The organism is Actinopolyspora xinjiangensis (assembly GCF_900104475.1).
Taxonomy (GTDB): domain Bacteria; phylum Actinomycetota; class Actinomycetes; order Mycobacteriales; family Pseudonocardiaceae; genus Actinopolyspora; species Actinopolyspora xinjiangensis.
In genome coordinates, this window is sequence record NZ_FNJR01000011.1 from 112,307 (window position 1) to 220,776 (window position 108,470).

107 protein-coding genes, 4 tRNA genes and 3 pseudogenes (1 of these 114 cut by a window edge) are annotated in these 108,470 nt (G+C 67.7%); 71 read left to right on the forward strand and 43 right to left on the reverse strand.

Translation table 11 applies throughout. From position 1 onward, the window contains the following. Positions 1 to 449, reverse strand: partial view of an isochorismate synthase gene (locus BLQ75_RS16970; protein ID WP_244515653.1) — the 5' end (the start) only. Its footprint begins 757 nt before the window's first position; 449 of the gene's 1,206 nt are visible here — the first part of the coding sequence; the start codon lies at positions 447 to 449; its stop codon lies off the left edge, out of view. 293 nt (positions 450 to 742) lie between these two features. Between BLQ75_RS16970 and BLQ75_RS16975 the strand changes: the two genes are divergently transcribed. The 3 genes from BLQ75_RS16975 to BLQ75_RS16985 all read left to right on the forward strand — a co-directional run bounded on the left by BLQ75_RS16975 (position 743) and on the right by BLQ75_RS16985 (position 3,352). Continuing rightward, positions 743 to 1,270 carry a DUF3592 domain-containing protein gene (locus BLQ75_RS16975; protein WP_244515654.1) on the forward strand — a complete coding sequence of 176 codons (528 nt, stop codon included), beginning with the start codon at positions 743 to 745 and terminating at the stop codon, positions 1,268 to 1,270. 376 nt (positions 1,271 to 1,646) lie between these two features. Beyond that, positions 1,647 to 2,519, forward strand: coding sequence for a 1,2-phenylacetyl-CoA epoxidase subunit PaaC (paaC, locus tag BLQ75_RS16980; RefSeq protein ID WP_244515655.1), 873 nt, complete (start codon positions 1,647 to 1,649; stop codon positions 2,517 to 2,519). Between the two features lie 179 nt (positions 2,520 to 2,698). Continuing rightward, positions 2,699 to 3,352 carry a hypothetical protein gene (locus tag BLQ75_RS16985; RefSeq protein WP_092603503.1) on the forward strand — a complete coding sequence of 218 codons (654 nt, stop codon included), beginning with the start codon at positions 2,699 to 2,701 and terminating at the stop codon, positions 3,350 to 3,352. Between the two features lie 22 nt (positions 3,353 to 3,374). On the opposite strand, the gene BLQ75_RS16990 is transcribed toward BLQ75_RS16985, so the two are convergent. Beyond that, complete coding sequence (locus tag BLQ75_RS16990; protein WP_092603505.1) at positions 3,375 to 4,214, reverse strand: inositol monophosphatase family protein; 840 nt, start codon at positions 4,212 to 4,214, stop codon at positions 3,375 to 3,377. A 397-nt stretch (positions 4,215 to 4,611) separates the two neighbouring features. On the opposite strand from BLQ75_RS16990, the gene BLQ75_RS16995 reads away from it, so the two are divergent. From BLQ75_RS16995 to BLQ75_RS17080, 18 genes are all read left to right on the forward strand, one after another. After that, positions 4,612 to 5,301 carry a demethylmenaquinone methyltransferase gene (locus tag BLQ75_RS16995; protein ID WP_092603507.1) on the forward strand — a complete coding sequence of 230 codons (690 nt, stop codon included), beginning with the start codon at positions 4,612 to 4,614 and terminating at the stop codon, positions 5,299 to 5,301. An 811-nt stretch (positions 5,302 to 6,112) separates the two neighbouring features. Then, complete coding sequence (locus tag BLQ75_RS17000; protein WP_092603509.1) at positions 6,113 to 7,411, forward strand: geranylgeranyl reductase family protein; 1,299 nt, start codon at positions 6,113 to 6,115, stop codon at positions 7,409 to 7,411. Positions 7,412 to 7,570: 159 nt separating this feature from the next. Continuing rightward, positions 7,571 to 7,936 (forward strand): NADH-quinone oxidoreductase subunit A, encoded by a 366-nt coding sequence (locus BLQ75_RS17005; RefSeq protein ID WP_092603511.1) that lies wholly within the window; start codon positions 7,571 to 7,573, stop codon positions 7,934 to 7,936. Positions 7,937 to 8,029: 93 nt separating this feature from the next. Continuing rightward, on the forward strand, positions 8,030 to 8,746 hold the full coding sequence (locus BLQ75_RS24745; RefSeq protein WP_092603513.1) for a NuoB/complex I 20 kDa subunit family protein: 717 nt from the start codon (positions 8,030 to 8,032) through the stop codon (positions 8,744 to 8,746). A gap of 7 nt (positions 8,747 to 8,753) precedes the next feature. Continuing rightward, entirely contained in the window at positions 8,754 to 9,494 is a 741-nt protein-coding gene (locus tag BLQ75_RS17015; RefSeq protein WP_092603515.1) for an NADH-quinone oxidoreductase subunit C, read from the forward strand. Positions 9,495 to 9,564: 70 nt separating this feature from the next. Further along, the gene (locus BLQ75_RS17020; protein WP_092603517.1) at positions 9,565 to 10,917 is read left to right on the forward strand and encodes an NADH-quinone oxidoreductase subunit D; all 1,353 of its coding nucleotides are present in this window, start codon (positions 9,565 to 9,567) and stop codon (positions 10,915 to 10,917) included. After that, complete coding sequence (gene nuoE / locus BLQ75_RS17025) at positions 10,918 to 11,718, forward strand: NADH-quinone oxidoreductase subunit NuoE (protein ID WP_092603519.1); 801 nt, start codon at positions 10,918 to 10,920, stop codon at positions 11,716 to 11,718. 10 nt (positions 11,719 to 11,728) lie between these two features. Next, the gene (nuoF, locus tag BLQ75_RS17030; protein WP_092603521.1) at positions 11,729 to 13,072 is read left to right on the forward strand and encodes an NADH-quinone oxidoreductase subunit NuoF; all 1,344 of its coding nucleotides are present in this window, start codon (positions 11,729 to 11,731) and stop codon (positions 13,070 to 13,072) included. Next, entirely contained in the window at positions 13,069 to 15,702 is a 2,634-nt protein-coding gene (locus tag BLQ75_RS17035) for an NADH-quinone oxidoreductase subunit G (protein WP_092603523.1), read from the forward strand. Before nuoF ends, BLQ75_RS17035 begins: the two co-directional genes overlap by 4 nt. Then, positions 15,699 to 17,033 carry an NADH-quinone oxidoreductase subunit NuoH gene (nuoH, locus tag BLQ75_RS17040; protein WP_092603525.1) on the forward strand — a complete coding sequence of 445 codons (1,335 nt, stop codon included), beginning with the start codon at positions 15,699 to 15,701 and terminating at the stop codon, positions 17,031 to 17,033. Before BLQ75_RS17035 ends, nuoH begins: the two co-directional genes overlap by 4 nt. After that, positions 17,020 to 17,586, forward strand: a complete 567-nt coding sequence (gene nuoI / locus BLQ75_RS17045; RefSeq protein ID WP_043570249.1) for an NADH-quinone oxidoreductase subunit NuoI — start codon at positions 17,020 to 17,022, stop codon at positions 17,584 to 17,586. Before nuoH ends, nuoI begins: the two co-directional genes overlap by 14 nt. A gap of 5 nt (positions 17,587 to 17,591) precedes the next feature. Further along, entirely contained in the window at positions 17,592 to 18,653 is a 1,062-nt protein-coding gene (locus BLQ75_RS17050; protein ID WP_425286469.1) for an NADH-quinone oxidoreductase subunit J, read from the forward strand. Next, complete coding sequence (gene nuoK, locus BLQ75_RS17055) at positions 18,650 to 18,949, forward strand: NADH-quinone oxidoreductase subunit NuoK (protein ID WP_092603527.1); 300 nt, start codon at positions 18,650 to 18,652, stop codon at positions 18,947 to 18,949. Before BLQ75_RS17050 ends, nuoK begins: the two co-directional genes overlap by 4 nt. Before the next feature lie 109 nt (positions 18,950 to 19,058). Next, on the forward strand, positions 19,059 to 20,987 hold the full coding sequence (gene nuoL / locus BLQ75_RS17060; protein WP_092603710.1) for an NADH-quinone oxidoreductase subunit L: 1,929 nt from the start codon (positions 19,059 to 19,061) through the stop codon (positions 20,985 to 20,987). A gap of 52 nt (positions 20,988 to 21,039) precedes the next feature. Then, positions 21,040 to 22,638, forward strand: a complete 1,599-nt coding sequence (locus BLQ75_RS17065) for an NADH-quinone oxidoreductase subunit M (protein WP_092603529.1) — start codon at positions 21,040 to 21,042, stop codon at positions 22,636 to 22,638. 71 nt (positions 22,639 to 22,709) lie between these two features. Beyond that, positions 22,710 to 24,281 carry an NADH-quinone oxidoreductase subunit NuoN gene (gene nuoN, locus BLQ75_RS17070; RefSeq protein WP_092603712.1) on the forward strand — a complete coding sequence of 524 codons (1,572 nt, stop codon included), beginning with the start codon at positions 22,710 to 22,712 and terminating at the stop codon, positions 24,279 to 24,281. Positions 24,282 to 24,328: 47 nt separating this feature from the next. Then, entirely contained in the window at positions 24,329 to 25,366 is a 1,038-nt protein-coding gene (locus BLQ75_RS17075; RefSeq protein ID WP_280137852.1) for a polyprenyl synthetase family protein, read from the forward strand. Positions 25,367 to 25,456: 90 nt separating this feature from the next. Further along, positions 25,457 to 26,782, forward strand: coding sequence for a sunset domain-containing protein (locus BLQ75_RS17080; RefSeq protein WP_092603531.1), 1,326 nt, complete (start codon positions 25,457 to 25,459; stop codon positions 26,780 to 26,782). A 109-nt stretch (positions 26,783 to 26,891) separates the two neighbouring features. Here BLQ75_RS17080 and BLQ75_RS17085 read toward each other — a convergent pair whose 3' ends face one another. Next, entirely contained in the window at positions 26,892 to 27,332 is a 441-nt protein-coding gene (locus BLQ75_RS17085) for an Lrp/AsnC family transcriptional regulator (RefSeq protein WP_170837542.1), read from the reverse strand. 74 nt (positions 27,333 to 27,406) lie between these two features. On the opposite strand from BLQ75_RS17085, the gene ddaH reads away from it, so the two are divergent. Next, positions 27,407 to 28,276, forward strand: a complete 870-nt coding sequence (ddaH, locus tag BLQ75_RS17090; RefSeq protein ID WP_092603535.1) for a dimethylargininase — start codon at positions 27,407 to 27,409, stop codon at positions 28,274 to 28,276. 90 nt (positions 28,277 to 28,366) lie between these two features. On the opposite strand, the gene BLQ75_RS17095 is transcribed toward ddaH, so the two are convergent. Continuing rightward, positions 28,367 to 29,251 (reverse strand): YceI family protein, encoded by an 885-nt coding sequence (locus BLQ75_RS17095; RefSeq protein WP_092603537.1) that lies wholly within the window; start codon positions 29,249 to 29,251, stop codon positions 28,367 to 28,369. A 482-nt stretch (positions 29,252 to 29,733) separates the two neighbouring features. On the opposite strand from BLQ75_RS17095, the gene htpX reads away from it, so the two are divergent. Further along, the gene (gene htpX / locus BLQ75_RS17100; RefSeq protein WP_092603716.1) at positions 29,734 to 30,609 is read left to right on the forward strand and encodes a zinc metalloprotease HtpX; all 876 of its coding nucleotides are present in this window, start codon (positions 29,734 to 29,736) and stop codon (positions 30,607 to 30,609) included. 313 nt (positions 30,610 to 30,922) lie between these two features. Here the strand turns inward: htpX and rfbA are convergent, their stop codons facing one another. Beyond that, positions 30,923 to 31,822 (reverse strand): glucose-1-phosphate thymidylyltransferase RfbA, encoded by a 900-nt coding sequence (gene rfbA / locus BLQ75_RS17105; RefSeq protein WP_092603539.1) that lies wholly within the window; start codon positions 31,820 to 31,822, stop codon positions 30,923 to 30,925. A gap of 78 nt (positions 31,823 to 31,900) precedes the next feature. After that, on the reverse strand, positions 31,901 to 32,392 hold the full coding sequence (locus BLQ75_RS17110) for a YajQ family cyclic di-GMP-binding protein (protein ID WP_092603540.1): 492 nt from the start codon (positions 32,390 to 32,392) through the stop codon (positions 31,901 to 31,903). A 119-nt stretch (positions 32,393 to 32,511) separates the two neighbouring features. On the opposite strand from BLQ75_RS17110, the gene BLQ75_RS17115 reads away from it, so the two are divergent. Continuing rightward, positions 32,512 to 32,593, forward strand: a tRNA-Tyr gene (locus BLQ75_RS17115). Between the two features lie 121 nt (positions 32,594 to 32,714). On the opposite strand, the gene BLQ75_RS17120 is transcribed toward BLQ75_RS17115, so the two are convergent. The 17 genes and pseudogenes from BLQ75_RS17120 to BLQ75_RS17195 all read right to left on the reverse strand — a co-directional run bounded on the left by BLQ75_RS17120 (position 32,715) and on the right by BLQ75_RS17195 (position 43,954). Continuing rightward, complete coding sequence (locus tag BLQ75_RS17120; protein WP_092603542.1) at positions 32,715 to 34,082, reverse strand: tyrosine-type recombinase/integrase; 1,368 nt, start codon at positions 34,080 to 34,082, stop codon at positions 32,715 to 32,717. Further along, a complete protein-coding gene (locus BLQ75_RS17125; RefSeq protein WP_092603544.1) occupies positions 34,079 to 34,273 on the reverse strand; it encodes a helix-turn-helix transcriptional regulator in 195 nt (64 codons plus the stop codon). Before BLQ75_RS17125 ends, BLQ75_RS17120 begins: the two co-directional genes overlap by 4 nt. Positions 34,274 to 34,316: 43 nt before the next feature. Continuing rightward, on the reverse strand, positions 34,317 to 35,624 hold the full coding sequence (locus tag BLQ75_RS17130) for a DUF3631 domain-containing protein (protein WP_092603546.1): 1,308 nt from the start codon (positions 35,622 to 35,624) through the stop codon (positions 34,317 to 34,319). Between the two features lie 35 nt (positions 35,625 to 35,659). Next, complete coding sequence (locus tag BLQ75_RS17135) at positions 35,660 to 36,604, reverse strand: bifunctional DNA primase/polymerase (RefSeq protein ID WP_092603548.1); 945 nt, start codon at positions 36,602 to 36,604, stop codon at positions 35,660 to 35,662. A gap of 38 nt (positions 36,605 to 36,642) precedes the next feature. Continuing rightward, positions 36,643 to 37,077, reverse strand: a complete 435-nt coding sequence (ssb, locus tag BLQ75_RS17140; protein WP_092603550.1) for a single-stranded DNA-binding protein — start codon at positions 37,075 to 37,077, stop codon at positions 36,643 to 36,645. Between the two features lie 442 nt (positions 37,078 to 37,519). Then, entirely contained in the window at positions 37,520 to 39,700 is a 2,181-nt protein-coding gene (locus BLQ75_RS17150; RefSeq protein WP_092603554.1) for an FtsK/SpoIIIE domain-containing protein, read from the reverse strand. Then, positions 39,700 to 40,614, reverse strand: coding sequence for a hypothetical protein (locus BLQ75_RS17155; RefSeq protein WP_092603718.1), 915 nt, complete (start codon positions 40,612 to 40,614; stop codon positions 39,700 to 39,702). Before BLQ75_RS17155 ends, BLQ75_RS17150 begins: the two co-directional genes overlap by 1 nt. Continuing rightward, positions 40,611 to 40,787, reverse strand: coding sequence for a hypothetical protein (locus BLQ75_RS17160; protein ID WP_211481433.1), 177 nt, complete (start codon positions 40,785 to 40,787; stop codon positions 40,611 to 40,613). Before BLQ75_RS17160 ends, BLQ75_RS17155 begins: the two co-directional genes overlap by 4 nt. 47 nt (positions 40,788 to 40,834) lie before the next feature. Continuing rightward, complete coding sequence (locus BLQ75_RS17165; RefSeq protein WP_092603556.1) at positions 40,835 to 41,086, reverse strand: hypothetical protein; 252 nt, start codon at positions 41,084 to 41,086, stop codon at positions 40,835 to 40,837. Beyond that, a complete protein-coding gene (locus tag BLQ75_RS17170) occupies positions 41,083 to 41,466 on the reverse strand; it encodes a hypothetical protein (protein ID WP_092603558.1) in 384 nt (127 codons plus the stop codon). Before BLQ75_RS17170 ends, BLQ75_RS17165 begins: the two co-directional genes overlap by 4 nt. Positions 41,467 to 41,556: 90 nt before the next feature. Then, a complete protein-coding gene (locus BLQ75_RS23580) occupies positions 41,557 to 41,727 on the reverse strand; it encodes a hypothetical protein (protein WP_170837543.1) in 171 nt (56 codons plus the stop codon). Positions 41,728 to 41,775: 48 nt separating this feature from the next. Beyond that, positions 41,776 to 42,003 (reverse strand): hypothetical protein, encoded by a 228-nt coding sequence (locus BLQ75_RS24250; RefSeq protein WP_092603560.1) that lies wholly within the window; start codon positions 42,001 to 42,003, stop codon positions 41,776 to 41,778. 43 nt (positions 42,004 to 42,046) lie between these two features. Then, on the reverse strand, positions 42,047 to 42,235 hold the full coding sequence (locus tag BLQ75_RS24255) for a hypothetical protein (protein ID WP_092603562.1): 189 nt from the start codon (positions 42,233 to 42,235) through the stop codon (positions 42,047 to 42,049). Between the two features lie 33 nt (positions 42,236 to 42,268). Continuing rightward, positions 42,269 to 42,556 (reverse strand): NUDIX hydrolase, encoded by a 288-nt coding sequence (locus BLQ75_RS24260; protein WP_244515658.1) that lies wholly within the window; start codon positions 42,554 to 42,556, stop codon positions 42,269 to 42,271. Then, positions 42,552 to 42,683, reverse strand: a pseudogene (locus BLQ75_RS24750) (NUDIX domain-containing protein); the annotation flags it as partial. The pseudogene BLQ75_RS24750 and the gene BLQ75_RS24260, both read right to left, overlap by 5 nt. Before the next feature lie 32 nt (positions 42,684 to 42,715). Further along, positions 42,716 to 43,525 carry a hypothetical protein gene (locus tag BLQ75_RS17190; RefSeq protein ID WP_139183015.1) on the reverse strand — a complete coding sequence of 270 codons (810 nt, stop codon included), beginning with the start codon at positions 43,523 to 43,525 and terminating at the stop codon, positions 42,716 to 42,718. Between the two features lie 177 nt (positions 43,526 to 43,702). Then, positions 43,703 to 43,954, reverse strand: a complete 252-nt coding sequence (locus tag BLQ75_RS17195; protein ID WP_092603566.1) for a hypothetical protein — start codon at positions 43,952 to 43,954, stop codon at positions 43,703 to 43,705. 165 nt (positions 43,955 to 44,119) lie between these two features. Between BLQ75_RS17195 and BLQ75_RS17200 the strand changes: the two genes are divergently transcribed. Further along, positions 44,120 to 44,452: a helix-turn-helix domain-containing protein gene (locus BLQ75_RS17200; protein ID WP_092603568.1), complete on the forward strand. Its 333-nt coding sequence runs from the start codon at positions 44,120 to 44,122 to the stop codon at positions 44,450 to 44,452. Here the strand turns inward: BLQ75_RS17200 and BLQ75_RS17205 are convergent. After that, the gene (locus BLQ75_RS17205; RefSeq protein WP_092603570.1) at positions 44,446 to 44,661 is read right to left on the reverse strand and encodes a hypothetical protein; all 216 of its coding nucleotides are present in this window, start codon (positions 44,659 to 44,661) and stop codon (positions 44,446 to 44,448) included. The genes BLQ75_RS17200 and BLQ75_RS17205 overlap by 7 nt on opposite strands. A 174-nt stretch (positions 44,662 to 44,835) precedes the next feature. On the opposite strand from BLQ75_RS17205, the gene BLQ75_RS17210 reads away from it, so the two are divergent. Then, positions 44,836 to 45,579, forward strand: a complete 744-nt coding sequence (locus BLQ75_RS17210) for a helix-turn-helix domain-containing protein (RefSeq protein WP_092603572.1) — start codon at positions 44,836 to 44,838, stop codon at positions 45,577 to 45,579. A 12-nt stretch (positions 45,580 to 45,591) separates the two neighbouring features. After that, complete coding sequence (locus BLQ75_RS17215) at positions 45,592 to 46,068, forward strand: NUDIX hydrolase (RefSeq protein WP_092603574.1); 477 nt, start codon at positions 45,592 to 45,594, stop codon at positions 46,066 to 46,068. Here BLQ75_RS17215 and BLQ75_RS17220 read toward each other — a convergent pair. Beyond that, positions 46,056 to 46,607 (reverse strand): HD domain-containing protein, encoded by a 552-nt coding sequence (locus BLQ75_RS17220; RefSeq protein WP_092603576.1) that lies wholly within the window; start codon positions 46,605 to 46,607, stop codon positions 46,056 to 46,058. The two genes, BLQ75_RS17215 and BLQ75_RS17220, sit on opposite strands and share 13 nt — an antisense overlap. Before the next feature lie 471 nt (positions 46,608 to 47,078). Here BLQ75_RS17220 and BLQ75_RS17225 point away from each other — a divergent pair, with 471 nt between their 5' ends. Both BLQ75_RS17225 and BLQ75_RS17230 read left to right on the forward strand, forming a co-directional pair. Beyond that, complete coding sequence (locus BLQ75_RS17225) at positions 47,079 to 47,330, forward strand: type II toxin-antitoxin system Phd/YefM family antitoxin (RefSeq protein ID WP_043570278.1); 252 nt, start codon at positions 47,079 to 47,081, stop codon at positions 47,328 to 47,330. Continuing rightward, entirely contained in the window at positions 47,327 to 47,587 is a 261-nt protein-coding gene (locus BLQ75_RS17230) for a Txe/YoeB family addiction module toxin (RefSeq protein WP_043570280.1), read from the forward strand. The genes BLQ75_RS17225 and BLQ75_RS17230 overlap by 4 nt, the downstream gene beginning before the upstream one ends. A gap of 311 nt (positions 47,588 to 47,898) precedes the next feature. On the opposite strand, the gene BLQ75_RS24505 is transcribed toward BLQ75_RS17230, so the two are convergent. Genes BLQ75_RS24505 through BLQ75_RS17240 form a run of 3 tightly spaced genes read right to left on the reverse strand, consistent with a single transcriptional unit; the run spans position 47,899 to position 50,427 of the window. Next, entirely contained in the window at positions 47,899 to 48,024 is a 126-nt protein-coding gene (locus BLQ75_RS24505) for a hypothetical protein (protein ID WP_280137853.1), read from the reverse strand. Positions 48,025 to 48,076: 52 nt separating this feature from the next. Beyond that, positions 48,077 to 49,042 carry a zinc-binding dehydrogenase gene (locus BLQ75_RS17235; RefSeq protein ID WP_092603578.1) on the reverse strand — a complete coding sequence of 322 codons (966 nt, stop codon included), beginning with the start codon at positions 49,040 to 49,042 and terminating at the stop codon, positions 48,077 to 48,079. Then, positions 49,030 to 50,427, reverse strand: coding sequence for a DHA2 family efflux MFS transporter permease subunit (locus tag BLQ75_RS17240; RefSeq protein WP_170837544.1), 1,398 nt, complete (start codon positions 50,425 to 50,427; stop codon positions 49,030 to 49,032). Before BLQ75_RS17240 ends, BLQ75_RS17235 begins: the two co-directional genes overlap by 13 nt. A 123-nt stretch (positions 50,428 to 50,550) precedes the next feature. On the opposite strand from BLQ75_RS17240, the gene BLQ75_RS17245 reads away from it, so the two are divergent. Both BLQ75_RS17245 and BLQ75_RS17250 read left to right on the forward strand, forming a co-directional pair. Then, entirely contained in the window at positions 50,551 to 51,039 is a 489-nt protein-coding gene (locus tag BLQ75_RS17245; RefSeq protein WP_092603582.1) for a MarR family winged helix-turn-helix transcriptional regulator, read from the forward strand. Between the two features lie 1,177 nt (positions 51,040 to 52,216). Next, the gene (locus tag BLQ75_RS17250) at positions 52,217 to 53,929 is read left to right on the forward strand and encodes a P-loop NTPase fold protein (RefSeq protein WP_170837545.1); all 1,713 of its coding nucleotides are present in this window, start codon (positions 52,217 to 52,219) and stop codon (positions 53,927 to 53,929) included. Positions 53,930 to 53,935: 6 nt separating this feature from the next. On the opposite strand, the gene BLQ75_RS17255 is transcribed toward BLQ75_RS17250, so the two are convergent. Together BLQ75_RS17255 and BLQ75_RS24510 are read right to left on the reverse strand one after the other, a co-directional pair. Further along, on the reverse strand, positions 53,936 to 54,835 hold the full coding sequence (locus tag BLQ75_RS17255; RefSeq protein WP_092603586.1) for a GNAT family N-acetyltransferase: 900 nt from the start codon (positions 54,833 to 54,835) through the stop codon (positions 53,936 to 53,938). An 82-nt stretch (positions 54,836 to 54,917) separates the two neighbouring features. Further along, complete coding sequence (locus BLQ75_RS24510) at positions 54,918 to 56,255, reverse strand: pentapeptide repeat-containing protein (protein WP_139183017.1); 1,338 nt, start codon at positions 56,253 to 56,255, stop codon at positions 54,918 to 54,920. Between the two features lie 378 nt (positions 56,256 to 56,633). On the opposite strand from BLQ75_RS24510, the gene BLQ75_RS17270 reads away from it, so the two are divergent. Further along, complete coding sequence (locus tag BLQ75_RS17270) at positions 56,634 to 57,545, forward strand: haloalkane dehalogenase (RefSeq protein WP_092603592.1); 912 nt, start codon at positions 56,634 to 56,636, stop codon at positions 57,543 to 57,545. A gap of 77 nt (positions 57,546 to 57,622) precedes the next feature. Here the strand turns inward: BLQ75_RS17270 and BLQ75_RS17275 are convergent, their stop codons facing one another. Further along, positions 57,623 to 59,224 (reverse strand): solute symporter family protein, encoded by a 1,602-nt coding sequence (locus BLQ75_RS17275; protein WP_425286470.1) that lies wholly within the window; start codon positions 59,222 to 59,224, stop codon positions 57,623 to 57,625. A gap of 5 nt (positions 59,225 to 59,229) precedes the next feature. After that, positions 59,230 to 59,649, reverse strand: coding sequence for a DUF485 domain-containing protein (locus BLQ75_RS17280; protein WP_092603596.1), 420 nt, complete (start codon positions 59,647 to 59,649; stop codon positions 59,230 to 59,232). A gap of 796 nt (positions 59,650 to 60,445) precedes the next feature. Between BLQ75_RS17280 and BLQ75_RS17285 the strand changes: the two genes are divergently transcribed. Genes BLQ75_RS17285 through BLQ75_RS17300 form a run of 4 tightly spaced genes read left to right on the forward strand, consistent with a single transcriptional unit; the run spans position 60,446 to position 65,634 of the window. Continuing rightward, entirely contained in the window at positions 60,446 to 63,925 is a 3,480-nt protein-coding gene (locus BLQ75_RS17285) for a sensor histidine kinase (protein WP_244515660.1), read from the forward strand. Positions 63,926 to 63,985: 60 nt separating this feature from the next. Next, positions 63,986 to 64,426 (forward strand): roadblock/LC7 domain-containing protein, encoded by a 441-nt coding sequence (locus BLQ75_RS17290; protein WP_092603598.1) that lies wholly within the window; start codon positions 63,986 to 63,988, stop codon positions 64,424 to 64,426. 7 nt (positions 64,427 to 64,433) lie between these two features. Continuing rightward, positions 64,434 to 65,048, forward strand: a complete 615-nt coding sequence (locus tag BLQ75_RS17295) for a DUF742 domain-containing protein (RefSeq protein WP_092603600.1) — start codon at positions 64,434 to 64,436, stop codon at positions 65,046 to 65,048. After that, positions 65,029 to 65,634, forward strand: coding sequence for a GTP-binding protein (locus tag BLQ75_RS17300; RefSeq protein ID WP_092603602.1), 606 nt, complete (start codon positions 65,029 to 65,031; stop codon positions 65,632 to 65,634). The genes BLQ75_RS17295 and BLQ75_RS17300 overlap by 20 nt, the downstream gene beginning before the upstream one ends. Positions 65,635 to 65,739: 105 nt before the next feature. Here the strand turns inward: BLQ75_RS17300 and BLQ75_RS17305 are convergent, their stop codons facing one another. Beyond that, the gene (locus BLQ75_RS17305) at positions 65,740 to 66,060 is read right to left on the reverse strand and encodes a hypothetical protein (RefSeq protein ID WP_092603604.1); all 321 of its coding nucleotides are present in this window, start codon (positions 66,058 to 66,060) and stop codon (positions 65,740 to 65,742) included. 189 nt (positions 66,061 to 66,249) lie between these two features. Here BLQ75_RS17305 and BLQ75_RS17310 point away from each other — a divergent pair, with 189 nt between their 5' ends. The 5 genes from BLQ75_RS17310 to BLQ75_RS17330 all read left to right on the forward strand — a co-directional run bounded on the left by BLQ75_RS17310 (position 66,250) and on the right by BLQ75_RS17330 (position 70,583). Further along, positions 66,250 to 66,519 carry a hypothetical protein gene (locus BLQ75_RS17310; protein WP_092603724.1) on the forward strand — a complete coding sequence of 90 codons (270 nt, stop codon included), beginning with the start codon at positions 66,250 to 66,252 and terminating at the stop codon, positions 66,517 to 66,519. Between the two features lie 687 nt (positions 66,520 to 67,206). Then, complete coding sequence (locus BLQ75_RS17315; protein ID WP_170837546.1) at positions 67,207 to 67,989, forward strand: ESX secretion-associated protein EspG; 783 nt, start codon at positions 67,207 to 67,209, stop codon at positions 67,987 to 67,989. Positions 67,990 to 68,151: 162 nt separating this feature from the next. Next, entirely contained in the window at positions 68,152 to 68,583 is a 432-nt protein-coding gene (locus BLQ75_RS17320) for a hypothetical protein (RefSeq protein WP_092603608.1), read from the forward strand. Positions 68,584 to 68,606: 23 nt separating this feature from the next. Continuing rightward, on the forward strand, positions 68,607 to 69,164 hold the full coding sequence (locus BLQ75_RS17325; protein WP_170837547.1) for a DUF3558 domain-containing protein: 558 nt from the start codon (positions 68,607 to 68,609) through the stop codon (positions 69,162 to 69,164). Positions 69,165 to 69,197: 33 nt separating this feature from the next. Next, positions 69,198 to 70,583, forward strand: coding sequence for a PPE domain-containing protein (locus BLQ75_RS17330; protein WP_092603612.1), 1,386 nt, complete (start codon positions 69,198 to 69,200; stop codon positions 70,581 to 70,583). 67 nt (positions 70,584 to 70,650) lie between these two features. Here the strand turns inward: BLQ75_RS17330 and BLQ75_RS23585 are convergent, their stop codons facing one another. After that, complete coding sequence (locus BLQ75_RS23585) at positions 70,651 to 70,824, reverse strand: hypothetical protein (protein WP_170837548.1); 174 nt, start codon at positions 70,822 to 70,824, stop codon at positions 70,651 to 70,653. Between the two features lie 84 nt (positions 70,825 to 70,908). Beyond that, positions 70,909 to 71,337, reverse strand: coding sequence for a TIGR03668 family PPOX class F420-dependent oxidoreductase (locus BLQ75_RS17340; RefSeq protein ID WP_092603616.1), 429 nt, complete (start codon positions 71,335 to 71,337; stop codon positions 70,909 to 70,911). A gap of 28 nt (positions 71,338 to 71,365) precedes the next feature. Between BLQ75_RS17340 and BLQ75_RS17345 the strand changes: the two genes are divergently transcribed. The 7 genes from BLQ75_RS17345 (at position 71,366) to BLQ75_RS17375 (ending at position 76,962) form a co-directional block, all read left to right on the forward strand. Beyond that, positions 71,366 to 72,352 (forward strand): alpha/beta fold hydrolase, encoded by a 987-nt coding sequence (locus tag BLQ75_RS17345; RefSeq protein ID WP_244515661.1) that lies wholly within the window; start codon positions 71,366 to 71,368, stop codon positions 72,350 to 72,352. A 321-nt stretch (positions 72,353 to 72,673) separates the two neighbouring features. Beyond that, positions 72,674 to 75,331: a putative bifunctional diguanylate cyclase/phosphodiesterase gene (locus BLQ75_RS17350; RefSeq protein WP_092603617.1), complete on the forward strand. Its 2,658-nt coding sequence runs from the start codon at positions 72,674 to 72,676 to the stop codon at positions 75,329 to 75,331. 118 nt (positions 75,332 to 75,449) lie between these two features. Then, positions 75,450 to 75,522 (forward strand) — tRNA-Thr (locus tag BLQ75_RS17355). Between the two features lie 82 nt (positions 75,523 to 75,604). Continuing rightward, a tRNA-Met gene (locus BLQ75_RS17360) sits at positions 75,605 to 75,676 on the forward strand. A 99-nt stretch (positions 75,677 to 75,775) separates the two neighbouring features. After that, positions 75,776 to 75,946 (forward strand): 50S ribosomal protein L33, encoded by a 171-nt coding sequence (rpmG, locus tag BLQ75_RS17365; RefSeq protein ID WP_084133824.1) that lies wholly within the window; start codon positions 75,776 to 75,778, stop codon positions 75,944 to 75,946. A gap of 138 nt (positions 75,947 to 76,084) precedes the next feature. After that, positions 76,085 to 76,549: a MaoC family dehydratase N-terminal domain-containing protein gene (locus BLQ75_RS17370; protein WP_092603619.1), complete on the forward strand. Its 465-nt coding sequence runs from the start codon at positions 76,085 to 76,087 to the stop codon at positions 76,547 to 76,549. Next, positions 76,546 to 76,962: a MaoC family dehydratase gene (locus BLQ75_RS17375; protein WP_092603621.1), complete on the forward strand. Its 417-nt coding sequence runs from the start codon at positions 76,546 to 76,548 to the stop codon at positions 76,960 to 76,962. Before BLQ75_RS17370 ends, BLQ75_RS17375 begins: the two co-directional genes overlap by 4 nt. Before the next feature lie 385 nt (positions 76,963 to 77,347). On the opposite strand, the gene BLQ75_RS17380 is transcribed toward BLQ75_RS17375, so the two are convergent. After that, positions 77,348 to 78,583 carry a pyridoxal phosphate-dependent aminotransferase gene (locus BLQ75_RS17380; RefSeq protein ID WP_092603623.1) on the reverse strand — a complete coding sequence of 412 codons (1,236 nt, stop codon included), beginning with the start codon at positions 78,581 to 78,583 and terminating at the stop codon, positions 77,348 to 77,350. Positions 78,584 to 78,792: 209 nt separating this feature from the next. On the opposite strand from BLQ75_RS17380, the gene BLQ75_RS17385 reads away from it, so the two are divergent. From BLQ75_RS17385 to rplA, 5 genes are all read left to right on the forward strand, one after another. Next, positions 78,793 to 78,865: transfer RNA gene (locus tag BLQ75_RS17385), tRNA-Trp, on the forward strand. A 108-nt stretch (positions 78,866 to 78,973) separates the two neighbouring features. Then, positions 78,974 to 79,360 carry a preprotein translocase subunit SecE gene (gene secE / locus BLQ75_RS17390; protein ID WP_092603625.1) on the forward strand — a complete coding sequence of 129 codons (387 nt, stop codon included), beginning with the start codon at positions 78,974 to 78,976 and terminating at the stop codon, positions 79,358 to 79,360. 97 nt (positions 79,361 to 79,457) lie between these two features. Then, positions 79,458 to 80,276, forward strand: coding sequence for a transcription termination/antitermination protein NusG (gene nusG, locus BLQ75_RS17395; RefSeq protein ID WP_092603627.1), 819 nt, complete (start codon positions 79,458 to 79,460; stop codon positions 80,274 to 80,276). 155 nt (positions 80,277 to 80,431) lie between these two features. Continuing rightward, positions 80,432 to 80,866, forward strand: coding sequence for a 50S ribosomal protein L11 (gene rplK / locus BLQ75_RS17400; RefSeq protein ID WP_092603629.1), 435 nt, complete (start codon positions 80,432 to 80,434; stop codon positions 80,864 to 80,866). 115 nt (positions 80,867 to 80,981) lie between these two features. Further along, entirely contained in the window at positions 80,982 to 81,695 is a 714-nt protein-coding gene (rplA, locus tag BLQ75_RS17405; protein WP_092603631.1) for a 50S ribosomal protein L1, read from the forward strand. A 276-nt stretch (positions 81,696 to 81,971) separates the two neighbouring features. Here rplA and BLQ75_RS17410 read toward each other — a convergent pair whose 3' ends face one another. Then, the gene (locus BLQ75_RS17410) at positions 81,972 to 84,212 is read right to left on the reverse strand and encodes an ArnT family glycosyltransferase (RefSeq protein ID WP_092603633.1); all 2,241 of its coding nucleotides are present in this window, start codon (positions 84,210 to 84,212) and stop codon (positions 81,972 to 81,974) included. Positions 84,213 to 84,521: 309 nt separating this feature from the next. Beyond that, positions 84,522 to 85,391, reverse strand: coding sequence for a hypothetical protein (locus tag BLQ75_RS17415; RefSeq protein ID WP_092603728.1), 870 nt, complete (start codon positions 85,389 to 85,391; stop codon positions 84,522 to 84,524). Positions 85,392 to 85,785: 394 nt separating this feature from the next. Here BLQ75_RS17415 and rplJ point away from each other — a divergent pair, with 394 nt between their 5' ends. The 5 genes from rplJ to BLQ75_RS17445 all read left to right on the forward strand — a co-directional run bounded on the left by rplJ (position 85,786) and on the right by BLQ75_RS17445 (position 89,309). Next, positions 85,786 to 86,301, forward strand: coding sequence for a 50S ribosomal protein L10 (gene rplJ, locus BLQ75_RS17420; protein ID WP_092603635.1), 516 nt, complete (start codon positions 85,786 to 85,788; stop codon positions 86,299 to 86,301). Positions 86,302 to 86,396: 95 nt separating this feature from the next. Next, entirely contained in the window at positions 86,397 to 86,783 is a 387-nt protein-coding gene (gene rplL, locus BLQ75_RS17425; protein WP_043570323.1) for a 50S ribosomal protein L7/L12, read from the forward strand. A 676-nt stretch (positions 86,784 to 87,459) separates the two neighbouring features. After that, a complete protein-coding gene (locus tag BLQ75_RS17435; RefSeq protein WP_092603639.1) occupies positions 87,460 to 87,957 on the forward strand; it encodes an STAS domain-containing protein in 498 nt (165 codons plus the stop codon). A 145-nt stretch (positions 87,958 to 88,102) separates the two neighbouring features. Continuing rightward, on the forward strand, positions 88,103 to 88,828 hold the full coding sequence (locus BLQ75_RS17440; RefSeq protein WP_092603641.1) for a Mut7-C RNAse domain-containing protein: 726 nt from the start codon (positions 88,103 to 88,105) through the stop codon (positions 88,826 to 88,828). Positions 88,829 to 88,943: 115 nt separating this feature from the next. Continuing rightward, on the forward strand, positions 88,944 to 89,309 hold the full coding sequence (locus BLQ75_RS17445) for a hypothetical protein (protein WP_092603643.1): 366 nt from the start codon (positions 88,944 to 88,946) through the stop codon (positions 89,307 to 89,309). Positions 89,310 to 89,779: 470 nt separating this feature from the next. Here the strand turns inward: BLQ75_RS17445 and BLQ75_RS17450 are convergent, their stop codons facing one another. Genes BLQ75_RS17450 through BLQ75_RS17460 form a run of 4 tightly spaced genes read right to left on the reverse strand, consistent with a single transcriptional unit; the run spans position 89,780 to position 92,902 of the window. Then, complete coding sequence (locus tag BLQ75_RS17450) at positions 89,780 to 90,676, reverse strand: hypothetical protein (RefSeq protein WP_092603645.1); 897 nt, start codon at positions 90,674 to 90,676, stop codon at positions 89,780 to 89,782. 2 nt (positions 90,677 to 90,678) lie between these two features. Next, positions 90,679 to 92,031 (reverse strand): ALF repeat-containing protein, encoded by a 1,353-nt coding sequence (locus tag BLQ75_RS23125; RefSeq protein ID WP_139183018.1) that lies wholly within the window; start codon positions 92,029 to 92,031, stop codon positions 90,679 to 90,681. Next, the gene (locus BLQ75_RS24755; protein ID WP_092603647.1) at positions 91,941 to 92,594 is read right to left on the reverse strand and encodes an ALF repeat-containing protein; all 654 of its coding nucleotides are present in this window, start codon (positions 92,592 to 92,594) and stop codon (positions 91,941 to 91,943) included. Before BLQ75_RS24755 ends, BLQ75_RS23125 begins: the two co-directional genes overlap by 91 nt. Beyond that, positions 92,498 to 92,902, reverse strand: coding sequence for an ALF repeat-containing protein (locus BLQ75_RS17460; RefSeq protein WP_170837549.1), 405 nt, complete (start codon positions 92,900 to 92,902; stop codon positions 92,498 to 92,500). Before BLQ75_RS17460 ends, BLQ75_RS24755 begins: the two co-directional genes overlap by 97 nt. Positions 92,903 to 93,286: 384 nt before the next feature. On the opposite strand from BLQ75_RS17460, the gene BLQ75_RS17465 reads away from it, so the two are divergent. From BLQ75_RS17465 to BLQ75_RS17525, 13 genes and pseudogenes are all read left to right on the forward strand, one after another. Next, positions 93,287 to 93,775, forward strand: a complete 489-nt coding sequence (locus BLQ75_RS17465; protein ID WP_139183019.1) for a hypothetical protein — start codon at positions 93,287 to 93,289, stop codon at positions 93,773 to 93,775. 26 nt (positions 93,776 to 93,801) lie between these two features. Beyond that, complete coding sequence (locus BLQ75_RS17470) at positions 93,802 to 95,820, forward strand: FG-GAP-like repeat-containing protein (RefSeq protein WP_170837550.1); 2,019 nt, start codon at positions 93,802 to 93,804, stop codon at positions 95,818 to 95,820. A 258-nt stretch (positions 95,821 to 96,078) separates the two neighbouring features. Further along, a pseudogene (locus tag BLQ75_RS17475) lies at positions 96,079 to 97,215 on the forward strand (ABC transporter ATP-binding protein); the annotation flags it as partial. A gap of 236 nt (positions 97,216 to 97,451) precedes the next feature. Beyond that, the gene (locus BLQ75_RS17480; protein WP_092603655.1) at positions 97,452 to 98,243 is read left to right on the forward strand and encodes an MlaE family ABC transporter permease; all 792 of its coding nucleotides are present in this window, start codon (positions 97,452 to 97,454) and stop codon (positions 98,241 to 98,243) included. Between the two features lie 4 nt (positions 98,244 to 98,247). Continuing rightward, complete coding sequence (locus BLQ75_RS17485; RefSeq protein WP_092603657.1) at positions 98,248 to 99,087, forward strand: MlaE family ABC transporter permease; 840 nt, start codon at positions 98,248 to 98,250, stop codon at positions 99,085 to 99,087. Beyond that, positions 99,084 to 100,469, forward strand: a complete 1,386-nt coding sequence (locus BLQ75_RS17490; RefSeq protein WP_092603659.1) for an MCE family protein — start codon at positions 99,084 to 99,086, stop codon at positions 100,467 to 100,469. The genes BLQ75_RS17485 and BLQ75_RS17490 overlap by 4 nt, the downstream gene beginning before the upstream one ends. Beyond that, entirely contained in the window at positions 100,466 to 101,491 is a 1,026-nt protein-coding gene (locus tag BLQ75_RS17495; protein WP_092603661.1) for an MCE family protein, read from the forward strand. Before BLQ75_RS17490 ends, BLQ75_RS17495 begins: the two co-directional genes overlap by 4 nt. Beyond that, the gene (locus BLQ75_RS17500; protein WP_092603663.1) at positions 101,488 to 102,468 is read left to right on the forward strand and encodes an MCE family protein; all 981 of its coding nucleotides are present in this window, start codon (positions 101,488 to 101,490) and stop codon (positions 102,466 to 102,468) included. Before BLQ75_RS17495 ends, BLQ75_RS17500 begins: the two co-directional genes overlap by 4 nt. Next, positions 102,465 to 103,697 carry an MCE family protein gene (locus BLQ75_RS17505; protein WP_092603665.1) on the forward strand — a complete coding sequence of 411 codons (1,233 nt, stop codon included), beginning with the start codon at positions 102,465 to 102,467 and terminating at the stop codon, positions 103,695 to 103,697. Before BLQ75_RS17500 ends, BLQ75_RS17505 begins: the two co-directional genes overlap by 4 nt. Beyond that, complete coding sequence (locus BLQ75_RS17510; RefSeq protein ID WP_092603667.1) at positions 103,697 to 105,010, forward strand: MCE family protein; 1,314 nt, start codon at positions 103,697 to 103,699, stop codon at positions 105,008 to 105,010. The genes BLQ75_RS17505 and BLQ75_RS17510 overlap by 1 nt, the downstream gene beginning before the upstream one ends. Continuing rightward, a complete protein-coding gene (locus BLQ75_RS17515) occupies positions 105,010 to 106,110 on the forward strand; it encodes an MCE family protein (protein ID WP_092603669.1) in 1,101 nt (366 codons plus the stop codon). The genes BLQ75_RS17510 and BLQ75_RS17515 overlap by 1 nt, the downstream gene beginning before the upstream one ends. 98 nt (positions 106,111 to 106,208) lie before the next feature. Next, positions 106,209 to 106,739 carry a hypothetical protein gene (locus tag BLQ75_RS17520; protein ID WP_244515663.1) on the forward strand — a complete coding sequence of 177 codons (531 nt, stop codon included), beginning with the start codon at positions 106,209 to 106,211 and terminating at the stop codon, positions 106,737 to 106,739. Positions 106,740 to 106,831: 92 nt separating this feature from the next. Beyond that, positions 106,832 to 107,917 carry a prolipoprotein diacylglyceryl transferase gene (locus BLQ75_RS17525; protein WP_139183020.1) on the forward strand — a complete coding sequence of 362 codons (1,086 nt, stop codon included), beginning with the start codon at positions 106,832 to 106,834 and terminating at the stop codon, positions 107,915 to 107,917. A 219-nt stretch (positions 107,918 to 108,136) separates the two neighbouring features. Here the strand turns inward: BLQ75_RS17525 and BLQ75_RS17530 are convergent. After that, a pseudogene (locus BLQ75_RS17530) lies at positions 108,137 to 108,470 on the reverse strand (methyltransferase domain-containing protein); the annotation flags it as partial.

Sequence of the window (108,470 nt, forward strand, 5' to 3'; positions counted from 1 at the left end):
CTGAGCTCCGTGGAACCGCGCATCCGGCGCACCGCCTCGGCAACGGCCTGGCGGTAGCGCGTGGTGGGAAACTCGCCGTCGCCGTACCGGACGGTCCCGGGGGAGCGCGCCGGGACGGCGGGTGACAACCGGCGTTCGTGATCGCCGATCGTGGTGATCCAGCGCACGCCGCCGCGTTGTCCGACCACCACCTCGGGAACGATCAGCACGGAGGAACCGGGATCGTCGCCGAAGGCGATGCTGGCGAACGCCACCGGGCCCGTTCCCGGCAGCTCCACCTCGTCGTCGACCTCCATGCGCGCCGCCAGCCGTTGCCACCGCCTGTCCGCCTCGACGAACCGCTCGGTGTGCCCCGTCTCGATGCGCAGTGCCTCCCCCCAGCCGACCAGCCCCTCACCGTGCCGGGTCCAGCAAAGCGGACCCGAATCGGGTGATATCCCTTCGGGCAACAGGTCCAAAAGATCGTAGCGTCCCTCTTGAGGCGGAACCCTACGTGTGCGGACAGTCAGATTGTGCTGGAAGTGGTCCACGTTTCGAGGGTAGGTCTCCTGCGACTCCGTCGGGTGACACCCACCTCGCGCGTGCCCGCTGCCACACGGGCCGACCCGGGAGAATCCGGGGCTTCCTTCGAGGAGAGCGCTCCGCTCTCCCGCCGCGAGCGGCGGGACGGCTCCCGGCGCACCGTCCTCCCGAACGGGTCGTCTCGTGGTCCGTTCCCCGGGGAGCACTACAATCACGGGTCGTGACTGGCGATACGCACGCGGAACGGACGGTCGATACCGCGGAACCGGGCCCGGGCGACGACCGTTCGGCAGCGCGGCGGTCCCCTCGGGGGTTCCGAGCGCTCGCGCCGTCGCTGGTGCTCGCGGTGGGCGGATTCCTCACCGCGCTGGGGTTGGCACTGCTGCTGGCCTGCCACCTCAACGACCGCAGCATCGAGCGGAACATGGGGACCGCGTCGGCCGAGGTCGTGGAGAAGTCCTACCTGCGGGCGGTGGTGCGCTTCAACACCGACAGCGGCCGGGTCTACGTTCCGCCGGGCGGGGTGCTCTACCCCATGGAACTGCAGGAGGGGCAGCTGGTCAGCGTCGAGTTCGACAAGACCGATCCCGACCTGGTGCGCGTCGCGGGCAGGGACGTGTCGGTGGCGTTGTTGCCGGTCGGCAGCGCGCTGGCCGTGGTGTGGGCACTCGTGCTGCCCGGCTACTGGCTGTCGCGGCGCAACCGGCCGAACCGAGGGACTCCGTCCGCCCGGTCGAACGGAGCGTGATCACTCGTTCACTCACTCGGTTGGGGAACTCGGAGCACGGTGGGAGAATGGCGCTGTGATCCGGCGCTGTCGGCCGAAGCCCGGCTGCCCGGCCCGGTGAGACGGAGGCCGCCGCTGGAGCGAGTTCCCAGCGACGGAAGTTCCCAGCGGCGAAGGCCCGCTGTGGGCGGACCGGTGGCCACGACTTCGGGCGGGGGAGTTCGTCTCTCCCGGCGCCCGGTTCACACACCGGTATCCGACCACCTACGCGTGCTCACGCCACGTGTCCGAGTGGTCCGGTGACGAATTGGGGGCGGCCATGGTTACTTCCGGAGCCGGTGGGACACCGGAGCGGTTTCCCGAACGGCACAGGAATTCCGGCCGCGGCGATACCTCGGTGGCAGCCGAGCCGGCGGTTCCGACGGGGGAGCGGGGCTGGACCGTGCGTCCCGCGCCGGGAAACCCGCTGGCGGTCGCGGATCGAAGCGTTCCGAGCGATGTGCCCGCGGCCGACCTCTCGGTCTACTGCACGATGCTCGGCGACGACGCCCTGGTGCTCGCACGGCGGCAGACCGGGTGGTGCCAGCACTCCCCCGACCTGGAGGAGGACTGCGCCCAGGTCGGCATACTGCTGGAGCTGCTCGGGCAGGCCAGGGAGCTGCTGCGCCGGGCCGCCGCGGTCGAGGGAAGCGGCAGGGACGAGAACCTGCTGGCACACGCGCGTGGCGTCGAGGAGTTCCGCAACGTACGGCTGGTGGAGATCGACTGCGGCCCCGGCGCCGGGGGCGACTTCGCCGTCTCCGTCGCCAGGCTGATGGTCTGCGCCGCTTGGCGGACCGCCCTGTTCGGCAGGCTCGCCGCCAGCCGTGACCCGGTGCTCTCGGAACTGGCACGGGTGGCGCTGCCCGAGGTGCGGGGGCACCGCGACCACGCCGCGCGGTGGGTCATCCGGCTCGGTGACGGTACCCCCACCTCCCGGGAGCGGATGAGCGTCGGACTGGCGCGCGTCTGGCCGATGACCGGCGAGCTGTTCGCTCCGCACCCGGTGGAGCGCCGACTGGCCGCACTCGGCTACGCGGTGGACCCGAGCGGGCTGCGCCCCGAGGTGTCGAGACTGCTCGACGAGGTGTTGTCGGTGGCGCGGCTGGAACCGCCCGACTCCCGCGTGTTCCACGAGACCGCCGAGCCGCTCGGCCGTGGCGGGACGCACACCTCCGCACTGGAGTTCCTGCTCGCCGATATGCGCCAGTACGAACCGGTCGAGGCGTAGCGCCCGGCTGCGTTTGAGTACTTTCCCCCAAGCGGAGCGCCCCGCCCGTGGGGCACAGTCGTGTGATGGCGTAGTGCGCGCCCCGGGAGTCCCCGCGGATCGGGATTCGTTCCGTCCGCCACCTCGAGGGGGACCCGGTACACGGCCAGGGGGAGTTCGAGCGAAGGGCACCGCGGGAGATGAGCGGATTCTGGACGCACCTGATCGTAGCGCTGGCCGCCGGTGTGCTCGGTACGCTCCTGGGGCTGCTGTCCCGGCGTTCGCCGAGCGCGCCCCCCGTGGTGGAAGAACAGGCACCTCCCACACCGGCACCCGAGACGGCTGGTGGCACCGCACTCGATCACGTCCTCGCGGAACACCGCGACAAGTGGTTGTGCGAGCTCAACAGGTGTGAGCAGGCCGTCCACCGGGCGGTGCGCGCCGCTGACGCGGTCTCCTCGTTACCCGTGCGACAGGGTCTGCGGCAGGTGGTGCACCGCATGGACGCCGAACTGCCGACGGTTCGGGCGCTCGTGCAGCTGGCCCGCGAGCTCGACGACGGCGGGGCCACGGCCGCCGGAGAGGATTCGACGCGAAGCGTCGCGCTGGAGCGGGTTCACGGTGGGGTGATGGTGGCGGTCTCGCGGTTCACTGCCCTGGGGGACCAACTCGCGGGAGTGGTCGCCGAGCTCGCGGCGGGAGCGGACCAGCAGCAGGCGCAGCGGCGAATCGCGGCGCTGCGGGAGAGCTTTCCGCTGCTTCCCGCCATGTCGGCGATCCTGGCAGGCAAGGCGGCCCGCGACGAGACCCCCGAGACCGACGATCCTTCCTCGCTGGTCGACGCGCCGGTCTGAGCCTTTCTTCCGGAACCGCCGCTCACCCCTCCCCGGAAGCCTGCCACCACCACCCGAACGCGGTGTCGGTCGTGCCGGGAGCGGCCACCAGCAGTCCGTCGTGCGGCAGCGCCGCCGGTCTGCCGCGGCTGTCGAGCACGTTCGCCCCGGACTCAGCCGCCAGGGCCAGCGCACCCGCCACGTCCCACTCCCCGTAGGAGGGCAGCACCGCGGCGACCGCCTGCCCGAGCGCCACCTGCGTGATGGCCAGTGCGGGGGAACCGAGGACCCGAATCCCCACGTGGTCGGCGGCGGCGTTGGCGATGAACCGGTCCATACCGCGCCAGGGGCCGTACTTGGTGAACTCGGTGCAGACGATGCTCGCCCGGGGAGCTCGGAAGTCGTTCAGCCGCACCGGTGTTCCGTTGGCCCGCATCCCCCGACCGCGCGCGGCTGCGTATATCTGGGCCCGGTAGGGATCGGCGACCACGCCGACCACCGGCCCGCGTTCGTCGAGCATCGCCAGGCTGTAGGCGCACCACGGGACCCCGGCCACGTAGTTGGCCGTTCCGTCCACCGGATCGACCACCCAGCGTAGGTCCGCCTCCCCGGCCCCCACCGTGGCGGCGTCGAACTCCTCGCCGTACACGGGGATTCCCGGGAAGTGCTCGGCGAGCACCCTGCGGGTGTGCCGTTCCAGCGTGCGACCGACGTCGGTCACCCAGTCGAACGGGGAGTCCGGGTGGACCGGTGGTGTGTCGTGGCCCGCCGTGGCCGTGATGACGTCAGCCGCCTCGTTGGCCAGCCGCCCCGCGATCTCCAACGCGCGTGATATCAGGGCCTGCTCGGCACGCCCGGTCTTCGGGGGAGGCGAAACACTCATGCCGCACCATGATTGTCGCTGAGGGTAACCAGCGGACTACGAGCGAGTGGACACGCGGAGATACTCCGGTCAAGAATCGCCCGCCGAGGTGAAGCGTTCCGGTAAGCACCCGGTGCCGGTTCCCGCGGTTCCCTCTCGACGCGACGGCGCCGAACATCCACCTACGCGATCGGCGCCGCAGGGCCTCACGTGGTCCACTCGGCGCGTGGCGCCGACCATCCGTTCTCACAGCCCGGCCGACAGCGGGTTCTCTCGTGGTGCTTTCGCGAGGAAGGCCCGACGCCGTGTAGGCCGCTACCCGATGTCGCTCCTCGCCACGGCGAGAGCCCGCGAGAGGTTTCGCCTAGCGACCACCTACGGAAGCCGGGGCGCCGACTCCTACTAGTAAAGTGCGGGTGTGTCTCGTGCCGGCCTGGACAGGAACCCCCGCGCGGTGGCGGCGATGTTCGACGCCGTCGCCCGTGGCTATGACCGCACCAACACGGTGCTCTCGTTCGGGCTCGACCGCCGCTGGCGGGAGGCCACCCGTCGTGCGCTGGCGCCCGTGGCGGGGGAGCGGATTCTGGACCTCGCCGCCGGGACCGGTGTCTCCACCGCCGAGTTCGCCCGTACCGGCGCCCACTGCGTGGCGGCCGACTTCTCGCTCGGCATGCTCGCCGCCGGCAGGCACCGGGCGCTGCCCATGGTGGCCGCCGACGCGCTGCGGCTCCCGTTCGCCGACGGTGCCTTCGACGGGGTCGCCATGTTGTTCGGGCTGCGCAACCTCGCCGACACCTCGGCCGGACTGCGGGAGATGGCGCGGGTCGTGCGTCCCGGTGGCAGACTCGTGATCTGCGAGTTCTCCACCCCCACGCGGCAGCCGCTGCGAGCCGCCTACCGCAGGTTGGCGTTGCGCGCGGTCCCACCGGTCGCGCGAACCGTGGCGAGCAGCCCGGACGCCTACGTCTACCTGGCCGAATCGATCCTCGCCTGGCCCGACCAGCGGGAACTCGCCACGACGATCGCCGAGTCCGGGTGGTCCGAGGTGACCTGGCGGGATCTCACCGGAGGGATCGTCGCCCTGCACCACGCCCGTAAACCTCACTGATCGAGCTCTTCCGGCCGGGTTGCTTCGACTGCTCGCTTGGCGGAACCTCTCGCGGGCTCTCGCCGCGGCGAGGAGCGACATCGGGTAGCGGCCTACACGGCGTCGGGCCTTCCTCGCGAGAGCACCACGAGAGAACCCGCGGGTGGCCGGGCTGTGTGGGTGGTGGTTCGGCGCTCGCGCGCCGAGAAGATCGCGAAACGGCGTTGGGCCGGCTCTTGAGTAGCGACCTACGCGGCGAGCGGCCCTGCCTCGCAATGCATCCGACTCACGCACCGGGGACGCGCGCCTTGCCTGCTCGCATGATTGAGGATGTGGAGTGCACGGCCCGGTTTGCCGGGCGGTCCGGTTGGCGGAACCTCTCGCGCGTCTCGTGAGCGGGGCCGGAGACTTCGGGTAGGTACTGCACAACATCTCCGGTGTCCTCGCGAGAAATCGACGGCAGCCGGGGTGCGTGGGTAGTGACCGCGATCCGGTGCTGCCGCACCGCGCCCCCGCCGATTTCCCGGCGAACGGTCGCCGACCGAACGGCGTAGACGGTCACACCCGGTGGAACCAGTGCCCGTTGCGGCCGCCGGCGGACGATGTGGTGCTCCTTTTCGGCAAGGCACGCGGACTTCCGGACGAGGTTCGCCGTGAACGCGCGTTCTTTCGTCTCCTGCGTCTCGATCGGGCGGGATGTCCGTCCTAGACTGGCTAGTGAACTTATTCACAAAGTCGACGACGCCGGTCGGGCGGTGCGGCACTCCTTCACGCCGGGATGATCGGGAGGCAAAGACGCCGACCCGAACAGCGCAGCTGGACAAGGAGCACCATGACAACCACCCCCACGCGAAGCCGGACCGCCGACGAAGCCGAGGTCATCGTCGTCGGAGCGGGACCGGCGGGGGCGACCGTGGCCACCTATCTCGCCAGGGCCGGACTGGACGTCCTCGTCCTGGAGAAGAGTTCCTTCCCGCGGGAGAAAGTGTGCGGTGACGGCATCACGCCGCGCGGGGTCAAGGAACTCATCGACCTCGGCGTGGACACCCGTCCGGAGGCGGGCTGGCTGCACAATCGGGGACTCCGGGTCGTCGGCGGCGGAGTGCGGCTGGAGCTCGACTGGCCGCGACTGGCCGAGTACCCGCCGTACGGCGTGGTCCGGCCCAGGCACGACTTCGACGACCTGCTGATCCGCCACGCGCAGCGGGCCGGGGCGAGGCTGGTGCAGCGGACCTCGGTGACCGAGGCGCTCACCGACGAGCGAACCGGCCGGATCACCGGGGTGCGGGCCAAGTCCGGCCCGGAACGGGCCGAGGTCACCTACCGGGCGCCGCTGGTCGTCTCCTGCGAGGGGGTCTCCGGCAGGCTGGCGCTGTCCATGGGGCTGGAGCGCAGGGAGGACCGCCCGATGGGCGTGGCGGTCCGGCGCTACTACGAGAGCCCGCGCGCCGACGACGACTACCTGGAGTCGCACGTCGAGCTCCGGGACGAATCGAAGCCGGAGGGCTCCGATCTGCTGCCCGGCTACGGCTGGATCTTCGGCATGGGCGACGGCACGGTCAACGTGGGCCTCGGCGTGCTGTCCACCTCGAAGGCCTACGGCAGGACCGACTACCGGGCGCTGCTGCGCACCTGGCTGGACGGAACCCCGGAGGAGTGGGGGTTGCGCGAGCCCAACGCCACCGGCCGGATAGGCGGCGCCGCGCTTCCGATGGGATTCAACCGAATGCCGCACTACGGCTCCGGCCTGCTGCTGGTGGGGGACTCCGGCGGAATGGTCAACCCGTTCAACGGGGAGGGGATCGCCTACGCCATGGAGTCGGCGCGGTTGGCCGCCGAGTGCGTGGTGCAGGCCAGATCCCGCCCGGACGGGCAGGCCAGGGAACGCGCCCTGGCCCGCTACCCGGACGCCGTCGCCGACTCGCTGGGCGGCTACTTCCGCATGGGAAACCTGTTCAGCAGGCTCATCGGCCACCCGACCGTGATGCGCACCGCCACCAAGTACGGCCTTCCCCGGGTGACGCTGATGCGCTTCGTGCTCAAGTTGCTGGCCAACCTCTACGACAGCAGGGGAGGTGACGCCATGGACCGTGTGATAAGTGCCACTACTCGGCTCACGCCTAGCGCCTGAAGGGTCCCGTCTGATCAGATTTCGGCGACGTTGTGCGGTAATTCATAAAGTTAGGTTCACCTCAATACTGGGTGCGTACGAACAGGCGCATACAGTGCTGAGTGTGGTCGCCGAGTCGACTCGGGGCGTAGCGGGAACCGGACTAAGGAGGCAGGCACGGTGCTCGATCCCTACATCCCGCTGGTGTTGATGTTCGCGCTGGCGTTCGGTTTCGCCGCGTTCTCCGTCGCGATCGCGCCGCTGGTGGGGCCGCGCCGGTACAACAAGGCCAAGCTCGACGCCTACGAGTGCGGGATCGAACCCTCGCCGCAGCCGGTCGGTGGTGGCGGTCGGATGCCGGTCGCCTACTACCTGACCGCGATGATGTTCATCCTCTTCGACATCGAGATGGTCTTTCTGTTCCCGTACGCCGTCTCCGCGGACGCGCTGGGCCTTTACGGCGTGGTCGCGGTGATCCTGTTCATCCTGACCTTCGGTTTCGCCGATCTCTACGTGTGGCGGCGTGGTGGCTTCGATTGGGACTGACCGACGACGTGAGTACGACAGCCGCCCGGTACGGGCTCGTGGGGAACGGTGGTTCCTCCTCCGTCGGGGCGACTCGTGGGAAGGAGTGCCGAGATGGGGCTTGAGGAAAGCCTGCCCAACGGCATCCTGCTGGCCAATGTGGAGAAACTCGTCAACTGGACCCGCAAGACGTCGATGTGGCCCGCCACGTTCGGGCTCGCCTGCTGCGCCATCGAGATGATGACCGTGGGCGGTTCCCGCTACGACATCGCGCGGTTCGGGATGGAGCGGTTCTCGGCGACACCGCGCCAGGCTGATCTGATGATCGTCGCGGGCCGGGTCACCAACAAGATGGCCCCGGTGCTGCGGCAGATCTACGACCAGATGCCCGAGCCCCGCTGGGTGCTCGCGATGGGCGTGTGCGCCTCCAGCGGCGGCATGTTCAACAACTACGCGGTGGTGCAGGGAGTCGACCACGTGGTTCCGGTGGACATGTACCTGCCCGGCTGCCCACCGCGCCCGGAGATGCTGCTCGACGCGATCCTCAAGCTGCACGCCAAGGTCATGGACGAGCCGATCAACGGCAAGCGCGCCGCCGAGCAGGTGGAGCGGGGGCACCGCACCGAGCTGACCGCCTCCTCCGAGAAGTACGCGCCCCGGCGCGGCTCCCAGCGGCGCATGGCCGAGCGGCAGCAGAACGCGCAGCGCCGCGAGATGGGCGCCGAGGGCGAGTTGGGAGCCGCCGGTATCGAGAGCCTTCCACCCGGCGGGTCCCGCGCGAACGGGAACACGAACGGACAGGACCGCGACGAGATCTCGGCGGGCAGGTGATTCGGCGATGAGCGGTGACGAATCCACTGGCGGACTCCCGGAGACGGCGGCCGAGCACACCGGCCCGACCGAGGAGGCACCCGCCGAGCGGGTGGTGGCCGGCCGTGCCAGGAAGGGCATGTTCGGGGTGACCGGCAGCGGGGACACCTCGGGCTACGGCGGCCTCCGCGTCCCCGCCTACGTGCCACCGGCCGCGGAGCGCCCCTTCGGCGGCTGGTTCGACGAGGTGGCCGACGGGCTGTTCGACGGCATGAGGCGGCGCGGCATCCCCGAGGAGGCGGTACTGCGGATCACCGTGGACCGCGGCGAGATCACCTTCTACGTGGACAGGCGGCACCTGCTCGAGATCTGCCGGACGTTCCGCGACGAGCCCGCGCTGCGGTTCGAGTTCTGCAGCAGTTTGTCCGGGGCGGACTACGGTCCCGACGTGCCGCAGCGGCTGCACTCGGTCTACCACCTCACCTCGATGACCTACCGGCGCCGGATCCGTGTCGAGGTCGCGGTGGACGTGGCCGATCCGCACGTCCCCTCGGTGGTCGAGGTCTACCCCACCGCGGACTTCCAGGAGCGGGAGTCCTGGGACATGTACGGGATCGTCTACGACGACCACCCCGCCCTGACCCGGATTCTCATGCCGGACGACTGGGACGGGCACCCGCAGCGCAAGGACTACCCGCTCGGCGGCATCCCGGTGGAGTACAAGGGCGCCGAGGTACCACCGCCCGACCAGCGCAGGTCCTACACATGAGCGGGCCGGGACCCACCGGGTGCGACCGACGGCACCGGCTCCGGCCGGTCGCGCTGTTCGAGGAGGCAGCATGAGTATCGACGCCGAAGCCCCCACCGGCCCCCAGTCGGGCGGCGACCCCTTCGCCGCCTCGGCGCGGGAGACCACCGAAGGCAGGGTGTACACGGTCACCGGCGGGGACTGGGACGACTTCCTGGACGACGCGCAGGAGGAGGAGCGCGTCGTCATCAACCTCGGGCCGCAGCACCCCTCCACCCACGGCGTGCTGCGGCTGGTCCTGGAGCTCGAAGGGGAGACCGTCACCAAGGCCCGCTCGGTGATCGGCTACCTGCACACCGGTATCGAGAAGAACACCGAATACCGCACCTGGACCCAGGGCGTCACGTTCGTCACTCGGATGGACTACCTGGCGCCGCTGTACAACGAGGCCGCCTACTGCCTGGGCGTGGAGAAGCTGCTGCGGATCTCCGCGCCCGAGCGGGCCCAGACGATCCGGGTGCTGCTCATGGAGCTCAACCGGATCTCCTCGCACCTGGTCTTCCTGGCCACGGGGGCGATGGAGCTCGGTTCGACCACCGGCATGACCTTCGGGTTCCGCGACCGTGAAGAGGTGCTGCACCTGCTGGAGTTCCTGACCGGGCTGCGGATGAACCACGCCTTCATCCGGCCGGGAGGGGTCTCGCAGGACATCCCGGAGAACTCCAGAGAGAAGGTCCTGGAGTTCTGCAAGGTCATGGAGAGCAGGCTGCCCGACTACGACAAGCTGTTCAGCGGGCAGCCCATCTGGAAGCAGCGCCTCAAGGGGGTCGGCTACCTGCCGCTGGACGCCTGCCTGGCGCTGGGCACGAGCGGCCCCATCCTGCGCTCCGCCGGGCTGGCCTGGGACCTGCGCAAGATCGAGCCCTACTGCGGCTACGAGGAGTTCGACTTCGAGGTTCCCACCAGCACCGACGCGGACTGCTACGCGCGCTTCCTGCTGCGGGTGGAGGAGATCCGGCAGTCGCTGCGGATCGTCCGGCAGTGCATGGACAAGCTGGAGCCGGGGCCGGTCATGGTGGACGATCCCAAGATCGCCTGGCCCGCCCAGCTGAGCATCGGCCCGGACGGCATGGGCAACTCGCTGGACCACGTCCGCAAGATCATGGGTCAGTCGATGGAGTCGCTGATCCATCACTTCAAGCTGGTCACGGAGGGATTCGACGTCCCGCCGGGCCAGACGTACACGCCGGTCGAGGCCCCCAGGGGCGAACTGGGATACCACCTCGTCTCCGACGGCGGCACCCGTCCCATGCGGGTGCACGTCAGGGATCCCAGCTTCGTGAATCTGCAGGCGTTCCCCGCGATGGCCGAAGGCGGGCTGGTCGCGGACGTGATCGCCGTCGTGGCCTCGATCGATCCTGTGATGGGTGGGGTGGACCGCTAGATGACCGAGCAGTTCGACTACACGACCACCGAGCACGTGCTCACCCCCGGCGGGCAGTCCCCGACCGAGTCGGAGGAGCGGGCAGCGGCCGGGGAGGCGGTGTTCGGCGAGCGCGTCCGGGCCGAGGCGCGGAGCATCATCGAGCGCTATCCCGAGGCCCGTTCGGCGCTGCTGCCGATGCTGCACCTGGTGCAGTCGGTGCAGGGGCACGTCACGGCCGAGGGCATGAGCTTCTGCGCCGAACAGCTCGCGCTGTCCACGGCGGAGGTCAACGCGGTCGCCACGTTCTACACGATGTACAAGCGGCAGCCGTGCGGCCGGTTCCTGGTCAGCGTGTGCACCAACACGCTGTGCGCGGCGATGGGCGGCGACGGGATCTACCGCGCGCTGTCCGAGGAGCTCGGCGTGGGGCACGAGGAGACCGCCGGTACGCCGGGGGAGGAGGGCTCGGTGACGCTGGAGCACGCCGAGTGCCTCGCCGCGTGCGACTTCGCCCCCGTGCTGCAGGTCAACTACGAGTACTTCGACAACCAGACGACGGAGAGCGCGCTGGAGACGGTTCGTGCGCTGCGGCGCGGTGAACGGCCGCTGCCGACGCGGGGCGCGCCGCTGACCGACTTCCGGGACACCGAGCGCCAGCTCGCGGGATTCTTCGACGGTCCCGGCTCCGAGGAAGCCGCCGAGGCCTCGGCCGCGGCCCCCGAGACGGTGCGCGGTGCCGAACTCGCCCGCGAGCGAGGCTGGAACGCGCCGCCGGTGCCGGACGAGGTCGAGTTTCCGCCCATCCCGGAGAAGAAGTGAGGGGCAGGCGATGACCGAAGCGAACGCACCAGACGGCACCGCCCGGGAGGCGGCGGGGAGCCCGTTGACCCCCGTGCTGACCCGGCGTTGGCTGTCGCCGGAGTCCTGGTCGCTGCGCACCTACGAACAGCTGGAAGGCTACACCGCGCTGCGCACCGCGCTGTCGCTGCACCCCGACCAGCTCACCGAACTGGTCAAGGCCGCCGGGCTGCGCGGCCGTGGCGGAGCGGGGTTCCCCTCCGGGGTGAAGTGGGGCTTCATGCCCAAGGACCGTTCCCGGCCGCACTACTTGGTGATCAACGCCGACGAGGGCGAGCCGGGGACGTGCAAGGACGTCCCGCTGATGATGGCCGATCCGCACTCGCTGCTCGAGGGGTGCGTCATCGCCGCCTACGCGATGCGGGCCAACAACTGCATGATCTATGTGCGTGGCGAGGCGTTGCACTGCATCCGCAGGCTGCACCACGCGGTGCGCGAGGCCTACGAGGCGGGCTACCTCGGCGAGAACATCCTGGACTCCGGATTCGACCTCGACGTGGTCGTGCACGCGGGAGCCGGTGCCTACATCTGCGGCGAGGAGACCGCCCTGCTCGACTCCCTGGAGGGAAAGCGCGGCCAGCCCAGGTTGAAACCGCCCTTCCCCGCGCAGGCGGGGCTGTACTCCTCGCCCACCACGGTGAACAACGTCGAGACGATCGCCTCGGTCCCGCACATCGTCAACGGCGGTTCGGACTGGTTCCGCGGCATGGGGCGGGAGAAGTCCCCGGGGCCGAAGATCTTCTCGCTGTCCGGGCACGTGGAGCGCCCCGGCCAGTACGAGGCCCCGCTCGGCACGACGCTGCGGGAGCTGCTGGAGCTGGCGGGCGGGATGAAGGACGGCATCCCGCTGAAGTTCTGGACCCCGGGCGGGTCCTCGACTCCGCTGTTCACCGCCGACCACCTCGACGTGCCGCTCGACTTCGAGGGGGCCGCCGAGGCGGGGTCCATGCTCGGCACCACCGCGTTGATGATCTTCAACGAGACGGTCTCGGTGCCGTGGGCGGTGATGAAGTGGACCCAGTTCTACGAGCACGAGTCGTGCGGCAAGTGCACCCCCTGCCGCGAGGGGTGCTTCTGGCTGGCGCAGGTGCTGGAGCGGATGGTCCAGGGGCGGGGCACCGAGCAGGACATCGACACCCTGCTCGACGTCTGCGACAACGTGCTCGGCCGCTCGTTCTGCGCTCTCGGTGACGGTGCGGTCAGCCCGATCACCAGCGGCATCAAGTACTTCCGCGAGGAGTTCCTCGCCCTGTGCGAGAGCAACCGCGGGCAGGACACGACAGAGGAACCCGCACTGGCAGGAGTGGCCCGATGACGGTGGCACCCGCTTCCGGAAACGACACCGCGCAGTCCCGCCCGGTACCGGAAGGACACGTCCGGCTGACCATCGACGGGATCGAGGTCGACGCCCCCCAGGGCGAGCTGGTGATCCGCACCGCCGAGCGGCTGGGAATCGTGATCCCCCGGTTCTGCGACCACCCGTTGCTCGATCCGGCGGGCGCGTGCAGGCAGTGCCTGGTCGAGGTGGAGGTCAACGGCAAACCGATGCCCAAGCCCGCCGCCTCCTGCACCACGGCGGTGGCCGACGGCATGGTGGTTCGGACCCAGCAGACCTCGCAGGTGGCCGACAAGGCCCAGCAGGGTGTGATGGAGCTGCTGCTGATCAACCACCCGCTGGACTGCCCGATCTGCGACAAGGGCGGGGAGTGCCCGCTGCAGAACCAGGCGCTCAAGCACGGGCGCGGCGACTCGCGCTTCGTGGACACCAAGCGCACCTTCCCCAAACCGGTCTCGATCTCCTCGCAGATCCTGCTGGACCGGGAGCGCTGCGTGCTCTGCCAGCGCTGCACCAGGTTCTCCAAGCAGATCGCGGGTGACCCGTTCATCGAGCTGCTCGAACGCGGTGCCACGCAGCAGATCGGTACCGGTGAGCAACAGCCCTTCCAGTCCTACTTCTCCGGCAACACCATCCAGATCTGCCCAGTGGGAGCGCTCACCAGCGCGGCGTACCGGTTCCGCTCCCGCCCGTTCGACCTCGTGTCCACCCCGGGGGTGTGCGAGCACTGCTCCTCGGGCTGCTCGCAGCGCACCGACTGGCGGCGCGGCAAGGTCATGCGCAGGCTGGCGGGGGAGGACCCCGAGGTCAACGAGGAGTGGAACTGCGACAAGGGGCGCTTCGCCTTCCGCTACGCGACCGCCAGCGACCGGATCACCCGCCCCATGGTGCGGGACGCGGACTCCGGGGAGCTGCGGGAGACCTCCTGGACCGAGGCGCTCCGCAAGGCCGCCGACGGGCTGCTCAACGCCCGCGACTCGCGCGGCGTCGGGGTGCTGCCCGGCGGAAGACTGACCCGCGAGGACGCCTACGCGTACGGCAAGTTCGCCCGCGTGGCGCTGGGAACCAACGACATCGACCACCGCGCCAGGCCGCACTCCAACGAGGAACTCGACTTCCTGGGCTCCTCGGTGGTCGGCACCGGCCCGGAGGACGGGGTCAGCTACGCCTCGCTGGAGGCCGCCCCCGCGGTGCTGTGCGTGGCCTTCGAACCGGAGGAGGAGTCGCCGATCGTCTTCCTCCGGCTGCGCAAGGCGGCCCGCGACTCGGGGACCAGGGTGTTCCACCTCGGCCAGTGGGACTCGCCGGGAGTGGAGAAGACCACCCACATCGCCGACTCGGGCAGCCCGATCCACAGCGGCGGGCTGCTGCGCTGCCTGCCCGGAGGCGAGGCGGCGGCGCTGTACGAACTTCCGTCCGAAGTGGAACAGGCGCTGGGAGAGCCCGGATCCGTCCTGCTGCTGGGCGAGCGGTGCTCCCAGGTCTCCGGCGTCTACACCGCCGCGATGCGGCTGGCCGAGCGCACCGGGGCACGCATCGCCTGGATTCCGCGCCGCGCCGGGGAGCGCGGTGCGGTCGAGGCGGGAACGCTGCCGACCCTGCTGCCCAACGGACGCCCCGTGTCCGACTCGGTGGTGCGTTCGGGCATCGAACGGGCCTGGGGGATGTCGACGGGAAGCCTGCCCAGCGTTCCCGGCCGCGACATCGACGGCATCCTCGCCGCGGCCGAGTCCGGTGAGCTGTCCGGCCTGCTGGTCGGCGGGCTCGACCCCGCCGACCTACCGGACCCCGAGCAGGCGCGTCGCGCGTTGCGGGCGGCCGGATTCCTCGTAAGTCTCGAACTGCGCCCCACCGGGGTGACCGAGCACGCCGACGTGGTGCTGCCGATCGCACCCACGGTCGAGAAGTCCGGCACCTTCCTCAACTGGGAGGGACGTCCCCGCGAGTTCGAGATCACCATCGAGGGAACCGGGGCCGTGCCGGACTGCCGGGTGCTGGACACCCTCGCGGTCGAGATGGACGTGGACCTGTTCACCCAGACTCCGCAGGCCGTGGCCGCCGAAATACGCCGGTTGGGCCCCAATCCCGGCGCCCGCCCGAAGCCGCCGGACATACCGGCCGAGCCGGTGACCGAACCCTCGGGGGACAGGGCGCTGCTGGCCAGCTGGCGGCACCTGCTCGACAACGGTTCGATGCAGCACGACGAGCCGAACCTCGCCGGTACCGCCCGGCCCCCCGTGGCCCGGGTGTCGCACGGGACCGCGCGACGGCTCGGGCTCGAGCCGCACCAACCGATCCGCGTCAGCACCGAGCGGGGGACGATCGCGCTGGAGTCGGAGGTGGTCGAGATACCGGACGGCGTGGTCTGGCTCCCGGGCAACTCGGGACCGGCCGAGGTCAACGAGGTGCTGGGCGTCGGACACGGTGCCGTCGTCGGCATCGCGGCCGGAACCGCCCCCGCGCCCGGCACCACGCCGGGGCAGCGGGAACCGGGTGGCGAGGAGCTCCCGGCCGTGGCGGGCAACGGCCACACCTCCAACGGCCACGGCCCCCCGGCGCACGGTTCGAACGGCAACGGCCAGGCGGGCATCGACGGGGGTGGCGCATGAACGAGACGGCACGGCTGATCGCCGACGACCCCATCTGGCTGATCCTGATCAAGGTCGTGGGGACGTTCGCCTTCCTCGTGGTCATGACGCTGCTGACCATCTGGGCCGAGCGCCGGGTGATCGGCAGGATGCAGCAGCGCCCCGGCCCGAACCGGGCCGGTCCGTTCGGGATGCTGCAGTCCCTCGCCGACGGGCTCAAGCTCGCGTTCAAAGAGGACATCCGCCCGGTGATGGCCGACAAGTGGATCTACATCCTCGCCCCCGTGGTGTCGGCCACCCCGGCGCTGGTCGCGTTCTCGGTGATCCCGGTCGGCGGCAGGGTGACCATCTTCGGCGAACCCACCGCGCTGCAGCTGGTGGAACTGCCGGTCAGCCTGCTCGTGGTGCTGGCCGCCGCATCGGTCGGGGTGTACGGGATCGTGCTGGCGGGCTGGTCCTCCGGTTCGCCCTACCCGCTGCTCGGCGCGCTGCGTTCCGCCGCGCAGGTGATCTCCTACGAGATCGCGATGGGGCTCTCGTTCATCGCGGTCATCCTCTACGCGGGAACGCTGTCCACTTCGGGGATCGTGGCCGCGCAGCAGAACGGCTGGTTCTTCGCGCTGTTGCCGTTCAGCTTCCTGGTCTACGCGATCGCCATGGTCGGCGAGACGAACCGGGCACCGTTCGACCTGCCAGAAGCGGAGTCCGAACTGGTCGGTGGCTTCCACACCGAGTACTCCTCGCTGAAGTTCGCGCTGTTCTTCCTGGCCGAGTACATCAACATGGTCACCGTCTCCGCCCTGGCCACCACGCTGTTCCTCGGCGGCTGGCACGCGCCCTGGCCGCTCTACCTGATCGGCGATGGCGTGCTCAACACCGGCTGGTGGCCGGTGCTGTGGTTCCTGGGCAAGACGTTGTTCTTCCTGTTCGTGTTCGTCTGGCTGCGCGGCACCCTGCCGAGGCTGCGCTACGACCAGTTCATGAACCTCGGCTGGAAGGTGCTGGTGCCGCTCAGCCTGGTCTGGATCTGCGCGGTCACCGCCATCCGCGGCATCCGCGAGGCGGACCTGCTCGGCTCGCAGCAGTTCCTGTTCATAGGTGGCGGCATCGTCGTGCTGCTGCTGCTCGTCGCCTTCCTCGTGCCCGACCGCCAACCGCCCGAACAGGAGCAGCAGGAGCCGGTCGCACCGCTGTCCGGCGGCGGCTACCCCGTCCCGCCACTCGACCTGAAGGTGCCCGAGAGCCCAAGGGAGACCAGGGTCTCGGCCACCTCGGGCACGCGGTCCCGGCTTCCGGAAGCCGGCCAAGAGCCCACCAGCTCAACTAAGGAGGCACCCGATGGGAATGACTGATCCCCTGAAGGGCTTCGGCGTCACCCTGTCCAAGATGTTCAAGACGGTGCTGACCGAGGAGTATCCCGAGGTCAAGAAGATCCCAGCTCCCCGCTTCCACGGCAAGCACCAGCTGAACCGGCATCCGGACGGGCTGGAGAAGTGCGTCGGGTGCGAGCTGTGCGCGTGGGCCTGCCCGGCCGACGCGATCTTCGTGGAGGGCGGCACGAACACCGACGACGAACGGTACTCGCCCGGTGAGCGCTACGGATTCGACTACCAGATCAACTACCTGCGCTGCATCGGCTGCGGGTTGTGCATCGAGGCGTGCCCGACGCGGGCGCTGACGATGACCAACGAGTACGAGACCGCCGACGACAACCGGCAGAACCTGATCTACACCAAGGAGGATCTGCTCGCCCCGCTGCTGCCCGGCATGGAGCAGCCGCCGCACGACATGCGGCTCGGCGACGACGAGCAGGACTACTACGTCAACGGACCGGAACTCGCCCGAGGCCAGGGAGTCCCGGCGGGAGCCACGGTCGAGACCGGTGACGAGGAGGCCGTTCGGTGATGACCATGGCGGCTACCACCGAGGTGCTCGTGCGGACCCCGCTCGCGCAGGCCGCGCAGCAGGGTGTCGTGGGCACCGGGGAGACCGTGGTGTTCTGGATTCTCGGGCCGCTGGCGCTGCTGGGCGCGCTCGGGATGGTCTTCGCGCGCAGCGCGGTGCACTCGGCGCTGTGGCTGGTGCTGACGATGCTCAGCCTCGGGGTGCTGTACATGGCCCAGAGCGCGCAGTTCCTCGGCTTCACCCAGATCATCGTCTACACCGGCGCGATCATGATGCTGTTCCTGTTCGTGCTGATGATGGTCGGCAGGGACGCGTCCGACTCCGTGGTCGAGGTGCTGCGCGGGCAGCGGCTGGCCGCCGGGGTGCTCGGTGTGGCGCTGGCCGCGCTGTTGACGGCGGGGCTGGCGCGTTCGCTCGACGGTGTGGTGCCCGCCGCACCGCTGGACCCGTGGGCCCCCGGTGGCGGAGCCGCGGGCGGTCTCGGCCAGGTGATCTTCACCGACTACCTGTTCCCGTTCGAACTCACCTCGGCACTGCTGATCACCGCCTCGATCGGGGCCATGGTGCTGGCCTACGGCGGGAAGGGGCGCAAACCGCGCATGAACCAGCGCGAGACCGTCGAGGCCCGGTTCCGGGGCGAGTACTCCAGGCCCTCCCCGCTGCCCGGCCCCGGTGTGTACGCCACCGCGAACTCGGTGGCGACCCCCGCGCTGCTGCCGGACGGTTCCGTGGCCGAGGACTCGCTGTCCGAGATCCTCGACAACACCCCGGTAGAGCGGTTGCGCGCCGACCAGCGGTCGGTCTCCGGCAGCGTCACACCGCCCGACCCGCACGCCCTGACCGGGCCGACGGAGCGGGCGGAGTCCGAGCGTGAGACCGGACGGCGGAACGCCGAGGCCCCGGGGGAGCCGAACGGGCGGCCCCCCGACAACGGCGCCGCGGGGAACGGAACCGGCAAGAACGGTTCCGGTGACCACGCCGAGAGCAACGGTTCGACCGGAGCCACCGGTGACGAGACCGCGGACCCCGATGCCGGTTCGAGTTCCCCCGAGGAGGTCAGGCAGTGACCCCCACCTACTATCTGCTGCTTTCGGCGCTGCTGTTCACCATCGGCACGGTCGGCGTGCTCATGCGCCGCAACGCGATCGTGCTGTTCATGTGCGTGGAGCTGATGCTCAACGCGGTCAACCTTTCGCTGGTGACGTTCGCGCGCATCGAGGGATCGATCGACGGCCAGGTCATGGCCTTCTTCGTGATGGTCGTCGCCGCGGCCGAGGTCGTGGTCGGACTGGCCATCATCATGTCCATCTTCCGGACCCGCCGATCGGCCTCCGTCGACGACGCCAACCTGCTGAAGTACTAGCCCGGACGGAACGGACGCACAGCGAATGGACCAACGGAACGGATTGGGAGACGGCGTGACGACCTCCGTGCTGGCCGCTCCGGAGCCGGTGCAGGCCGCTCAGGGAGCGATTCAGAGCAATGCGTGGCTGATCATCGCGATTCCGTTGCTCGGTGCGGCTGTACTGCTGTTGGCGGGCAGGCGCGCCAACGGCTGGGGGCACCTGCTGGGGTGCGCCACGGTCATCGCCTCCTTCGGATACGCCCTGGCCCTGTTCTCCTCGGTCGGCGGTTCGGAGCAGGCCGCGCGCTCGCTGCACCTGTTCTCCTGGATACCCGTCAACTCCCTGCAGGTCGACTTCGGACTGCGTATCGACCCGCTGTCGCTGGTGTTCGTGCTGCTGATCACCGGTGTCGGCTCGCTGATCCACATCTACTCGATCGGCTACATGGCCCACGACCAGCAGGGGCGAACGGGCCGAGGCAACACCGAACGGCGCCGCTTCTTCGGGTACCTGAACCTGTTCGTGGCGGCGATGCTGATCCTGGTGCTGGGCAACAGCTTCGTGACCCTCTACCTCGGCTGGGAGGGCGTCGGGCTGGCCTCCTACCTGCTCATCGGGTTCTGGCAGCAGCGCCCCAGCGCCGCTGGCGCGGCCACCAAGGCATTCGTGATGAACCGGGTCGGCGACGTCGGGCTCGCACTGGCGATCTTCCTGCTGTTCGCGCGGCTCGGCACCACCCAGTACGCCGAGGTGTTCGCCCGCGCCGACGAACTCTCCTCGGGCACGGTGCTGGCCATCGCGCTGTTGCTGCTGCTCGGGGCCTGCGGCAAGTCCGGCCAGGTGCCGCTGCAGGCCTGGCTGCCCGACGCGATGGAGGGCCCCACCCCCGTCTCGGCGCTGATCCACGCCGCCACCATGGTCACCGCCGGGGTGTACCTGATCGCGCGGGCCAACCCGCTCTACAGCATGACCGAGGTCGGCCAGCTGGTGGTCGCGATCGTCGGCGCGGTTACCCTGCTCGTCGGTTGCGTGATCGGCTGCGCCTACGACGACATCAAGAAGGTCCTGGCCTATTCCACGGTCAGCCAGATCGGCTACATGATGCTCGCCGTCGGGCTGGGACCGGCGGGCTACGCCCTGGGAATCATGCACCTGCTCACGCACGGCTTCTTCAAGGCCGGACTGTTCCTGGGTGCGGGATCGGTGATGCACGGCATGCGCGACGAGGTCGACATGCGCAAGTTCGGCGGGCTCTACCGCTACATGCCGATCACCTTCGCCACGTTCGGGCTCGGCTATCTGGCACTGATCGGTTTCCCCTTCCTGTCCGGCTACTACTCCAAGGAAGCCATCATCGGAGCCGCATTCGCCGAGCCCGGTTGGCGGGGCTGGGTCCTCGGTGGCGCGGCGGTCCTCGGGGCTGGCCTGACCGCCTTCTACATGACCCGCCTGATGCTGATGACCTTCTTCGGTGAGCGGCGCTGGCGGAACCGGACCACCTCCGAGGGCGAGGAGTTCCACCCGCACGAGTCGCCCGCCGTGATGACCGGCCCGATGATCGTGCTCGCGGTCGGCTCGGTGGCGGCGGGCTTCCTGCTGACCAGCGGTGAGCGGCTGGTGCACTTCCTGAGCCCGGCCCTCGGTGAGCTCCAGGAGGGACACACCGTGCTGCCGCACTCGGTGATCCCGGTGCTCACGCTGGGACTGTCCGCCGTAGGGGTGCTGGTGGCCTGGCTGGTGGTCGGACGCCGCCGGGTTCCCGACACCGCCCCGCAGCGGGTCTCGCCGGTGGTGCGCGCGGCGCGCGCCGATCTCTACGGCAACGCGCTCAACCGCGCGGTGGCGGTGCGCCCGACCGTGGGGCTGGCGGACGGGCTGGCCCGGTTCGACCGGGCGGGTGTCGACGGCACGGTCAACGGAGTGGCCTCGACCCTCGGTGCCCTCTCGGGGGTGCTGCGACGGTGGCAGACCGGTTTCGTCCGGTCCTACGCGATGTCCATGTTGGTCGGCGGCGTCCTGCTGGTGGCCGCCCTGCTCTCGGTGGGAACTCCATGACGACGGCTCGTTGCCCGAATTCCCGCGAAATCGCCGGAGAAGAGGAGACGCGATGAACCTGCTCCTCGCGCTGATTCTGCTGCCGCTGCTCGGCGCGATCGTCGTGGCGCTGCTGCGTGGCAACGAACGCGCGGCCAAACCGGTGGCCCTGGGCTTCTCGCTGGCCGAGCTGGTGCTCGCGGCGGTGGCGTGGGCGAGTTACCGGCCCGGTGGCGCCAGGCTACAGCTGAGTGGCTCGATCGAGTGGATACCCACCTACGGCATAAGCCTGTCGTTCGGGCTGGACGGCATCGCGCTCGTGATGGTCGCGGTGATAGCACTGCTGATGCCCCTGGTGCTGGGATTCAGCTGGCGGGAGCGGCTCCCCTCGGAGCGGAGCCGGGGCGGGTTCTTCGCGCTGCTGCTGGTCGAACAGGCGCTGACCGTGGCGGTGTTCGCGGCCACCGACGTGTTCGTGTTCTACGTGCTGTTCGAGATCATGCTGATCCCGATGTACTTCCTGATCGGCGGTTACGGCGGCAGCAGGCGGCAGTACGCGGCGGTGAAGTTCTTCCTGTACTCCTTCCTCGGCGGGCTGATCATGCTGGCCTCGGCCATCGGCGCCTACTCCTACGCGGCCCGCACCACGGGGCAGGGGACCTTCGACTGGGCCACGCTGCGGGGAGTGCTCGCCGACGCGCCCACCTCGGTGCAGGTGTGGATCTTCCTGGGCTTCTTCGCGGCGTTCGCGATCAAGGCCCCGCTGGTTCCGCTGCACACCTGGCTGCCCGACGCCGCGGAACAGGCCCCCATCGGGGTGGCGGTCATCGTGGTCGGTGTACTGGACAAGGTCGGCACCTTCGGATTCCTGCGCTACAGCCTGCCGCTGGCTCCGGAGGCGTCCCAGCTGCTGGCGCCGCTGGTGCTCACGCTGGGCGTGGTCGGTGTGCTGTACGGCTCGCTGCAGGCGTTCGCCCAGACCGACCTCAAGCGGTTCATCGCCTACGTCTCGATCGCCCACTTCGGATTCATCGCGTTGGGCATCTTCGCGTTCACCTCGCAGGCGCAGGTGGGCGCGGCGTCCTACATGGTCAACCACAGCATCGCCACCGGCATGCTCGTGCTGGTGATCGGAATGATCATCGCGCGTGGCGGGTCCAGCAGGATCGCCGACTACGGCGGCATGGCGCGGGTCACCCCGCTGCTGGCCGGGATGCTGCTGGTCGCCGGGCTGAGCACCCTCTCCCTGCCGGGAACCAACTCCTTCATCAGCGAGTTCCTCGTGCTGATCGGCTCGTTCGCCACCCGGCCGGTGTTCGCGATACTGGCCACCGTCGGGATGGTGCTGGCGGCGGTGTACGTGCTCCGGCTCTACCAGCGGATCATGCAGGGACCACTGTCGGGGACCGCGCTGCTCGACTCGGCGGGCGGCCCGGGAGCCGCGACCGACCCGGAGTTCGCCGCGAGCGGTGGAACAGGCTCCGGCGCCAGCAGGCTCGCCCTCCGCGATCTCGACGGCAGGGAGATCGGCGTTCTGGCGCCCCTCGTGGTGCTGATCGTTCTGCTGGGGTTGTACCCCGCCCCGGTGCTGGACGTGATCACCCCCTCGGTGGAAGCAACGATGAGCGAGGTCGGCGTCACCGATCCCGTGACCTCTCAGGGAGGTAACTGACAGTGGGAGTGGTAGCGCGAACCGGTGTCCCGGACCGGCATTCCGAAGTGCTGGCCCAGCAGTCCACCGACATGCCGCCGATCGCCTACGCGGCCGTCGCGCCGGTGTTGATCGTGCTGGTCGCGGCGTGTCTGGGCGTGCTGGTCGAGGCGTTCGTCCCCCGGCGCCAGCGCTGGGCGGTGCAGGTGGCGCTGAGTCTGCTGACCGTGGTCTGCGCGGGTGCGGCCCTGATCCGGCACGCCAGGGAGATCAACACCGGCGGCACCACCTTCGCGGACACCGTGGCGGTGGGGCCGGCGACGCTGTTCCTGTGGGGAACGCTGCTGGCGCTGGCGCTCGGGGCGATCCTGCTGATCGCCGATCGTTCGATCGAGCCGGGCGGCGCGTTCGTCGCCGAGACGAACGCGGCGTCGGGCGGAACCGCATCGCGGCACCCCGCCGACGCCCCCGGTGCGGCCTCGGCCGAGGTCATGGACCGGGCGAGCGCCTCGGTGGTCGGGATGCGCACCGAGGTCTTCCCGCTGGTGCTGTTCTCCCTCGGCGGGATGATGGTGTTCTGCGCGGCCAACGACCTGCTGACGATGTTCGTCGCGCTGGAGGTGCTGAGCCTGCCGCTCTACCTGCTGTGCGGCCTGGCCAGGCGGCGCAGGCTGCTCTCGCAGGAAGCCGCGGTCAAGTACTTCCTGCTGGGTGCCTTCGCCTCCGCGTTCTTCCTCTACGGCCTGGCACTGCTGTACGGCTACGCGGGCTCGGTGAAGTTCTCCGACATCGCCGACGCCACGGCGGGGAGCCTGCGCTCGGACACCCTGCTGTTCGCCGGTCTCGGATTGGTGGTCATGGGGCTGCTGTTCAAGGGTTCGGTCGGGCCGTTCCACCTCTGGACCCCGGACGTGTACCACGGTGCCCCGACGGCGGTGACCGGTTTCATGGCGGCCTGCACCAAGGTCGCCGCCTTCGGTGGGCTGTTGCGGCTGCTGCACGTCGCCTTCCGGGCCTCCAGCTGGGAGTGGCACTGGGTGCTGTGGAGCGTCGCGGTGCTGTCGATGGTCATCGGGGTGGTGTCCGGGCTGACCCAACGGGACCTCAAGCGCATGATCGCCTACTCCTCGATCGCGCATGCGGGATTTCTCATGGTCGGGGCGATCACGCTGACCGAGCGGGGACTGTCGGCGACGCTGTTCTACCTGCTCGCCTACGGCTTCACCACGCTGGCGGTGTTCGGGACCATCGGGCTGGTCCGCACCTCGGAGGGTGAGGCGACTCACCTCTCCGACTGGGCGGGGCTGGCCAAACGCTCGCCCGTGGTGGCCACGGTGTTCACCTTCCTGCTGCTCGCACTGGCCGGTATCCCGGCGACCAGCGGTTTCATGGGCAAGTTCGCGGTCTTCTCAGCGGCCTTCTCGGCGGGTATGGGGCCGCTGGTGGTCATAGCGCTGCTGGCCAGCGCGCTGGCCGCGTTCATCTACCTCCGCGTCATCGTGCTGATGTTCTTCAACGACCCGGCGCCGGACGGGCCCACCGTCAGCGTGCCCGGCGCTTTCACCACCGCGGCCATAACACTCGGGGTGGTGGTGACGTTGCTGCTCGGCCTGGTTCCGATGCTGGCGCTGGACTGGGCGAGTGTCGGTGGCTTCGTGTCGTAGGGTGTCCCTCGCAGGGCATTTCCGGGGGAGACGAAGGCGACGGTGACGTGACCAGCCCAGTTGGTGATCCGACCAGCGGTGTGCCGTGGGAGACGGGCACCGTGGCCGGTGGTTTCGACATTGCCGATCCGCAGCTCGCCGAATCGGTGCGGGCGGGGATGGCGCGGGTGGAACGACTGCTGCACGAAGCCGTGCACAGCGATCTGGACTTCACCACCCGCGCCTCGCTGCACCTTGTCGAAGCGGGAGGTAAGCGCTTCCGGCCGCTGTTCACGTTGTTGGCGGCCGAGTTCGGCGAATCGGATCGGGAAGCGGTGACCAAGTCCGCCGTGATCCTCGAGATGGTCCACCTGGCCACGCTCTACCACGACGACGTGATGGACGAGGCCACCATGCGGCGCGGCGCCAGCAGCGCCAACGCCAGGTGGGACAACTCGGTGGCCATCCTCACGGGGGACTTCTTGTTCGCCCAGGCCTCCCAGCTGGCCGCCGATCTGGGCAGCGACGCCGTCCGGAGGTTGGCCCGCACTTTCGAGGCCCTCGTCACCGGCCAGATGCGCGAGACCGTCGGGGCCGGTGCGGACGAGGACATCGTGGCGCACTACCTGGAGGTGATCGACGAGAAGACCGGCTCGCTGATCGCCACCTGCGGTCGGTTCGGCGCCGAGTTCAGCGGTGCCGACGGGGAGCGGGTGGAGATCCTGGAGAACATCGGCAAGATCGTCGGCACCGCGTTCCAGATCTCGGACGACATCATCGACATCGCCTCGCCCCCGGACGAGTCGGGCAAGACGCCCGGTACCGATCTCCGGGAGGGAGTCCGTACACTGCCGATGCTCTACGAGTTGACCGCTCCCGATCCCGACACGCGGTTACGTGAGCTGCTTTCGGGGTCCCTGACGGCGGATGGCGACGTGCAGGAGGCGCTGCGGCGGCTGCGGGAGTCGTCCGGGTTGGCTCGGGCGCGCCGAACCCTGGACACTTACGCTGAGCAGGCGAGTGCGGAGCTGACCCGCCTGCCGGACTGTCCTGCCCGGCAGGCGCTCTACGCGCTGGTCGACTACGTCGTGGCTCGAACCCGATGAAGCGCGACCGCACGTCGTCGCCCACCCCGTCGGCTCCGGGCGTGGTCGTACTCGTCGCCGGTTGACTTCGCGAGAGAAAGGACCGCAGCGGTGACGTGGCTGTTTACCCAGGTGTGGCTGTGGAGCGTGGCCGCGTTCTCGGCGGGTGCGGCCGTTACCTGGCTGCTGTTCGTCCGGCCCGCCCACCGGCAGCTGCGCGAGTCGCGCGAGCGTCCCGTCCCCGAGGGCGACATCCCGGTGTGGGACTCCGAACCGGTTCCGGAGCGAGAGCTACACCGCGACACCGAGGTCTGGCCAGTGGCCGGGGACGAAACCGTGCGGGAGCCGGGATCGGACCCCACCGTCGAACGGACCGCTCACCTTCCCGAAGCCCCGGCTGAAACCGTTCCCGCCGGTGGGCCGGAGCGACCTACCGAGAGCGTGCCCCGGCCGTTGGGGAGCCAACGCGCCCGTTGGATGGCGGCGGCCTCCGAGGACTTCGGCGGCTCCGTCTTCGCGACCCCGGTGGGCGGTGGGACCGCCGGCCAGGGGGAGGACACCGCGGAGTGGCAGCCGGTGCAGGAAGCCTCCGGGCGAACGGAAACCGTCTCGTTCGAGGACGCCGACCTGCGGTTGGAGCGGGAGCGCGAGCAGCGGTCCCGGCCGTACCTCGGCGCGGAGGCCGCCAGCGGTGCCGCGAAGCCCACGGCCCCCGCCGAAGTGGGCTCCGAAGCCGAGCACTCCGGAGCGGAGCCCGACAACACGTGGTTCGCGGCCACCGAGTTCGACATGTACGACACCGACAACGTCGCCTCGGAGCCCTCCACGCCTCGCGCGGAGGGGAGCGAGCACGGCTCGAGGCGGGACGCTCCCGGGGAAACCCGGATGTCCGGGGACGGCGAGGGTGAGCTGACCGGCAGGTTGCGCTCCCTGTTCGAACCGATGGTGACCCCCGGCATCGATCCGGACCGCAGCGGTGCCGAGCTGCCACCCACCGCCGGGGAACCGGTGACCGACGGAGTCGCCTCCCCTCCCACCGCTGATGAGCTCACCGGGGAGCACACCTCCACCGGGCCCGGCACGGCGGCCGAGGAACTGCCGAAGCGGGTTCCCGGAGCGTACACCCGTCCCCGCGGCTCTTCGGCCAACTCGGTGATCACCGGCAACGTTCTGGGCGGGCGGGGCTCCGAGACCGGGGAGAGCGCGGGGAGCGTGGTCTCCGGGGCCGCTCCCCAGGAGTGGTACCCGGACGAGAGATACCCGGAACAGCCGAGGCCGGACGCCGGCTACACGGTCAAGGGGCAGTTCGACTCGCGGCAGTACCACACCGAGGACTCGCCCTACTTCGACCGGGTGGTCGCGGAGGTGTGGTTCCGCGACGCCGCTGACGCCGAACAGGCGGGGTTCGTGGCCTGGGACGGTCGGTCCCGCGCCTGAGCGGATCGACCCGCGAGTCACTCCTCGGTGTCGGTCCTCACCAAGAGCGAGAGCTCGAGAGAGGTTCCGCCGACCCAGCACGGCGAGAAACCGACTCGACGACGCCCTGCTACGCCTGGGGTGGCCTGTCCAACAGCCTCGACAGCACCACCGTGGATACGGTTCGGTTGATGAACTCCACGGCGCGTAGCCGTTCCAAGGCCGTTTCGAGGTGGTGTATGTCGGCGGCGCGCAGATGCACTATCGCGTCCGCCTCCCCCGAAACGGTGTAGGCGCGTACCACCTCGGGGAGCGGTTCCAGCCCGGCGAGCAGCCGATCGGTGGGGACGTTGCCGTGGCAGTGCACTTCCACGAATGCCTCGGTCCCCCACCCGAGCGCCTCCGGGTCCACCACGGCGGTGAAGCCCTGCAGGATGCCGCTGTCCAGCAGTTTGTCCACCCGCCGCTTCACCGCGGGGGCGGAGAGACCGACGGCCTCGCCGATCTCCGCGTAGCTGGCTCTGGCGTCGGTGACTAACTGCGAAACGATCCGTTGATCCAGGGGGTCCATATGCAACATTCTGCCGCACTCACCGCAATGAAGGAGCATTGAATACCACAGAAGTACGCACTAGATTACGAATTATGTCGGTGTCCACTGTCGCAGCGCCCGATCCTGTTCAACGGCACGACACGAGCGAACGCGTACCGACGCGGCGCCACTACGTGATGTGCCCGCCGGAGTACTTCGCCGTGGAGTACTCCATCAATCCCTGGATGGATCCCGAGCGGCCGGTGGACACCGAGCTGGCGATGGAGCAGTGGCGCGAGCTCGCGGAGATCTACCGGCGGCTCGGCCACACCGTGGAGACGGTGCCTGCCCAGCCCGGCCTGCCCGACATGGTCTTCTCCGCCAACTCCGGAACCGTGATCGGCGGCAGGGTGCTCGGGGCGCGGTTCCGCTCCTCGGAGCGGGCCCCCGAGGCGGAGCACTTCCGCCGGTGGTTCGCCACCAGCGGCTACCGCGAGATCGTGATGCCCTCCCGGATCAACGAGGCCGAGGGCGACTTCGCCTGGACCGGGCAGCTGCTGCTGGCGGGAAGTGGTTTCCGCACCGACCCGCAGGCCCACGCCGAGGCGCAGGAGGTGCTCGGCGTGCCGGTCGTGTCGCTGCGGCTGACCGACCCCCGCTACTACCACCTGGACACCGCGTTGTTCGTCCTGCGGAAGGGGGAGCGACCCCAGGTCGCCTACTACCCCGAGGCGTTCTCCGAGGGATCGCAGCGAGTGCTGCGCAGGCTCTTCCCGGACGCCGTGATCGCTGACGCGGCCGACGCGGAGTGCCTGGGGCTCAACGGTGTCTCAGACGGCAAGCACGTCGTGCTGCCGAGCGAGGCCACCGGGCTCGCCGAACGACTGCGCTCACAGGGCTACGAGCCGCTGCTCACCGACATCTCCGAGCTGCGCAAGTCGGGCGGCGGCCCCAAGTGCTGCACGATGGAGCTGCACGAGTGAGCCGGGGACGAACGGCCTGACGGGCGGGGCGGTCGCTCCCGGTGCGGCGGCACGGTCCGGCGAGCGCGAACCGTGCCCGGGCGGGGCCGCTCACTCCTCCAGAACGGCCTGAACGTCCAGCTCGACCCGGACCGTCGGGCCGACCACACCGATCCCCTTGCTCAACAGCTGCTGCCAGTTCACCGAGTAGTCCTCGCGCCGCAGCTCGGTGGTGCAGTGGCACGCCGTTCTGGTGCCGTTCCACGACCGCGTTCCCAGGTAGGTGGTGTCCAGCTGCACGGGACTGCTCCTGCCGCGCAGCGTCAGCTGGCCGCCCACCGACCAGCGGTCACCGCGCAGCTGGGTCAGCCGGTCGCTGTGGAAGTACAGCCTCGGGTGGTTGGTCACGTCCAGAAAGTCCGCCGAGCGCAGATGGTCGTCCCGCATGCGTACGCCGGTGTCGATGCTGGCGGCGTCGATGGAGACCTCGACCTTCGACCTCTCGAACGGCTCGCGGACGGTGACGCGCCCCTCCAGCTCCCGGAACGCGCCGTGGATCTTCGACATGCCGATGTGCTGGGCGACGAACCGAATCTCGGTGTGGTCCTGGTCGAACGTCCACACCCCGGGATCGGGCAGCGCGCTCTCCGGGTCGCGCTTCAGTCTCACGGAACCGATCGCGGTGTGCCGGTTCGTGCGGACCTCGGCCCTGGTGCCCGTGCGCTGGTAGCCGCCCGCCGTGATCGACACCTTGTGCGTACCGGGCTGCACCGTCGCGAGGAAGAACCCGTACCCGTCGGTGCTCCCGCTGGCGACCTGCTGGTTCAGCCGGTTCACCACCGTCACGGTCGCCTCCGGCAGCGGGCGGTCGGCTTCGTCGTGTACCTGACAGCTCAGCGTCCCGCCGTCGAGCGGAGTGGGAGGCAGCGCGTTGCTCGCCCCCTCCCGGGCGGGTCTGCGCGTGGCACTACGTCCGAGCAGTTTCGACAAGACCAATCCGAATCCTCTCCGCCGCCGGCCGGATGCCGGTGGCAGCAGTACGCCTCGGAGCCCGTGCTTCGACCGCGGGTGCGCTCGGGACTCGCCGCTCGACGTCGAGCGGCGGTGCGGGAGCGGGCGGGAGGTTCCGCCGAGTGACCACCACGGCAACCGGTTCAGCAGAGCGCTGCTGGCAGGGCTCGGCCCCGCGCGTCGGCGACGAGCCGAGTGCACGAGCCGTTTGCAAGTTCTCAACAGTTTAGTTTCCTCGCGAGAGGAAGCTGATCGGTGGTGCTGTGAGCCCGGTCTCCATCGATTTTGTGACGTGTTCGGCGTGCCTTGTCACGGAACTGGCGGTAGACGCGCGACGTTGTCCGGGTGAGTTCTTCACGGGGCGCTCAGCGAGCGTGAAAAGCCGGAAACCGTGCGTGGTTCTCGGTCACGACGAGCTCGTCGCCCCCGGAAATCTGGTCCGGAGTCCGGGCGGAGGCGGAGTCACGTTGCACAGGAATTGGAACGGAGTCAAAACGGCGCTCCTGCTCGGCGCCATGAGTGCACTCATCGTGTTGATCGGAGCGCTGTTCGGGCGGTTCGGCATGGTCGTGGCGCTGCTGGTCGCGCTCGGCATGAACGGCTACGCGTACTTCAACTCGGCCAACCTCGCCCTGCGGTCGATGCGGGCCCGGCCGGTCTCAGAGGCCGAGCAGCCAGCCATGTACCGCATCGTGCGGGAACTGGCCACGGCCGCGAAGCAACCGATGCCCGCGTTGTACATCAGCCCCACTGTCGCGCCCAACGCGTTCGCGACCGGCCGCAACCCGCGCAACGCGGCCGTCTGCGCCACCGCAGGCATACTCGAACTGCTCGACGAGCGTGAACTGCGTGCGGTTCTCGGACACGAGCTCTCGCACGTCTACAACCGGGACATCCTGATATCGAGCGTGGCCGGGGCGCTGGCCAGCGCGGTCACCTTCATCGCCAACTTCGGGCTGCTCTTCGCGCACTTCGGCGGGGACGACGAGGACCGGCCGAACCTGATGGCGATGCTGCTGGTGTCCCTGCTCGGACCGGTGGCGGCGGGAGTGATCCAGATGGCGGTGAGCCGCTCACGCGAGTACCAGGCCGATTCCTCGGGGGCTGAGCTCACCGGGGACCCGCTCGCGCTGGCTTCCGCGTTGCGGAAACTGGAACGGGGCACCAAGCAGGCTCCGCTGGCGGCGGAGCCCAAGTTGGTCAGCGAATCCCACCTGATGATCGCCAACCCCTTCCGGCCCGGGGAGCGGATGACGAAGTTGTTCTCCACCCATCCACCCATCGCCGACCGGGTGCGTCGGCTGGAGGGGATGGCCGGGCGCCAGCTGCCCACCCATTACTGAGAGGGAGCATCAACACTCACGTGCGTGGCCGGGTAGCCGGCACGTGAGTCGGCGCCTTGCCGCGTTGGGCCGGCTGGTGAGTAGCGACCTGCGCGGCGAGCGGCCCGGCCTCGCGATGCATCCGACTCACGCACCGGGGACACCCGCGCCGCGACCCGCACGGCCGCGTCCCGACGGCGGCTCTCCGGTGGCGTCGATCTCGCGGGAGATCGACGGCCTCCGCGCGGGGAACCGCCCCCCATGTTCACCGTCGGCCTCGCCCAGCGGCGCGGCGATTTCGCGAGAGATCGACACCGCTCGTACGGGAGCCGACTCACTCGGCTCCGGCGTCCGGCTTCCTTCCGGCTATCGTCTCGGCGATCTCCATCACGTACCGTCCGTAGCCGGACTTGGACAGCTCCTCGCCGAGCCGGTGGCACGCCTCGGGAGTGATGTATCCCATGCGCAGGGCGATCTCCTCCAGGCACGCGATGCGCACCCCCTGGCGGTGCTCCAGTACCTGCACGAACTGCCCCGCTTCCAGCAGCGACTCGTGCGTTCCGGTGTCCAGCCAGGCGTAACCACGGTTCAACTCGACCAGCCGCGCCCTGCCCTGCCGGAGGTACTCGGAGTTGATGTCGGTGATCTCCAGCTCGCCGCGTGCCGAGGGGCGCAGCGTGCGCGCGATGTCGGTCACCTCGTTGTCGTAGAGGTAGAGCCCAGTGATCGCCTTGTTGGAACGGGGGGAGACGGGCTTCTCCTCCAGCGAGACGAGCCTGCCCGCACCGTCGGTCTCGCCGACCCCGTAGCGCTGCGGGTCGCGCACCGCGTAGCCGAACAGGGTGCAGCCCTCCAGCTCGACGGTGCTGCGCTGCAGCAGCTTCGACAATCCCTGGCCGTAGAAGATGTTGTCACCCAGCACCAGGGCCACGGAGTCCTCGCCGATGAAGTCGGCGCCGATCAGGAACGCCTCGGCCAGCCCGTTGGGCTCCGACTGGGTGGCGTACTCCATCCGCAGCCCGAGGTGAGAGCCGTCACCGAACAGGCGGCGGAACAGCGGGAGGTCGTCGGGTGTGGAGATCAGCAGGATGTCCCGGATGCCCGCCAGCATCAGCACCGACAGCGGGTAGTACACCATCGGTTTGTCGTAGACCGGGAGAAGTTGTTTGGACACCACCTGGGTGGCCGGGTGCAGCCGCGTGCCGTTGCCTCCGGCCAACACGATTCCCTTCACCGAGTTCTCCCGTCGACGGTTACGAGTACTGTGCGGGCGGCGGCGACGCCCCGCCGTCCGCCGCACCGCCCACGATCCTCAACGGTAGTTCTCGAACTGCAGTGCAACGTCGAAGTCGCTGTTTTTCAGTAGCGAGATCACGGCCTGCAGATCGTCTTTCTTCTTGCCCGACACCCGCAACTGGTCGCCCTGGATCTGCGCCTGCACCCCCTTGGGAGCCTCGTCGCGGATCTTCTTGGAGATCTTCTTGGCCGTCTCCTGTGCGATCCCCTGCTTGAGGGTGCCGGAGACCCGGTGCACCTGCCCGGAGCTCACCGGCTCGCCCAGATCGACCGCCTTCAACGAGATGCCGCGCTTGACCAGCTTCTCCTTGAACACCTCGACCGCCGCCCTGCAGCGTTCCTCGGTCTCGGACTCCAGCGTCACCGCCTCATCCCCGGACCAGCTGATCTTCGTGCCGGTGCCCCTGAAGTCGAAGCGGTTCGCGAGCTCCTTGGCCGCCTGGTTGAGCGCGTTGTCCACTTCCTGCCGGTCGACCTTGCTCACGACGTCGAACGACGGGTCCGCCATGTCGAAAACTCCTCACAAGCGCTGGTGTGGTGACCGATTACGCTACCCGGCCCCCCTTGTGGTCGAGCGGATGCCGGTATGTATGATTTTGGTACAAGCCAACAGCGGATGGCTGTCGAGCCGGGTTGCCCGAGCGGCCAAAGGGAGCTGACTGTAAATCAGCCGCGTTACGCTTCAGAGGTTCGAATCCTCTACCCGGCACACCGGGGAAACCGCCCTCTGACCTGCGAAGCCAGGACAGGGGGCGGTTTCTCGTGCGTCCGGTTGTGTCCGGGACTGTCCGGCGGTATCCGATCATTCACGCCAAATACGCGCCGAAATCTCAGCGGCCCTCCAGCGCCCGCTGGACCCGCGCCCGTGCTGCTTCCTCGCCGCCGTCGAGGCACTTGGCGTAGACGCGGAGCAGGACCCCGACGCTGTGCCCGGCCCACTGTGCTACCCGTGTTGGTTCCACTCCGGCGTTGAGCCACGTCGACACTGCGGCGTGTCGAAGATCATAGGGACGCTTGGCGAGCAGGGAATCTGTTACCTCGGGGGTGAACGTCGTGGCGCGAGCCCTGGCCCACGCTCGTCCGTAAACGCTGCTCGGCAAGCGCCCACCGTTCCGTTTCCCTCGGAAGAGACGACCATCCGAAGCAGTGCCGTAGGTGTTGATGTGGTTGTGCAAGATCTCGGTTAGTTCGGGTGAGCATGGCACTGGACGTCCCGCATCATCTGCTCTGTGCTTCAGCCCCCGCTCCTCGCTGCGGGTGCGTGTGTCGGTCCACTCCTCGCCCACTTCGGGGGTGGCTCGATCGAGGTACAACTCGCCCCAACCCTCGCTGGGCAACGAAATATCCTGCTTACGTAGGTTCGTAGCTTCCTCCGGGCGTAGGGCAGCGAAGTACATGAGAGCGAAGAACGCCACGAGCTGAGGATGTGTATCGCCCACTGCGCGTAGTAGCGACCTGGCCTGAACCGGGTTCGGAACGCTGCGGCGGTCCACTTGCCGGGCAGTGTTCTTGCTCTTTTTGGTCTTGACTTCGTTCATGGGGTTGTTGGTGAGCAACTTCTGTTCGACGGCGAAGTCGATCGCGTTCGTCAGCGTCGCCCTTCGCAGGCGCACTGTGTCAGGCGCGGCTCTTGTCCCGTCCAGGTTCACCTCAAGGTCGCTCAAGAGGCGGCGAAGGGTATCAGGATGGGCGAGTTCAGCCACCTTCCTGGTGTTGCTGCTGACCCAGCGAAGTGATTCATCGACTTGCTCGGAGCGAGCTTCGTGTCTCGTGTTCGGATTGAATGCCCGCCGCAGAGCTGTGCGAAGGGCTACTTGTCCTTTCTGGCCCGTCTTGCTCGGTGTCGTCTTGAGCATGGCAAAGGTGATCGGAATCAAGGAGTCGGCAATGCTTTTGCGGTGGCCCGGCGAGATGTCCGGCCACTTCATGTCCACGTATGCACAGGCGAAGTCGAACCACGTGGCGGACTCTGTATTGCGCATCATCGTGTGGGGGAGCCCGCTCTCAACGTCGAAGGCGACGCCATCCCCCATCGCCGCAACGAGCTTCGAGCGAAAGCTCTTGGCCAGCGCGCTCGTGGCGAACGATTCCTTGAATTGCCGCTTGTTCACCGTCCAACGGACGTAATATGTCGTCTTGGTCTTGCCTTTCCAGACTGCGGTCTTCCAGATGCGCACGTCATACGTGGTTTCGGTCATGCGGCGTTGTCCTCCAGGGTGTCGAGCCAGCTCTCGACGTCGGTGCGTCGGATACGAAGCTCGCCGTTCGGAAGCTTGAAGCAACGTGGAGCTATGCCCTTTGCACGCCACTCGTAGAAGGTCGATCGGCCGATGCTGATCTCCTCGCAGAACTGGGCCAGGGTCAGCCAGGTGCCGCTGTTTTTGGGCATGTTGTGTCTCCTTGCGGTTCTGTGTGGAAGCGATGACTCCGAATCAGGCCGCACCTTGGTCGTGCCGGTGGGTCGTCCCGGTCGTCCCAGGCGTCCCGATGCTGGTCAGGCTGGGACGGCTGGGTGGGTTGGGACGGGTTGTGCCGTCCCACTCGGTTGGTTGGCCGGGTGATGGTTCGGTGTCGCTGGGACGGCTTGGGTCGTCCCAGTGGGTTGTGCTGTCCCGCTGTGCGCTGGGGTGGGACGCTTGGGACGGCTGGGACGGTTCTGTGGCGGGGGGTGGGCAGTAGCGGTTCCAGGCGTCGAGGAAGTCGGCCCGCCGGTAGCCTTTGGCTTGGCTTCCGTCGGGGAAGCGGGTGTTGGCGCTTTTGATGCCGAATTCGCCCAGGAGTCGGGCGAGGCGGGAGGCGGTGAGGCCGTGCTGGCCCTGTTCGTGCCAGGGGGCTTCGGCGTCGTTGTTGAGCTGGTCCAGCAGGTATCGGGTGGTCACGGCCGCGTGGTCGCCGATGGCGGTGCGGCAGTCGGTGAGCAGCCGCACGGTCAGCGATTCCTGGTCCTGCTGGTCGGCTTCGGCCAGCAGCACGCGGGCGGCCTCGCGGGCGCGGTCGGGCCAGCTTCCTCCGGCGTGGTCGGCGACGATGATCAGCGGCTCCCACGTGTCGGCCGCGCGGTCTTCGACCGGCAGGGTGGGTTCGGCGTGTTCGAGGTGGCGCATGTCGCCGCGCAGCCACTGGGTGAGCTGGTCGGCGAGCTGGCTGAGGTGGGGCCGGTCGCGGCGGTGCCGGTAGGGCGAGACGGTCTCGCCCGGGGCACGGCGCCGCATGTGCAGCACCACCGCGCGATCCTCGATGGTGTCGGGCATCGCCCCGATCCCGGCCAAAGCCGCCATCGCGAAGGTCGGGATGGACTCCACCTGGTTGCTGGCGGCGTCGTAGCGTTTGGCGGGCCGGTTGCGCTGGTGTCCGGCGTTGAGCAGCCCGCGGAGATCTTCGTTGCCGTCGGCCTTGGCGCCGAAGATGGTGTCTGCCTCATCGACCAACATGGTGGGTGGGTCGTCGGTGATGCTGCGGTACACCGCCGAGGGGGAGGAGTTCACGGTCAGGAACGGGTCGTGGCAGGTGGCTTCGATGATGTCGACCAGCCTCGATTTGCCGCAGCGTTTGGCCGGTCCTCGGATGACCAGCCGGGGTGCGTGGGCCCAGGCGGGTTGGGCGTGGCTGGCGGCGATCCACAGCACCACGGCGTCGGTGGCTTCAGGGCTGGGAAGCACGACGTAGCGGGTCAGGGCCGCGTGCAGCTCGTCGAGCAGCGCCTCGCCGTGGGTGGTGGCCGCGGGTTCGGAGTCGGTCATGGATGGCTCGTTTCCGTGGTCGGGGACTGGGTCAGTCATGCGGCGTCGTGGTCGGCCAGGTGCCGGGGCCGTTGTGCTCCGGTGGTCAGTCCGGAGGTGATGGTGCGATCGCGTTGGGCGGGGGTGTAGGCCCCGGCGGTGATGTGGTGCTGGCTGGCGTGCTGGAGCATGCGGTAGACCTCGGCCTTGGTGAGGGCGCCTCCGGCGACGAGTTGGCCGAGGGCGCAGGCGGCCAGGAACAGGTTGCGGTTGCGGGTGCCTGGCTGGGCCTGTCGCACTCGTTGGGTCTCGGCGTCGAGTGCGGCCTTGAGGTAGCCGGAGCGGTGTGTGGAGGCGATCTCACGCGGCGCTGACTCGGCCACAGACGGGCTGGGTGCGAGCCGCTGGGCCAACCATCCGGGCAGTTCGACCGGCTCGCGGTCGTCGTGGAGCTCGTAAGCCCCGTCGGGAAGGGTCGAGCCGGGGGCGACGACGTAGCCACCGTGCGCGCGGGTGTCGACCAGCCACCCGAGCGTTCCCGCGGTGTTGCGGTACTGGGATCCGGCGGGGGCGCGGTAGTAGAGGTGCCACCCCCCGCTGGGAGTGCGCACGGTGTAGGTGGGCGGAAGTGTCTCGCCTACCCGGTGGGCCAGGTGCTCCAGCACGTCGGCACCGGTGCTGACCCCCACCATGCTCCAGCGGTCCGGGACGGGCTCGCCGGGCTTGGCCACGTCGAGGTCGAGGACCACGAGCCCGGCGGGACCGGTGGCTACGGCGATGTTGTAGGCATCATGTGACCAGCACCGGTCGATCACGTGTGCCTCGGTGGTGGCGCGGTGTTCCCATCCGGCGTGCCCGTCGGTGCAGGGGCCGGTGCCGGGGCAGTCGTCACGCCCGTGCAGCGCCGGGCGTTTCCCGTTCGGAACGAGCGGGAACACGGGCCAACGGTGGTCGTCGGTGATCTCGCGGGCGGAGCGGCGGAGCTGGTCGGCGGTACTCATCACTGGTCACGTCCTTTCGTCAACGCCGAGGAGGGGGCTCAGAACGGGGGCTCGGTGGAGAGGCCGGTGCTCGCTCTGGTGGGGCCGCTGCTGCTGGTGGGGGTGTCGCGGTGGGTTTTGCGGATGGTGGCGGTGGCGAACTTCAGCGACGCGCCGATCTCGGTGACCGCGAGTTCCATGACGGTGCGTTTCTCGCCGTGCTCGGTTTCCCAGGAGCGCTGTTTCAGTGCTCCGGTGACCAGCACGCGGTCGCCTTTCGACAGCGATTCGACGGCGTGTTCGGCTTCCTGGCGCCAGAGTTGGCACCGCAGGAAGGTGGCCGAGGCGTCGACCCACTGGCCTGCGTCCTTGTCGAATCGCCGTTCGTTGGCGGCCACGGTGAAGTTGGCGACGCACACCCCGGAATCGAGGTATTTGATCTCGGGGTCGGCGGTCAGCGTTCCGGCGACGGTGACCTCGGGCAGTCCTGGCATGGCTGTGTCCTTTCTGGGGTGTTGCCGTGTGCTGGTGGTGTTGGGGTTCAGTGGTGGTTGCGGCGGTGGGTTAGGCGGCGGGTGTGGTTGTAGAGGTGGCGTCCGAGGCGGAGGCGTAGTCCGGTGGCGTGGCAGTGGGGGCAGAGTCGGGTGGTGTTGATCAGTGGGGAGCGGAGTGTGCCGGTGCCGTGGCAGGCGCGGCAGGTCTTGAATGGCTGGAGTACACACGTGGCGACATAACTGAGGGTGATTGGCAGGGCGGGGAGGGCGAGGGTGGCTAGAGCGCTGAGGGTGGGGGTCATGCGGGTTTCTTTCGGGGGTGTGGGACGTGTTGGTCTGGGCGCCTCTAGGGGCTAGGGCGCTGGTCATTGCGGAGAGAGGTGTCTAGTGGGGCCTCTAGACCTAGAAGCTGCTGTCTCTAGGTCTAGAGGCGTGGCGAGGTCTAGCTCGCTTCCCCACGTCGGTTACGTTGTGCGACTGTTTTGGCGATGTCGGCGCGGGTGATGCCGATGCGGCTGGCGCCTTTGCCGTCGTCGGTGGTGCCCCAGACTTGGCCGGTGTGGATGTCGTGGCGTTTCAGGGCGGCGGTGAGGTCTTCGGCTTTGCTGTAGGTGCCGTAGGCCTCGGGGCGCAGTTCGACCAGCCTGGGGATGACGCGTTCGTTCCAGACCTTCTTTTCGGTCTCGGGCACGACGGTGAGGATGTCTTCCAGCAGCGTGTCGCGGCGGGTCTCGTCGGGTTCGGGGGCTTGGCCGATGGCGTGGCCGGACAGTGTTCCGGCGTGGTGGCGCAGGGTGCGGGCGTGGGCGGCGATTTTTTCCGAGGTGGGCCCGTCGAGTCCGGCGACGGTGCGCACGATGTCGGCGTCGGCGCCTTCCCCGACGAGGTAGCCGATGCCCTTGTCTTCCCAGGCGAAGGTGGTGGCCCGCACGCCCTGTTTGTATTTCGAGGTGCCCAGCACCATGTCGTTTTCGGTCTGCCCTTGGACTTTGAGGCAGAACCGGGTGGAGACGTTGGCGCTGATGCCGGTGGGCAGGCTTTTGGCGTCAGGGCGTTGGGTGGCCAGGATCAGCACGATGCCCAGGGCGGGGCCGCGTTTGACGAGGTCGGTGCAGATGTCTTCGAGTTCGTCGCCGTGCTGGTCGTGTTCGAACCACACCTGGCATTCGTCCACCCCGATCACGATCGGGTGCAGCCCGAGGCTGGTCTTGTTGGCCAGCTCGGGGGTGACCTTGTTTTCCGGGCACTGGCCTTTCTTGGCCAGATCACGGATCAGGCGTGCCCGGCGGCGCAGCTCGTCGCGCAGTCCGCGCATGTCGGTCAGGGCCGCTTCGATTTCCTCGGGTTCGTCGCCGACCCCGTGCCGGTGGGTGACCTTTTCCAGCGGGTCGAGGTCGCCGGTGCCTTTCAGGTCGTAGGTGTGCAGCTCGGCGCGAGGGTCCAGGGCGGCGATCAGCAGCAGCTCGCGCAGGGCGAAGGTCTTGCCCATGCGGGGGATCGAGCCGATGGCCACCGACACGAACATCAGGGTCAGATCCACCCAGCGGCCGCGCTGGTTGGTGCCGAACGGTTGTGGCTGGAACAAATCCACCGCTGAGCCGTTGCGCAGCGGCCACGTGGGTTGTTTGGCCTTGCGCATGTCTTTGTCACCGACCCAGAGCACGAGCCGCCCGGCGTGTTCGGACGGGTCGGATTCCGGCCAGACACAGCCGACCGGGCGGCGCAGACCGGAGGCGAGCTTGCCTCGGCGTTCCAGCACGTCGCCGGGGGTGGCGCCGGGCGGCAGGTCCACATCGGCGCGCCAGCCTTTGCCGTCGCGGCTGATCGGTTTCGGGAACCCGATGCCCGAGCCGCCTTTGGCCAGGGCCTGGTTGATCTGGGAAATGCCCAGCGAGGCCAGGGCGGTCTCGACGATGTTGCTGGTCAGTTTCGGGGCCTTGGTCGATTCGACCGCCCGCGAGACGACCGGCTGATCGGCCGGAGCGCCCAGCCAGCCCAGCCCGGCCACGGCGGTGGCCACCACCGCCCATTCGGCCAGCGCGGGCAGCAGTGCGTGTCCGGTCAGCACGGCCGCGACACCGGCCACACTCAGCCCGCAGGCCACCACCGAGCGGGCACGCACCCGCCCGTCCCGCTGGGTGGCCAGCTTCAGATATTCGCTGGCGTCTTCACGACGCGCCGCCGCGTGCCGCACCGGGCGCCCTTCGGCGTCGGTGACCCACCGGACCAAGCCCTGGAGCAGCCGCCACGAGCCGTGCGGCACCCGAGCCAGCACACGGGCCACATACACTGGGCAGCGCACCGCGTGATACGCCGCGCTGTGGCCTACGTAGGCCAGTGCCCACCGGGTGGCTTCCCGAAACTCCTCGCGATCCGACAGCCAGGTCGGAAGCACCGGACGCCACGCCACCGACTCCGACGCTGATCGAGCGGGTTCGGTGCCTGGCGTGTCCGGCTGGTCCACCGGGCTCGGCGTGGTGGTGTCGTCGACCAGTTCGGCCTCGAGCACCTCCGAGGGATCCGTGGGTTCTGCCTGCCCGCCGGTCGCGGTGGGGAAGGCATACACCCGCGCGTGCTCAGCATCGGCGGTCTCGGTGTGTACGTGGTGAGTGTGGTCGGTCATCAGTGGGCCTCCCGCTCACGCTCGGGGCTGCTGTGCAGCAGGTGGGTCAAGGCAGCGCCCATGCCCAGCACGGCCACGGGCAGACACGACACGGCGGTGGTGATCGGCCACGGGGCGTGGGTCATCCCGGCGGCGGTCATCAGGTGGTAGGCCACCTGCCCGGCGCCTCCCAACGCCAGCGAACCCAACGCGGACCATTTCGCGAACCGGCGGGCCTGGGCCGGTACCCGGCCGGACAGCCACACCCGCAGGGCGTAGGCGGCGTAGGTCTCCACCCCGATCGGCAACGTGATCGCCGTGTTGATCCGCAGCGAGTCCCAGATGCCCGGCAGGGGGTGGACTACCCCGAACCCGGTCAGCGATCCCAGCCCGACCCAGCCGGACCAGATCGCCACGAACGCGGGCAACGCCAGCAGCAGCACCGGCCACGCCGCCGGGACACGAGCCGTGCTGGCCGGTGCGGACCGCTCGCCCGGTTCTGGGTTCGCGACTGGTGTGTCCTGCTCCGAGGCCGACGCAGCCTCCTCGGCTTCCTCGGAGGTCTCGCTGGGGCTTGAGTCCGGATCTGCTTCCGCGTCCTCCGTAGTCTCGGTTTCGTGGGTGAGGGGCTCCTCAGACGGGAGCGAGTCGCTGTCGGTCTCGTCGATATCAACCCCCGGCGCGGACTCGCCCGGCTCGGGCTGGACAGGTTGCTGGACGGACTGGTCCGCACCGGCGGACCCGGCGGTCTCCGACTCGCTGTCGAGCTGAGCCCGCACCGTCGTGGCCTTGCGGGCACCGATACGGAACTCGCTCATCAACCGATTCCGCGACGGGGTCTGCCCGAGCCGCCCGGCCAACTCACGCGCCTGCGGCATCAACTCCTCAACACTGATCGGATACGCACTACGCGCATTCACCGTGGGAGCACTCACCGCCACTCACCCCCTCGCCCGGCACGAGCAGACGACGAGGCGGCCGGGGTCGGGGGAATGCGATTCCCGACAGCCAACAACCGCTCGGTAGCGCGGTCACAGACCCGCACCGCGATGGCCATCACCACAGCCGGGAACCGCAACGCCACCACCACCAGGAACAACAAACCCACTAAGAAAGCACGAGGCGCCGTGTAAGCACTCAGATAATCCATCGACGTCACGCCGCATCCCCTCCCTTCGCGGGTCCGGTGGACGGGGTGGTGTCGGTGGGCTCGGTGAGGTGTTCGGCCAGGTGCTGGGCGCACTCGCAGGCGGTGGTGGTGGGATAGCCCCACTGCTCCAGCAGGCCCACCAGGTCGAGCACCAGCCCGATCGGCAGGCCCCGGCCGGGCTCGGCCCCTCGGGGCGCGGGGATCGTCTCGGGACGACAGGGTGCGGGCGCGGTGCGCGAGACGTTGCCGGTGCTCATGCCGCTTCACCCCCAGCGGTGCGGGCGATGCGGGCGATCTGCTGGAATTCGTGCTGGTCACAGCGCAGGCACATGCGGTGCTGGTGGCCACACCAGTACCCCGGCGTGGCGGGGTGGCGGTCGCCCGAGCACAGGCACAACCGCCACGCGCCCCAGTCGTGCCCGGAGAGGGCGCAGGACCACGTCAAGCGGCACAGGTGGCAGGTGATCCGCCCGTCGTCGCCGATGCTCCAGCGGTACTCGTCGGGCAGCTCGGTGTTGGTGATGAGCTGCCGCAGCTCACGGGGCGACGGCAGATACAGCACACCTTCGCCGTCCTCGCCGAACTGGCGACCGCACTCGTCGCAGAGGGCGACAACACAAGTGATGGTCTCTAGCATGGGGACTTCCTTCCGTGATTCCTGACGGAGCGGTGGGAACCCGGCCCGGCAGGCGGTTCTTGGTCGGATTGCTGCCGGGCCGGGGCGGGGTCAGCGGCGGTACCAGGGCACGTGCTCGGCGGCCTCGGCCACTCGTTGGTTGGCGGTCAGGTAGTCGTCGGACTCGTACCCGTCACGGCGGCTGATCCGGTCGAGTTCGGCCTTGGCCTGCCTGTACTCGTCGATGGCGGCCTTCTTCTCCTGCTTGTCGTTCCTGCGCATTGCTCGTCCTCCGTTTCGTGCTGACGGTCGGTGAGGGTCGGGGCGGGGTCACTGCTTGCTGCGGCGGCGGGCTTCCTGGATTTCGGCGTTGCTGCTGTTGCGTTTAGCCGCGTTCAATGCGGCTTCGGCCTGCCGGAAGAGCTGTTCGCCGTTGGGGCGGTCGATGCACATCGCCGCGTCGTAGTCCTCCTCCATCGCGGCCACCAGGCGCCGCACCTGCGTGTCCCGGACCGGTTCGGACGTGCCCGGCTGGGATTTCTTGTTGAACAGACCCATGGTTCGCTCCTTGTCTCTTCTCGCTCGTCGGTGCTGGACAGGTTCAGTTCGGTGTCGGCGGGATGGGTGTGGGCTCGCTGAATCCGGCGTAGAACCCGCAGACGGTGCAGGTGGGGTCGGTGTTCTCGCCGTCGTCGGCGATGGCCCACCGCCACACCCCGGTGGCCGGGGAACGGCCCTGCTCGGCGCAGCGGGGGCAGGGGATCCGTGGGGTGTCGATGATGTGCGGCACGGTCGGTGTCCTTCCTGGTCGGTGTGTGGTGGGTCAGGTCAGTCCGGCGTCGTGCAGGATGTGGGCGTGGTCGAACGCGAGGTCTGCCGTGTGCAGCGCGTTCAGGGAGTGCCAGGCGGCGTCGCGGGCGTCGTCTCCGGCCTGGAGCGCGGCCCGGCGGGGCAGGGCGAGGTGGTAGGCCACCGAGATCACTCGGCCTCGGGGGTCGCGGTCGGGGTGGTCGTAGATGCCCAGGCGTGTCAGTGCGCCGGCGGGGGGTGTCCAGCCCGGTTTCCTCGCCGAGTTCGCGAACCGCCGCGTCGCGGAACCGTTCGCCGTCATCGACGTAGCCGCCGGGTAGGGCCAGGTGTCCCTGGTACGGGGGCCAGTCGCGGCGGATGAGCAGCACGCACTCCTCGGCGGTGACCACGAGGTCGGTGGTCAGGTGCGCCCCGGTCGTTTCGGTCATGGCAAGGTCCTTTCGTGCTCGGCGGGTAGTGGTCACAGCTGGCTGGCGTAGGACTCGATGGCCTCGGCCCCGGTGTGCAGCAGTCCCCGCAACTGCTCCAGCTCGTCCCGAGCGCGGGCATAGGTGCCGGTGGCCTCCTGAATGGCGGGCTGGGTACTGCTTCCGGCGGCCTGCTGGAGCAGTTGGGTGATCTGTTCGATCTCGTCGATCGCCTGGGCCAGCGCTCCCTGGGCGTAGCGGCTCTTCTCGGTGCTGCTCAGCAGCGCGTGGCGGATCTCGTCGATACCGGACATGGCGGTAGAACCTCCTGACGACGGTGGTGACGGGGCGGCGTCTGGGTGGCTGGTCGCCCCGCGGGTGGGTGCTGGCTGGTGTGCTGCGGGTGGTGTGCCGGGAGCCGGGAGGGAGGCGGGCAGATAGTGGCCATAGCCATGCCGGGTGAGCAGCAGCCGGGCGAAGTGCTCATACGCCGCCAGCGCGGCCTTGGGCAGCTCCCGGGCCCACCACAGGTCATCGCCCCGATGACGCTGCATTCCGCTGATCACGGCACCGGGCAGGTCCGAACTGGGCATCAGCCGGGGTCGCACCGGAGCGTCGAGCGCCTCGCGGTAGCGCGCCAGCATCGACTCGACGAACGTGTCACCGAAGATCTCCAGCACGGTGTCACCGGGCGTCCGCGCGGCCGAATGAACCGGGTGCCACGTCCCGTCGGAGTACTGAGCCTCGACCACGAGCACCGGCCAACCGGTGTAGGACGCGACCGCCCCGGACAAGCCGAAACAGGCGAACCGGCCGAAGTACTCCTGAGCCCACCAGTCGATCTGACCGCTGGTCAGTACCACCTCGCTGTACCCATTCCCCGTCCGATTCTCACCCGTGGTGATCCGCACCTGACCCGAAAAATCAACCCCCAACGGCACCGAACCCGCACCCATCAGACACACGTCCCCTCACACCAGAAAACGAAAACTCGAAAAGAAGACCGAAAACGGACTCAGAAAGTCAGGGCTGCTGAAGCATCAGGCGACCTCCTCACTCACCCAAGGGAAAGCCCCTGACCGGCGCGAACCCAGCGAAACCACCTCAGCAACAGGCCCCTCCGGAACCGTCTCCGCTTCCTCGACGACCTCGCCCACCTCATCCACCACCACCCGATGCCAGTACGCCAGCACCGCAAGCCGGTCCCAGTCCTCCAGCGGCGACTCCGTGGCAGCGAGCTCCTCACCATCCAGCACCTCGGTCACAAGGCTGGTGCTTCGGTTGAACTTCATTGGCTTTGAACCTCCTCGACGTGTTCGCGCTTAAGTTTGCGCTAAAAATCGCGGTAATGCAAGCGCTAGCTGGAACTTGTGGGCCGACTTGGGAGTTCTCTGGGTGACCAAGCGACACGTAGGCGCTAGGATTTGCGCAGGTATACGCGGTTATGGGGAGAGCTGATGACTAGGGACTGGCAGGCGGTCGCCGAGGCGATTAACACTCGAATGGAGGAGTTGGACCTCAGTCAGCAGGAGCTGGCTACGCGCTCCGGTGTCTCCGTGGCCACGCTGCGCGAGCTGCAGCACAACAAGAACCCGCGACGTCGCAGTGCCCGGTTGCTGGCTGCCATCTCCGAAGGACTGCGCTGGCCGTCGGACTACCTCGCGAAGCTCGCCGAAGGCGAAGACGCTAATGAACCTACGGCCGGTCCTGCCCTCGATGCTCTGCGCGAGGTCAGGGAAGAACTCGCCGAACTGCGTCAACGGGTAGCCGCTCTCGAAAAGGATCACTGAGTCCCTTGAGCGACCCTCATGAAGAACGCGGCGAAGCCATCGACCACAGCCCCTAACGCCGAGAAACCACTGTTCACGATCTGAGCTGCCTGCACTGGCTGCTTGACCACCAGCGTCAATACAGCCAGTGCGGCCAACACACCAATGATCTTTCCGAGCTTGCCCCCGCCACCCGGCATCGGCATGGGCATCGGTGACTGCTTCGCCATGACTCGCACCCTCCGTTCCGAACCGCCCATGTCGGCTCGCTGTCTCGGTCATGGCTTCATTTCACCGGTACGAAAAGGACACTCCCACGGCTTTTTCCGGGCGCTTGCAGACGTCTCAGCAGCCCGATAACGTCCCGAATCGTCCCTGAAACGTCCTCTCTTGCAGGAGCTAACTTGGCGAATGAGCGCTTACGTGCAGCTTTGAGTGCCTCCGGGCTGACGGTTGAGGACGTTTCCGAGAAGCTCGGAGTTGATCGCAAGACAGTCGAGCGGTGGATCACCCACGAGAACCGCAAACCGCACCGCTCCACGAGGAAAGCGGTAGCAAGGCTGCTCAGCGTGGACGAGGTTCACCTGTGGCCGCAGCTAGCCGACGATCCGCACACTCATCCGGCCAGCGAGACCGAGTTGGTCCAGCTGTATCCGACCCGCTCCGCGGTGCCCTTCTCGTTGTGGAACGAGCTGATAGCCGGTATAGAGCAACAGATGGATGTGCTGGTCTTCTCCGGGCAGTTCCTCGTCGAGCAGCACAACATCCTGCCCATCGTGCGACGCAAGGTCGAGCAGGGTGTCCGGTTTCGCTTCCTCGTGGGTGACGAGTCCTCCTCGACGGTGATTCAGCGCGCGATGGAGGAAGGCACCAGTGGCGGACTCGAAGGCCGTATTCAGATGATGCGCCGCTACTTGGCGGAAATCTCCGGGCTCAACGGTGTCGACGTACGCACGCACAGCACGATTCTCTACAACTCGTTCTACCGCTTCGACGACCAACTGCTCGTCAACGGCCATGCGTACGGCTCATTGGCTGGCCAGAACCCGGTGATGCACCTTCGCCGCCTGGACGGCGGGTTGATGTGGCAGCACTACATGAAATCCTTCGAGCGAGTCTGGGAACAGGCAACGCCCGAACCTGCCTAGGAGGACAGCGGCGTGGCACGCGTGGACTACTTCGACGACCCGAACGCACCGAAACCGAATTCGGTGGTGCCCTCGGTGACAGCGGCGATCCGCAACGAGCAAGGCGACATCCTGCTCATCCACAAGGTCGACAACGGTCTGTGGGCCCTGCCTGGAGGCGGGCACGACGCGGGCGAGAGCATCATCGACACGGTTGTACGTGAGGTCCGCGAGGAAACGGGGCTCGCTATCGAGGTGACCGGACTCGTCGGCACCTACACCGATCCGCGGCACGTCATGGCCTACGACGACGGCGAGGTGCGCCAGCAGTTCTCGCTGTGCTTCGCAGCGAAATGGGTCGGTGGCTCACCGCGCCAGGACGGCAGCGAAACGAAAGAGGTCCGCTGGGTTTCCCCAACGGACCTCGACCAGCTGACGATCCACTCGTCGATGCGGCGTCGGATCGACGATGCCCTCGACGAGACGAGGACGCAGCCTCACCTCGGTTGAGCCTCGGCGAGCCTACGCTCGGCTCGCCCGACGGCTTCGGCGATGACCGGACGCGCTCTGGTCCACGTCCGGTGCACCGGATCGCCGGGGGCATAGCGGCTCAGGATCTCGTCCATACGCTCGTTGTAGCTCAAGCGCTCACCCGCTGGCCCCGTAGTCAGGTCGGCGGCGACCAGTGCGTCCAGCAGCGGTGAGTCCTCGAACGGAAACTCACTGAGCTTGTGACCAATGTCACGCTCCTCGGCTTCGAAGCGTGCTCCGGAGTGGTGGGCCACCAGATTGACGATCGTGTCTGGCCACTCCTGGTCGCGGAGATAGCGGGCGCCGTCGAGTGGGTGGAACCCGGTATGCGCTATCTCGGGGGCGTAGCCGATGTCATGGAGCCATGCCGCTGCCACGAGGATGTCTCGCTCCTCGGAGGGCACGGCGTCCCGCAGCTCTTCGGCTCGCGCTGCTACAGCTTGAACGTGGAACCACCGGCGGCCCAGCGGCTTCACGAATGACTCGGCTACTTCGGCGGCTCGTTGAACAAGCTCCATGTGGGCTCACGCTACCTTCCTCGGGTTCCGAACGGGTTACTGCGAGCGGGGGGCTGCGAGAGAGCGTGCGCCAAATACACGCCCAAATGGTCTTTTCGTAGTGGGAAATCGCAGGTGGGGACGGGCCCGGCAGACAGCCTGTAAATCAGCCGCGTTACGCTTCAGAGGTTCGAATCCTCTACCCGGCACACCGGGGAAACCGCCCTCTGACCTGCGAAGCCAGGACAGGGGGCGGTTTTCGTTCGTGCCCGGTTGTCCCCGGAGCCCCCCGGTCTTCAGTGGCCAATCTCTGGCCAAGGTTCACCGGAGCGCGCGATCGGCCCGCGCACGAGCCTCCTGTTCACCACCGTCGAGGCACTTCGAACAGACACCGAGCAGAACGTGGAGGCTGTACCCGTTCTGCTCTGCGACCTCGGGTTGCGTCTCCTCGCGCCGGATACGTACAGTTTTTTGTACGCAAGGAGGTGGGTCATGAGGACCATGTCGTACTCGGAATCGCGAGCGCGCTATGCCGAGACGCTCGACAGCGTCACCGATGACCGGGAGGAGGTGGTTATCACTCGGGCCGGTCACGAACCGGTGGTCATGGTCGCTCTCGACGACTACGAATCGCTGCGTGAGACCGCCTACCTGCTCAAGAGTCCCGAGAACGCCCGTCGGCTGCTGGGTTCCATCGATCGGCTGGAAAGCGGTAACGGCATCGTGAGGGACTTGGACGAGTGAAGCTTGTCTGGGATGAGGTTGCCTGGGACGACTATGTCTGGTGGCAGACTCAGGACCGCAAGGTCCTCAAACGCATCAACACACTGATCAAGGACATCCAGCGCAACGGGAACGAGGGTATCGGCAAGCCCGAACCCCTCAAGTACGGATTCCAGGGGTACTGGTCCCGTCGGATCACCGACGAACATCGGCTCGTGTACAAGATCAGCGATGACGAGCTTCGTATCGCCGCCTGCCGATACCACTACGGTAGCTGAGACTGTCCGCTTACCGAACTCCTCGGGGGGGGGCGAACGGATCACTGTGAGCGGAGAACGAGAGAGCGTGCGCCAAGTACACGTCCGGATGGTCTTCTCGAAGTGAAAGCTCTCTGGTGAAAGCCAGTCCGTCAGGCAGCCCGTAAATCAGCCGCGTTACGCTTCAGAGGTTCGAATCCTCTACCCGGCACACCAGGGAAACCGCCCTCTGACCTGCGAAGCCAGGACAGGGGGCGGTTTTCGTTCGTGCCCGGTTGTCCCCGGGCCTGCCCGGCCGACACCGGGCCTCTACGTACAGTGCACGTACGTTCTCAACGCAGCGCCTGCTCGACTCGCTGGCGCGCGAGCTGCTCCCCGCTGTCGAGACACTTGGCGTAGATCTCCAGGAGCACCCGCACGCTGTGTCCGGCCCACTCGGCGACCCGAGGAGGCTCCACCCCGGCGTTGGGCCGGTTGTTCTCCGTAGTTGGAGACGGGTAAGCCCGTGAGTCACGGGATGAGGAGGGTCTTTCCGATCGTGGTACGGGCGGCGATGTCGGAATGGGCCTGCGCGGTATCAACGAGCGGGTACGTCTGCCCGATGGTGGGCCGTAGGATCTTGGCCGAGCCGAGCGCAAGGGCTTCCTCCACGAGGCCGTAGAGGCCGCTGGGAGTGCTGCCAATGGCGTCCAAACCGATGTTGGTGATTCCGCGCGAGGTAGCAGCTTGCTCATCGGGGCTGGTCCAGGTCCCGCTGGCGGCTCCGTGCGTGATGTACCGTCCTCCGCGTCGTACCAGTGGGTGAAGGACGTCACCGGTGGTTCCGCCGACGCCGTCGAACACGACATCAACTCCGGTGGACGCTGCTCGTTCCAGCGAGTTGTCCCAGCCGGTGCCGCGGTAATTGATCACTGTGTCGGCGCCGAGGTCGCGCGCGTGTTCCAGCTTGGACGTGGATCCGGCCAGTGCGATCACGTGGGCACCGGCTTTGGCGGCGAGCTGGACGAGGAGACTGCCGACGCCTCCGGCGGCGGCCGTGACCACCACGACTTCCCCGTGTTCGATTCTCGCCGCGGAGTGGAGTCCTACGGCGGTGCGGCCGTCGGCGAGCAGGGCTACTGCTTCCCGTGCCTCCAGGGTTTCGGGAACTCGGTGCAGGTCGGATTCCTGAGCGACAGCCCGGTCAGCATAGCCACCGGTGCCACCGGTGGAGGTGACGACCAGAACGTTCTTCCACGCGGGGTCGACGTCTTCGCCGAGCGCATCGACGTGTCCGGCGACGCCGTTGCCCAGCACTGCCGGGAACTCGACTTGGGGGCCGACCGAAGTTCCGGAGCGTATCTGCGTGTCGATGAAGGTGATAGCGGCGACTTCTACGGCGATACGGACCTGTCCGAAGCCGGGGACGGGGTCGGGCAACGTTGTCGGGCGGAGCACATCGGGGCCTCCGGGCTGGTCGGCGACTATGGCGCGCACGTGTCATGTCCTTTCGCGGGATGGGGATGATGGTCGGGGCTGACTGGACGACTGGGCAGAAGGGCAGCGGGGACGAGGGAAGCCGCCGCGAAGGTGGCGGCCCACCAGAACGTGTGGGAGAACGCCGCCGCGGCATCGGTGTCGCCCGTACTCGAACTGGCGAGGTTCAGTTGCAGAATGATCGCCATCACGGTGGTTCCGAGAGCGGCGCCGAGTCGTTGCAAGACGCTGAGCAGGCTGGTGGCGTGCGGAACAGAGGTTGGAGGGACGTCGCGGTAAGCAACGCTTGGGACGGCGACGCCGGTCGTGCCGAAACCGGCTCCGAGCAGCAGTAGGCATAGGGAGAGGGTGGGCGTGGCAGCGGAGGCGCCGTTCGCTGCGATTCCGGTCGTCCCGGAAACGGACATGAGAGTTCCGAGGACGCCGAGGAGTCGCGGGCCGAGCCGGTGAGTCCACCGTCCGGCGAGCCACAGCGCGGCCATGGTGCCCAGTCCCTGCGGTACTAGCAGTAGTCCGACGTCGCCCACCTCGACCTCGTGGATCCGTTGGTAGAACAACGGCAACAGGATCAGGCTGCCGTAGAGCGAGAAACCGAACTGGAACATCATCAGTGTCGCGATGCTGAAGCTCCGAAGCCGGAAGAGGCCGACGTCGAGCAGGGCCTGGTGGCCGAGTCGGCGGGCGTGCAGCCAGAAGGCGCTCACCAGGACGATTCCCACACACAACATGAGGGGTGCCGGTGCGGGGACCACGGTCCTCTCGGTGATCGCGGTGCATCCCCACAGGATGGCTACGGCGGCGGGGAGCAGGAGCACCAGTCCGCCGCGGTCGAGCCGGGTCGGTGTTCGCGGGTCGTCGTCGGTGAGGTGGCGGTGGGCGAGGACGAGAGCGAGCAGGCATATGGGGATGTTGACGAGGAAGATCCACCGCCACCCCACCGTTGCCAGTAGCAGTCCGCCGAGGACCGGTCCGAGCATCGGGGCCAGCTGGCCGGGGATTCCGACATAGCCCATGACGCGGCCCACCCGACGGGGCCCTGCGGCACGGGCGAGGATCGCCTGCACGAGCGGCAGAATCAGGCCTCCACCGAGTCCCTGCACTATCCGGAACGTGATGAGAGTTCCGATCGACCATGCCATCGAGCACAGAACTGAGCCCAGCAGGAACACTCCCACCGCGCCCAGCCAGACCCGTCGGCACCCCCATCGGTCGGTCAACCAGCCCATCGTCGTGATCACCGCGACCATCGCCAGCACGTAGCCGGTGGTGACCCATTGGGTCGTGGCTACCGAGGTGTCGAAGTCCTGGGCGAGATCGTCGATGGCGACGCCGATGATGGTGGTGTCGAGCAGCGTCACACTCGCGCCCACAAGGAGTACGCCCATCAGCCGCCGTAACTGTGGGTCGATTCTCTCCGAGGTCGGGGGGCCGGATGCGAACCTTGATGTTGGCACGCCAACAACCATAGCTAATTATTGGCATGCCAACAAACTTCATAGGCTGTCCCCGTGGTGAACAATTCCCAGCAGCGGTCCGCTTCGGAAGTCGAGCCGCAACGTCACGTCGGTACCAGTATCGACGGTGCCCCCGTTGGTTCATTGCTCCTCCAAGTCACCCGTGCGCACGCCCGGCTCGGCACCGAGCTCCTTCAGGAAGCAGGCGTGGTCTCGCCCCACGAGATCGTCCTGCTGTATCTCGATGAACACGGTCCGGTCGCGCAGACAGAACTCGTCCACTACATGGGGCGGGATCGCTCAACCGTCACGGCCACGCTGCAGGCGATGGAGCGGGCTGACTTGGTGGTCCGTTCCTCTTCCCCGACCGACAAGCGAGCGACGACTGTCGCGCTGACGGATCACGGTCGCGAAACCGTTCCCAGAGCACGCGCCGCCTGGGTCGAACTCGAACGACGCACCACAAGTCCACTGACCGCCGATCAGAAGAATGCGCTGGTGGAGGCGCTGGCTCTCATCCGTGACACCCTCAACCAGGCCTAAGCACAGGTGAACAGGCTGAAACCGCTCGCTGCTCCGCGGCACCCAAAAGGTCCTGTGTGGACAAATTGTGTACGGGGAAGTCTCACTGACTCCGCACCGGAGTCTTTCGCGCGGGCCAGGGATCTACGCAGGAGTGGTCAACCCAGGGGTGCGAATCGGCCGCGTTACGCTTCAGAGGTTCGAATCCTCTACCCGGCACACCAGGGAAACCGCCCTATGACCTGCGAAGACAGGCCAGGGGCGGTTTCTTGTGTGTCCGGTTGTGTCCGGCCCACTCGGCTCCCCGAGGAGGCTCTCCCCCCCCCCCGGCGTTGAGGCACATGGAGATGCAGGCGTGTCGCAAGTCATAGGGGCGTTTCGCCAATGGTGAGGCCGCTATCTTCTTGGTGAAGGTGTCTTCACGAACTCGTTGCCAGGCCCTGACGTAGACCGTAGACGGTGTTCCCAACCCTGCCGCCGCTGCGCTTGCCCCGGAACAGACGGCCGTCCGAGCTCGATCCGTCCGGATGCGTTGGGAACAACCGTGGCTGAAGATCGTCGGAGAACGACCACCGGAGTCGGGTGATCGGTGGTGGCGTGCTCGTCGGCGTGTTGGTTGAGGCGGTGGGGCGTCGATGATGATGGAATGAGGTGCTGGCCCTACCCGCTCCTGAGCTTCTGAAAAGCACGGTCGCGCCAGAGCGGATGACCAGAAGCCGTTGCCGGAGACCACGAACACAACGGTGAGCGGGTCAAGCAATGTTGGTCGGCGAACCGTCGAGAGCGCTGCTGGAATTAGCTGTTTTCGACACGAACTGTCGCGTTGACTGCGAGGATGGTTCCGATGTGGGCGGGAACCGGCTCCGGACGAGCAAGAGATGTAGTACGAGTCCGTACTCCGGCGAGGTGTGTGGCATGATTCTTGTGAAAGTCGGTTTCATGTTGCCCCTCCGGTCGAGGCGAAATCGATTCCTTCGTGGCATGACACTTCGCGGACTCCGGTTTGCGTGTGGTGCGTCCTCTCCTGCTGGGGTGGAGCCGGGTGTTCGACAAAGCAAAAATGTCTTCGTGTGACACTCCATCGAATGATTAGACGAACTTAGTGGCCAGGAACTGGTGCATCAGGGAAAACTGTGACGAGAGGATGGACGTGCAACCGTCTACGGACAATCGTTTCGTTGTCCTCAACGATGAGCCCGTGAGTGAGCGGGGAGAGGACCTGCTCGGTACGAGTGAGACGGCGGACAGGCTCTCGGATCTAATTGTCTCATCCAGGGAGTCCACGCCCTTCACCCTCGCGATCGATGCTGGCTGGGGTATGGGAAAGAGCAGCCTCATGCGGCAGCTACAGCTCGGGTTGGAGGAACTGGAAGGAGTGCAGACGGCTTGGTTCAATGCTTGGACCTCGGGCTCCGATGCTTTGGAGGTTTTGATCAAGTCAGTTCTGCTTCGCTTCGATCGAAATATCATACGCAGGGCCTATCACAGGATATCCGGAGCGCCACGACTGTGGAGGTGGATCAGAATCGGGGTTCGCCTCACTATGACTACCTTCGGCCTACGGCGCTTGGTCGACGAACTCTGGGATCAGCTTTCTGTGGATCCGAAGTCGCGCAACGAGATTCGTGGTGCTGTGCGGGACATGGCGCAGGAGTGGTTGAATTCGACGAATTCGCCCGGTAGGCAGATCGTGATTTTCATCGACGATTTGGACCGTTGTCGGAACGATGTCGTGGTGACTGTTTGCGAGGCGATCAAACTATATTTGGACGTGCCGGGACTGGTGTTCGTCATAGGGTGCGATCAGTCCGCTCTCGCTCGTAGTGTTCAGAATGCGGAAATTGGTGGTGAGTACCCATCCGGTTATTTGGAGAAAATTGTACAAGTAAATTATCATTCCCCTCTTCCCGGGCAACGTCAGGTGCGTGACCTGGTCAACGGGTATGCCTCGAAGTCAGGTACGTCGCAGCTGTTCGATGATCACGTTCTGAACTTCGTCGCCGAACGTACCGGCCGGAACCCCAGGCGCATCAAGAGGTTGATCAACAGTTTTGTGCTCGAGTACCACCTCGACAAGGAGTGGCACAGCTTCGGTGCGGACATCCTTGTGAGAGTGCTGCTGCTGCAGCACTTCTACCCGGTTTTCTACAGGCTTCTCACCAGTTCGTCCTTCGAGGACCCTGTGCGGGAGTTCCTCGATTATCGCGATGCTCGTGAGAATATAAACATGGGTGGGACAAATCCCGGATCGTGGAAGGAGGTTTTCGCGAAGTACAAGATTGAGCCTCCCGGTGAAAATGAGGATCGTGATGTTCTTCTTGGTCATCTCGGGCAGCTGGAGAATCAACTTCCGGATTCGTTTCCGGGGCTTGTTGGCGATGAGGTTTTCACAACTACGCTGCGTCAGCTGAAGGACTCGCCGCACTTTCAACATCTGCGGGAGCACCTGCAACGTCGGCGCTTCCAGTTCGATCCGAACGGAATTATCGGTACCGAGGAGCGTTTTTCGGAAGAGCAACCCGATATGCGGGGTGGTTACGCGCTCGTCGTGGACGATGTTTTCGAGGAGAAAGACGGTAGTTTCTCGGACACGGGAAGAATCGTTACCACTCTGCAGCAGTGGGGAGCTCGAGTGGATACCGCCAGTGATTTCGATTCGATGAAGCGAGTGATAAGCGAGAGGACTCCGGATGTGATTGTCTCCGACATCAACCGTCATGGCGTCGAGAACGCCGGACTGCAGGATCTTCAAGCGTTGCGTGACCGAGGTGTATACGGAGGTCCCGTTGTGTTTTACGTGGCGCGTGTCACGCCTGCGCGACGCAAGTGGGCGAGCGACCTGGAGGCAGTCGGAGTAACGAACAGTTTCAGCGAGGCCATGGAATGGGTAAGGATGTCGCTATTTGGCTGAAAGATTCTATGGATCAGCCGTGTATGCTGCCGTTTTTTCTTCGGTAGACGCGTGTGATCCATCCGGGGTCGGTCGTGTTCCGGAATCTTTTTCGGGTGACGGGTTTCTGGCTCCCTTGCCCTCCGCCGTCCGCTGGTGCTCTCCGAGAGGGATCGCGGCGGGACTTGTGAGCTCCCGGTAGTGGTAGTGCGAGGCCCACCGGAACCCCGCTCGCTCGTAGAGCGCGCGGGCGGCGTGGTTGTCGGTGGTCACCTGCAGCCAGGCGTACTTCGAGCCGCACTCGGCGGCCCGCTCCAGCAGGCCCCGCAGGATCGCGCTCGCGTGGCCGCGACCTCGTGCGTCGGGCCGCGTGGCCATGCAGTACAGCCCGGCCCGGGAACCGACCAGGGCGAGACGCCCCACCGCCGCGACGCCGTGCCGGTCCTCGCGCGAGGCGTACAGCGCCGGGACGGCGGTCAGGATCTCGTGGGCGATCGCTCGTGAGTCGGGGCCGCCCCGCCCGTCCACCTTCCACCACAGCTCCGTCCAGCTCGGGTCCGGTCGGTGTTGTACGTGGATCTCCGGCCGACTGCCGGGGAGGTGGTGCGGTACCTCCCCGAGCGCGGCCACCAGCACGACAGTGGGGGTTCGGAGTTCGTATCCTCGCCGCGCCAGCACAGCGTCCAGATCGGACGGTCGTGCGGCCGGGCCGAGCTGGAACGCGGGCAGCAGCCCGTGGCAACGGTAGAGCTCCTCGACCCGGCAGACAGCCCTCTCCGGCTCGCTCGGGGAGCGGAACGGCAGGACCGAGTTGGCCCGCCGCGTCACTCCGCCGGAGAACCGCGCGAGCCAACCGTCGACCGTCGTCTCCCGAATCGCGGGCCAACCCCGCCGCATGAGCTCGTCGAGCTCGGTCGTCGAGATCACCAGGGCAGTATAGGAACCCGTGCTGACGCCCGGCCACGTTTTTCCGGCGAGTGACGGTCAGGCGTTCACGAGCGTCCCGGCCTCAGCCCTGCATTCGCCGGATCGTCTCCCTGCTGTTCGGGGAGTCCGTGGCCCCGGCGAAGCCGGGGTGTGGGGTCGGGACGCTGCCCGGGACTGGGCCTCCCTGTTGCGGTTCGGTGCCTGGATCAGCCAGGACGTCGGGCGGCATTCGAGGTCTTCCGTAGTGTCCCGGCGTCGGCCCGGGGGGCGGCGGACCTCCCCAGCCCGGTGGCTCCGGCGGGCCCTGGTTCGGTCTTTCCGGCCACGTGCCGTTGAACGAACGGTCCCCGTGGAACACGGCCCCGGCCAGGCTCACCCACTCGTGGAACACGGCCCTGTCGAAGTCGGCCTCGGAGTGGAACTCCGCGCGGTCCAGCCGCACGAATCTCCGGAACTCGGTGTCGGCGAACCACGCCTCATCGCGGAAGACGACCTCCCTGGCACGGACCTCCCCGGTGAACTCGGCCCGGTCGAACGAAGCCGGACCGTGGAACCGCGCGCGGTCCAGCCGCACGTGGCGCACCCGGCAGTCGACCATGCTCCAGTCCTGCAACGTCGCGGTGGTCAGGTCCAGGCTGATGTGGGGCCAGAACTTCGGATTGGTCGGCGCGCCGCTCGCATCGGGATCGGGGCGGATGTGGCTCCCGATGAGTCGTTGCGCGGTACGACGCACCTGTTCTTCCTGCTGCTGTTCCTCCCGCTGGTCGAAGGTCTCGGGGCCGTTGATCGGTATCAGCGAGGAGGTCCGTGCTCCGTTCAGCCCTCGTGTCGGTGGGCGCAGCCCCAGTCGCAGCACCCCACCGCTCCGGGGGAGTTCCTCCGGAGCGGTCGTCTCGGGCTCCGGAGGTGTGAACGGCATCCTGAGGTAGGCGCAGAGCAGATCCACGACGGTTTGGCGGTGGGGCGGGTTGTTCTCGCCCAGGCGGTCCAACGCGTAGAGCGCGGCCAGCCGTACCGGCGCCTTGTCCGAGCCGAGCTGCTCGGCGGCGGAGGCGTAGAGTTCGGTGACCCGCCGCTCGGTGGCGTCGTGCCTGGTGTCGGCGGCCGCCCGTTCCTTCTGGTCCAGGGAGAGCTCGGTAGCCCGCTGCCGCCGTGCGGCCAGCAGCAGCGCCACGCCTCCACCACTGCCCAGCACGATGCTGCCCGCGACCTTGACCGTCTCCAGGCGAGCCTTGTCCCGAGCGCTACCGCTGCCGAACGACTCCAGCAGCAGCCACATCGACAGGCCGGCCACTACCAGCAACAGCAGAGCACCCACCCAGATGGCCCAGCCGGGCATGACCGGAGCGGGCCTTACCGCCGCGTCGGCCTGCGGATTCGGGGCGGGCTCGTAGCGCGTTCTATTCCGGACTCGACTCACTCGGACTCTCCGGAAAGTCCCGTTCTCGCCGAGTGGAACGACGCTCCAGCACCAGGCGTGCGTTCCCGTCCGGGGTGGCGCGAAGAGCACTCCCCCCGGAGTGTTCCACCACGACAGCGGGAGACGTCTCGTCGGTCGTCGGGGGAGGGGTGGCCCCGTCCGGGGCGTCCCCACCGGCACCGTTCGCTCCTCCGCCGTCACCGTCGCCCATGACGGGGACCTCCCTCCGGGCGCTTGGCACCGCTCCACGTCCGAGGCTAGCACCGCTTTTCCACGCTGTGTGACGAAACGAGAACGCCGGGTGCGCCCGCCTGCGGGGTTTTGTGGAACGGAGCGGTTTCATGGACGTCGCGGCGAGCGCGGTTGTAGCTTCCCCGCATGCGTGTACTGACCACACCCGAAGAGCGTTTCGAGGCACTGCCCGGATTCCAGTACCGGCCGCACCGCGTAGAACTGTCCGATCAAGACGGTGGGACGCTGCGGATGGCCTACGTCGCCGACGGCCCGGAGGACGGGCCCGTCGTGCTGCTGCTGCACGGGGAGCCCAGCTGGTCCTTCCTCTACCGCGACGTCATGGCGGTGCTGGCCGAAGCGGGAATCAGGGCCGTCGCCCCCGACCTCGTCGGGTTCGGCCGCTCGGACAAGCCGACACGGCAGAGCGACCACAGCTACGCGCGGCACGTCGAGTGGTTGCGCCAGTTCGCCTTCGACGTGTTCGACCTGCGGGAGGTCACGCTGGTCGGACAGGACTGGGGTGGCCTGCTGGGGCTGCGACTGCTGGCCGAACACCCTGAGCGGTTCTCGGGTGCGGTCGCCGCCAACACCGGAATGCCAACCGGAGACCACAACATGCCGGAGGTGTGGTGGGACTTCCGCAGGGCGGTGGAGAAGGCCGAGATCCTCGACGTGGGACGACTGGTGGCCAGTGGCTGCGCCCGGCCGATGTCCGAGGAGGTCCGAGCCGCCTACGACGCCCCCTTCCCGGACGAGTCCCACAAGGCGGGACCCCGCGTGATGCCGAAGCTGGTCCCGACCGCACCGGACGATCCCGCCACGGAGGCGAACCGGGCGGCGTGGCGGACGCTCGCAGGCAGCACGACACCGCTGCTGACGGCGTTCAGCGACAGCGACCCGATCACCGCGTCCATGGGGCCGGTGCTGCGCAAGACCGTGCCCGGCGCGGCGGGGCAGCGGCACGCCACCATCGCCGGAGCCGGGCACTTCCTGCAGGAGGACGCGGGCACCGAACTCGGCCGGGTGATCTCGGAGTTCGTGCGGCCCTCGCGCTGAGGGGCCGCCGGGATCGCCGGTGCTGGTGGAGCCGCTCCCGCCTCGTCCGCACCGGCACACCCGAGGGTGGTGGGCCGTCAGCCCACCACGTCCCGCGAACCGATACCGGTCAGCGAGCGCACCTCCATCTCGTCGAAGTCCGCCGGGTCGGCGGAGCGCGGCCGCACGAAGGTGCCGATGATGCCGCACAGGAACGACACCGGGATGGAGACGATGCCCGGATTGCTCAGCGGGAAGAAGCTGAAGTCCACCGAGGGGAAGATCGAGTCCGGAGCACCGGAGACCACCGGTGAGAACAGCATCAGCAGCAGGCAGGAACCGAGTCCGCCGTACATGCCCCACAGCGTTCCGGAGGTGTTGAACCGCTTCCAGAACAGGGTGAACAGCAGTGTGGACAGGTTCGCCGAGGCCGCGATGGCGAAGGCCAGCCCGACCAGGAAGGCGATGTTCTGCCCGTTAACCAGGATGCCGCCGATGATGGCAGCCGCACCCATGACCATCGCGGTGATCCGCGCGACCCTGACCTCGGAGTCGGGGTCGGCCCTGCCGCCGCGCACCACGTTGGCGTAGAAGTCGTGCGCGAAGGAGGCGGACGCCGTCAGGGTCAGCCCCGCGACCACGGCGAGAATGGTGGCGAAGGCGACCGCGGAGATCACGCCCAGCAGCGGGGTGCCGCCGATCTCGTAGGCGAGCAGTGGGGCGGCCGAGTTCTCCTCGCCGGGAGCGTTCCGGATCGTCTCGGTGCCCACCAGCGCGGCCGAGCCGAATCCGATGACCAGCGTGCACAGGTAGAACAGCGACATCAACCAGGTCGCCCACACCACCGACCGGCGCGCTTCCCGCGAGTTGGGAACCGTGTAGAACCGCATCAGCACGTGCGGCAGTCCGGCGACGCCGAGCACCAGGGCCATCGACAGCGACACGAAGTCCAGCTTGGTCAGCGCGCTTTCGCCGTACTGTGCCCCCGGAGCGAACACCCGCTCGCCGAGCGGGTTGTTCTGCGCGGCTCGCTGCATCAGGTCGCTGAAGTTGAAGCCGAACTTGCCCAGCAGGAAGAGCGTGATCAGCGAAACGGACAGCAGCAGCATGGCCGCCTTCAGGATCTGCACCCAGGTGGTGCCCTTCATGCCGCCGATGAGCACGTAGAAGACCATCACCACGCCGACCACGGCGATCACCAGAGCTTGGCCGCTGCTGCTGTGTATGTCCAGCAGCAGGGCGACCAGGTCTCCCGCTCCCGCCATCTGGGCGACCATGTAGGCGACGGTGATGAACATGGTCGACACGGCCGCGGCCGCCCGCACCGGACGTCGGCGCATCCGGAAGCTGAGCACGTCACCCATGGTGAAACGGCCGGTGTTGCGCAGCCGCTCGGCGACCAGGAGCAGGTTCACCAACCACGCGACGAGAAAGCCGATCGAGTAGAGGAATCCGTCGTAGCCGTGCACGGCGATCGCGCCGGCGATGCCGAGGAACGAGGCCGCCGACAGGAAGTCACCGGAAAGCGCGATTCCGTTCTGCGCCCCGGAGAAGGTTCCACCGGCCGCGAAGTAGTCACTGGTGTTCCGGTTGCTGCTGGCCCGATAGGTGATCAGCAGTGTGAACAGGATCAGTCCGGCGAAGACCGTGATGTTCACGGCGGGGTTCGTCCCGTCGAGGGGGGACTGTTGCTGTGCCAGTGCGTTCACCGCTGACCACCACCGGTCGTCTCCCGCAGTTCGTCCACCTCGGGGTCCACCCGCCGCGCCGTGAACCGGACGTAGAGCGTGGTGATCAGAAGGGTGGAGGCGAACTGTCCGATTCCGAACAACAAGCCGACGTTGATGTTGCCGAACACCGGCTCACCCATGAAATCCGGTGCGTAGGCCGCCAGCAACACGTATCCGAGATACAGCAGCAGGAACAATGCCGTCATCGGCAGTACGAAGCGCTTCAGGCGGGAACGCAGTTCACCGAATTCCGCGGAGCCCGCAATTCCCGTGAAATCGGGGCCGGTGTTTCCGCCACGTGCCGCGCTTTTCTCGATGCCGCCGAAGGAAGCGTGCGTTTTCTCGCCGCGCTCCCCGTGCCGCGCGCGCAGTGGCGGTGGCGTCGTGTCGCTCATGCGCCCTTCTTCCGAAGCGGGTGAACTGTGTCGGTGGGGTTGGTGCCGATTCGGGCGTTCGGCGTGACCACGAGACACTCGGCGCGGCACGCGACGCCCCTGGGCCGTGGTCCTGGTCCGCCGGAACCTGTCCGGTCAGCGCAACATACTACGTCCCTGTTCCCGCTAACGGGGGAATCGTGCTCCTCCTGTCGTCGCAGCCGGACTGACGTACACCTTGCCGTCCACTCCCCGTCCGAAGGTCCCCGCTCTGTGGTCTCGCAGCTCATGGGCCATTACCGATGGGTACCACAGCGGTCCGGCGGCGCTGCGACTGTCCCGGTTTTCACAGTGGGCCGAACAAGCTAGAGTATCCGGGTTCGGCACCTTCGGCGAGCTTTCTCCTCTCTTCGGGTGTCACCCGCTGGGGCGGACATAAAAGATGATCTTGATCGCAATCGAATTGCCTGTTCAGGTGTGGGGGGTGGAAAACTCGCCCGGCGATCGGTACCTTGGCCGCTATCTTTATAATCCGGGATGACCGCGAGCCACACGTCACCCGTTCGAAAAGGCTGGTGAAGTGAACCCTGGCGGTACGCGACTATTGGTGACGGAGCGTATTGTGGGGATCGCGTCCGGCGAGAATGTCGTGAACCGCTGTCGCCCGGGACGGACTCGGATCGACTGGGCGAACACACGGATAAGCCTTCACTCGGCCGGGTGGCACCAGGCGCCGTTCTCCTACGATTGTTCGTTCGGAAGGGACCCGCACCGTGACAGAGCAGGACGAACGACAGCTTGACCTTCGGGAGCTTTCGTGAGTGCGGCGGCACGACGGGCGAACCGGGAGCAGGTCCAGGACACCCGAGCCGCGCGGAACAGGCCCGGTGGCGCGCGGCGCGCCTCGCTGCGCGACTGGCGCAACTGGCGGATTCCGGTCAAGCTCGGGGCCGTCGTGCTCGTTCCGGTGGTGTTCGTGCTCGCGCTCGGTGCCTTCCAGATTCAGCACGAGGTCTCGCAGGCCAACCGGTACGAGGAGATCAGCCGGCTCACCGAGGCGCGCGACAGCATCCAGCCCCTCCTGACCGGACTCCAGAGCGAGCGCACCAAGGCGGCGGAGCTGCTGGGAGGCGCTCCCGGCGCCCGCCAGGCATACCGGGAGCAGTACCAGAAGGTCACCGGTTCCGTGGAGCAGGCACCGCGGGTGCTGGACAACGTGCAGCGGTTCAGCCCGGTCACCTCCGCGCAGTTCGGGGAACTCCGCGAACAACTCGGCAAGCTGCGCGGGTTGCGCCAGGGAGTGATGACCGACTCGCTGGCGCCGGTCGAGGCGATCGGAACCTACAACGAGATCATCAGCTCGCTGCTGTCGATGGAGCGTGCCGTCATCAACACCATCGACGACTCGCGGCTCTACAGCACGATCAGCGCGCTGCACGAACTCTCGCGCGCCGAGGACGAGATCCGGATCCAGCGTGCCCTGGTGGACGCCGCACTTCCCCGGAGCGACTTCACCCCGGCGCTCACCGACGCGCTCAACGATTCCAGGGCGCGGCTGGACTCGCGCATAACCAGCTTCGAGTCGGTGGCCAACTCCGAACCCAGGCAGGCCAGGCAGGTCGTCAACAGCGAGGCCATGCGGCAGTGGCTGGACGTCGAGGACCAGCTCATGCGGGCGATCCGGGTCGAGGACGTGCACTCCTCGCTGACGCTGGACGAGTGGAACAGACTCTCCGACCAGCTGATCAGCCGCACCACCGAGGTGCGCTCGGGGCTGTCGAAGCAGTTCAACGAGCGCGCTTACTCGCTCTACGACGAGGCCAGCGACCGGGCGGGCATCACCACCGTGATCCTGGTGGCCGGGCTGATCGTGGCCGCGGCCGTCATCATCGTGATGGGGCGCAACCTGCTCAAGTCCCTCGACCAGCTGCGGCGGGGCGCGCTGCACGCGGCCAACGAGCAGCTGCCCCGGGCCGTCCACCGCATCCGGCACGGCTCCTCCGAGTCCGAGGTGGAGGTCGACGCGGTGCCCGTCGACACCACCGAGGAGGTCGGCCAGGTGGCGCGCGCGTTCGACGAGGTCAACCGGCAGGCGCTCTACCTGGCCTCGGAGCAGGCGAGCCTGCGGCGTGGTTACAGTGACTCCTTCGTCAACGTCTCCCGCCGCAGCCAGAGCCTGTTGGAGCGGCAGCTGCGGCTGTTCGAGCAGCTCGAACACGACGAGGACGATCCGGACCAGCTGGCGACACTGTTCCGGCTCGACCACCTCGCCACGAGGATGCGCCGCAACAACGAGAACCTGATGGTGTTGTCCGGCAGTGACATGGCCCGGCGTTTCACCCAGCCGGTGCAGCTGTCCGACGTGCTCCGTGCGGCGATCTCCGAGATCGAGCACTACCCCCGAGTCGTGGTGCAGTCCCCGCCCTCGGCACGGCTGGTCGGTTACGCGGGCAGCGACCTGGTGCGGTTGATGGCCGAGCTGCTGGACAACGCCGCGAACTTCTCCTCGCCCGAGACTTCGGTCACCGTCTCCAGCCACCAGTCCGAGGACTCCTCGTTGACCATCGACGTGCTCGACGAGGGGATCGGCATGGGCGAGCAGGAGCTCGCCGAGGCCAACGAGCGGCTCGCCTCCTTCGACGAGTACGACCTGTCCACCTCACGCCGGATGGGGCTGCTGGTCATCGCCCGCTTGGCGGGCAGGCACGGTATAACCGTGCGGTTGCACGGCGGTGACGACGTCGACGGAATCCGGGCCACGGTCCGGATTCCACCCGACCTGGTCGTTCCCGAGGGGCCCGCGCAGTCCACCGCCCAGCGGACACCGGAGCCGAGCCCCTCCACCATCGAGCAGCGGCTGTCCACCACGAAGCAGGACGACTCCGAGGCATTCGGCCCGGAACAGCCCCGCAACGGTACCGAGCAGCCGCCGAGCTCCCGCGTGAACGGTTCGAACCGGCGCCAGGTGCTGGAAGGCGGCCTGCCTCGCTTCGACCTGGGTGACCCGCCGTCGTTACCCACCCAGCAGCGTGGTGGCTCCCGCCCCGCAGGGACCCAGCCGCCCTCCGAGGGCGATGAGCGTTCCCGCGTGCCGGAGTCGGGGACGACACAACTTCCCCCGCCGGCTCCGACGCCTCCCGCCGCGCCGATCTCCTGGCCGGAGTCCCCGGACCAGGCCGAGCCCCATGATCAGCCGGAGCCTTCCGTCCAGCCGGACTCCCCGGCAGAGCCGGAACCCGCGCGCACCGCGGGCCCGGCGACCGACCCGGAACCGGAGGGGCGCTTCCGCGGTCTCTTCGAGCCGCCGGATGGCCAGGAGTACGTGGAGACCACCGAGGACGACGAGGTGATCGGTGGTTCCATGTACTTCGACGGCTTCGCGTCGGAGGGCGGTCCGCAGCAGCGCTACTCCGACAGCGCACCGACCGTGGTTCACGCGATAGCTCCCGGGCACGAGAGCGCCGCGTCCGCCAGCGCCTCACCGCAGTGGTTCCACCCGTCGCCGGAGGACGCCTACCACCAGTCCGCCTCGCGGCAGAACGGTGTCACCGGTGAGTGGAGCTGGCCCGGCGAGGACGGGACGAACGGGCGAGGGGATTCCCCGGCGGCACCGCCCCGCCCCGACAGCGCCGAGCAGACCGCGCAGCACTCCAGAGTGGAGGAACACGGCCCCGCTTCGCAGGCCGGTCCGAGCGGTTTCACCGCTTCCGGGTTGCCGCGCCGCACGCCTCGTGGCCAGTCGAAGGGGGCGAACCACTCGGATCCACGGCAGGGCAGCGGCAGCACGAACTCCTCGGGGACGCGCGGTGGTCTCAGCTGGATGGAGGAGGCCGAGCTGCGGAAGTCCTCCGACGATCCCGCCGCCGATCCGAACGGCGGCGGGATTCCCGAAGAGGAGCAGCGGTCCGGGCAGTCGGCGACGGCAGCGCGGCGAACCGGTGCTCCCGGAGTCGAACCCAAGTACCAGCTCGACGGGCGAGCTCGACAGCAGCGGGACTCGTCGGGTTGGAGCACCCGATCGGAGTCGCCGGTGAACGAGTCCTCCGCGTGGAACTTCGCAACGGACCAGGCACAGCAGGAGGCCGACTCGGCTGCCGAGCCGCGGCCTTCGGAATACACCTCGGCAGGCTTACCCAGGCGAGTGCCCAAGCAGCACCTCGCACCGGGGAGTGTTCCGCCACCGAGCGGCGGGACGGGTGCCGGGGCGCAGAACACACCGGCGCCGGACGAGACGCGCGGCCGGTTGTCGAGTTTCCAGCAGGGTGTGCGTCGGGGCAGGCACAGCGCTGGGGAATAGATAGGTGGAGGCCAAGTTCCGCCCGCTCGGCCACCGCCGAACCAAGCAAAAGGAGGCGACATGTCATCTCAGCAGGCGAAGATCGACCAGTTCAATTGGTTGGTCACCGATTTCACCGAGCGCGTCAGCGGAGTAGCTCACGCGATCGTGGTTTCGGCGGACGGACTGCTGTTGACGGCTTCGAACAAGCTGCCGCAGGACCGGGCCGAACAGCTCGCGGCGGTGGCTTCGGGCCTGTTAAGCCTCACCCAGGGCGCCGCTCGATGCTTCGAAGCGGGACAGGTCAAGGAGACCATAGTCGAGATGGACCGCGGCATGATGCTGCAGATGTCCATCAGTGACGGTTCCTGCCTGACCGTGCTGGCGGCACCGCAGTGCGACATGGGACTGATCGCCTACGAGATGGCGATGCTGGTCGAACGAGTCGGTCGAATTCTCACGCCCGAACTGCGTTCGCAGTTGCAGGGTGCTGACAACTCCGTTTCAGAGCAATTGGTGTGAGGCCACCATGAGCAGGGATTCCGGCTATAACGAGCGTCGTTCCGGCGAGGTCGGGCGGTGGTACGGGCGGGATGAGGAGCAGGACGTCGACGAGGCCACCTTCGCCGACGTCTACAACGCGCTCAATTTCGGCAGCGGGCGTGGCCGGAGCAAGCGCAAGTCGGAGGAACCCCGGGAACCGCGCTCGCGGAGCACCGAGCGGAGTCGTTCCGAAGGCGCCCACACAGCGGAGTCGGCGAGCCGGGAGAGCGAACCGGCGGACCGAACCGAGCAGGGGGAGGACGCTCCAGCTGCCAGCATTCGTTCCTACGCGTGGACGGGGGGACGTACCAAGTCCAATGTGGAACTGGAGTTGGAGACACTGATTTCCACCAGCGCGCAGTACCGTCCGGGTACGCCGTTGCGGCAGGAGTACCACTCAGTGGTACAGCTGTGCGGTCAGCCCCGGTCGGTTGCCGAGATCGGGGCGCTGCTTGGTGTGCCGTTCGGTGTGGCCAAGGTCCTGCTGGCGGATATGGCCGAACAGGGTCTGGTCGATATCCACCAGACCGTGACCGACAGCGGCAGTGAACCGCACATGATGTTGATGGAAAGGGTGTTGAGTGGACTCCGCCGGCTTTAAGGCGCCCCAGCAGACCGGAAAATCCTCCACCAGCTCGGCCAAGATCGTGGTCGCCGGTGGTTTCGGTGTGGGTAAGACGACCTTCGTCGGTTCGGTCTCCGAAATCGTTCCGCTCACCACGGAAGCGGTCATGACGGAGGCCAGCCAAGGGATCGACGACCTGGCCGCCACACCGGGCAAGAATTCCACGACCGTGGCGATGGACTTCGGCCGGTTGTCGCTGGATGCCGATCTGATCCTGTACCTGTTCGGCACTCCGGGGCAGCAGCGGTTCTGGTTCATGTGGGACGACCTGGTGCGCGGCGCGATCGGCGCCGTCGTGCTGGTGGACACCCGCAGGCTGGCCGACTGCTTCTCCGCGATCGACTTCTTCGAGGACCGCGGCACTCCCTACGTCATCGGGGTGAACTGCTTCGACGGCAAGTTGCAGCACAGCCTCGAAGAGGTGCGGGAGGCACTGGCGGTGGGGTCGGACGTTCCGCTGCTGAGCTGTGATGCCCGCGACCAGTCCTCCACCAAGGAGGCCCTGATCGCGCTGGTCCAGTACGCCATGAGCAAGTGGGCCGCTTCCGGCCGAAGCGCTTAGACCTGTCTCCGTGCTTCCCCGGAGCTCTGATGCCGGCACGTGGGTCGGTGCCTTCGGCGGTGACCCGCGCGCCGGTATCCGAGCAGCCGTCCGGGCTGTTCCGAGCTATTCGTCCTGGCCGGTGCCGCCACCGTGAACGAGTTCGTCGGCCTGTGCCAGGCCGGCATCCAGCGATCGCCGCTGCTCGGGTTCCAGTTCCTCCCGGAAGTCCGGGCCCGCCGCACGCACCAGCACCATCAGCTTCTTGCCCATCCCCCTCGCCTGGGTCAGGCGCACGTCCTCGGCCGCCAGCATCTCCCGTGAGTCGTGGATCAGCTTGCGGTAGCGATGGTTGATCTCGGCGTGCCGGTCCACGACTTCGAGTGCCTCGGCGAGTCGGGAGAGCCGGTCCGTCGGCACCCTGAGTCGGTACGGGTCCTGCTGCACACCGAAACCCTAGTAGGCGCTCCCGGAGCCGCTGCCCGAGGGCTTGCCGTGCGGCGCTCCTCGGGATGGGGAGGATGAGATCCGAGGGTGACTTTTCCCACCGGGTCGATCTTCGTCGGCGGGCGGTGCGAGCTGTGTCACGGATCTCTTCGTCGGTACGGGCTCGACCCCGGTCGTTACCGTGGCGGGGTGGCTATAGATCGGGCACGTCGTGCCAGACGCAGGCAGACCCGCCGCGTCGCCCACGCGCGGCGTACGGACGGCTCGGGGCAGACCGTTACCGGCGTCGACGGGTTGTTCGAGGCGGGCAGCAAGTACCGGCTGGAACGCGCAGAGTGGGTCGCCGTCGCCAAGGAGGACGACCGCGAGACCGGCGCCGGTCCGCTGGACCTCGCCTCGGGAAGGGTGCGGATGCGCCCGAGGAGCGGGGCGGGGAGTCGGAATCGGAAAAGTGAGTGACCGCGGCCTCTCGTGACTCGACAGGAGCTGCGGCCGGTCAGTAGGGTCGAAGTCGCGCCCCGCGCTCCCGGTGACCCCCAGGCCGGTTGAGCGCGGGGTGCCTTTCGATTGGACAGCAGCACTTGATCGGGTGGCTGGTTACCGCACGTGAGTCGGGGCCTTGCCGTGTTGTGTGGCACTTCGAGTAGCGGTTTGCCACGTGCCCCGTTGCTTTGCGACGCATCCGACTCACGTGCCGGGCGCTGGATTCGCCGGTGCTGGACTCTCGCGATCGATGCGGGTTTCCACTGCGGGATCGTGGAGTTTTCCAGCGCCTTGTCGGGCGTGCCGTGGCGGACCCTCCCACTGGCTCTCACCGCGACCGGACCCGACATCGAGCAGGAGCTAGGCCACGTCGGGCCTTCCTCGCGAGAGCGCACGCGGGAGAAACCGTGCCCGGCGCGAACCGCGAGAGCCGGTGTTTCGGCGGTGGAGGCGCCGGAGAGGCCGGTCGTCGTTTCGAGTGTTCGGTTGTCCGGAAAGTGACTGTATGATCACCGACGGCGTGTTCGCGCTCCACCGAGAGTGCGGTTCTCCCACTGACAGTGTTCGTGTGGCGGGGCACGTCGCACTGTCGTGGGCTACACGCGGGAGTGAAGACCGGTGAGTGGCTCGTTCACCGGCTGCTGTTTCGGGGGAGAGCGGAACGTGTTGGATCTGGATTCGCTGGAGTTCGCCGTGCTCGCGGAGGCGGCGGGGATCGACCGTGTTCCCACCGTCGCGGCCTACCGGAACTACGGGACGCCAGTGGACGACGTCGACGCCGAGTTCGAGGCGGCGGAGCGAAGATGCCGCGAGCGTGGGCTGCTCGATCGTTCCGGCCGGCCGGATGATCGGGTCGCGGAGCTGCTGAGCCTGTATCAGCGGACTTCGGTGGAGTACGACCTGCGGTTCTCCGCTCAGCGAGGGACCGAGCTGCGTGCGGCGGTGTGCGGCGCGGGACGTGACGCGCTGCGAACCGTGGTCTCCGGGGACCGGGTTCGGCTGGATCGGATTTCGGCAGACCAGCTGATTCCCGCCGCCATCGCGGTGTTGCCGGAGCACGAGCCGCTGCGCATGCGGCCGTTGAGCGTGGATTTGTCCGCGCTGCGCTCGGTGTATGCCGGAACGGACGAGGAGACCGAGCCGGATCAGCGGGAGGTGGAGTCCCGGCTGCGCGCGCTGGGGGTGGACACGCGCGAGTTCCGGCAGATCACGGAGCTGCTGGCGGAGCCGAGGCTCGGTGTCGGTGAGCTCGGCGTGACCGCTTGGGGGAGGGGAGGCGCCGAGTCGCGCGGCGAGCAGACCGTGAAGTTGATCGACGTGGGTCGGGGCAGGATGGCCGTCTACAACGGTGGTGGGCGCCGGATGCTCTGCGGCGCCGATCCGGCGACGGTCGGCAGGGTGCTCGGTGAGGTGGCCGAGCGGGCCCGGTGGCGGCTGCGCGAGTGATCCTCGTCGCCGGTTTCGTTGCCGTCGCCTGTGCCGTTCCGATGCCGTGACAAGGGCCCATATCCCGGGGTTGGTTCGTGGGTTTTCGTCTATGGCCGCGTTCGGGTGCCGTGTTGTGCCATCGTGTGTCGTGCTGGTGATCGTGTTTTCGAGGAGGACGGGATGACGCTGGGTGCCGGTGGTTGGATCGCCCAGGAGGCGGCCGCTTTCCAGCAGCGGACCGGTCGGGCGTTGGTGGCGACCCACGTGAACTCCGGGGGACAGGCGGAGTCGGCCGCCTACTCGGTGGATCTGGAACGGATTCCGGGGCTGATCGAGAAGTACGAGCAGGCGCGGGACAAGCTGCGTGAGATCGACACTAAGGCTGGAGATCTTGTGCAGCTCGGGGAGGCCGGTGCGCCCGGCAACGACGAGGTGAGCCGACGAACGGCCAGGGACTTCGCGGCCAAGGCCGATGACGATCCGGGGGCGTTGTGGTGGGCGATCCGTGACGGGATCGAGCGGTTGACCGAGCAGATCGAGCAGCTCAAGGCTGCCAAGCGAGGTTACGAGGTCAGCGAGGAGCAGGCCACGCCCCGGGGTGTGGAGCTATGAGGCCCCGGAGGTCGCGCGTAGGTGTGCTGGCTGCCGTGCTGTGCGTCGGTGTGCTGGCCGGGTGCGCCGCGCCGGGTGGTTCGGGAGGTGCTCCGACGAGCGGTGCTTCCTCCACCGAGAGCGCTACTCGTTCGGCGGAGTCCGGTGCCGCTATCGAGAATCCGAAGGATCTGGGGGCGGTCTCCAATGCCTGCACGTTGTTGACCGGGCGGCAGTTGGGTGAGCTCGGAATGAACGCCGAGCCGACCTACAGAGAAGAAGCAATGCTCGGGATCAGGCCCTGCGACTGGAGTGGCGACAGGTTCGCCTTCACGATCATTCCCGACACCAAGAGCGGTGGTATCGACGAGCTCTACGCGACCGACAACCACGGCAGGGGATACGAGCGAACCGAGGTCGCGGACTATCCGGCTGCCTGGGTTCGTCGGACCGATCTGACTTGTCGTGCCAAGGTGGGGGTTTCGGCGGATGCCAGTGTCGATGTTCACTTCACGAGCTATCGGGAACCGGAACGAAGCCAGCCGTGCGAGAGCGCGAGCGAGATCGCCGCGATGGTGCTCAAGAACATTCCCGCCGCGTGAGCGCGTCGGTGGTTGTCACAGGGAGGTATTGCCGTGGTCTTCGTGACGGGCGCGGTCGTCGTGGGTGGTTACCTGCTGACCCGTGAGTCGGACAGCCATGAAGCGGGGGAGACCGCCCGCCGGGTCGGTTTCCACCACCAGCAGAAGTACCAGGAGATCCACGGTGGTTCCGGCACCGGGACGATGAGCGAGTCCGTGGATCTCTGGCGACGGAGCATCGCCGGTGATTTCGAGGAAGTCGAGGGGCTCCTCGACGATGCCGCTCGCCAGGCCGGGGTCGCCTGGGAGGGGAAGGCAGCCGAGGCGCACGGGGATTCGCTGGGGCCGCTGTCCCAGTTCGTTCGGGACGCCAACGAGGTTTCCCAGCGGGTCGGCGGATCGACCGAGGACCAGGTGAACAATTTCGCCAGGGTGCGCGACACGATGCCCGAGCCGAAGAAGGTGACGGCGACGGACAACTGGTTGGAGAAAGGTGGGGCGGCGCTTTTCGGCACCGAGACCGATCTGCAGCGCCAGGAGCAGGAGGCGGCCGAGCGCGCGCGGGAGGCCAAACGCGTCTACGACGATTACCAGGCCGACAGCAGCGCCACCACCGCTTCGCTGCCGAGGTATCCCGACGCGCCGAAGTTGAACGTCAGCTCGGGCAGCGAGAACGGCTCCGGCCAGGGCAGGACCACTGTGGACATGAGCGGTACCGATCCGGATGGTTCCGGCTCGGGTGGTCTCGCCGGTGGTGGTGGCTCGGCCGGTTCGGGGTATCCCGATTACTCGTCTTCCGGTGTCGCCGCCGGGAGCGGCTCCGGTGCCGGGAACTCGGCGGGAGACGGTGGGTCGCCTTCCGGAACGGGTGGATCCGGTGCGGGTGATTCCTACTCGCCCAGTGGCAGCGAATCTGCTTGGTCTCCGAGCTCGGGAGGTTCCGCTCCCGTTCCCGGAGCGGGCGGGAGCGGTGTTTCCGGCGGTGCGGGAGGTTCCGGTACCGGCTCGGGAGGCGGTTTCGGCGCGGTCGGTGGGATCGGCGCCGGATCGGGCTCCGGTGGTTCCCGGTCTGGTGGTTACGGCTCCGGTGGTCGGGGAGCGGGAGGTTATCGCGGCGGTTACGGTTCCGGTGGTTATGGTTCCGGCGGCCCCGGGAGCGGATCCGGATCCGGCCAGACTCCCGGTGGGCGTTCGGGAGTCGGCGCCGGTCCGGGCGCGCGAACCCCGTCGTCCACCGGCGGCGCGGTCGGGGGCTCCGGTACGGCCGGTGGCCGTGGCGCGATGCCGATGGGCGGCGCTCGTGGTGCCGGGAACGGCGAGGAGGACGAGGAGCACGAGAACAAGTACACGGTTCCGACCGACGAGGCCTGGGAGGGGCTGGACCTGCCGCGCACCGCTCCTCCGGTGATCGGTGCGGACCTGGAACCACCGCGTGATTGAACGGACCGGTGGGGCGGTCGGAGGTGAGGGGAACCTCCGGCCGCCCGCCGGTCCTGGCGGCTCGTGGTCACCGCTCGGGGCCGGGGCCAGGTGGTGGTGCTGGACGTAGGTGGCGGTGTTCGTGCTGTTCGGACAGTGGTCTGTGGTAGGGGCTGGGCCCGTGCTGCTGGCGGTCGAGGAGCGTGTACCAGCAGTCGGTGCGGGTGGGTTGCCGGATCCAGTCGTAGTCGTCGGCTGTCACCTGGAGTTCCTCGGTGCTGACCTCGGCGCCGCACACCGAGTGCGCGACTCCGCCCGGCTCGGTCGGTCGATGGAGTGACTCGTCTCAGACGCGGCTCGCCGCCCACCCGGTGATCCGCCGTACCGTGATCACGATCACGCTCGCCTCCGGCGGGTGTTCGCGGTACTGCTCGTACTTCCCGACCAGTGCGCGCACCGCCTCCGGGACGTCCTCCGCCGTGCGGACCGACGCCTCCCCGTCCGCGCGCACCCACCACAACTCCTCCCAGCTCTCGGAGTAGTGATCGACGAGCACCGAAACCAGCGGGTTCCGCTCGATGTTGCGCAGTCTGCGCAGCGAGGTGGTGCTTTTGGGCTTGTGATCCACGGCCGTGGCTATCCGCTCACCGGAGTCGTCCGACAGTGCGAACGTCACGGGGACCAGATGCGGTTGCCCGTCCTGGTCCACGGTGCCCAGCCGTGCGACGCGCGCCCGGTTGAGCAATCCGAGTGCCTGCTCCCGGTCGATGCGCATGGGGCGATTCGCTCCGTATGTTCGTGTCGTGTTCCCGGGTTCGCGAGCCAGCTCCCCCACCGGTCCTGCCGGAGCCGTCCCGGACTACCTGGAGCGCACGCACTGGCTGCGCTACCAGGAATTCTTCCCCGGAGCGCTGCGCAGCACCACCGGGGACTGCCCGTCCGAGCTCCGGTGGTCCTGGCGCGGAACTCCGCTGCACCTGGACGTCGTCCGGCGCGAGGACGCGGCGGCCAAACTCCTGGCGCTGCACGGTATCGGCGGTTACGGCAGGATGTTGGCGCCGTACGCCAGGTTGCCCTCGTTGGTCGGGATGGAGTACCTCGCACCGGATCTTCCGGGGCACGGGCTGAGCCCGGCGGGACGCTCTCGGCTCACCTACCGGCACTGGGTGGACTGCGTGATCGACCTGCTGGCGGCGGAACGTGCGGCCGATCGGCGGCCGGTCGTGCTGTTCGGGCTGGGCTCGGGCGGATGGCTGGCCTACCAGGTGGCCGCTCGTGTCCCGGATCGCGTGGCCGCGCTGGTCCTCACCGGACTGGCCGATCCGCGCACTCCGGAGGTCCGGCGGGGGCTCACCGCGAATCCCGGCGCCGGACTGCTCTCCGAAGCGCTCGCCAGGGCACCGTTGCCGGCCGCTCCGCACCGCGTTCCGCTGCGCTGGCTGTTGGACATCACCGCGATCTCCGACAACGCGCGCTTCGCCGCTGCCTACGCGGCCGACGAGCTCGGAGGCGCGGGGACGGTCCCGCTGGAGCTGTTCCGGAGCCACCTGCGGTCGCCGCCGGCGGTGGCGCCTTCGGAATTCACCGGACCGCCGGTGCTGCTGGCCTCCTCGGAACAGGATCGCTGGGCTCCGCGCGCCTGCTCCGAGCGCTTCCTCGCCGGGTTGAGGGTGCCGCGACGTTCGGTCCACCTGCCCGGGGCCGGTCACCTTCCCCGCGAGGAGTCCGCACTGGCCGAACTGGACCGAGCGGTTCGGTACTTCCTCGACGAGTTCCGGGTGCCGCACTGAGCGGAATCGTCACTCGCGGTGTCGGATTGACACGTACCGTGCCCGTCCGTTCGGGTTGCTGCGGTGATGTTCACAGCGGTTTCCGGTTGCTGTATGTGATCTTTCCTGGTTCTGTTTGCCGGTGTGCCGTTCGCAGCCCGCTGATCTTTTCGTGCACTTCGGAGGTTGCTTCGGCCACATTGAGTGTCGGGTTTTAGTAATCTGCTTGGCGTGCCATCCACGATGGCACCAATTGAAGACTGGTCAAGCAGGGTTGTCGTGCGTCACGATCGACGCTGAGTAATGCGGTCCTGTGTGGGTCGCTTGGCGGGAGGAGCGTGGATGATCGAGCATCACCGCTCTTCGGAGTCGGGGTTGACCGCCGATGTTCCCCGCCCTCCGGTTCGGTCCGAAGTCTCGCCGCGAAGGCGGCGAATCTTCCTGGGATTCTCGCTGTCCGTGCTGTTGAGCGGGATACTCGTCTCGCTGCTGGCCTCGCTGTGGCTGCCGTTCCCCCGGGAGCCGGAACTGCTGTTCATCGGCCCGCTGTTGGCCGTCGGCTTCCTGCTCGTCGAGCAGCTCACCATCGACGTGGACGCCAAGCGGGTTGGCTGGACGATCTCCTTCACCGAGATACCGCTCATCCTCGGTCTGCTGACCGCGCCGTTCGAAGTGGTGCTCGCGGCGAACCTCGTGGCGGGGTTGGCGATACAGGTGCGCAAGCGCGCGGCCAGCCACGTGGCCTACAACGCCGGGGTGCTCTGCTGGGAGATCGCCGTTCCCTTCCTGATAGCGGGTGTGTGCAGCGAGGCGTTCGGTGCCGCGGTGCCGCTCTGGCTCTGCGCGGGCATCGGTGCCGTCAGCTCCTCGCTGATCAGCTGCGGCTGCGCCGTGGCCGCGCTGTACGCGCTGGGCAACGGGATGCGCGTCTCGGCGGGACTGCTGCTCGGCGGGCGCACCCTCGTCGTCGGTCTGCTCAACACCTCCATCGGGCTCGTCGGCTACGAGCTCGCGGTAAACACCCGCTGGGGGTGGGCCCTGGTGGCGGTCCTCATGATCGGTGTGCTCGCGCTCTACCGCGCCTACTCCGGGCTGCTGCGGGAACAGCGCGACCTGGAGGCGCTCAGCGATGTGAGCCTCCGGGTCGCCCGTTCCGGGCAGCACGCGGCACGAGTGCTGTCCGATCCGGACGCTCCCGCGGTGAGCGCCATCGGCGAGCAGGTCTCGGTGGACGAGTGGGAACCGGTGGCCGAGCGGATCCGGGAACAGCTCAACGCCACCCGAGTGGTGCTTCGGCTCTCACTGGACCCAAGAGGAGAGGTCAGCACCCTCGTGGCGGGCGGCCCGCAGCCGGAGGAGATGAACACCGAGGGGGCCGCGTTGCTGCGCGAGTGCCCGTTGCTGCAGCTGCCGGGCACGCACGTTCGCTCCTTCCGCTCGGTGGACGCGCCGGAGGAGATCCGCCGGGCGCTGGGCCGTCGGGGCGCCCACGAGGCGTTGGTCGTCCCGTTGCGCGGCACCAACCAGCTGCTGGGTGCCATCGAGGTGCACGACAGGGTGAGCAGGTGGCGCGGGTTCGGGCACGCCGATATCAGGCTGCTGCACACCCTGGCCAGCCACCTCGCCACGGCGATGGACAACCGCAGGTTGCTGGCGCGGCTGCGGCACGACGCCTACCACGACCCGTTGACGGGACTGCTCAACCGCACCGGATTCCGCGAGATGGCCGCCGAGGCGTTGCAGGACAGCACCGCCGTGGTGCTGCGCGTGGACCTGGAACTGCTCACCACGGTCAGCGAGGCGCTCGGCTATGCCTGGGGCGACCGTATGATCGTCGCGGCGGGCAGGAGGATGCGCGAGTACCTCGGGACGCACGTGCCGGTCGCCCGGCTGGAGGCGAACTCCTTCGCCGTGCTGTTGCGGGAACGCACGGAGGGGCAGGCGGCCGAGATCGCGGCTTCCCTCCGCGAACTCATAGCCGAGCCCTACCCACTGGACCGGCTCGTGGTGGAGGCCACCGCCGTAGCCGGTTACGTCTCCTCGGTTCCGGCCGAGGAGGACGCCGAGGGCGATGTGGACGTGCTGCTGCAGCGCGCCGACGTGGCGGTGCGGGCCGCCCGCAACGGTGAGGACGGCGTGCGCGGCTACGTCCCGAGCATGGGGCAGATCTTCCTGCGGCGTTTCCAACTGGTGACCCAGTTCCGTCAGGCGCTGGAGAGCGGGCAGATCGAGGTGCACTACCAGCCCAAGGTGGCGTTACCCGGCAAGCGGATCGTCGGTGCCGAGGCGCTGGTGCGCTGGTCGCACCCCGAGTACGGGCGGCTCTCGCCGGACGAGTTCGTGCCGGTGGTGGAGGCCACCGGGCTGGTGGACGCGCTCACCGAGTTCGTGCTCGAACGCGCGTTGGTCCGGATTCGCGACTGGTTGGAGCGGGGGTTGCGGCTCTCGGTGGCCGTCAATCTCTCGGTGCGCAACCTCGCCGACGAGACCTTCCCGGAGCGGGTGCGGGAGGCCTTCGACCGTCACGGCGTGCCGCCGGGGCTGTTGACCTTCGAACTGACCGAGTCGAGTGTGATGGCCGACCCGGACCGCTCGCTGCCGGTGCTGCGCCGACTGCGGGCGCTGGGGGTGGTCCTCGCGGTGGACGACTTCGGCACCGGTTACTCCTCGTTGGCCTACCTCCGCCAGCTCCCCGTGGACGAGGTCAAGATCGACAAGAGCTTCGTGCTGGGAATGGGAACCGATCTCAGCGACATGGCCGTGGTTCGTTCCATCGTCGAGCTGGGGCACTCGTTGGAGCTGAGCGTGGTGGCAGAGGGAGTGGAGGACGACTCCGCCCGGGACCAGCTCGTGCGGATGGGGTGTGACACCGCCCAGGGCTACCTGATCTCCCGCCCGTTGTCGGAGGAGCGGTTCGAGTCGTGGCTGTGGGCGCGAACCACGCGGGAATACCCGAAGGGAGCTCCGGAGTTGGGGGAGACGGTGCTGCGGGTCAACTGACGGTCCTCACCGCTTCCCGGCGATCGGAGCGCTCTGACCTGCGGATATACCAAAAGGCACCCCCGTTGAAACCCCGGTGCGGATGTTGTGTAGAGTAGTATTCGCTCCGCGAGGGCACGCCCCAATAGCTCAGTCGGCAGAGCGTCGCCATGGTAAGGCGAAGGTCTACGGTTCGAGTCCGTATTGGGGCTCTGTAGGGCGGCCGCGGTACTCGGTTAAACTGAGTGCTGCGGCTGTCTTGTGAAGGTACTGTGTACCAGCGGATGTCCGCGAGGCGGTGTAGCTCAGGGGCAGAGCAAACGGCTCATAATCGTTGTGTCGCCGGTTCGAATCCGGCCACCGCTACTCCTGCGGCTGACATGCCGCCCGGCCCGGGGCGGTATACACGTGGAGTGAACCGGATGAGACTCTCATCCGGTTCCAGGCACGAGAGAGAGGTCCCCCGTGGCTAAGACGCCCACCGATATTCGCCCCAAAATCACTCTTGCGTGTGAAGAGTGCAAGGAGCGCAACTACATCACGAAGAAGAACCGGCGCAACGACCCGGATCGCATGTCGCTGAAGAAGCACTGCCCGCGTTGCAACGCTCACCGCGAGCACAAGGAGACCCGCTGAGTTCACGTCGAACCGTTCGCGGTTCTGAAGACCACCTTCGGTGATCGGGCGTCTCGACCAGGGTCCCACGGAACTCGGAGAACCCGCCCCGGCTCCTGCCGGGGCGGGTTCTTTTTCGCACTGCGGTAACCTGCCGGTGTGCCGCTCGACGAAGGATTCATCGGACGTGAGTACCCGCCCAGCAGCCCCTACGAGGTCGGGCGGGAGAAGATTCGCGAGTTCGCCGACGCGATCAAGGACGACTCGCCGCTGTACCGGGACACCGAGGCCGCCAAGGCAGCGGGCTACCAGGACGTGATCGCCCCGCCCACGTTCGCGATGCGGCTGTCCGTGCTGGCGCAGGAAGCCGTGGTCGGTGACGAACAGTTGGGACTGGACTACAGCCGGGTCGTGCACGGGCACCAGGCCTTCCGGCACCACCGACCGATCCGAGCCGGCGACGTGCTGGTCGCGGTGGCCCACGTGGACGACATCAAGGCGCGCGCGGGCAACGACTTCCTCACCGTGCGTGCCGAGATCGGCACGGTGGAGGGGGAACCGGTGTGCACGGCCACGTCCACCCTGGTGGCTCGTGGCACGGCCGAGGAGGGAGAGCAGTCGTGACGACGCCGCAGCAGGTCGCCAAGGGCGATCGCCTGCCGGAGTCCAGCGTTTCGATCACCAGGACCGACCTGGTGCGCTACGCGGGGGCCTCCGGTGACTTCAACCCCATCCACCACAGCGAGTCGTTCGCCCACGAGGTGGGGCTACCGGACGTGATCGCGCACGGCATGCTCACCATGGCGCTGGCCACGCGGTTGGTCACCGACTGGGTGGGTGACCCGGGCCGGATCGTCGAACACGGTGTGCGTTTCACCCGCCCCGTCGTGGTGCCCGACGACGGGAAAGGGGCCACCGTGGAGCTGTCCGGCAAGGTCGCCGACGTGGCCGAGGACGGGACCGCCAAGGTCAACATCACCGCGAAGTGCGCCGACCAGGGCGTGCTCGGCGGCGCCTACGCCGTTGTGAGGCTGTGACTCGCTCTGGCGCGGTGGTCGGGTAGCCGGTACGTGAGGCGGCGCCTCGCTGCGTTGGGCCGGCTCTTGAGTAGCGACCTACGCGGCGAGCGGCCCTGCCTTGCGATGCATCCGCCTCACGCACCGGGACACCCGCGCTGCGACACCAACGGTTCCGCGACCGGCCATCCCGACCGGACCGAAGAACCGAGCTAGACCAAGCGGCGTCAGCCGCTCACGACCGAGCACGCACTCGGCACCGCCGCGGGTTCTCCGGGGAGTGCCTCGCGAGGACGGCCCCGACGTTGTGTAGTACCTACCCGAGGTCGGGGCACCCGCAGCGAGGTGTCCCCGGAGGTTCCGCCACGCGACCAGCTACGGGAATCGAGCGGCTTACTCCGGCATCTCACTTGGCTTCCGAGAGCAGGGCGGCCATCCGGCGGACCCCCTCGGCGAGGTCCTCGTCGCCCAGCGCGTAGGACATCCGGAAGTAACCCGGTGTGCCGAAGGCCTCACCCGGGACCACGGCCACCTCGGCTTGCTCCAGCACCAGCTCGGCGAGTTCGGCGCTGCTCCGCGGCCGCCTGCCTCGTATCTCGGTACCCAGCAGTTCCTTCACGGACGGGTAGGCGTAGAAGGCCCCCTTCGGTTCCGGGCAGCTCACACCGGGGATGGCGCCGAGCATCTCGACGATGGTGCGCCTGCGCCGGTCGAAGGCCTCGCGCATCTCGGCCACCGCGTCCAGCGGTCCGCTCACGGCCTCCAGTGCGGCCCGCTGCGAGACGTTGGACACATTGGACGTCAGATGCGACTGCAGGTTCGCCGTCGCCTTGATCACGTCGGTCGGTCCGATCATCCAGCCGACCCGCCAGCCGGTCATAGCGTAGGTCTTGGCCACCCCGTTGAGCACCACGCACCTGTCGGCCAGCTCCGGAACCTCGACGGGCATGGAGACGTGCCTGGCGTCGCCGTAGACGAGGTGCTCGTAGATCTCGTCGGTCACCACCCAGAGATCGTGCTCGGCGGCCCACCGGCCGATCTCGGCGACCCGCTCGGGCGGGTAGACCGCCCCGGTCGGGTTCGAGGGCGAGTTGAACAACAGCATCCTGGTGCGCGGCGTGCGGGAGGCTTCGAGCTGCTCCAGCGTCGCGAGGTAGCCGGTGGACTCGTCGGTGGGCACCTCGACGGGGGTCGCGCCCGCCAGCCTGATGGCCTCCGGGTAGGTGGTCCAGTACGGCGCGGGCAGCAGCACCTCGTCGCCGGGGTCGAGCAGCGCGGCGAACGTCTGGTAAACGGCCTGCTTGCCGCCGTTGGTGACCAGCACCTGGTTCGGCTGGATCACGTAGCCGGAGTCGCGGGCGGTCTTGGTCACGATCGCCTCGCGGAGCTCCGGGAGGCCGGAGGCCGGGCTGTAGCGATGGTTGCGCGGGTCGGCACAGGCCTCCTGCGCGGCGCGCACGATCGGCTCCGGGGTGGCGAAGTCCGGCTCGCCCGCCCCGAAGCCGATCACGGGGCGTCCTTCAGCCTTGAGTGCCTTGGCCTTCGCGTCCACGGCCAGCGTGGCGGATTCGGCGATCGCGCCGACCCGCGCCGAGACGCGTGTTTCGGTGGTCGAGCTTGTCTGTGTTCCGGGTGCGGCCATGTGTGCATCGTCGCAGACACGGGGTGCGGCGTCCTAACCGTGCCCACCGATGATGCCGCATCTCGGGACGGGGTTGGAAATCCACTTCGGTCGTGTCGTACACTCCCGTACTCGGGAAGCCCACACGGCTCGATCGTGCCGGACCCGCCGGCGGGCCCGGAGCGGTCGGGAAGTAGGGTGTACCGGAGTGGTCGGGACACCGGCCATGAAGGGGTGTAGCTCAAGTGGCAGAGCAGCGGTCTCCAAAACCGCAGGTTGCGGGTTCAAGTCCTGTCACCCCTGCGTCGATGTTGACGGTGAGCGGAGGAAGTGGACGGTGTCAGCCGTGCGACGCTCGGTAACGACCACTGCCGAGTTCACGCGTCCGACGAGCGCCAGCTAGGAGGGGGCGTGAGCGAGGACCGCGAGCAGGACAAGGGTGAGAACCGCGACGAGGAGTCTCGCCCCTCCAGTGCCGCAGCACGCCGTGGCCGCCGGGCATCCGGGCGCTCCAGCGCCCGGAAGAGCGCGGGTGGTGAGTCGAAGGACGCGACCGCTCCCAAGGGCAGGCCGACCCCTTCGCGGGACGGCCGAGGAGAACGGGTTTCGCCGTTCCGCAAGATCGGCCGCTTCCTCCGTGAGGTGGTCGCGGAACTCCGTAAGGTCATCTGGCCGACGCGCAAGCAGCTATTGACTTATACTGCGGTGGTGCTGGTGTTCGTCAGCATCATGGTCGCGTTCATAGCCGGTCTGGATCTGCTCTTCGCGCAGGGTGTGCTCCAGTTGTTCGGCAACTGAATGCCGACCGTGGGCAACTAGACGCCCGCACGGACTTCGTGCGGTGGCGGATGCCATCCACCGGGCACGCAACGCACGAGAGGAAGCGAGACCCACTGTGACCTCCCACGACGGCCAGGAGTTGACCGGCCTGTCCGACGAGCAGGACGCCGTGACCGAGACGGGTTCTCCGGACCCGGCCGAGGAGCGTCCCGCCGAGGCGGACTCCGAGGTAGCCGCCGAGGCGGATGACTCCGGTGGCACTGCCGAGTCCGAGGACAGTGCAGCGGCTTCCGAAGCCAGCGACGAGGAGGCCGAGGCGGACCCGGTCGAAGAGCTGCGCGCCATGCTCAAGCGTGCGCCGGGCGAGTGGTACGTCGTGCACTCCTACGCCGGTTACGAGAACAAGGTCAAGAACAACCTGGAGCACCGCGCGCAGACGCTGGACGTCGAGGACTACATCTTCCAGGTCGAGGTGCCCACCGAAGAGGTCACCGAGATCAAGAACAACCAGCGCAAGTTCGTGCAGCGCAAGGTGCTGCCCAGCTACGTTCTCGTGCGGATGGAGCTCAATGACGCCTCCTGGTCGGCGGTTCGCAACACGCCGGGCGTCACAGGTTTCGTGGGTGCCACCTCGCAGCCCTCGCCGCTGAGCACCGAGGAGGTGCTCAAGTTCCTCGCGCCGCAGGCCGAGCGGGAGGCGAAGGAGAGCGCGGCCAAGAAGGCCGCCGCCAAGCAGGAGGCGGGCAAGAGCGCCGCCGTCGAGGTGGACTTCGAGGTCGGCGAGTCGGTGACCGTGATGGACGGGCCGTTCGCGACGCTGCCCGCCACCATCAGCGAGGTCAACGGCGAGGCGCAGAAGCTGAAGGTACTGGTCTCGATCTTCGGCCGCGAGACGCCGGTCGAGTTGTCCTTCGACCAGGTATCCAAGATCTGACCCGCTCCCCGTCGCGGGAGTGCGGTTGCCGCGGTGGCCGGCAGGGGCGCATCGCGGCTCTTCGGCGGGCGGTTCGGGTTCCCGGCCGCCCGTGAACGTGCCGGAGCGCGTCGCGCCCGGCACGGACCACAGGTAACGAGGACAGGAAGAACGAAATGCCGCCCAAGAAGAAGCGACTCGCAGCGATCGTCAAGCTGCAGATCTCGGCCGGTCAGGCCAACCCCGCGCCGCCGGTCGGTCCGGCGCTGGGTCAGCACGGCGTCAACATCATGGAGTTCTGCAAGGCCTACAACGCCGCCACGGAGAACCAGCGCGGCGACGTGGTGCCGGTCGAGATCTCCGTGTACGAGGACCGGTCCTTCGACTTCAAGCTCAAGACGCCGCCCGCCGCGAAGCTGCTGATGAAGGCAGCCAACGTGCAGAAGGGCAGCGGTGAGCCGCACAAGACCAAGGTGGGCTCGGTCTCCCGCGAGCAGGTCCGCGAGATCGCCCAGACCAAGTGGGTCGACCTCAACTCCAACTCGATGGACGAGGCCGAGAAGATCATCGCGGGCACGGCCCGCTCCATGGGCCTGCGCATCGAGGGCTGACAGCGGCTCGTACGGCCAGGACGGCCCCGGTGCCGTGACCCACTCATCCACCGAAGGTGTGGGAGGGCTCGCCGCGCGGCCCCGACCACAACTGATCCGTTGAACAGGAACAGACATGGCAAAGCGCAGCAAGGCATACCAGCAGGCAGCCGAACTGGTTGACCGCAACCGGGTCTACACCCCGCAGGAAGCCATCGAGCTGGCGAAGAAGACCGCCAAGACCCGGATGGACCCCACCGTCGAGGTGGCCCTGCGGCTCGGTGTGGATCCGCGCAAGGCGGACCAGATGGTCCGCGGGACCGTGAACCTGCCGCACGGTACCGGCAAGACGGCCCGCGTCGTGGTCTTCACCTCCGGCGACAAGGCAGCCGAGGCCGAGGCCGCCGGTGCCGACGCCGTCGGCTCCGACGACTTGATCGAGCGTATCCAGGGCGGCTGGCTCGATTTCGACGCGGCCGTGGCCACCCCGGACCAGATGGCCAAGGTCGGCAAGATCGCCCGCGTGCTGGGTCCCCGTGGTCTGATGCCCAACCCGAAGACCGGCACGGTGACGCCGAACATCACCAAGGCGGTGCAGGACATCAAGGGCGGCAAGATCAGCTTCCGCGTGGACAAGCAGGCCAACCTGCACTTCGTCATCGGCAAGGCGTCCTTCTCCACCGAGGCGCTGCTGGAGAACTACGCCACCGCGCTGGACGAGGTACTGCGTTCCAAGCCGGCCACCTCCAAGGGCCGCTACCTCAAGAAGGTCAGCTTCACCACCACGATGGGGCCGGGTATCACGGTGGACCCGAACCGGACCCGCAACATGGTCGAAACGGCGGCATGACCGCCGGTTCCGGCGGCCCCGTGGCGGTCGCCGGAACATCCCGAGCGTGACCGAGAATCGGGCCGCTCCGCGACGTCGCGGAGCGGCCCGATTCGTTTCGTGGTGCTTCGGCCGGGTGGTACTCGGGCAGAGTGTTCCCCTCCGGGGCTTCACTCGAGCGGTGCCGCCGGGACGCTTCGCTCGCGCGGTCGCGGTGAACGTCGGTACGGCGGTGTTCCCGGGTACGCGGGTACCGACGGTCCTCGTGGAGACCTCTGTCGCCACGGGAACCGTGGGTCACTGGCTGAACCAGTATCCGTACGAGGTGTAGTCCGGGTAGGGACCGAGGAACTCGGAGGGCTGTTCGAACTCGATCCGCAGCGTCGAGTCGGTCACCAGCTCACCCGGCACGGTGAGGGTGGCCTCGTTCCAGCCGTTGTCGCCCGGCTGCCTGGTCCAGTCCCGCAGTTTCTCCCCGTCGACGGAGACCGACATCTCCAGGGGGTCCGGTGACCGGCCGGAGACGGTGTAGCGCGAGGTGATCGTGACCGGCTCGCCCGGAGTCAGGTTCCGCGCGGTGACGGTCTCGCCGCCGATCACGTGCCTGCCGCTGTCGACGACCTCGCCACGCGGGTAGTTCACCGTGCGGAGGTTGGTGAGGGGCTGGAACTGCCGGTGGGCGGGGAGCACCTCGTAGTCGTGCCGTTGTTCGCTGTCGAGGTCGGCCACGTTGACGTGGTCGCGGATTCGTCCGGGTGCCTCGCTGCGCACCGGTTCGTCCCCGGTGTTGACCAAGCTCCAGTCGGCCTTGTAGATGGCCACCTCGTCGCAGAGTTTCGAGGCCTGGCACGCGCCGGCCGACCCGACTGTGCGGTGCGAGAAGGTCGGTGACTTCGAGCGGAACGTGGCCAGCGGTTCGTCCCCGAACACTCCACCGTTGGCGAGGTCGTGCACCGGCCAGTTGGTGAACACCGCGAAGTAGTCGGGGCGTTCCTCCGGCGGCATATCGCGCAGCACCTCGTAGATGCTGCCCGCGCCGTGGTTGTTGGCCTCGGTGAAGCGGTTCGTGGTCAGCCCGATGAGGTCGACCACCCGGTGGCTGCCGAGGTAGGCGGGTGCGCCCACGTCGTTGACCGCCAGCACGGCGTCCTCGGGCATCTCGTCCTCCAACCAGTCGGTGAAGGACACCTGCTGCCCGCGTATCCCGGCGGCCTGCTGTCCCAGGCGGATCGCCCAGGAGGGCGTCTCGGCCACGGTGAACAGCAGTGCGGTCACGAGTCCGGCGTTGAGCACGATCCGGCGGTTGCGCCGGGAACGCACCAGCCGGCTCAGGCCGTGGACCCCGACCACCGCCAGCAGCAGGACCACCGGCAGGAAAGGCTGGTGGTAACGCAGGTGGTGGATCGTGGCGGTGCTCAGCGTCGAGATCGCCATCGCCACGAGCAGGTAGCCGATCCCCAGGGCCAGTGCCAGCGGGGCCCACTGGGACTTCTTGACCAGCAGGTAGATCGTCCCGGCGACGGCGAGCAGCAGGGTGCCGGGGAACACGAAGTCGAAGGTGTTGAAGCCGGTCAGCACGCGCAGCACCTGGTGGAAGTGGTTCAGCGTCTCGTCGAGGAAGCCCATCGGGTACAGGATCGGCTCGTACAGCAGCGATTTCGCTCGCATGCCGTTCGCCGAGGTGTGGCCGGTCGTGATCTTGTAGAGCAGCGACTCCCCGAGGTAGGCGACCAGCGGCAGCGGCAGCAACGTGAGCCTGCCGATCACCCGGGCGCGCGAGACGTCGGCGGGGCGTGGCCCGCGCAGCGTCGTCCAGGCCATCGCGACTGCGAGTACGAGGACGAAGATGAACGCCTCGGGGCGGGTCAGGGCGGTGAAGAAGGCGATGATCGGTGTCCGGACGAACCGCCCGCGTGGGGCCTCGGAGGTGTAGGCGAGCACCGTGCCCGAAACCATGAGCGCGACGAAGCCGATCTCCATGCCGCTGGCCGAGCCCCACAGCAGTACGCCGTTCGTCGCCACGAGCAGACCGGCCCAGACTCCGACCCGCCGGTTGATCAGGTTGGCGCCGATGCGGTAGACGCACACCGCCGTCAGGGCCATGCACACCCCGCCGAGGACCATCGCGGCGGTCAGCAGGGCCGTGCCGTGCAGGCCCAGCGTGTACAGCCCGCCGAGGACGATCATGTAGAGCAGGCTGCTGGCGCCCGTGCTGATGGGGTCACCGATGTTGTACCGCAGGAACTGGCCTTCGGCGAACTGCTTCGCGTACTGCAGGTGGATGTAGGAGTCGTCCAGCGGGGGGATGAGGTTCCACGCGTTGTACGACAGGTTGACGAGCACGAAGGCCGCCGAGAGCAGCAGCGACAGGAACCCGATCCCCCAGGCGGGGCCGCGCCGTGCCAGGAACCCCGGCAATCTCCCGGCCTTCGCGCGTGTCCCCGGTTCGCGGTAGGACGCGCCCTCGGCCCGTCCCGCTAATCGTCCGGAGTCGGGATCGTCGCCGTGGTCGCGTTCGTTTATCGTGCTGAGACTCATGGAGTCGCCGCTCTCTGATGGGCTGACACTTCGGCGTCGTCGTTAGGCGCTGCGATACGCGGTTATCCTAAAGAGATTCGCATTTTGCCCAGGGCTGGGGCCGATGTCGTCCGAGCCCGCCGACAACAACGTACTTTCGATCCGAGCGGCGCGCCCGGCGCGACCGAACCGCCGCTGTCCCTGTCGTCCTCCAGCGGCTGAGGAGGATACGGCGGTTCCGGCTCCCTGGCGGCACGATCGTCCGCGACGGACCCCGGCGCCGAACGACGAACGGTCCCCGGCGGCTCTGGAGCCGCCCTCCGCGGCCGCTCAGTCCTCGCAGTCCGCGGCCGCGTAGCCGTTGATCTCCCAGCCCCCGGAGGAGTGCTGCCGCAGTCGGAACACCCCGAGCCGTGGTCCGCCGCTCACCTCCAGCTCGCAGGAGGAGATCCTGGCCAGGGAATGCTCCTCGTCCCGCTGCGCCGCGTCCCGGGCGAAGTCGGGGTTCTTGTAGGTGGTCTCGTCGGTTATCCGCTCGTTGAGGCGCAGGGCCGCCGCTCCACAGCTCTCGGCCCCGTGCACGGCGGCGAAGCTTCGGCGCGCGCCGCTGTCGAACAGCAGGCAGACGCTCTCCGGTCGGTTGGCTAGCTCGTCGTAGACGGTTCTGACGGCCGCGGTGGGTGAGTGCGGCAGCATCGCCGACCTGCTCTCCGTCCCACCCGGGGAGGATCCGTTCGATCCCGATCCGCCACCGCCGCCGAACGTGCTGTCGTACAGGTAGGTCAGCACCAGCAGGAGCACCAGCAGGTACAGCAGCCGCCGCACGGGTTTGAACCGCAGCGGCCGCAGCGCGCGGCGGTACCAGGGGCGCTTGGTGGTCGGGGCGCCGTCCGGGACCGGTGGGGTGTCGCCGTACTGCCGCCGCATCTCCCGGAAACGCTGGAACTCCAGGAACTGCTGGTACTCCCGGTGGGCGTCCGTGTCCTCTCCCGCGTAAGGCTGCCCCGACCCGGTCGAACCCTGTCCGCTCGCGCTCTGTCCGGTCGGACCACCTGGGGCTTCGCCCGGCATTGCCGGAGAGCGCTCGGCGGGACGCTCCTCGACCACCTCGGCGTCGATCGGTTCGGGGGCGTCGGCCGCTCCGGTTCGTTCCGGGGGCCGCTGGTGGGGCTGCTCGGACGGCTCTCGGTGATCGGCCACGGTAATCATCATGCCTCGGGGCGCAAGTTCGGCGGGGCGCGAGGGTGGAGTCCTCGTCCGGCAGGCGGCGCGGATCCTCTCGGAGCCGGAACTTGAGGAGTGCGGGGGTGCGTGCCCGTCGGCGCACGTCGTGGCGTATGCTTGGTGAGGTTCCACCAGAGACCGCTGGTCTTCTCCGCCGACGTGGTTCCGGCGAGCCGGGCGACGTGGGGGAGAACGAAGGTCCCGTAGAGACGGGCGACCCGCGCAGGAGGACGAGGCCGCAGCAGCGCGAGAGAACCGTCGCGCGGTGGATGATCTTCCACGCCCCGTGCCGAATGCGCCGGGGCGTTTTTGTCGTCTCAGGGCACTTTGCGACCGGCTCACAGTCGCGAGGCACTAGAGAGGAGGCGACATGGCGAGGCCCGAAAAGGTTGACGCGGTCAACGAGCTCTCCGAGAGTTTCACCAACTCCACCGCGACCGTCGTTACCGAGTACCGCGGACTGACCACGGCCCAGCTCAAGCAGCTGCGTCGTAACCTCGGCGAGGACGTGACCTACCGCGTCGCGAAGAACACGCTGGTCCGGCGCGCGACCGAGCAGGCGGGCGTCGAGGGCATCGACGATCTCATCCAGGGTCCGACCGCGCTCACCTTCATCAAGGGGGAGCCGGTCGACGCGGCGAAGGCGCTGCGCGACTTCGCCAAGGACCACAAGGCCCTGGAGATCAAGGGCGGCTACATGGACGGCCGCCCGATCTCGGCCGGTGAGGTCGAGCGCATCGCCGATCTGGATTCGCGCGAGGTCACGCTGGGCAAGCTGGCCGGTGCGATGAAGGCGAAGATGAACGAGACGGCGGCCCTGTTCGCCGCTCCGGCTTCGCAGGTCGCGCGGATGACAGAGGCCCTGAAGGACAAGAAGGAGGAGTGAGCCGTCACCGCCGTTGTCGGTGGTCGGCCCGTTCTTCCCGCGAACAACTCCCGTGCGCCGCGCGCAGGCGCTGCTGATCCGAAAGGAACATCATCATGGCCAAGATGAGCAACGAAGAGCTGCTGGACGTCTTCAAGGAAATGACCCTGCTGGAGCTCTCCGAGTTCGTCAAGCAGTTCGAGGAGACCTTCGACGTCACGGCCGCCGCCCCGGCCGCCGTCGCCGCTCCGGCCGCCGGTGCCGCCCCGGCCGAGCAGGAGGAGGAGCAGGACGAGTTCGACGTCATGCTCGACGACGCCGGTGACGAGAAGATCAAGGTCATCAAGGCCGTCCGCGAGATCGTCTCCGGCCTGGGCCTCAAGGAGGCCAAGGAGATGGTCGAGAACGCGCCGAAGCCGGTCGTCGAGAAGGTCGACAAGGAGCGTGCCAACGAGGTCAAGGGCAAGCTCGAGGAGGTCGGCGCCAAGATCACCCTCAAGTGATCTCGCCGCTGTCTCACGGGGCGGTCGCCGTTCGGCGGTCGCCCCGTTTCTCGTCGCCACCACGTCGGCCCGCGCTCGTGGTGGCCGGGTGGGCCGGTTCCCGGCCCCGGTGGGACGGTCTCGACGGGGCCGTGCACCACGTCTCAGCCCTGCCGGGCAGCGGGGTGGCTCGGCGTACGCGCGAGCCGCCGTTCGGCGGGACGGGCACCCGCGTGGAACGCGAATTCTTCTCGTAGCGCTCGAGCGGAGGGTATGCGCAGCGTGGCTGCGCCAGGGTCTTTATTCCCCGAACGAGTGATTTCATTTTAGACGATATGTAATAGGAATCCGATGATTTCGCTGAGTTCTTCCTGAGGAATTTCTGAGAGGAAACGGCGCTCGGACACGTTCGGTGTTCACTTCGCGCGGGAACCGGGCTCGGGTGTGGCCGAACGATGATCAAAGCTCTGACCAGGTATAACGCTATGTGTGCGTGGGCTGTATGTCCTTTTTGGTTGTGAGCTGTTTCTCTTGGCGTCCCTTCCTCGGGGTGGCTACAGTCGGCGGTGACGTCGGGTCATGCGAAAGGGACTCTGACGATCGCATTCGCCGAATGCGACACGTCGTGGCGCTGTTATCTGATCAAGAGCGGGACGTCGGCTCTGCGCCACCTTGGTGAAACCAAAAGGTGGATCATATGACTGAATCATCGGTTCGGGGTATCGACTCCGTCGCGGAATACGTGCGAGCTGTCGAGGAGAGCAACGACAACGTTGCGTTCCGGATGAGTACGGAGCGACCGCGACGCGGTGTGATGGTCGTCAGCGTGTTCGGTGAGTTGGACATGGTGACGGTCCCCCGGTTCGCGGAACTGGTCCAGCAGCGGTTGGAGTCCTCGGCATCGGTGGTGGTGCTGGACCTGACCGGCGTGACCTTCCTCGGTGTCGAGGCGATCAAGGTGCTGGCGCAGTCGGACCTGCGAGCGCACCTGACCGGCAAGCGTCTCTCACTGGTCACCGGAGTCCGGGCGGTGGACAGACCCCTGGAAGCCCTCGGTCTGGCGGCCCGCTTCACCTACGGCAGCAGGCCGGTGTTCGAGTCCGCCGCCGAGAACGAGCCGGTCTCCGTACCGCGGCGCGCGCCGTTGCCTCCCGAACCGAGAACGGGCAGGCACGAGGCCGCGATGAGTCGTTGAGCGCGGCGCGGATCGACTGTGCGATCGACAGGGGCGGGCTCCAGCGTGCGGGCCCGCCCCTGGATCGTGTTCGGAGCGGATCGAGGCGGAACCGGTGGAGGCGACGTCGACGAGGGATGCCACTGGCGGAACCGGCGGGAGGAGCGTGCTCGTTCGGCTCGATGGTGAGTTGCTGCCGTTCGTCGCCCCGCGAAACCGGGTGGAGAGCATCCGGGTGCCGCACGACGGGACCGCCTCGTTGGGGCACCTGGTCCAGTCGCTGGGTGTGCCGCTGACCGAGGTGGGGCAGCTGCGGCTGGACGGCGCGCCCGTGGCCGCGACGGAACGGGCCGCTGCCGGTGGTGTTCTGGACGTGGCGCCGGTGCGCTTCCCCGAGCGGATTCGGCAGCGCTTCGTGCTGGACGTGCACCTCGGGGCCCTGGCGCGCCGGATGCGGCTGCTGGGGATCGACACCGCCTACCACAACGACGCCACCGACGAGGAACTGCTGGACCAGGCGGCCCGGCAGCGCGGGGTGCTGCTGACCAGGGATCGCGCTCTGCTGTGCCGCCGCGCGTTGTCGGAGGGCGCCTACGTCCACGCCTCCGACCCGGCCGAGCAGCAGTCCGAGGTGCTGGCGCGGTTCGAGCCGACGCTGCGGCCCTGGACGCGTTGCGTCCCCTGCGGGGGTGAACTCGAAGAGGTGCCGAAAGCCGAGGTCGCCGCCAGGCTGGAGTTCGGCACGCGCAGGTGCTACCAACGGTTCGCCCGCTGCACGGCCTGCGGCAGGATCTACTGGCCCGGGGCGCACAGCCCAGGGCTGCGCCGGATCGTCGAGTCGGCGCGGCACCGCCCCGCGCGGCCGGATCGGCGGGGTGGGGAGCCGGGCTGAGTTCAGCGGTGATCGGCGGATACCCGTTCGGGTGGCCAGGGCCCTCACCGGAATCGGTCACGTATGGCGTGTCAGTAGTCGACACTCGGTTACCGGCCTCGCTAGTATGCCCGGTATGCCGATCTCGTCGAAGTTGCGGGAGCGCATCCAAGGGTTTCTGGAGACCGGTGAGCGCATCCGCTACGCCTTCCCCGCCGAGATCCTGGGCAGCATCTCGCCCGGTGTCGTCGTGGTGGTCACGCAGCAGTCCATCACGGTGCTGTCTACCGGCATCTTCAACCGGAGCAAGCCGAAGGGTGTGCTCGCCAAGAGTCCGCGCGGTGTCCGGCTGGGGCCGGTGGACACCAACGCGGCCGCGTGGTTCACGTTCAACGGGGTGCACTACGAGGTGGACGACGAGTACGTGCCGGTGGTCAACGCCGCCGACGCCGAACTCGGCTCGCCCGACCAGGTGCCGCAGGACCCGCTGCCGGAGTTGTGAGGCGTTTCTGCAGCTGTTTCCCTGCGGCATCGGACTTTTTGGTGCGACCGACGTCAGAGCCCGCCCTGGAGTCCATTGCCGAAACCGCCGCTGCGCCGAGGAACCAGTGACCTGAGAACGAGGGCGGCAGGTTTCGTTAGGCACGTCGACTGGTCAGCACGGATCCACGATCGCGGTGAACATCGCCCGGTCGTCCGTTCCGAGGCGTCCCAATCCCGCGACCGCCGCGCGAACCCCGGAATCAACGGCCGGATCAACTCCCACAGCTCATCTGGTACCAACAGCTGCGACAACCGATCCACCATCACCCACGGTCCCGCCCTGGCAACAACACCACATGAGACAAGGCCTGAAGTTGCTCACGGAAAAACACGAAAAAGAATCCCGGAAAATGCTTGTGCGGGATTTTCCAGGCCTGGGTTGGATTCTGGTGAAACCGACCCAGGGCACCGGGCGGAAAGGTCAGCTGATCACTCCATCTCCCATTCCATTTCTTCATTGACTTTGTTGAAGTAGTGAGCCGTGTGTGCCCCCAGTCCACTCAGGATCGGCATGGGGTGGAAAACTCCCAGGCGGTAACCCGTGACGAGCGCGGGAACGAACCGCTCCGCGATGGCCGTGACGTCGTCTTCCGGAGCGCCGAGGACAACTTTCTCCAACGCTTCGAAGACCTTCGCCCGGCTCGATCGGTCGATCTCGCGGAAGTCGCGGACGAATTCGGCGGCCATGTTCTCGACCCGGTGCTGCAGGTCGTAGTCGGGTTCGGCACTCCTCGTTTCCGTTGATGTGCCCAGCAGCCTGTCGTCGGCGTTCGCCAGGCGATCGCAGGATTCCCGCAGCAGCGCCACGGCGGCACCCGCGGGTTGTGGCTCGGGAGGCTCCCGTAACGTCATCCAATAGGGGACCGCTACTCCCGTCCGCGTGTTCCAGATCTTGATGTAGTGCCGCGACTCCTCGCCGAGCTCGTGCCAGACGGTCGCCAGGTCGAAGTCACCGCGATCGTAGGCAGTGACAAGGGCTTCGAGGAATCCGGTGGCCACAGCGTTCTGCTCGTCTTCGGTGCCGGAAACGAGCACCTCCTCCAGCAAACCGAGCAACCGCTCCCGCTGCCAGGCGCTCATCCGGTCCACCCGAACGGCGAACGAGGACCCCAACGAGATCAGTCGCAACAGCACCGGATATTCGTCCCCCGCTTCGGCCTCCTCCGAAGCACCGTCCGCTTCATCCGCGTGCCAGTCACCCTCCCCGTCGAGACCCTCCGAATCACCATCCCCTCCACCCGCGTGCCAGTCCGCCACGGCCGCCCTGTCCGCGGCGGCCAGCTCGGGACTGATACCGGGTAGTTCGGCCCACAGACGCGAAATCAATATCACATTCCTTCCAACGCGTTCCTCAAATCGCTGATGACTTGCTTCGCGGCATCCCGATCACTGTTGGCCGCTCGCGGATTATTCTTGAGCCACTTCTGCAATGACCTTATCATGTTTTGAGCTTTTTCGTCATGATGCCTCCCTCCGACGGGGGCGCCTATGTTATGAAGAGCACGCTCTATTCTTGCCGCTGCGGCAGTGCTTTCGTTTCCAAATTTTGACCCATTTCGGTATGATTCATCCATCAAGTCTTGAATTTTAGGGTTGTTAACCCGCGGCTTTTCCATTCCCGCGTACCGAGACTTCACGTAAGCCTCATGTAGCGCCCGATTGGTGGGGAGGTCACCCATTCGGGAGCGCTGTTGAACAGAGCTCCTCCATATTGCCAGGCCTATTCTTATTAAAGGACGAGCCACGCTCATCCTTTTTGTCTCTAGGTAAAAGAGTCCTTCTGGAAGGTAGGCATTGTTTATCTTGCCCACTAGGTCGTTCCCGCGGGCCTGCCTGTTTTTCAGGCAGTACATCCTCAACAGGATAGAAGGAGCATGTCCTGTTTCGACAATGTCGTCCGACTGTATGTTGCGATAGTTGTCGCCAATCCATTGATCAACACTTTTTTCTGGCATTTCGCAAGGCTGGTCCAAATCTTTGGTCGGCTTGGCGCCGTTTATGTAGCGGTGTCCTTCAAAGTAAACCTGCGTAGTCCCGTGTGAGTAGCGGTAAACTTTTTCCGGGAATCGGGGAGGTGATTCAGAATTTTTGTGGCTTTCGTCTACCACTTCGGAATGCTTGTCCAGCATTATTCGAAGCGCTTCTCTTGCCGCTGACGATGCTGCCTTCGCATCTTCACCCGCAGACAGAGCTGATTCTCGTGCGGATGCCGCGGATTCATACGCCGCAGCGGCTGATGTACGTGCACTGGCGGCTGAAGCTTCAGCAATGGATGCGGACGCTTTCGCGCTACGTGCATCCTCTCTCGCCCTGCTCGCTGCTTCCCGAGCTGTCCGAGCAGCGTTTTGGGCTCGTTCGGCCGAGTCTTGTGCCTGTTGTGCGGCTCGCTTGGTCCACGGACCACCGGTGCTCAACAGGTTCACCGCTGCTTGACGCCCTTTGCTGACCACGGTGGCCGGATCGGCATCGGGTGCTTCCGCCGCGTTGAGCAGCTTACGGGTCTCCTCGGAGACGCGGTTCCGCTCGACTTCCTCCCACTCAGCTCGGGACCGCTCTTCCTGGTGCGAATCAGCGTCCTCTTTAGCTTCGGCTATCGCCTGTTGCTTGTCCGCACGGATGCGTTCCGCTTCGGCGTCGCGGGCGATTTGAACGACGTTCTGGGCCTGCTTGGCCGCGTCCATGGCCGTGTTGGCCGCTTCGATGGCCGCGTTGGCGTGTTGCGTGGCCTGCTGTGCGGCGTTCTCCGCCTCGCCCGCATGGGCGGCCGCGTCCTCCGCCGCCGTCGCCGCGGCACGAGCGTGCTCCGCAGCTGAATTGGCGGCCGCTGCCGCTTCGTCCGCGGCTGTTGAGGCTCGGTCGGCCTGCTGCTGAGCCCGTGCTCCTGCCTCTCTGGCTCGTTGCGCCTGATACTCGGAGACGTTGGCATAACGACCGACGGCATCGGCGGCCGCACCGGGGCTTCGCTGGACGCGTTGAGCGCGCGTTCGGTCGCCTGTTTGGCCGCGGCTGTCTGCTCTTCTGCTCGCTTTCGAGCGGCTTCGGCCCGTTCCACGAGCTCGGTGACGGTGGCTTTCTCCTGGTCGCGAGCCTCGGCGACCTCGAGGTCGTGCTCCAGGAACCGTTTCAGTGCCGCTGTCGAGCCATCGTTCAGCGCGGCGTTGGCCGCTTCTTGTACGCGCGTCCCGCCTGTGGCCAACTTCTGCACCACACGCACCCGCAGGTCGTCCTCGTAGGGCTTTTCCACCCCTCTTGGACGAACTGTTCGAGTGCCGCGACGCTGCCGTCCTCGAGTGCGTCATTCCCGGCCAGCTTCATGCCGCGCCCGCCGGACGACATCATTCGCAGGACGTTGATACACAGGTCGTTCTCGGCCGCGATGTCCTTGCCGGTGTTGAGAAACTCACGGATGTCCGCATCGGTCCCCGTCAGTGTGGCTGCCGCGTCGTCCTTGGTGTCCGGGCCGCCGTTCCGCCAGAGTTCCAGCACCTGCTGGTGATCGGCCGGGGTTACCTCGGCCGTTTCGGCGGTGGCGATGCTTGCCGAGCCAACCATACCGCTTACTACCGATGTGGCCAGGAATATCGCGGTGAGGGCTCGTCTTCGACCGCGTGATGTGCGTGGTGGAGCGGATCCGTCCACTTCGCGATACTTATGCGTTCCCATGCTCGTATTGATCCAAATGCAGTATCGAAATCGTGCTCCGTCCGGGGGATGGCCGAGCGGGGCCCGCAAGATCCTCGCTTAAATCGTGGAGATCCACAAGCTTTTTCGGATCGAGGTCCACAAAAGGTGTTTGACGCCGCTTGTCAATGGCTGGTTTTCGTTTGTGGCGATCACAACATTTTTCCGGAAATGCTGTTTACCTGTGTTTCTGTTTGGTAAATTCGTTAAGGTTTTTCCTTTGGGAGGTTATTTCTTGTTTGGAGAATGATAGCTTTGCGTAATTATTTTCGGTTCGCCATTTTGGGTGTGTCTGGATTAGTGGCGCTGTCGACGGGGGTGGCGGTAGCTGTAACCGAAAAAAACTCTGGTACGGAATCTGCGGCAGCGGTATCTCCGCCGCCGATCGTGGAGGATTACTCCTATCCGGGTGCGGACAGCATCGAACAACAGCGTGGAATCAGGCTCATCGAGGGTGACGGGAACATCGTGCTGGCCGACTGCGGTGCCTCGGACGAGCTGATCGAAGTCTACAGCAGCAAGACCGAAACGTCATGTTACAGGGTCATCGGTAATACCGGATATCTCAAAATGGAGATCCCTGAAGTTTACACGCTTAAGGGGGATGATCACGCGGTCGAGGCCACTGTGACGGTGAAGGGGCAGGCCGAGGTGGTCGACGTGCCCAAGAACTCCTTCGTTCCGGTTGGTGAAGGCGAGAATTCCGAAAACGGTCCGGCAACATTGCTGGAACTTCGTGCGTAATGACGAGTAGCGAAAAAGGAATGGTTTTGTCGAGTTCTAGATCGAGACGCACTCTGGGGGTCGGCGTGGCCACGGTGGCCGCGACGGTGCTGGCGGGAATGCCCGCCCACGCCCTCAGCGGTGGACAGCAGGTGCCGCAGGGCAGCTACGAGTTTCTGGCCAAGGTGGATGTGGGCAGCAGCGAGCGTTCCTGCTCCGGTGTGCTGGTGTCGCCGCGGTGGGTGGCCACGGCGGCCTCCTGCTTCGCGCAGGACCCGGCCCAGCCGGACACGGTGCCCGCCGGCCCGCCCAACACCGCCACCACGGCCACGGTGGGTCGCGCCGACCTGACGACGGACGGCGGCCAGGTCGCCGACGTGACCGAGCTGGTGCCGCGCACCGACCGCAATCTGGTGCTGGCCAAGCTGGGCAGCGCGGTCTCCGGGATCAGCCCGGCACCGTTGAGCACCGAGGCCCCGAGCAACGGGGAGACGCTGCGGTCTGCCGGTTACGGTCGCACCGCGACCGACTGGACGCCGAACACCGCGCACACCGGCACGTTCGACGTGCAGTCGGTGTCGAGCGGGTCGGCCAGCGTGCTCGGCACGACCGAGCAGTCCAGCATCTGCAAGGGCGACGCGGGTGGCCCGGTGCTGCGGCAGGTCAACGAGAACGTGCGGCTGGTCGGGCTCAACAGCGCCTCCTGGCAGCACGGCTGCTTCGGCGAGGACACCACCAAGCGCGGTGCCACCATCGCCCGCACCGACGACATCACCGGCTGGCTCAACTCCCGGATGCTGGGAGTTTCGGCGCAGCCGGGCAACAAGCACGTGAACAAGGTCAACTGGCTGGACGCCGGCGCCGATCAGTACCGTGTCTACGGCGCCACCACCGCCGAGGTGCCGCTGCGGCAGGCCAACCTGCTGGGCACCGTGACCGGAACCACCTTCCGGCACGAGGCACTGGCGTCCGGACAGACTTGGCACTACCGCGTGGTGCCTGTCTACCCCACCGGAGACGGCGCGGCCTCCAGCACCGTTCAGGCCACAGTGTCCACCGAAGCGGGAACCGACTTCAACGGCGACGGATACGAGGACATCGCGGCTTATAATATGGGATTCGCTGGTAGCGAATTCAGTAACGCGATCTCCGACGGTACTGGTTTCGGCTCCGTGACCAAGTACGCGCAGAATAAGTTCGCCGGTGCCCGCTGGACGATGAGCGGTGATTTCAACGGTGACGGCAAGGCGGATCTGCTCAGCGCCAACAAACTCACCAGCAACAACCCAGGCGTTTACGTGGCGCTGTCCAACGGTGACGGGTTCGACCCGTTCCAGCGTTGGCGGTCGACAGTCCGCCTGGGAGTGGCGCCGAGTATAGACGTCGGTGACTTCAACGGTGACGGCAAGGACGACCTCGTGAGGTTCCCCCGCGGGGCCTCCGGCGGAGCCTACGTCTCACTTTCGAACGGTAGCGGTTTCGAGAAGGAAACGCGGTGGCACGGCTACTTCGCTCAAGCGGGCGAGGTTCCGATGGCCGGTGATTTCAACGGTGACGGCAAGGACGACATCGTCACCTTCATTCAGGGCGCTGACGACCCCGGGTTCGCCAATCGGGTCTACGTCTCGCTGTCCACCGGAAGTACCTTCAAGCAGGACGACGCCGTCTGGAACGAGCGCTTCTCACTCGAAGGCGAGCGTCCCGGTGTGGGTGATTTCAACGGTGACGGCAAGGACGACATCGTTACCTTCGCCAGCGGTAGCGACGGCAGGGTGTACGTCTCGCTGTCCACCGGGAGCGAGTTCCCGGCTGACAGCCCCGTTTGGCACGCTTATTTCGCTCCCTCCGGTGAGACACCGGGCGTGGGTGATTTCAACGGTGACGGCAAGGACGACATCGTCACCTTCCTGAAGGGGAGCGAGGGCAAGGTGTACGTCTCGCTGTCCACCGGTGATTCCTTCATCAGGAACAATGATCTCTGGATCGACGGTTTCTGCGGGCAGGACAGTACGAACCTTGGGATGTGTAATCCGGTTCCGAGTCTGCCGCTGCCGAAAAATCCCTGATTGACCGTCTGTGGCCGTGGCCGGTGCTCCCTCGCGGGGCACCGGCCACTTCATGTTTCAGCCGTCGAGCGCGCCCGGCGCCCCCCGCTCATCGGCCGAAATCCGTTCGCGACTCCGGAGTAACCCAGCCGCACCGGGCTCGTTGACCGGTGTGACGCGTTCAACTCGCGTTAGACGCGTCACAGCGGTCGGGTCGCGGCCTGACCTCACCCGAGCCAAGCACCGGCATGGGTGCCGATGAGCGACGTGGAGGTGCGGATGGGTGTCGAAGTGGCCGTCGAGGGGCTTTCCAAGTCCTTCGGGTCGCAGAACATCTGGTCCGACGTCACGCTGACACTGCCCACCGGCGAGATCAGCGTGCTGCTGGGTCCCTCCGGGACCGGCAAGTCGGTGTTTCTGAAGGCCCTGGTCGGTCTGCTCAACCCGGAGCACGGCAAGGTCGTCATCAACGGGGTGGACGTCTGCGACTGCTCGGAGAGCCAGCTCTACGAGGTGCGCAAGCTCTTCGGCGTGCTGTTCCAGGACGGCGCGCTGTTCGGTTCGATGAACCTCTACGACAACATCGCCTTCCCGCTGCGGGAGCACACCAGGAAGGGCGAGGCCGAGATCCGCCGCATCGTGGGCGAGAAGATGGAGATGGTCGGTCTCGTCGGCTCCGAGGACAAGCTTCCCGGCGAGATCTCCGGCGGTATGAAGAAACGCGCGGGTCTGGCCCGCGCGCTGGTGCTCGAACCGGAGATCATCCTGTTCGACGAGCCGGACTCCGGCCTGGACCCGGTGCGCACCGCCTACCTCAACCAGCTGATCGTCGATCTCAACGCGCAGACCGACGCGACGTTTCTGATCGTCACCCACGACATCAACACCGCCCGCACGGTCCCCGACAACATCGGGATGCTCTACCGGCGCCACCTCGCCATGTTCGGCCCCCGCGAGGTGCTGTTGACCTCCACCGAACCCGCCGTGGAGCAGTTCCTCAACGGCCGCAGGGCGGGGCCCATCGGCATGAGCGAGGAGAAGGACTCCGGGCAGACCGCGGCCGAACTCGCCGAGCTCGGCGACGACCAGGGCGTCCCCGAGATCATCCCGCAGCTGGGCATCTCCCCGGGGGTTCCCGAACGGGCCGCCGTCCGCCGCAGGCAGGACCGGGTGATCGCCAACCTGGGTTCGCTCACGCCGGGTGCCCAGCGCGCCGTGGTCAACAGCCTCTCGGGGGACGAGCGCGCCAGGTACGGCCTGGCGGCGGACGCTCCCACCGGCCCGGTGGACCTCGGCGCCGACCGACCCGCCGACGACGCCGGTGACACGGTGCGGCTCTCCCCGGCGTCGGGATTCGGGGGGGAACTGCCCACCGAGCAGGTCGCGCGGCTGCCCCGGGAGGAGGACGCATCCCCGAGCACGGCGGATTCTCCACGGGAGACCCCGGTACAGGAGGTGTCCGAATCGGACTCCCCGTCCTCCGCCGAGCACGTTCAACCCACCGCCGGGGCAGCGCAACCGCGCCCCACACCGCACCCGCGCCGGGCGCCGGAACAACGCCCCCCGGAACAGCGGCAGCCGGTCGCCTCGGCCGAGCCCGCGGTCTCCGGCGGGCGCAAACGCCGCCGGTTCTGGCGAAAGCGGGGTGAGCGGTGAGCGCTCCGACCCGAACCAACATTCCGGGCACCGGGGCGCTGCGCGAGACCGGCAGGCTGTTCGCGCTCGGCCTCGACGTGATCCGCCTGATGCCCAGGCGCCCGTTCCAGCTGCGCGAGTTCATCCAGCAGTGCTGGTTCATCGCCGGTGTCACGATCATGCCCACCGCCCTGGTGGCGATCCCGTTCGGCGCGGTGATCGCGCTGCAACTCGGCTCGCTGACCGAGCAGATCGGCGCGCAGGCCTTCACCGGTGCCGCGAGCGTGCTCGCGATCATTCAGCAGGCCAGCCCCATCGTCACCGCCCTGCTCATCTCGGGCGCGGGTGGTTCGGCGATCTGCGCCGACCTCGGCTCCCGCAAGATCCGCGACGAGATCGACGCGATGGAGGTGCTCGGCGTGTCGCCGGTCCAACGACTGGTGGTGCCCAGGGTGCTCTCGGCGATGCTGGTGGCCGTGCTGCTCAACGGCATGGTCAGCGTGGTCGGCGTGCTCGGTGGCTACTTCTTCAACGTGATCATGCAGGGCGGCACCCCCGGCGCCTACATGGCGAGCTTCGGCTCGCTGGCCCGGCTCTCCGACGTGTGGGTGGGCGAGTTCAAGGCGCTGATCTTCGGGTTCATCGCGGGCGTGGTCGCCGCCCACCGCGGCCTCAACCCACCACCGGGGCCGAAGGGGGTCGGCGAGGCCGTCAACCAGTCGGTGGTCGTGACGTTCCTGCTGCTGTTCGCGGTGAACTTCATCATCACGCTGCTCTACCTGCAGATCTTCCCGGCACAGAGGTTGTGAGGGAATGACCACTATCTCCCGGCGCGCGCGCCGCGTGGCGCGGCGCCCGCTCCAGACGCTGGACGGCCTGGGCGACCAGATGTCGTTCTACCTGCGGGTACTGGTGTGGCTGCCCAAGGCGGTCGTCCGCTACTCCAGGGAGGTGCTGCGCCTGCTGGCCGAGGTCAGCTTCGGCAGCGGCGCGCTCGCGGTGATCGGCGGCACGGTCGGCGTGATGATCGGCCTGACCATGTTCACCGGTGTGGTGGTCGGACTGCAGGGCTACGCCGCCCTGAACCAGCTCGGCACGGCGGCGTTCTCCGGGTTCGTCTCGGCCTACTTCAACACCCGCGAGATCGCGCCGCTCGTGGCGGGGCTGGCGCTGTCGGCCACGGTCGGTTCCGGGTTCACCGCCCAGCTGGGGGCCATGCGCATCTCCGACGAGATCGACGCGCTCGAGGTGATGGGGATCCCCAGCCTGCCCTACCTGGTCAGCACCCGGGTGACCGCCGGTTTCGTGGCGGTGATCCCGCTGTACGTGCTGGGGCTGCTCACCTCCTACCTGGCCTCCCGGGCGGTCACGATCTTCGTCTACGGACAACCGCCCGGCACCTACGACAAGTACTTCAACCTGTTCCTGCCGCCGCAGGACGTGCTGTGGTCCTTCGGCAAAGTGCTCGTATTCAGCGTGGTGGTGATCATGACGCACTGCTACTTCGGTTACCGCGCCAGCGGCGGCCCCGCCGGGGTGGGAATCGCCGTCGGCCGCGCCGTTCGCACCGCGATCGTGTCCACGGCCGTACTCGACCTGCTGCTGAGCCTCGCGATCTGGGGCTCGACGACCACGGTTCGGATCGCCGGATGAGCAGGCGCGGACCCGGACCGGTCAAGCGGCGCCTGATGGGCCTGGCGCTGCTGATGAGCATGGTGCTGTTCGTCAGCCTGACCGTGGCGATCTACCAGAAGGCCTTCAAACCCGTGGTGGAGGTGCGGCTGCGCGCCGAGTCCACCGGCAACCAGCTGCGCGAGCGCTCGGACGTGAAGGTGCGCGGAATGCTGGTCGGCAAGGTGCGCGAGGTGCGCGCCGACGGCGACGGCGCGACGCTGCGACTGGCGATCGAGCCGGACAAGGCCGACAGCATACCGTCCAACGTGACGGCCCGGCTGCTACCGAAGTCGCTGTTCGGCTCGCGCTACGTCTCGCTGAGCATCCCGGACGACCCCGCGGACACGAACCTGTCCGAAGGGGACGTGATCACCCAGGACCGCACCGAGACCTCGGTGGAGCTGCAGAACGTGCTCTCCGACACGCTGGAGGTGCTGCGCGCGGTGCGGCCCTCCGAGCTGTCGGCCACCCTCAACGCGCTGAGCACCGCGCTGGACGGGCGTGGCGAGGACATCGGCCGCACCCTCACGCGGCTCAACACCTACCTGGAGGGGATCAACCCCTCGATCCCGGACCTCAAACGCAACCTCCGCGAAGTCGTCGGATTCGCCCGCACCTACGAGCGGGCGGCACCGGACGTGCTCAACGCGCTGGACAACCTGACCACCACCTCCAGGACACTGGTCGAGCAGCGCGAACAGCTCAAGGTGCTGACCCGGCAGACCACGAGCACCTCCGACGACGTGCGGGGGTTCCTGGCCGAGAACCGGGACAACCTGATCCGGCTCAACTCCTCGGTGCGGCCCGCTATGGACGTGCTGGCCAAGTACGCGCCGGAGTACCGCTGCTTCCTCGACGACATGGCCGAGTTCATCCCCCGCATCGACCGCGCCTTCGGCAAGGGCACCGACGAGCCGGGGCTGCACATCACGATGGAGATCACCGCCGACCGGGGCAAGTACGTCCCGGGCAGGGACGAGCCGGTCTACCGGGACCAGCGCGGTCCCCGCTGCTACAACTTCGAGAACGCGCCCAGCCCGTTCCCGCAGTACCCGCCGGACGGGCCGGTCAAGGACGGTTCCTACAAGCCGCCGCCGGCCAAGACCTCCAACGGCGGGCTCAACCCGCCCTCGGGCGGCGAGGACTACCTGCCCACCGGCGGTGAGGGCTCCGGTGGCGCGGCGAGCACCTCCTCGCAGTCGGCCACGACCGCCGGCGAGGTCGTGAACTCGCCCGCCGAGCGCGAGTTCATCTCCACCGTGCTCGCGCCGACGATGAACGTTTCCCCCGAGCGGGTTCCCGGTTGGAGCTCGCTGCTGGTGGGGCCGCTGCTGCGCGGAAGCGAGGTGAGCTACCGATGAGCGGGCGCTCCATCACCGGTCCGCTGGTCAAGTTCACGGTATTCGTGCTGGTGACCGTGCTGGCCACCGGTGCGTTGGTCCTGACCATCGCCAACGAGGGGCTGCGGAGCTCGAAGAGCTACTCCGCGCTGTTCACCGACGTCACCGGCCTGAAGGCGGGCGACGACGTGCGGATCTCCGGCGTGAAGGTGGGCCAGGTGGAAAGCATCGGGCTGGTCGACCACGGAACGGCCAAAGTGGACTTCACCGTCTCCGGGCGGCGACTGCCGAAGTCGGCGCACGCGGCGGTGAAGTGGCGCAACCTGGTCGGGGAGCGCTACGTGTCGCTGCGGCAGGGTGCCGGGGAGGTGGACGAGTCGCTGCCCGAGGGCGGGACCATCCCGCTGGAACGCACCCAGCCGCCGCTGGACCTCAACGCGCTGCTCGGCGGCTTCCAGCCGCTGTTCGAGGCGCTGTCGCCGAAGCAGGTCAACAAGCTCTCCTTCGAGATCATCCAGGTGTTGCAGGGCGAGTCCGGCACCGTGGAGAGCCTGCTGTCGCACACCGCCTCGCTGACCAACACCATCGCCGAGAAGGACAAGGTGATCGGTCAGGTGGTCGAGAACCTCAACAAGGTGCTGACCACGGTCAACGACCGCCGTGATCAGCTTTCCGGACTCGTCTCCCAGCTGCAGGAGTTCGTCTCCGGGCTGTCGGCCGACCGCGGTTCCGTGGGCAGCGCCATTACCGCGATGGACGAGCTGACCAACACCACGGCCGGGCTGGTCGAACAGGCCCGGCCCCCGTTGCAGCAGGACATCGCGGGGCTTCGCGAGGTCTCGAAGAACCTCAACGAGAACAAGGCCGACGTGCGCGAGTTCCTGCGCAACATGCCCGACAAGCTCAACACCATCAGCAGGACCGCCAGCTACGGCTCCTGGTTCAACTTCTACGTCTGCGAGGTCTCCGGCACGGTCGGCGTGGGCGAGGCCGAGCTGCCCCTGCCGTTGCTGCCGGTCACCCAGCCGAGGTGTCGCCCATGAAGTCCTTCCAGAAACGCGACCCGATCAGGATCGGCATCGCCGGGCTGCTGGTGCTGGTACTGGGCTTCCTGCTCGCGATGAACTACAAGAGCCTGCCCTTCGTGTCCGGGACCACCTACACCGCCCGGTTCAGCGAGGCGGGCGGGCTCGCCGAGGGCGACACCGTGCGCGTGGCCGGGGTGAAGGTGGGCTCGGTCACCGGGGTCGAACTGGAGAACGCCCACGTCAAGGTGAGCTTCGACGTGCGCGACGCCTGGGTGGGCGACGGCACCGTGGCGGCCATCAAGGTCGGCACGCTGCTGGGCAAGAAGTACCTCGCCCTGGACACCAAGGGGCAGCGGCGGCAGTCGCCGTCCGATCCCATCCCGTTGCGGCGCACCATGTCGCCCTACGACGTCATCGAGACGTTCAGCCAGCTGTCCGAGACCGTCGGGAAGGTAGACACCGCCCAGCTGGCCAAGAGCTTCCGCACCCTCTCGGACACCTTCGAGGGCACCTCCGAGGAGACGCGCGGCACGCTGCGGGGGCTCTCCCGGCTGTCCAACACCATCTCCGAGCGGGACCGCCAGCTCAAGGAGCTGTTGGACAAGACGAACAAGGTCGCCACCACCGTCGCCGAACGCAACACCGAGATCGAGAAGCTGCTGCGGGACGGCAACCGGCTGCTGGCCGAGCTGCGGCAGCGCAGGGACGCCATCCGTTCGCTGCTGGACGGGGTCACGGAGCTCTCCCGACAGCTCACCGGGCTGGTGGAGGACAACTCGGACCAGCTCGGCCCCGCGCTGCGGCAGCTGGACGAGGTGACCGAGTTGTTGCGGCGCAACCAGGAGAACCTCGGCGAGAGCATCGAGCGCATGGCGCCGTTCACCCGGCTGTTCTCCAACGTGCTCGGCAACGGCCGCTGGTTCGACGTCTACCTGTGCGGCCTGCTGCCACCCGCCGTCGGCCCGATCAACCAGGAGGGCTGTCTGCCATGAAACGACTGGGCAAACCTCCCCTCACCCGGGGGCTGGCGCTGGGAAGCGTGCTCGCGCTGCTGGTCGCCGCCACCGTGTGGTGGGTGTTCCAGGGCGCGGACCAGCGCCGCATCGTCGCCTACTTCGACAACGCGGTGGGGCTCTACGAGGGCGGTGAGGTCCGCGTGCTCGGGGTCCAGGTGGGAAACATCGACACCGTGACGCCGCGGCCGAACCGGGTGCGGGTCGAGATGAGCGTGCGCCGCGACCTCGACCTCCCGGCCGACGCGGGAGCGGCGGTGATCTCGCCCAGCGTGGTCAGCGGCAGGTTCGTCCAGCTCACCCCGGTCTACCGGGGCGGGGCGAAACTGCCCCCCGGCGCCAGCATCCCGAACGAGCGCACCGTGACCCCGGTCGAGATCGACGAGGTCTACCGCAGCCTCGACGAGCTCTCCACCGCGCTCGGCCCCGAGGGGGCCAACTCCGACGGTGAGCTGAGCAGGCTGCTCGACACCGCCGCGAAGAACCTGAAGGGCAACGGCGAGCTGATCTCCCGCACCCTGCGTGACCTGGGGGAGGCGGGCAGTACGCTGTCCGGCAGCAGCGAGGACCTGTTCGCCACCGTGGACCAGCTGCAGCGGATCACCTCCAACCTCGCCGAGAACGACGGCCAGGTGCGCAGGTTCAACAGTCAGATGCGCGAGGTCAACAGCCTGCTCGCCTCCCAACGCGACGACCTCGACACGGCACTGTCCGAACTGGCCCTGGCGCTGGACGAGGTCGAGGCGTTCGTGCGGAACAACCGCGAGAAGCTGCACAGCAACGTCGAACAGCTCAACTCGGTGGCCGAGGTGCTGGCGCGGCAGAACGAGGCGCTGCGCGAGACGCTGACCAACGCGCCGCTGGCGCTGGGCAACCTGCAGAACTCCTACAACGCGGCCTCGGGAACCCTCGACACCAGGGCCAATCTCAACGAGCTGCGCCAGCCCCCGCTGGTGCTGCTGTGCAAGCTGTTCAAGCAGATCAGACCGGAGAGCCAGCAGGGCTCGCTGGCGAACGTGCCCGCCGGGCTGCGCGACGGCTGCGAGTCGGTGAGCTCCTTCCTGGGCGGCGGCGGTGAACTGCTCGACCCGGCGGAGACCATCGCCGAGATCCAGCGGGGCGGCAAGCCCGACCTGCCGTTGCCGCTGCGCAGCAGCAGCGACCAGCTGTTCCAGAGCTCGCAAGGGTCCGGATCGAAAGGCCAGTGATGTCCACGCCTCGCACCCAGCCCCCCTCCGCACCGCCGTCGAGCGCCCCCGCGCGGTTCGGCCCGTTGCGCCGGGCCTCGTTCGCGCTGCTGGCCACCCTGCTGCTGACCAGCGGTTGCGGCCTGAGTGACTTCAAGGGGGTGCACAGCCTGCCGCTGCCGGGCGGCGCCGACGTCGGGGACGACCCCTACACCGTCAAGGCGCGGTTCGACGACGTCACCGATCTGGTGCCCAACGCCGGGGTCCGGGTCAACGACGTGCCGGTCGGCCGGGTCTCGAACGTCGAGCTGGTCGAGGACACCTGGCGGGCCGAAGTGACCATGGTGGTCCACGACAAGGTCGAACTGCCGGGCAACGCGCTCGCCGAGATCGAGCAGTCCAGCCTGCTGGGCGAGAAGTACGTCGAGCTCTACCCACCGCCGGAGTCCGAGCGGCCCGAGGGCGAACTCGGCGACGGCGACGTGATCCCGAACGGGCGGACCGGGCGCGGCCCCGAGGTGGAGGAAGTGCTCGGGGCGCTTTCCATGCTGCTCAACGGCGGTGGCATCGCCCAGATCCAGAACATCGCCGAGGAGCTCAACAAGGCGCTCGACGGCAGGGAGGCGCGGGTGCGCGACCTGCTGTCCAATCTGGACCAGCTGGTCGGCGAGCTGGACGAGAGCAAGGGCGACATCACCGCCGCCCTGGACAGCGTCAACCGGCTCAGCGCGACGCTGCGTGAGCAGCGGGGCAACATCGACTCGGCGCTGCGCGACCTCGAACCCGGGCTGAAGGTGCTCAACCGCCAGCGGCAGCAGCTGGTGACCATGCTCGAATCGCTGGACAAGCTCTCCGGCGTCGCCACCGACGTGATCAACCGGACCAGACGGGACATCCTGCACAACCTGCGTCAGTTGCAGCCGGTGCTGCGCAACCTCGCCGCGGCCGGTTCCGACCTGCCGAAGTCACTGCAGATCCTGTTCACCTACCCCTTCACCGACGCGGCGGTGGAGGGCATCAAGGGCGACTACACCAACCTCTACATCAACGCCGACCTCAACATCTCGCGCATCACCGAGAACCTGGGGCGGAGCAGACAACCGCTGCTCGACCTGCCGGGGGAATCGAGCGGTTCCCAGCTCCCCGACATGCCGCTGCCGCTGTCCTCGGACCCCTCGGGCCGGTCCCCCGGAACCGCCGAACAGGGCGGTGAGCGGGACGGGCAACCGAGCCCCACCGAATCGCCGGAACCCACCGGCTCCACCGGCGAGGACGACTCCTCCGGTGGGGACGACGACGGCGGTTTCCTCGACTTCCTGTTCGGAGGTGACTGATGCTCACCCGCAAGGTACGTGTGCAGATCGCGGCCTTCCTCGCCGTGGCGCTGGTCGGGGTCAGCTACGCCGGAGCCAGGTACGCCGGGCTGGACCGGTTGTTCGGCCCGCGCGGCTACGTGGTGACCGTCCAGCTGGCCGACTCCGGCGGGATCTTCCCCAACGCCGAGGTCACCTATCGGGGAGTGCAGGTGGGGCGGGTGGGCGAGCTCGAACTCACCCCCCGGGGCGTGGAGGTCCCGCTCGACATCGAACCCTCCGCGCCCAGGATCCCCTCCGACGTGCGGGCGGTGGTGGCCAACCGCTCCGTGGTCGGCGAGCAGTACGTCGATCTGCTCCCGAACAACGACGAGGGGCCCTACCTGCACGACGGGTCGGTGATCCGCAGGGAGAACACCGACACACCGCTTCCGGTCGAGGACCTGCTGGCCAACTTGGACTCGTTCGTCGAGTCGGTGCCCGAGGACTCGCTGCGTACCGTCGTCAACGAGCTCGGCACCGCCTTCGAGGGCAACGGTGGGAACCTGCAGCGGATACTGGACACCACCGGTGAGTTCACCGCCGAGGCACAGCGTCACCTGCCGCAGACCAGGAAGTTGCTGTCCGACGCGACCACGGTGCTGGGCACGCAGAACGACCAGGCCTCGGCCATCAAGTCCTTCAGCGAGGACCTGCGGCTGGTCTCGCGACAGCTGGAGAAGTCCGACGGCGACATCCGCGCCGTGCTGGACCGGGCCCCGGAGGCCGCCAGGCAGGTGAGCGGGGTGCTGCGCCGCACCGGCCCCGAACTCTCGGGGCTGCTGGCCAACGGCGTCCCCACGGCACGCGCGTTGTCGGACAACAGCGCGGGCCTGGAGCAGATGTTCGTCACCTACCCGGCGGTCAGCGCCGGTGGGTTCACCGTCGCTCCCGGCGACCGTTCGGCCCACTTCGGGCTGGCGCTCAACATCTTCGACCCGCTGCCGTGCGTCTACGAGAGCACCGAGCGTCGTGCGGGCAACGAGCTGGGCGCGGTGCCGCTGAACACCGACGCGCGCTGCGAGGTGCCGGAGGGCAGTCCCACCGCTGTACGCGGAGCTCACAACGCACCTGGTAACTGACGACGACACCGAGGCGAGAACACGAAACCTCCACCGGCCACTCCGGTGGAGCGCGTCGAGGACGGCAGGTTCCCGGCCCGTTCTGGAAGGAACTCCTTATGAGATCGGCAGTCTCGACACCGCCGCGTCCCCGCCGCCGGCGGATGTTGCCGGTGGCGGTGGTACTGCTGCTGGCCAGCCTGCTCGCGGCCGGCGGGTTCGGGGTTTCCTGGGCACTGGCGGCCAACGACTCCTCCGTGCAACTGGCGGCCACCCGCGACCGGGTGCTGCGGGCGGGCAGACAGGCGGTGATCAATTTCAACTCGATCGACCACCGCCGGGTACGGCAGGACATGAGCCGCGCCATCGAGGGCACCACCGGCCCGCTGCGGGAGGTTCTCAAGAGCAGCCGCGAGCAACGCGTCGAGCGGGTCACCAAGAACAAGTCGGTGACCGAGGCCGAGATCCTGGCCTCGGCGCTGACCGAGTTGAACGAGCGCCAGGGCAAGGCCCGGATGATCGCCAGCTACAAGATCACGAAGACCGAGGACGGCGGCAAGCCGACTACGAGCCGCTGGCGGGTTCGGGCCGAGCTCAGCAGGACCGACGGGCAGTGGAAGCTCAGCCGGATGACCCCGAGCGCCGGGTGAACGGCGGAGATCGACTCCGCGTCGGCGTCGCCTCCGGTGCGCGACCCCGTGACACCAAGTCGGTAACGCAGTTCTCGTACAAGGAGAGTGCCGTGAGCAGTTCCCGCCGTCCCACCCGCCGAGGCCGAGGCGGCTCCGCCGTGCGCAAACCGCGCGTGGCCGGTACGCGCAACCGCGCCACCGCCGACGAGGACCCCCGGAGCGGTGGGGCCCCCACGGTGCGGCGAGACGCGACGTCCGGCACCGCGACCGTCCCGGAGCGCGAGTCCGCCGAGCCGGACGCGGGGGCCGAGCCGCGAGTTCCCGCAGACGGGAGCGGGGAAACGAGCACCGGATCCGACGGGCCGGGGTCTTTGGCCGAGGAGTCCGACGTTCGGGACGAGCAGGACTCCGAACCGGAGCACGAGAGCTCCGCGCGGGCGGAGGAGACCGCCGAGCGGAACCACGCCGGGTTACGGGCGGGGATCGAGGACGGCACCGCCGGGGCGGAGCCCGTCGAGACCGAGGCGGGGAGCGGCGCGGAACGGGACGAGGGTGATCCGGCGGAGGACTCGACGACGGCCCCGAGCCCCGAGGCGGGTGGCTCCGAAACGGGAAGCACCGAGGAGGCCGGTTCCGAGGACGGCAGCGCCGAGGAGGGCAGTGCCGCCGCCCGGAGCGGCGCGGAACGGCGCCGCGGGAAGGCGCTCACGGCGGTGCTGCTGGTGTTGACGGTGGGGTTCACCGGCTTGGCCTGCTGGTTCCAGTACTCCGCTCACACGCTGCGTCACGGTGGGCCCGCCGCGAACCGGGCACTGGTGGACGAGGCGGCGACCAGCGAGGTCAAGGGGCAGATCAGCGAGAAGGTGGAGAAGATCTTCTCCTTCGACTACTCCGACATGGACAAGACCGACAAGGCGGCCGACCGGATTCTGGTCGGCGAGGCGGTCGGGCAGTACGACAAGATGTTCAAGACGGTGCGCGAGCAGGCCCCGAAGCAGAAGATGGTGCTGACCACCACCACCGCCGAGTCCGGGGTGACGATGTTGCGGGACGGTCGCGCCGAGGTGCTGCTGTTCGTCAACCAGAACGCCACCCGCACCGGCGACGGGGAGGGCGGCGTCTATCCGGCGCAGCTCAGCGTGGTCGCGGTGAAGCGCGGCGAGGAATGGAAGATCAGCAGCATGACGCAGCTGTAGGTTCGCTGCGAGACCACGGCCGGTCGTCGGACGTCGCGGGCCCCGTTCGGTGCGGTGTGAGCAGGGTCGTCTGTTCCCGGGGCCCGCGCGGCTCGGGGCACGAGCACGAGGGGAGCACCCCGCCGCCCGAAGCGCTCCCGGCTCGGCGGTCGGTCCCCCCGAACCGGCGGCGGGGTGTCGCTGGACCAGCGGAGGATCGTCCGGGAGCTCCTTTCGCGGTCACAGTGGCCAGTGGGTGGGGTTGTGGGGGTGGTCGATCCAGAGCCGTTGGTGGTGTTGGGTGGCGGTGATGCCGAGGCGGGGCCAGTCGGGTTTGCCGTGGGTTAGCCAGGTCTGGTGGGCGTGTTCGACGGGTTCCCACAGTGGGGTGGGTCCGGTTTCGGTGACCTCGTATCGGTTGTTCGTGGTGGTGAGGGTGATGTCGGTGGTGGAGCCGTCGGGGGCGGTCATGGTGGCCGCCGCCGGTCGGCCGGTGTCCGGGTCGAGGCGCATGCCGATCGTGACTCCGTCGGGCAGGCCGTGGAATTGGGCCAGCAGCCAGACCACGCGGTTG

Excerpts from the sequence above, each read along its gene's own strand:
- rplK (WP_092603629.1), top strand. The coding sequence starts at position 80,432 with ATGCCGCCCAAGAAGAAGCGACTCGCAGCGATCGTCAAGCTGCAGATC.
- nuoH (WP_092603525.1), top strand. The coding sequence starts at position 15,699 with ATGAACGAGACGGCACGGCTGATCGCCGACGACCCCATCTGGCTGATC.
- BLQ75_RS17490 (WP_092603659.1), top strand. The coding sequence starts at position 99,084 with ATGAGCAGGCGCGGACCCGGACCGGTCAAGCGGCGCCTGATGGGCCTG.
- BLQ75_RS17500 (WP_092603663.1), top strand. The coding sequence starts at position 101,488 with ATGAAGTCCTTCCAGAAACGCGACCCGATCAGGATCGGCATCGCCGGG.
- BLQ75_RS23580 (WP_170837543.1), bottom strand. The coding sequence starts at position 41,727 with ATGCGCAGGAACGACAAGCAGGAGAAGAAGGCCGCCATCGACGAGTAC.
- BLQ75_RS17410 (WP_092603633.1), bottom strand. The coding sequence starts at position 84,212 with ATGAGTCTCAGCACGATAAACGAACGCGACCACGGCGACGATCCCGAC.
- BLQ75_RS17505 (WP_092603665.1), top strand. The coding sequence starts at position 102,465 with ATGAAACGACTGGGCAAACCTCCCCTCACCCGGGGGCTGGCGCTGGGA.
- nuoN (WP_092603712.1), top strand. The coding sequence starts at position 22,710 with ATGCCGCCGATCGCCTACGCGGCCGTCGCGCCGGTGTTGATCGTGCTG.
- BLQ75_RS17220 (WP_092603576.1), bottom strand. The coding sequence starts at position 46,607 with ATGGAGCTTGTTCAACGAGCCGCCGAAGTAGCCGAGTCATTCGTGAAG.
- BLQ75_RS17320 (WP_092603608.1), top strand. The coding sequence starts at position 68,152 with ATGACGCTGGGTGCCGGTGGTTGGATCGCCCAGGAGGCGGCCGCTTTC.
- rplJ (WP_092603635.1), top strand. The coding sequence starts at position 85,786 with ATGGCGAGGCCCGAAAAGGTTGACGCGGTCAACGAGCTCTCCGAGAGT.
- BLQ75_RS17065 (WP_092603529.1), top strand. The coding sequence starts at position 21,040 with ATGAACCTGCTCCTCGCGCTGATTCTGCTGCCGCTGCTCGGCGCGATC.
- BLQ75_RS16990 (WP_092603505.1), bottom strand. The coding sequence starts at position 4,214 with ATGAGTGTTTCGCCTCCCCCGAAGACCGGGCGTGCCGAGCAGGCCCTG.
- BLQ75_RS17085 (WP_170837542.1), bottom strand. The coding sequence starts at position 27,332 with ATGGACCCCCTGGATCAACGGATCGTTTCGCAGTTAGTCACCGACGCC.
- BLQ75_RS17280 (WP_092603596.1), bottom strand. The coding sequence starts at position 59,649 with ATGAGCGACACGACGCCACCGCCACTGCGCGCGCGGCACGGGGAGCGC.
- BLQ75_RS17520 (WP_244515663.1), top strand. The coding sequence starts at position 106,209 with ATGAGATCGGCAGTCTCGACACCGCCGCGTCCCCGCCGCCGGCGGATG.
- BLQ75_RS24250 (WP_092603560.1), bottom strand. The coding sequence starts at position 42,003 with ATGGGTCTGTTCAACAAGAAATCCCAGCCGGGCACGTCCGAACCGGTC.
- BLQ75_RS17435 (WP_092603639.1), top strand. The coding sequence starts at position 87,460 with ATGACTGAATCATCGGTTCGGGGTATCGACTCCGTCGCGGAATACGTG.
- BLQ75_RS17510 (WP_092603667.1), top strand. The coding sequence starts at position 103,697 with ATGTCCACGCCTCGCACCCAGCCCCCCTCCGCACCGCCGTCGAGCGCC.
- BLQ75_RS17225 (WP_043570278.1), top strand. The coding sequence starts at position 47,079 with ATGAGGACCATGTCGTACTCGGAATCGCGAGCGCGCTATGCCGAGACG.
- BLQ75_RS17290 (WP_092603598.1), top strand. The coding sequence starts at position 63,986 with ATGTCATCTCAGCAGGCGAAGATCGACCAGTTCAATTGGTTGGTCACC.
- BLQ75_RS23125 (WP_139183018.1), bottom strand. The coding sequence starts at position 92,031 with ATGGACGCGGCCAAGCAGGCCCAGAACGTCGTTCAAATCGCCCGCGAC.
- BLQ75_RS17495 (WP_092603661.1), top strand. The coding sequence starts at position 100,466 with ATGAGCGGGCGCTCCATCACCGGTCCGCTGGTCAAGTTCACGGTATTC.
- BLQ75_RS17485 (WP_092603657.1), top strand. The coding sequence starts at position 98,248 with ATGACCACTATCTCCCGGCGCGCGCGCCGCGTGGCGCGGCGCCCGCTC.
- BLQ75_RS17170 (WP_092603558.1), bottom strand. The coding sequence starts at position 41,466 with ATGCTAGAGACCATCACTTGTGTTGTCGCCCTCTGCGACGAGTGCGGT.
- BLQ75_RS17050 (WP_425286469.1), top strand. The coding sequence starts at position 17,592 with ATGGCGGCTACCACCGAGGTGCTCGTGCGGACCCCGCTCGCGCAGGCC.
- BLQ75_RS17270 (WP_092603592.1), top strand. The coding sequence starts at position 56,634 with ATGCGTGTACTGACCACACCCGAAGAGCGTTTCGAGGCACTGCCCGGA.
- BLQ75_RS17240 (WP_170837544.1), bottom strand. The coding sequence starts at position 50,427 with ATGGGCGTACTCCTTGTGGGCGCGAGTGTGACGCTGCTCGACACCACC.
- nuoF (WP_092603521.1), top strand. The coding sequence starts at position 11,729 with ATGACCGAAGCGAACGCACCAGACGGCACCGCCCGGGAGGCGGCGGGG.
- BLQ75_RS17295 (WP_092603600.1), top strand. The coding sequence starts at position 64,434 with ATGAGCAGGGATTCCGGCTATAACGAGCGTCGTTCCGGCGAGGTCGGG.
- BLQ75_RS17340 (WP_092603616.1), bottom strand. The coding sequence starts at position 71,337 with ATGCGCATCGACCGGGAGCAGGCACTCGGATTGCTCAACCGGGCGCGC.
- BLQ75_RS17195 (WP_092603566.1), bottom strand. The coding sequence starts at position 43,954 with ATGAAGTTCAACCGAAGCACCAGCCTTGTGACCGAGGTGCTGGATGGT.
- BLQ75_RS24260 (WP_244515658.1), bottom strand. The coding sequence starts at position 42,556 with ATGACGGCGAACGGTTCCGCGACGCGGCGGTTCGCGAACTCGGCGAGG.
- BLQ75_RS17015 (WP_092603515.1), top strand. The coding sequence starts at position 8,754 with ATGAGCGGTGACGAATCCACTGGCGGACTCCCGGAGACGGCGGCCGAG.
- BLQ75_RS17135 (WP_092603548.1), bottom strand. The coding sequence starts at position 36,604 with ATGAGTACCGCCGACCAGCTCCGCCGCTCCGCCCGCGAGATCACCGAC.
- BLQ75_RS17125 (WP_092603544.1), bottom strand. The coding sequence starts at position 34,273 with ATGCCCAAAAACAGCGGCACCTGGCTGACCCTGGCCCAGTTCTGCGAG.
- rplL (WP_043570323.1), top strand. The coding sequence starts at position 86,397 with ATGGCCAAGATGAGCAACGAAGAGCTGCTGGACGTCTTCAAGGAAATG.
- ddaH (WP_092603535.1), top strand. The coding sequence starts at position 27,407 with ATGTCGGTGTCCACTGTCGCAGCGCCCGATCCTGTTCAACGGCACGAC.
- BLQ75_RS17350 (WP_092603617.1), top strand. The coding sequence starts at position 72,674 with ATGATCGAGCATCACCGCTCTTCGGAGTCGGGGTTGACCGCCGATGTT.
- nuoI (WP_043570249.1), top strand. The coding sequence starts at position 17,020 with ATGGGAATGACTGATCCCCTGAAGGGCTTCGGCGTCACCCTGTCCAAG.
- rplA (WP_092603631.1), top strand. The coding sequence starts at position 80,982 with ATGGCAAAGCGCAGCAAGGCATACCAGCAGGCAGCCGAACTGGTTGAC.
- BLQ75_RS17000 (WP_092603509.1), top strand. The coding sequence starts at position 6,113 with ATGACAACCACCCCCACGCGAAGCCGGACCGCCGACGAAGCCGAGGTC.
- ssb (WP_092603550.1), bottom strand. The coding sequence starts at position 37,077 with ATGCCAGGACTGCCCGAGGTCACCGTCGCCGGAACGCTGACCGCCGAC.
- BLQ75_RS17460 (WP_170837549.1), bottom strand. The coding sequence starts at position 92,902 with ATGGTTGGCTCGGCAAGCATCGCCACCGCCGAAACGGCCGAGGTAACC.
- BLQ75_RS17165 (WP_092603556.1), bottom strand. The coding sequence starts at position 41,086 with ATGAGCACCGGCAACGTCTCGCGCACCGCGCCCGCACCCTGTCGTCCC.
- nuoE (WP_092603519.1), top strand. The coding sequence starts at position 10,918 with ATGACCGAGCAGTTCGACTACACGACCACCGAGCACGTGCTCACCCCC.
- BLQ75_RS17380 (WP_092603623.1), bottom strand. The coding sequence starts at position 78,583 with ATGGCCGCACCCGGAACACAGACAAGCTCGACCACCGAAACACGCGTC.
- BLQ75_RS16985 (WP_092603503.1), top strand. The coding sequence starts at position 2,699 with ATGAGCGGATTCTGGACGCACCTGATCGTAGCGCTGGCCGCCGGTGTG.
- BLQ75_RS17035 (WP_092603523.1), top strand. The coding sequence starts at position 13,069 with ATGACGGTGGCACCCGCTTCCGGAAACGACACCGCGCAGTCCCGCCCG.
- BLQ75_RS17200 (WP_092603568.1), top strand. The coding sequence starts at position 44,120 with ATGACTAGGGACTGGCAGGCGGTCGCCGAGGCGATTAACACTCGAATG.
- BLQ75_RS24745 (WP_092603513.1), top strand. The coding sequence starts at position 8,030 with ATGGGGCTTGAGGAAAGCCTGCCCAACGGCATCCTGCTGGCCAATGTG.
- BLQ75_RS17515 (WP_092603669.1), top strand. The coding sequence starts at position 105,010 with ATGCTCACCCGCAAGGTACGTGTGCAGATCGCGGCCTTCCTCGCCGTG.
- BLQ75_RS17205 (WP_092603570.1), bottom strand. The coding sequence starts at position 44,661 with ATGGCGAAGCAGTCACCGATGCCCATGCCGATGCCGGGTGGCGGGGGC.
- BLQ75_RS17150 (WP_092603554.1), bottom strand. The coding sequence starts at position 39,700 with ATGACCGACCACACTCACCACGTACACACCGAGACCGCCGATGCTGAG.
- BLQ75_RS17445 (WP_092603643.1), top strand. The coding sequence starts at position 88,944 with ATGCCGATCTCGTCGAAGTTGCGGGAGCGCATCCAAGGGTTTCTGGAG.
- BLQ75_RS17020 (WP_092603517.1), top strand. The coding sequence starts at position 9,565 with ATGAGTATCGACGCCGAAGCCCCCACCGGCCCCCAGTCGGGCGGCGAC.
- BLQ75_RS17120 (WP_092603542.1), bottom strand. The coding sequence starts at position 34,082 with ATGACCGAAACCACGTATGACGTGCGCATCTGGAAGACCGCAGTCTGG.
- BLQ75_RS17110 (WP_092603540.1), bottom strand. The coding sequence starts at position 32,392 with ATGGCGGACCCGTCGTTCGACGTCGTGAGCAAGGTCGACCGGCAGGAA.
- BLQ75_RS17130 (WP_092603546.1), bottom strand. The coding sequence starts at position 35,624 with ATGACCGACTCCGAACCCGCGGCCACCACCCACGGCGAGGCGCTGCTC.